This is a genomic window from Rhizobiales bacterium NRL2 (assembly GCA_001664005.1).
Lineage (GTDB): Bacteria > Pseudomonadota > Alphaproteobacteria > Minwuiales > Minwuiaceae > Minwuia.
Window position 1 is genome coordinate 2171070 of record CP016093.1, and the last position, 115343, is coordinate 2286412.

General features: G+C 67.0%; 107 protein-coding genes and 5 tRNA genes (2 of these 112 cut by a window edge). 77 read left to right on the forward strand and 35 right to left on the reverse strand.

Annotation, left to right across the window (positions count from 1 at the left end):
• Together TEF_10100 and TEF_10105 are read left to right on the forward strand one after the other, a co-directional pair.
• Window positions 1–852, forward strand: partial view of a hypothetical protein gene (locus TEF_10100; protein ANK81108.1) — the 3' portion only. Its footprint begins 150 nt before the window's first position; 852 of the gene's 1002 nt are visible here — the last part of the coding sequence; its start codon lies off the left edge, out of view; it ends in the stop codon at window positions 850–852.
• Between the two features lie 93 nt (window positions 853–945).
• Window positions 946–1021: transfer RNA gene (locus tag TEF_10105), tRNA-Thr, on the forward strand.
• Between the two features lie 99 nt (window positions 1022–1120).
• On the opposite strand, the gene TEF_10110 is transcribed toward TEF_10105, so the two are convergent.
• Window positions 1121–1846 carry a hypothetical protein gene (locus TEF_10110; GenBank protein ANK81109.1) on the reverse strand — a complete coding sequence of 242 codons (726 nt, stop codon included), beginning with the start codon at window positions 1844–1846 and terminating at the stop codon, window positions 1121–1123.
• Window positions 1847–2297: 451 nt separating this feature from the next.
• Here TEF_10110 and TEF_10115 point away from each other — a divergent pair, with 451 nt between their 5' ends.
• From TEF_10115 to TEF_10145, 7 genes are all read left to right on the forward strand, one after another.
• A complete protein-coding gene (locus TEF_10115; protein ID ANK81110.1) occupies window positions 2298–2954 on the forward strand; it encodes a hypothetical protein in 657 nt (218 codons plus the stop codon).
• 151 nt (window positions 2955–3105) lie between these two features.
• The gene (locus TEF_10120; GenBank protein ANK83407.1) at window positions 3106–4356 is read left to right on the forward strand and encodes a hypothetical protein; all 1251 of its coding nucleotides are present in this window, start codon (window positions 3106–3108) and stop codon (window positions 4354–4356) included.
• 258 nt (window positions 4357–4614) lie between these two features.
• Window positions 4615–8298, forward strand: coding sequence for a hypothetical protein (locus tag TEF_10125; protein ANK81111.1), 3684 nt, complete (start codon window positions 4615–4617; stop codon window positions 8296–8298).
• Window positions 8295–12266 carry a hypothetical protein gene (locus TEF_10130; protein ANK81112.1) on the forward strand — a complete coding sequence of 1324 codons (3972 nt, stop codon included), beginning with the start codon at window positions 8295–8297 and terminating at the stop codon, window positions 12264–12266. The genes TEF_10125 and TEF_10130 overlap by 4 nt, the downstream gene beginning before the upstream one ends.
• Before the next feature lie 81 nt (window positions 12267–12347).
• Window positions 12348–12716: a hypothetical protein gene (locus tag TEF_10135; protein ID ANK81113.1), complete on the forward strand. Its 369-nt coding sequence runs from the start codon at window positions 12348–12350 to the stop codon at window positions 12714–12716.
• Between the two features lie 248 nt (window positions 12717–12964).
• Complete coding sequence (locus tag TEF_10140) at window positions 12965–13372, forward strand: hypothetical protein (GenBank protein ANK81114.1); 408 nt, start codon at window positions 12965–12967, stop codon at window positions 13370–13372.
• 61 nt (window positions 13373–13433) lie between these two features.
• Window positions 13434–13877, forward strand: a complete 444-nt coding sequence (locus TEF_10145) for a hypothetical protein (GenBank protein ANK81115.1) — start codon at window positions 13434–13436, stop codon at window positions 13875–13877.
• An 85-nt stretch (window positions 13878–13962) separates the two neighbouring features.
• Here the strand turns inward: TEF_10145 and TEF_10150 are convergent, their stop codons facing one another.
• A complete protein-coding gene (locus tag TEF_10150) occupies window positions 13963–14268 on the reverse strand; it encodes a hypothetical protein (GenBank protein ANK81116.1) in 306 nt (101 codons plus the stop codon).
• A gap of 390 nt (window positions 14269–14658) precedes the next feature.
• Here TEF_10150 and TEF_10155 point away from each other — a divergent pair, with 390 nt between their 5' ends.
• Window positions 14659–16062, forward strand: a complete 1404-nt coding sequence (locus TEF_10155) for a hypothetical protein (protein ID ANK81117.1) — start codon at window positions 14659–14661, stop codon at window positions 16060–16062.
• Window positions 16063–16064: 2 nt separating this feature from the next.
• Here TEF_10155 and TEF_10160 read toward each other — a convergent pair whose 3' ends face one another.
• The 3 genes from TEF_10160 to TEF_10170 all read right to left on the reverse strand — a co-directional run bounded on the left by TEF_10160 (window position 16065) and on the right by TEF_10170 (window position 21342).
• A complete protein-coding gene (locus TEF_10160) occupies window positions 16065–18539 on the reverse strand; it encodes a hypothetical protein (GenBank protein ID ANK81118.1) in 2475 nt (824 codons plus the stop codon).
• 72 nt (window positions 18540–18611) lie between these two features.
• Window positions 18612–20711 (reverse strand): hypothetical protein, encoded by a 2100-nt coding sequence (locus tag TEF_10165; protein ID ANK81119.1) that lies wholly within the window; start codon window positions 20709–20711, stop codon window positions 18612–18614.
• Window positions 20712–20715: 4 nt separating this feature from the next.
• Window positions 20716–21342 carry a hypothetical protein gene (locus TEF_10170; protein ANK81120.1) on the reverse strand — a complete coding sequence of 209 codons (627 nt, stop codon included), beginning with the start codon at window positions 21340–21342 and terminating at the stop codon, window positions 20716–20718.
• 266 nt (window positions 21343–21608) lie between these two features.
• Between TEF_10170 and TEF_10175 the strand changes: the two genes are divergently transcribed.
• From TEF_10175 to TEF_10215, 9 genes are all read left to right on the forward strand, one after another.
• On the forward strand, window positions 21609–21821 hold the full coding sequence (locus TEF_10175) for a hypothetical protein (protein ANK81121.1): 213 nt from the start codon (window positions 21609–21611) through the stop codon (window positions 21819–21821).
• A gap of 128 nt (window positions 21822–21949) precedes the next feature.
• Entirely contained in the window at window positions 21950–22432 is a 483-nt protein-coding gene (locus TEF_10180; protein ID ANK81122.1) for a hypothetical protein, read from the forward strand.
• Window positions 22433–22454: 22 nt separating this feature from the next.
• Complete coding sequence (locus tag TEF_10185) at window positions 22455–23315, forward strand: Flp pilus assembly protein CpaB (GenBank protein ANK81123.1); 861 nt, start codon at window positions 22455–22457, stop codon at window positions 23313–23315.
• 83 nt (window positions 23316–23398) lie between these two features.
• Complete coding sequence (locus TEF_10190) at window positions 23399–24694, forward strand: hypothetical protein (GenBank protein ID ANK83408.1); 1296 nt, start codon at window positions 23399–23401, stop codon at window positions 24692–24694.
• A gap of 11 nt (window positions 24695–24705) precedes the next feature.
• Window positions 24706–25344 carry a hypothetical protein gene (locus tag TEF_10195; GenBank protein ANK81124.1) on the forward strand — a complete coding sequence of 213 codons (639 nt, stop codon included), beginning with the start codon at window positions 24706–24708 and terminating at the stop codon, window positions 25342–25344.
• A complete protein-coding gene (locus tag TEF_10200; protein ID ANK81125.1) occupies window positions 25341–26534 on the forward strand; it encodes a hypothetical protein in 1194 nt (397 codons plus the stop codon). The genes TEF_10195 and TEF_10200 overlap by 4 nt, the downstream gene beginning before the upstream one ends.
• Before the next feature lie 121 nt (window positions 26535–26655).
• Complete coding sequence (locus TEF_10205; protein ANK81126.1) at window positions 26656–28116, forward strand: flagellar protein FlaI; 1461 nt, start codon at window positions 26656–26658, stop codon at window positions 28114–28116.
• Complete coding sequence (locus TEF_10210) at window positions 28113–29060, forward strand: hypothetical protein (protein ANK81127.1); 948 nt, start codon at window positions 28113–28115, stop codon at window positions 29058–29060. Before TEF_10205 ends, TEF_10210 begins: the two co-directional genes overlap by 4 nt.
• Window positions 29057–30055 (forward strand): hypothetical protein, encoded by a 999-nt coding sequence (locus TEF_10215; GenBank protein ANK81128.1) that lies wholly within the window; start codon window positions 29057–29059, stop codon window positions 30053–30055. Before TEF_10210 ends, TEF_10215 begins: the two co-directional genes overlap by 4 nt.
• A 7-nt stretch (window positions 30056–30062) precedes the next feature.
• On the opposite strand, the gene TEF_10220 is transcribed toward TEF_10215, so the two are convergent.
• The gene (locus tag TEF_10220) at window positions 30063–30878 is read right to left on the reverse strand and encodes a hypothetical protein (protein ANK81129.1); all 816 of its coding nucleotides are present in this window, start codon (window positions 30876–30878) and stop codon (window positions 30063–30065) included.
• Between the two features lie 155 nt (window positions 30879–31033).
• On the opposite strand from TEF_10220, the gene TEF_10225 reads away from it, so the two are divergent.
• Entirely contained in the window at window positions 31034–31492 is a 459-nt protein-coding gene (locus TEF_10225; GenBank protein ID ANK83409.1) for a hypothetical protein, read from the forward strand.
• 15 nt (window positions 31493–31507) lie between these two features.
• Here TEF_10225 and TEF_10230 read toward each other — a convergent pair whose 3' ends face one another.
• From TEF_10230 to TEF_10240, 3 genes are read right to left on the reverse strand one after another with little or no spacing between them, the layout of a single operon-like run.
• A complete protein-coding gene (locus tag TEF_10230) occupies window positions 31508–32062 on the reverse strand; it encodes a hypothetical protein (protein ID ANK81130.1) in 555 nt (184 codons plus the stop codon).
• Window positions 32049–32591, reverse strand: a complete 543-nt coding sequence (locus tag TEF_10235) for a hypothetical protein (protein ID ANK81131.1) — start codon at window positions 32589–32591, stop codon at window positions 32049–32051. The genes TEF_10230 and TEF_10235 overlap by 14 nt, the downstream gene beginning before the upstream one ends.
• Window positions 32588–33949 (reverse strand): hypothetical protein, encoded by a 1362-nt coding sequence (locus TEF_10240; GenBank protein ANK81132.1) that lies wholly within the window; start codon window positions 33947–33949, stop codon window positions 32588–32590. The genes TEF_10235 and TEF_10240 overlap by 4 nt, the downstream gene beginning before the upstream one ends.
• 374 nt (window positions 33950–34323) lie before the next feature.
• Here TEF_10240 and TEF_10245 point away from each other — a divergent pair, with 374 nt between their 5' ends.
• The 3 genes from TEF_10245 (at window position 34324) to TEF_10255 (ending at window position 38457) form a co-directional block, all read left to right on the forward strand.
• The gene (locus TEF_10245; GenBank protein ID ANK81133.1) at window positions 34324–35871 is read left to right on the forward strand and encodes a hypothetical protein; all 1548 of its coding nucleotides are present in this window, start codon (window positions 34324–34326) and stop codon (window positions 35869–35871) included.
• 113 nt (window positions 35872–35984) lie between these two features.
• Window positions 35985–36581 (forward strand): hypothetical protein, encoded by a 597-nt coding sequence (locus TEF_10250; protein ID ANK81134.1) that lies wholly within the window; start codon window positions 35985–35987, stop codon window positions 36579–36581.
• Entirely contained in the window at window positions 36574–38457 is a 1884-nt protein-coding gene (locus TEF_10255) for a hypothetical protein (protein ID ANK81135.1), read from the forward strand. Before TEF_10250 ends, TEF_10255 begins: the two co-directional genes overlap by 8 nt.
• Here TEF_10255 and TEF_10260 read toward each other — a convergent pair whose 3' ends face one another.
• Window positions 38458–39687: a hypothetical protein gene (locus TEF_10260; GenBank protein ID ANK81136.1), complete on the reverse strand. Its 1230-nt coding sequence runs from the start codon at window positions 39685–39687 to the stop codon at window positions 38458–38460.
• A 121-nt stretch (window positions 39688–39808) separates the two neighbouring features.
• Between TEF_10260 and TEF_10265 the strand changes: the two genes are divergently transcribed.
• Window positions 39809–40966, forward strand: a complete 1158-nt coding sequence (locus TEF_10265; GenBank protein ANK81137.1) for an acyl-CoA dehydrogenase — start codon at window positions 39809–39811, stop codon at window positions 40964–40966.
• Between the two features lie 17 nt (window positions 40967–40983).
• Entirely contained in the window at window positions 40984–41274 is a 291-nt protein-coding gene (locus TEF_10270) for a hypothetical protein (protein ANK81138.1), read from the forward strand.
• Between the two features lie 48 nt (window positions 41275–41322).
• Here TEF_10270 and TEF_10275 read toward each other — a convergent pair whose 3' ends face one another.
• From TEF_10275 to TEF_10290, 4 genes are all read right to left on the reverse strand, one after another.
• On the reverse strand, window positions 41323–41976 hold the full coding sequence (locus tag TEF_10275) for a hypothetical protein (protein ANK81139.1): 654 nt from the start codon (window positions 41974–41976) through the stop codon (window positions 41323–41325).
• A 23-nt stretch (window positions 41977–41999) separates the two neighbouring features.
• Entirely contained in the window at window positions 42000–43385 is a 1386-nt protein-coding gene (locus tag TEF_10280) for an MFS transporter (protein ANK81140.1), read from the reverse strand.
• Entirely contained in the window at window positions 43386–44123 is a 738-nt protein-coding gene (locus tag TEF_10285; protein ANK81141.1) for a hypothetical protein, read from the reverse strand.
• Between the two features lie 148 nt (window positions 44124–44271).
• A tRNA-Gln gene (locus TEF_10290) sits at window positions 44272–44345 on the reverse strand.
• Between the two features lie 189 nt (window positions 44346–44534).
• Here TEF_10290 and TEF_10295 point away from each other — a divergent pair.
• From TEF_10295 to TEF_10335, 9 genes are all read left to right on the forward strand, one after another.
• Entirely contained in the window at window positions 44535–45518 is a 984-nt protein-coding gene (locus TEF_10295; GenBank protein ID ANK81142.1) for a hypothetical protein, read from the forward strand.
• A gap of 9 nt (window positions 45519–45527) precedes the next feature.
• Window positions 45528–46229 carry a 23S rRNA methyltransferase gene (locus tag TEF_10300; GenBank protein ID ANK81143.1) on the forward strand — a complete coding sequence of 234 codons (702 nt, stop codon included), beginning with the start codon at window positions 45528–45530 and terminating at the stop codon, window positions 46227–46229.
• Window positions 46230–46344: 115 nt separating this feature from the next.
• Window positions 46345–47013, forward strand: coding sequence for a transglutaminase (locus TEF_10305; GenBank protein ID ANK81144.1), 669 nt, complete (start codon window positions 46345–46347; stop codon window positions 47011–47013).
• Between the two features lie 70 nt (window positions 47014–47083).
• Window positions 47084–48577, forward strand: coding sequence for an IMP dehydrogenase (locus TEF_10310; GenBank protein ANK81145.1), 1494 nt, complete (start codon window positions 47084–47086; stop codon window positions 48575–48577).
• A gap of 22 nt (window positions 48578–48599) precedes the next feature.
• Window positions 48600–49889 (forward strand): hypothetical protein, encoded by a 1290-nt coding sequence (locus tag TEF_10315; protein ANK81146.1) that lies wholly within the window; start codon window positions 48600–48602, stop codon window positions 49887–49889.
• Window positions 49890–49940: 51 nt separating this feature from the next.
• Window positions 49941–50438, forward strand: a complete 498-nt coding sequence (locus TEF_10320) for a hypothetical protein (protein ANK83410.1) — start codon at window positions 49941–49943, stop codon at window positions 50436–50438.
• A 73-nt stretch (window positions 50439–50511) separates the two neighbouring features.
• Entirely contained in the window at window positions 50512–52059 is a 1548-nt protein-coding gene (locus tag TEF_10325) for a glutamine-hydrolyzing GMP synthase (GenBank protein ANK81147.1), read from the forward strand.
• A gap of 87 nt (window positions 52060–52146) precedes the next feature.
• A complete protein-coding gene (locus TEF_10330) occupies window positions 52147–52536 on the forward strand; it encodes a hypothetical protein (protein ID ANK81148.1) in 390 nt (129 codons plus the stop codon).
• A 243-nt stretch (window positions 52537–52779) separates the two neighbouring features.
• Complete coding sequence (locus TEF_10335) at window positions 52780–54168, forward strand: hypothetical protein (GenBank protein ID ANK81149.1); 1389 nt, start codon at window positions 52780–52782, stop codon at window positions 54166–54168.
• 155 nt (window positions 54169–54323) lie between these two features.
• Here TEF_10335 and TEF_10340 read toward each other — a convergent pair whose 3' ends face one another.
• Window positions 54324–55355 carry a hypothetical protein gene (locus tag TEF_10340; GenBank protein ID ANK81150.1) on the reverse strand — a complete coding sequence of 344 codons (1032 nt, stop codon included), beginning with the start codon at window positions 55353–55355 and terminating at the stop codon, window positions 54324–54326.
• 59 nt (window positions 55356–55414) lie between these two features.
• Here TEF_10340 and TEF_10345 point away from each other — a divergent pair, with 59 nt between their 5' ends.
• Window positions 55415–55831, forward strand: coding sequence for a hypothetical protein (locus tag TEF_10345; GenBank protein ID ANK81151.1), 417 nt, complete (start codon window positions 55415–55417; stop codon window positions 55829–55831).
• On the opposite strand, the gene TEF_10350 is transcribed toward TEF_10345, so the two are convergent.
• On the reverse strand, window positions 55797–56435 hold the full coding sequence (locus TEF_10350; protein ANK81152.1) for an NAD(P)H:quinone oxidoreductase, type IV: 639 nt from the start codon (window positions 56433–56435) through the stop codon (window positions 55797–55799). The genes TEF_10345 and TEF_10350 overlap by 35 nt on opposite strands.
• Window positions 56436–56676: 241 nt before the next feature.
• Here TEF_10350 and TEF_10355 point away from each other — a divergent pair, with 241 nt between their 5' ends.
• Genes TEF_10355 through TEF_10375 form a run of 5 tightly spaced genes read left to right on the forward strand, consistent with a single transcriptional unit; the run spans window position 56677 to window position 60702 of the window.
• On the forward strand, window positions 56677–57321 hold the full coding sequence (locus tag TEF_10355) for a hypothetical protein (GenBank protein ID ANK81153.1): 645 nt from the start codon (window positions 56677–56679) through the stop codon (window positions 57319–57321).
• Window positions 57309–58298 (forward strand): hypothetical protein, encoded by a 990-nt coding sequence (locus tag TEF_10360; GenBank protein ANK81154.1) that lies wholly within the window; start codon window positions 57309–57311, stop codon window positions 58296–58298. Before TEF_10355 ends, TEF_10360 begins: the two co-directional genes overlap by 13 nt.
• A gap of 56 nt (window positions 58299–58354) precedes the next feature.
• Entirely contained in the window at window positions 58355–59566 is a 1212-nt protein-coding gene (locus TEF_10365; GenBank protein ANK81155.1) for a hypothetical protein, read from the forward strand.
• Between the two features lie 35 nt (window positions 59567–59601).
• Window positions 59602–59916 carry a ferredoxin gene (locus TEF_10370; GenBank protein ANK81156.1) on the forward strand — a complete coding sequence of 105 codons (315 nt, stop codon included), beginning with the start codon at window positions 59602–59604 and terminating at the stop codon, window positions 59914–59916.
• Window positions 59917–59922: 6 nt separating this feature from the next.
• On the forward strand, window positions 59923–60702 hold the full coding sequence (locus tag TEF_10375) for a polyphosphate kinase (GenBank protein ANK81157.1): 780 nt from the start codon (window positions 59923–59925) through the stop codon (window positions 60700–60702).
• A gap of 79 nt (window positions 60703–60781) precedes the next feature.
• Here TEF_10375 and TEF_10380 read toward each other — a convergent pair whose 3' ends face one another.
• The 7 genes from TEF_10380 to TEF_10410 form a co-directional block, all read right to left on the reverse strand.
• Entirely contained in the window at window positions 60782–61429 is a 648-nt protein-coding gene (locus tag TEF_10380) for a hypothetical protein (protein ID ANK81158.1), read from the reverse strand.
• A 288-nt stretch (window positions 61430–61717) separates the two neighbouring features.
• Window positions 61718–62077: a hypothetical protein gene (locus TEF_10385; protein ID ANK81159.1), complete on the reverse strand. Its 360-nt coding sequence runs from the start codon at window positions 62075–62077 to the stop codon at window positions 61718–61720.
• A 103-nt stretch (window positions 62078–62180) separates the two neighbouring features.
• On the reverse strand, window positions 62181–62477 hold the full coding sequence (locus TEF_10390; GenBank protein ID ANK81160.1) for a hypothetical protein: 297 nt from the start codon (window positions 62475–62477) through the stop codon (window positions 62181–62183).
• 279 nt (window positions 62478–62756) lie between these two features.
• Window positions 62757–63446, reverse strand: a complete 690-nt coding sequence (locus TEF_10395; GenBank protein ID ANK81161.1) for a hypothetical protein — start codon at window positions 63444–63446, stop codon at window positions 62757–62759.
• A gap of 202 nt (window positions 63447–63648) precedes the next feature.
• The gene (locus tag TEF_10400; GenBank protein ANK81162.1) at window positions 63649–64173 is read right to left on the reverse strand and encodes a hypothetical protein; all 525 of its coding nucleotides are present in this window, start codon (window positions 64171–64173) and stop codon (window positions 63649–63651) included.
• A gap of 242 nt (window positions 64174–64415) precedes the next feature.
• Window positions 64416–65108: a hypothetical protein gene (locus TEF_10405; protein ID ANK81163.1), complete on the reverse strand. Its 693-nt coding sequence runs from the start codon at window positions 65106–65108 to the stop codon at window positions 64416–64418.
• Window positions 65109–65239: 131 nt separating this feature from the next.
• Window positions 65240–65482, reverse strand: coding sequence for a hypothetical protein (locus TEF_10410; GenBank protein ANK81164.1), 243 nt, complete (start codon window positions 65480–65482; stop codon window positions 65240–65242).
• Window positions 65483–65863: 381 nt separating this feature from the next.
• Here TEF_10410 and TEF_10415 point away from each other — a divergent pair, with 381 nt between their 5' ends.
• On the forward strand, window positions 65864–66826 hold the full coding sequence (locus TEF_10415; protein ID ANK81165.1) for a hypothetical protein: 963 nt from the start codon (window positions 65864–65866) through the stop codon (window positions 66824–66826).
• Window positions 66827–66909: 83 nt separating this feature from the next.
• Here TEF_10415 and TEF_10420 read toward each other — a convergent pair whose 3' ends face one another.
• From TEF_10420 to TEF_10460, 9 genes are all read right to left on the reverse strand, one after another.
• Window positions 66910–67302, reverse strand: a complete 393-nt coding sequence (locus TEF_10420) for a hypothetical protein (protein ID ANK81166.1) — start codon at window positions 67300–67302, stop codon at window positions 66910–66912.
• A gap of 225 nt (window positions 67303–67527) precedes the next feature.
• Window positions 67528–67896: a hypothetical protein gene (locus TEF_10425; protein ANK81167.1), complete on the reverse strand. Its 369-nt coding sequence runs from the start codon at window positions 67894–67896 to the stop codon at window positions 67528–67530.
• Between the two features lie 189 nt (window positions 67897–68085).
• Complete coding sequence (locus TEF_10430) at window positions 68086–69402, reverse strand: ribosomal protein S12 methylthiotransferase (GenBank protein ANK81168.1); 1317 nt, start codon at window positions 69400–69402, stop codon at window positions 68086–68088.
• A gap of 62 nt (window positions 69403–69464) precedes the next feature.
• The gene (locus tag TEF_10435; GenBank protein ID ANK81169.1) at window positions 69465–70520 is read right to left on the reverse strand and encodes a sn-glycerol-3-phosphate ABC transporter ATP-binding protein UgpC; all 1056 of its coding nucleotides are present in this window, start codon (window positions 70518–70520) and stop codon (window positions 69465–69467) included.
• A gap of 7 nt (window positions 70521–70527) precedes the next feature.
• Window positions 70528–71376 carry a glycerol-3-phosphate transporter gene (locus tag TEF_10440; protein ANK81170.1) on the reverse strand — a complete coding sequence of 283 codons (849 nt, stop codon included), beginning with the start codon at window positions 71374–71376 and terminating at the stop codon, window positions 70528–70530.
• Between the two features lies 1 nt (window position 71377).
• A complete protein-coding gene (locus TEF_10445; GenBank protein ANK81171.1) occupies window positions 71378–72262 on the reverse strand; it encodes a glycerol-3-phosphate transporter permease in 885 nt (294 codons plus the stop codon).
• A gap of 103 nt (window positions 72263–72365) precedes the next feature.
• On the reverse strand, window positions 72366–73664 hold the full coding sequence (locus TEF_10450) for a sn-glycerol-3-phosphate ABC transporter substrate-binding protein (protein ID ANK81172.1): 1299 nt from the start codon (window positions 73662–73664) through the stop codon (window positions 72366–72368).
• A gap of 113 nt (window positions 73665–73777) precedes the next feature.
• A complete protein-coding gene (locus TEF_10455) occupies window positions 73778–74812 on the reverse strand; it encodes a cyclase (GenBank protein ID ANK81173.1) in 1035 nt (344 codons plus the stop codon).
• Between the two features lie 34 nt (window positions 74813–74846).
• Entirely contained in the window at window positions 74847–75983 is a 1137-nt protein-coding gene (locus TEF_10460; GenBank protein ANK83411.1) for an FAD-dependent oxidoreductase, read from the reverse strand.
• A gap of 213 nt (window positions 75984–76196) precedes the next feature.
• On the opposite strand from TEF_10460, the gene TEF_10465 reads away from it, so the two are divergent.
• From TEF_10465 to TEF_10615, 31 genes are all read left to right on the forward strand, one after another.
• Entirely contained in the window at window positions 76197–77603 is a 1407-nt protein-coding gene (locus tag TEF_10465; protein ID ANK81174.1) for an amidase, read from the forward strand.
• Window positions 77604–77605: 2 nt separating this feature from the next.
• Window positions 77606–79075 carry a bifunctional ADP-dependent (S)-NAD(P)H-hydrate dehydratase/NAD(P)H-hydrate epimerase gene (locus tag TEF_10470; protein ID ANK81175.1) on the forward strand — a complete coding sequence of 490 codons (1470 nt, stop codon included), beginning with the start codon at window positions 77606–77608 and terminating at the stop codon, window positions 79073–79075.
• A gap of 148 nt (window positions 79076–79223) precedes the next feature.
• On the forward strand, window positions 79224–80504 hold the full coding sequence (locus tag TEF_10475) for a malonyl-CoA decarboxylase (protein ANK83412.1): 1281 nt from the start codon (window positions 79224–79226) through the stop codon (window positions 80502–80504).
• Window positions 80505–80991: 487 nt separating this feature from the next.
• A tRNA-Leu gene (locus tag TEF_10480) sits at window positions 80992–81076 on the forward strand.
• A 135-nt stretch (window positions 81077–81211) separates the two neighbouring features.
• Window positions 81212–82645 (forward strand): hypothetical protein, encoded by a 1434-nt coding sequence (locus TEF_10485; GenBank protein ANK81176.1) that lies wholly within the window; start codon window positions 81212–81214, stop codon window positions 82643–82645.
• 106 nt (window positions 82646–82751) lie between these two features.
• Window positions 82752–83411: an ATP-dependent Clp endopeptidase, proteolytic subunit ClpP gene (locus TEF_10490; protein ANK81177.1), complete on the forward strand. Its 660-nt coding sequence runs from the start codon at window positions 82752–82754 to the stop codon at window positions 83409–83411.
• 157 nt (window positions 83412–83568) lie between these two features.
• On the forward strand, window positions 83569–84834 hold the full coding sequence (locus tag TEF_10495) for an ATP-dependent protease ATP-binding subunit ClpX (protein ID ANK81178.1): 1266 nt from the start codon (window positions 83569–83571) through the stop codon (window positions 84832–84834).
• A 129-nt stretch (window positions 84835–84963) separates the two neighbouring features.
• Window positions 84964–87387, forward strand: a complete 2424-nt coding sequence (locus tag TEF_10500) for an endopeptidase La (GenBank protein ID ANK81179.1) — start codon at window positions 84964–84966, stop codon at window positions 87385–87387.
• A gap of 128 nt (window positions 87388–87515) precedes the next feature.
• Complete coding sequence (locus tag TEF_10505) at window positions 87516–87788, forward strand: DNA-binding protein HU (GenBank protein ANK81180.1); 273 nt, start codon at window positions 87516–87518, stop codon at window positions 87786–87788.
• Window positions 87789–87900: 112 nt separating this feature from the next.
• A tRNA-Val gene (locus tag TEF_10510) sits at window positions 87901–87976 on the forward strand.
• 228 nt (window positions 87977–88204) lie between these two features.
• Window positions 88205–89515 carry a hypothetical protein gene (locus TEF_10515; protein ID ANK81181.1) on the forward strand — a complete coding sequence of 437 codons (1311 nt, stop codon included), beginning with the start codon at window positions 88205–88207 and terminating at the stop codon, window positions 89513–89515.
• Between the two features lie 213 nt (window positions 89516–89728).
• Window positions 89729–89805: transfer RNA gene (locus tag TEF_10520), tRNA-Asp, on the forward strand.
• A gap of 160 nt (window positions 89806–89965) precedes the next feature.
• The gene (locus TEF_10525; protein ID ANK81182.1) at window positions 89966–90340 is read left to right on the forward strand and encodes an NADH-quinone oxidoreductase subunit A; all 375 of its coding nucleotides are present in this window, start codon (window positions 89966–89968) and stop codon (window positions 90338–90340) included.
• On the forward strand, window positions 90331–90885 hold the full coding sequence (locus TEF_10530) for an NADH dehydrogenase (GenBank protein ID ANK81183.1): 555 nt from the start codon (window positions 90331–90333) through the stop codon (window positions 90883–90885). The genes TEF_10525 and TEF_10530 overlap by 10 nt, the downstream gene beginning before the upstream one ends.
• Before the next feature lie 26 nt (window positions 90886–90911).
• Window positions 90912–91520, forward strand: a complete 609-nt coding sequence (locus TEF_10535; GenBank protein ANK81184.1) for an NADH-quinone oxidoreductase subunit C — start codon at window positions 90912–90914, stop codon at window positions 91518–91520.
• Window positions 91521–91522: 2 nt separating this feature from the next.
• Entirely contained in the window at window positions 91523–92698 is a 1176-nt protein-coding gene (locus tag TEF_10540; protein ANK81185.1) for an NADH dehydrogenase, read from the forward strand.
• The gene (locus TEF_10545) at window positions 92695–93312 is read left to right on the forward strand and encodes an NADH dehydrogenase (GenBank protein ANK81186.1); all 618 of its coding nucleotides are present in this window, start codon (window positions 92695–92697) and stop codon (window positions 93310–93312) included. Before TEF_10540 ends, TEF_10545 begins: the two co-directional genes overlap by 4 nt.
• Complete coding sequence (locus TEF_10550; GenBank protein ANK81187.1) at window positions 93312–94589, forward strand: NADH-quinone oxidoreductase subunit F; 1278 nt, start codon at window positions 93312–93314, stop codon at window positions 94587–94589. The genes TEF_10545 and TEF_10550 overlap by 1 nt, the downstream gene beginning before the upstream one ends.
• Before the next feature lie 43 nt (window positions 94590–94632).
• Window positions 94633–96702 carry an NADH-quinone oxidoreductase subunit G gene (locus TEF_10555; GenBank protein ANK81188.1) on the forward strand — a complete coding sequence of 690 codons (2070 nt, stop codon included), beginning with the start codon at window positions 94633–94635 and terminating at the stop codon, window positions 96700–96702.
• Window positions 96695–97753, forward strand: coding sequence for an NADH-quinone oxidoreductase subunit H (locus TEF_10560; protein ANK81189.1), 1059 nt, complete (start codon window positions 96695–96697; stop codon window positions 97751–97753). The genes TEF_10555 and TEF_10560 overlap by 8 nt, the downstream gene beginning before the upstream one ends.
• A 13-nt stretch (window positions 97754–97766) precedes the next feature.
• Window positions 97767–98255 (forward strand): NADH-quinone oxidoreductase subunit I, encoded by a 489-nt coding sequence (locus tag TEF_10565; GenBank protein ANK81190.1) that lies wholly within the window; start codon window positions 97767–97769, stop codon window positions 98253–98255.
• Between the two features lie 42 nt (window positions 98256–98297).
• A complete protein-coding gene (locus TEF_10570) occupies window positions 98298–98912 on the forward strand; it encodes an NADH:ubiquinone oxidoreductase subunit J (GenBank protein ID ANK81191.1) in 615 nt (204 codons plus the stop codon).
• Between the two features lie 19 nt (window positions 98913–98931).
• Window positions 98932–99240: an NADH-quinone oxidoreductase subunit K gene (locus TEF_10575; GenBank protein ID ANK81192.1), complete on the forward strand. Its 309-nt coding sequence runs from the start codon at window positions 98932–98934 to the stop codon at window positions 99238–99240.
• Window positions 99241–99253: 13 nt separating this feature from the next.
• Window positions 99254–101200 carry an NADH-quinone oxidoreductase subunit L gene (locus TEF_10580; protein ANK83413.1) on the forward strand — a complete coding sequence of 649 codons (1947 nt, stop codon included), beginning with the start codon at window positions 99254–99256 and terminating at the stop codon, window positions 101198–101200.
• Window positions 101201–101205: 5 nt separating this feature from the next.
• Complete coding sequence (locus tag TEF_10585) at window positions 101206–102762, forward strand: NADH-quinone oxidoreductase subunit M (protein ID ANK81193.1); 1557 nt, start codon at window positions 101206–101208, stop codon at window positions 102760–102762.
• Window positions 102762–104198, forward strand: a complete 1437-nt coding sequence (locus TEF_10590; protein ID ANK81194.1) for an NADH-quinone oxidoreductase subunit N — start codon at window positions 102762–102764, stop codon at window positions 104196–104198. The genes TEF_10585 and TEF_10590 overlap by 1 nt, the downstream gene beginning before the upstream one ends.
• A 76-nt stretch (window positions 104199–104274) precedes the next feature.
• On the forward strand, window positions 104275–105024 hold the full coding sequence (locus TEF_10595) for a biotin--[acetyl-CoA-carboxylase] ligase (GenBank protein ID ANK81195.1): 750 nt from the start codon (window positions 104275–104277) through the stop codon (window positions 105022–105024).
• Window positions 105025–105038: 14 nt separating this feature from the next.
• Window positions 105039–105818, forward strand: a complete 780-nt coding sequence (locus TEF_10600; protein ID ANK81196.1) for a pantothenate kinase — start codon at window positions 105039–105041, stop codon at window positions 105816–105818.
• 65 nt (window positions 105819–105883) lie between these two features.
• On the forward strand, window positions 105884–107530 hold the full coding sequence (locus tag TEF_10605) for a hypothetical protein (GenBank protein ANK83414.1): 1647 nt from the start codon (window positions 105884–105886) through the stop codon (window positions 107528–107530).
• Window positions 107530–107937 (forward strand): methylmalonyl-CoA epimerase, encoded by a 408-nt coding sequence (locus tag TEF_10610; protein ID ANK81197.1) that lies wholly within the window; start codon window positions 107530–107532, stop codon window positions 107935–107937. The genes TEF_10605 and TEF_10610 overlap by 1 nt, the downstream gene beginning before the upstream one ends.
• A gap of 2 nt (window positions 107938–107939) precedes the next feature.
• Window positions 107940–108212: a hypothetical protein gene (locus TEF_10615; GenBank protein ID ANK81198.1), complete on the forward strand. Its 273-nt coding sequence runs from the start codon at window positions 107940–107942 to the stop codon at window positions 108210–108212.
• A gap of 30 nt (window positions 108213–108242) precedes the next feature.
• Here TEF_10615 and TEF_10620 read toward each other — a convergent pair whose 3' ends face one another.
• The 3 genes from TEF_10620 to TEF_10630 all read right to left on the reverse strand — a co-directional run bounded on the left by TEF_10620 (window position 108243) and on the right by TEF_10630 (window position 110568).
• Entirely contained in the window at window positions 108243–109268 is a 1026-nt protein-coding gene (locus tag TEF_10620) for an NADP-dependent oxidoreductase (GenBank protein ID ANK81199.1), read from the reverse strand.
• Window positions 109269–109350: 82 nt separating this feature from the next.
• On the reverse strand, window positions 109351–109749 hold the full coding sequence (locus TEF_10625) for a hypothetical protein (protein ID ANK81200.1): 399 nt from the start codon (window positions 109747–109749) through the stop codon (window positions 109351–109353).
• Between the two features lie 66 nt (window positions 109750–109815).
• Window positions 109816–110568, reverse strand: coding sequence for an oxidoreductase (locus tag TEF_10630; protein ID ANK83415.1), 753 nt, complete (start codon window positions 110566–110568; stop codon window positions 109816–109818).
• A gap of 136 nt (window positions 110569–110704) precedes the next feature.
• Here TEF_10630 and TEF_10635 point away from each other — a divergent pair, with 136 nt between their 5' ends.
• The 5 genes in view from TEF_10635 to TEF_10655 are tightly spaced (at most 21 nt apart) and all read left to right on the forward strand, a layout consistent with a single transcriptional unit that may run on beyond the window.
• Window positions 110705–111811 carry an alanine racemase gene (locus TEF_10635; protein ID ANK83417.1) on the forward strand — a complete coding sequence of 369 codons (1107 nt, stop codon included), beginning with the start codon at window positions 110705–110707 and terminating at the stop codon, window positions 111809–111811.
• 14 nt (window positions 111812–111825) lie between these two features.
• Window positions 111826–112593 (forward strand): ABC transporter permease, encoded by a 768-nt coding sequence (locus TEF_10640; protein ANK83416.1) that lies wholly within the window; start codon window positions 111826–111828, stop codon window positions 112591–112593.
• Entirely contained in the window at window positions 112590–113366 is a 777-nt protein-coding gene (locus TEF_10645) for an ABC transporter ATP-binding protein (protein ID ANK81201.1), read from the forward strand. Before TEF_10640 ends, TEF_10645 begins: the two co-directional genes overlap by 4 nt.
• A gap of 21 nt (window positions 113367–113387) precedes the next feature.
• Window positions 113388–114767 (forward strand): DNA repair protein RadA, encoded by a 1380-nt coding sequence (locus tag TEF_10650; GenBank protein ID ANK81202.1) that lies wholly within the window; start codon window positions 113388–113390, stop codon window positions 114765–114767.
• Window positions 114764–115343: the 5' portion of a hypothetical protein gene (locus TEF_10655; GenBank protein ANK81203.1), read on the forward strand. 71 nt of this gene lie beyond the right edge of the window; the window shows 580 of its 651 coding nt (coding positions 1–580); its start codon is at window positions 114764–114766; its stop codon lies beyond the right edge, outside the window. The genes TEF_10650 and TEF_10655 overlap by 4 nt, the downstream gene beginning before the upstream one ends.

A 115343-nucleotide genomic window follows, 5' to 3' on the forward strand; every position in this document is an offset into this window, starting at 1 on the left:
CGCTATCAGCGCAAGCCGCCGCGGCCCTTCACGCCGGGTACGGAAGTGGCCGGGGAGATCGTCGCCGTCGGCGACGCAGTCGAGGGTCTTGCGCCGGGCGACCGGGTGATGTCCTTCGTCGACTGGGGCGGCATGGCCGAGCGCGTCGCCATCTGGGGCGGGCAGGTCTACCGCATGCCCGACGACATGGACTTTCCCGAAGCCATACCGCTGCTCTCGTCCTACGGCACCTCCTGGGGCGCGCTGCATCTGCGCGCCCGCCTGGAGCCCGGCGAGCGGGTGCTGGTGCACGGGGCGGGGGGCGGCGTCGGCCTGGCCGCGGTGGAACTGGCGAAGGCGCATGGCGCCACCGTCATCGCCCGGGCCGGGACGGCGGAGAAGCGGGACTGGCTGAAGGCCCGTGGCGCCGACCATGTGCTCGACAGCCGTACGGAGAACTTCAAGGACGAGGTGCTGGCGCTGACGGACGGGCAGGGCGTCGACGTGGTCTACGACCCGATCGGCGGACAGGTCTTCCACCAGTCGCTCAGGGCGCTGGACCGGGGCGGGCGGGTGCTCACCATCGGCTACGCTGGCGGCGAGATCCCGGAGATCGGCGTCAACCTGCTGCTGGTGAAGGACATCTCGGTGATGGGCTTCAACTGGGGCACCTACTGGGGCTGGAGCCCGAACGACGAGCGGGTGCGGTTCTCGCCCGTGCGGCAGCGGGCGATGGACAGCCTGAAGGCACTCTGGGCCGAGGGTGCGATCCGCCCGCACGTCCACGCCGCCTGGCCGCTGGAGAGCTTCCGGGAAGCCTGGGCCGAGGTGCGTGACCGCAAGGCGCTCGGGCGCGTGGTGCTGACGCCCTGAACAAGCCCGTACGGGCGGGGCAACCTGCCCCTTGCCCGGGAGGCCGCGCCGGGCTATAGACGCGGCCCTGTCGGCACGAAAGGCCGGCCCGGCGCCGTCGTAGCTCAGCTGGTAGAGCAACTGATTCGTAATCAGTAGGTCGGTGGTTCGAGTCCACTCGACGGCACCATTCAACTTCCTGAAAATAAATAATTTTCCAAACATATCCACGGCGAAATGGCCCGGTTTTCGCCGCTTTCATCGCCTGACCGCCGAAAATGCGGGGGGATCACGACCGGGACCTTCGAGCCGAAGGAAGCTCGCCGAAAGTCCTCGCCACCGCCTCGTCTGCGTCCAGGATCACGCGAACCTGCGTGCCGCGGCCGGGTGCAGAGCCGAGGACGACCTGATGTCCCAACAGATCCGCCAGCCGGCGGACGACGGTCAGTCCGAGTCCCAGCCCCTGCGGACGCTCACCTTCCTGCGGCGCCTGCATGAAGGGCTCGAATACAGCCTGACGCATTGCCGCTGGAATACCGCGACCGTCGTCCTCGACGTAGAGAGCCAGGCATCCGTTCTCGATCCCGGCGCGCACCACAGCGTTCCCGTTCGGCGCGTGGACGGCGACGTTCTGCAACAAATGGTGCAGCATCCGGCCCAGCAGTGCGCCATCCGTGAAGGCATGCACCTCGGGCAAATCGGTGTGCAGCGCCACGCCATGATCCGCCAGTGCCGGACCGATTTCGTCCATCACCTGTGCGACCACTGCGGCAAGCGGCGTCGAGACGATTTCCGGTTCGATGGCGCCCGTTTCCAGCTTCGACATGTCGAACAGAACGTCGAACATGTAGCCCAATTCGCGCGCCGAGCACTCGATGTTGCGGCCGATCTCCCTGCACATCTCCATGGGCGAGGCCGATAGCGAACTGGCGAAAAGCTGCATCGCCTGCAATGGCTGGCGCAGGTCATGGCCGGCCGCGGCCAGGAGACGTGACTCGTTGAACTGCTTGTACATGCCTTCTTTCACGCTGCTTTGCCGATCCTTGAACGCCGCCGCCTGACATGGACGGACCGGTGAACCGCGCCCCGGCCGGCAGCGTACGAAGCGCGCGTCAGCGCGACCGGAGCGCTGCGTATTCTGGCAAAGAGTCTTCGCCTCGTCGCCTCTGAAACTGGATATATGCCCTCATGCAAACTGTCGTCCGTTGCCCGCAAGCCAATTCACCGAAAACGACCGCCGGTCCGTTGACGAGTTGCAAGGATCCGCCTTCGAGACGGAAGACAATCGAAGAGCAAAACCTTTGGTGGACAGGGTTAACGACCTGTTCATCCAAGTATAAAATCATCATCATGGATATCTGGAAGCTCGGAATGAGCAGGACCAAGCCGAGGGCTGCAGGGGGCAATCTATGTCTGCGATGATGCCGCGCCCTGCCGGGGCCGGGGCCGGCCAAAGAACCCACAGGATGAGACTGGTCGTCGCCGACGACCATGAGATGGTGCGTCTGGGGCTGACATTGCGGCTCTCCCAGGCCTATCCGGACGCCGAGATCGTGGAGGCCGACTGCTATCGCTGCCTGGAGAGCGTGTATTCCGAAGGCGGGCCGCCCGACCTGGTGATCACTGACCTGAAGATGCCGGACGGCGAGTGGCGCAGGGAACTGCAGATGCTGCGCGCCCGCTGCCCCCAGACAAGAGTCCTTGTCTTTTCGGCGCTGGAGAACGCGCAGATCGTGCGGATCATCCTGCCCGATCTCGCGGACGGTTTCATTCCGAAGAGCGCCGACGGCCACACTCTGATGGCCGCCATCCGCCTCGTGCTCGACGGTGGTGTCTACGTGCCGCTGACTGCGCTGGAGTCCATGCACGAGGAGAGCGGGACGGGCGGCCCGGCGACGGCAGTGTCTCCGGCTCTGCCGCTCACGCCCAGGCAGGTCGACGTGCTGCGCATGATCGCGCTGGGCAAGGCCAACAAGCAGATTGCCTACGAACTCGGCCTGTCCGTCGGCACGGTCAAGATTCACGTCTCCAACATCCTTGACGCCCTCGGCGCCACCAACCGCACCGAGGCCATCGCCATCGCCCGCGACCGGTACGGTTTGGGAAGCGAACCCGGGACATAGACGTCATGCCCGACCGGCGCACTTCCCTAGGCCGATGGGCATAGGCGCAAGTCCGGTGTTCCGATAGGTCCTCTGGCAAATTTTCAGCGCAAGAGGGGCGGGACATCCTTCGACATGGAAAATCAGGTCGAAGGAACCCGTCATGCTGAACATGATCTACCGCCGCGGCGCGAAGGGCGGCGCCGGCCGTCCGCCGGCTGATCCGGAGGCAGCCGAGGACTACGAAACGATCAGGGTCGAACGCGACCGGTACCGACAGATGCTCGATGCCCTGCCGCTGAACGTGATGATGTGCGAGCCGGAGAACTTCACGGTCACCTACGCCAGCAGGACCAGTCTGGAAACTCTCCGTCGGCTGGAGCATCTGATCTCCATCAAGGCCGACGAGCTTGTGGGCGCGTCCATCGATGTCTTCCACAAGAACCCCGAGCATCAGCGGCGTATCCTGAAGGATCCTGCGAACCTGCCATGGCAGGCGCGCATTCGCCTGGGCGACGAGCATCTCGATCTGAAGGTGTCGGCGATCCGGGACGCGGACGGCGGCTATGCGGGCCCGATGCTCTCGTGGTCCGTCATCACCGACCAGGTGGAAATGGCGAACCGCGTGAAGGAGGTCGTGGACATCGTGGCCTCCGCCGCCACGGAGCTGGATTCGACTGCGACCGGACTGTCCGATGCGGCGAACAGCTCCTCGGAGCGCTGCTCCGTGGTCGCCGCGTCATCCCAGCAGGCGTCAATGAACGTTCACACTGTTGCCTCGGCCACGGAGGAACTGGCGGCTTCCATCGCCGAGATCACCGGCCAGGTGGCCGAGTCCGCGAAGATCGCCACGATGGCCGTCGAGGAAGCGGAACAGACCGGCTCGGTCATGGCGAAACTGGCGGAAACCGCCAGCAAGATCGGCGAGATCGTCGAACTGATCAACAACATCGCCGCGCAGACGAATCTCCTGGCGCTCAACGCCACGATCGAGGCCGCCCGCGCCGGCGAGGCCGGCAAGGGCTTTGCCGTCGTTGCCAACGAGGTCAAGCAGCTCGCCGGCCAGACCGCCAGCGCCACCGAACAGATCACCAGGCAGATCGAGGCCATCCAGTCCGGTTCAGAGGGGGCGGTGAAGTCGCTGGACGACGTTTCCGGCACCATCCGGAAGATGTCGGAGATTTCGAACTCGGTCTCGGTGGGCATGGAACAGCAGCGCACGGCGACCGACGACATTGCACGCAACGTCCAGGAAGCAGCGACGGGTACCGAGGATGTCACGAAGAACATCGAGACGGTCTCTCAGGCCACGCTCTCCACGGAAGAATCAGCCCGGCAGGTCCTCGACGCCGCCGGCGAACTCGCGCGCAATGCGGAACGGCTCCGCAGCGAGATCGACAGCTTCCTCGGCAGGAAGGATTGAGCATGGGAAATGCCGAGCATCACCGGACGGCGGCAGCCGCGCGTCCGGAAGCGCCAGTGCGACAAGTTTGCTGCCCGAATGCACACACCCGCTGCGTAGTATAAAGCGTGTCGTTGATTGCTTTTTTCCAGTGTGTCCCGTTCACCAGCCATATCCTCCTTCCCCACCGGCCGAAAGACGCCGGTCCTCGGCCGTCGCTGCCAGGTGCGGAAACGCATGAGTTGGGCGAAGCAGGGGAGAGGCGGCTTCTCGACGTCGTTGCTGACCGAACTGCCCGCGATCGTCGTGGTGCTGAAGGCGGACGGCCGTATCGACTACATCAACCCCTTTCTGGAGCGCTTGTCGGGGTTGGAGCTTGATGAAGTCCGCGGCCGCGACTGGTTCGACACATTCGTGCCGTCCCGAGAGCGCAACAGGGTCCGCGCGCTCTTCCGTCAGGGTTGGGAAGGCAGGGAACCCACCCGCGGCAACGTCAACCCCATACTGACTGCGGACGGCCATGAACGGATGATCGAGTGGTCCGACACCACTCTGCCCGAGGGAAATGAGGGTGAGCGGGTTCTGATGGCGATCGGCGTCGATGTCACGGCCCGGGAGGCGGACCGGGCGATGAGCGCGGCGGAGTTGAAGCGTTTCAAGGGGCTGCTGGACAGCCTGGCTTCCTATGTCGGGCTGTTCGATCTGAAGGGCACGGTGGTCGAGGCGAACCGCCTGCCGCTCGAAGTTTCAGGCCTCGAACGCGAGGACGTGATCGGGAAGCCGTTCTGGGAGACCTGGTGGTGGTCCTGGTCGCCGGGGGCGATGAAGCAGTTGCGGAACGCTCTGGCGCAGGCGGCAACCGGCATGACGGTACGCGACGAATTCCTGACGCGGCTGCGCGAGAACGAGTTCACGACCCTTGAGATCGTCTTCGCGCCCTATCGCGACGAGCACGATCGCATCGTCGGTGTCGTGGGCTCCGGTGTCGACGTGTCCGAGCGTATCCGCACCCGCCGGGAACTGGAAGAAAGCGAGATGCGCTTCCGCAGCCTCGTCGAAAATGCTCAGGACACCTTCTTCCGAATGTCGGTCCCCTCCGGACGGTTTACCTATGTAAGCCCCTCTGCGGCGCAAACCCTCGGCTACGATCCCGATGACTTCATCGAAGATCCGGAGTTGATTCCGCGGATCATCCATCCGGACTCGGTGGACTATTTCCAACGCGAATGGGCCAACATCCGCGCCGGGAAGGTTGCGCCGCGGCTCAGTTACCGCATTGTCGATCCTGTCGGCGGCGTGCGCTGGATCGAGCAGTCAAGCACGGCGGTTCCGGGAAAGGACGGCGAAATCGTCGCTCTGGAAGGCATCCTGCGCGACGTCTCGGAGCAACACCTGATCCAGGACGCACTTCGCTACAACGAGCGGCGCTTCCGTGATCTCGCCGAACAATCCTCTGACTGGCTGTGGGAGCTGGATTCGGATCTCCGGGTCAGCTTCGTCGCCACAGGTCGCACCGAGATTTCGAGCATCGATGCAAGCGATGCGCTGGGGATGCCCTACAGCAGGCTGCAACCGACCGGCATGTCGGAAACCCGGAAGGCCGAATGGGACGCCATTCATGACAGGATCAAGGCGCAGGAAGCCTATCGGGACATGCCGCTGACCATCTGCGATCCAGCCGGCGTAATCCGCCACCTTCTGTGCAACGGGCGTCCGATCTTCGACGCCGCCGGCAATTTCAACGGCTATCGCGGCGCGGCGAACGACATCACGGATCGCGTCGAAAGTGAACGCGCGGTCGCGGTCAGCGAGAAGCGCTTCCGCGGTCTCGTGGAGAGCGGCACGATGGGAATCCTCGTTTACGGTCTCGACCACCGTCCGCTCTATGCCAGCCCGCAGGCTGCCGCGATGCTCGGCTACAGGTCGGCTGACGATGTCCTGGAACTGGCGAGTCTCGACGCGATCCTTGACGATACTGAAGTCGAACGTGTGGCGGCGCTGCGTCGGCGGCGAATGAAAGGACAAAGGAACCCGCCGGTTCAGGAGTTTCTCGGCCGGCGTAAGGACGGCTCGCCCGTCTGGCTGCTGAGCCAGGCCGCCGACATCGATTGGGACGGTCAGCGGGCGATCATGTCGACCGTCGTCGACATCACGCCCCAGAAACTCGCTGAGCGCGCGCATGCGCGCAGCGAGGATCGCCTGACCCAGGCCCAGCGCATCGCACGTGTGGGCTCCTGGGAGTACGATCATGCGCGGTCGAGATGGCTCTGGTCCGATGAGCTCAAGCACATCTTCGGCTTCCCGCGGGACACGAAGCTCAACGAGGTTGAAGCGTTCGCACGCGCAGTCCATCCCGAGGACAAGAAGCAGGTCTTCGGCAGCTTCACCCGCGCGATCGAGACGGCGGCGCCGTTCGAGACCCGGCACCGGATCGTGCTGCCCTGCGGTGGCGTCCGCTGGATCAGCGCCCAGGGCGAAACCCTGTTCGACGACAGCGGCGCTCCGCTCCTGACGCGCGGCACCATGCAGGACATCACGGAATCGAAGGAGGCGGCGATCGCGGTCGAGGAACTGGCCGACAGGCTGCGCGAGGCCCAGCGGATCGGCCGGCTGGGCTCCTGGGAACTGGATATTCCCAGCGGCCAGCTGAGCTGGTCGGAAGAGAATTACCGCATCCGCGAGGTCGAGCCCGGGACGACCCCGCCGACCTACGAAGAGTTCCTGAAGACGGTCCATCCGGACGACCGGCAGCGCGTACGCGACCTCTACGAGACCTCTGTCCGGCAACGGCAGCCCTACGCGGCCGTGCACCGCCTGGTGATGCCGGACGGGCGCGTCAAATGGGTGCAGCAGCGGGCCGAAACCCTTTATGGCGAGAACGGCGAACCCCTGAAATCCCGCGGCACGGTGCAGGACATAACCGAACAGCATCAGGCCGAGGAAGCGGTGCGGGAACTGGTCGACAGGCTCAACGAAGCGCAGCGCATCGCCCGGCTGGGTTCGTGGGTTTTGGACATCCGCACCAATAGGCTCGCCTGGTCGGACGAGATTTTCCGGATATTCGAAGCCGACCCGGCCGAGACGGAGGTCAGTTACGAGAGCTTCCTCTCCTATCTCCACCCCGAAGACCGGGACATGGTCCACCAAGCCTACTGGGACGCAGTCGAGCAGGGTAAGCCCTACCACCTCGTGCACCGCATCCTGCTGTCCGACGGTCGCGTCAAGTGGGTCGAGGAGCGCGGTGAAACCGTCTACGGCAAGGACGGGGCACCGCAACTGACGCGTGGCACGGTGCAGGACGTCACCGAGCTGCGCAAGGCCCAGGCTGAACTCGAATCCTCCCTTCACGAGAAGGAAGTCCTGCTTCGGGAGATCCATCACCGGGTCAAGAACAACCTCCAGATCATTTCCAGCCTGCTCTATTTTCAGGGTCAGGGACTGACCGATGCGAAAAGCGTCGCCGGTCTGCAGGACATCCGCAATCGGTTGAACGCGATGGTTCTGGTCCATGAGCGCCTCTATCGCTCATCCGACCTGGCGGAGGTCGATTTCGCAGAGTACGCGACCTCGCTCACCGCCGAGCTGGCGCGTGTGTACCGCAGCCGCAACCCCGACATTTCATTGCATGTCGGCGGCGATGCCGTTCTGCTGCCGATCGAGATCGCCCTGCCGCTCGGCATGGTGGTGACGGAACTCGTCTCCAATGCGTTCAAGTACGCCTTCCCCGGCGGTCGGGCGGGCCGCATATCCGTCACCTTCGACAGTGGGGACGGAACCGGCGAGATGGTCGTCTCCGACGACGGCGTCGGCCTGCCCGAGGGCCTCGACCCGGCGCAGAGCGAGTCCTTCGGCTGGCGTGTTGTCCATGCTCTCGTCGAGCAGATCGACGGGGTGCTGACGACGAGCGCGGGCACCGGCGTCCACGTCACTGTCACCTTCCCGCTGAAGGAGTGCCGGCGTTGAGCAGGACCAGCGGCCGCATCTTCGTCGTCGAGGACGAGGCGCTGATCTCCATGGAGATCCAGGATCGCCTGCAGCGGCTGGGCTACGACGTGGTCGGCGCCGCCCGAAAGGGCGAGGAAGCGCTGGCGATGATCCCGGCGGCGGAACCGGACGTGGTGCTGATGGACATCTCGCTGGCCGGCGAGATGTCGGGCGTGGATGTGGCGCTGGAGTTGCGGCGCACCTCGGGCACGCCTGTCGTCTTTCTCAGCGCCTATTCCGACGACGCCCTGGTGCGCCGGGCGATGGAGACCGAGCCCTTCGGCTACCTGGTCAAGCCCTTCGAGGAACGCGAGGTTCACGCAACCATTGCGACAGCGCTGCGCAAGGCTCGCCTGCAACGGGAGCTGCACCAGTCGCGCGACCGACTGCTGGACCGCTCCTTCACGCCGATCATCCGCACCCTGCCCGATGGCAGGTTCCTTTCGGCAAATCCCGCCGCGTGCCGGTTCCACGGCTATGACAGTGAACAGGAATTGCTTGATGCCGTGGGCGATATCGGCGCCGAAATCTATGTCAACGCCGATGACCGCCTGCGCGTCGTGGAGCAGGTCATGTCAACGGGGCAGGTCGAGGGCTTCGAATGCGAGGTCTACCGCCATCGCGGACGTGAGCGCCGCTGGGCACGTCAGAACATCTGGTCGGTGCGTGATGAGGACGGGGAATTCCTGTTCATCGAGGGTTACTGGGAGGACATCACCGAGGAACGGCGCGCGGACGAGCTGCTGCGCGAGAGCGAGGCGCGCTTTCAGGCGCAGTTCCGCCACACGCCGCATCCGGTCTACGTCTTCCGGTTCGACGGCGGCGAAGGCGCCCTGATCGATTACAACGAAGCGGCGCTGGAGGCGACGGAGGGCGGCGTCTCCTCGCTGGTCGGTCTGTCGCCGGAGCGGGTCTTCGCCGACCGGCCGGACCTGACCCAGGAAGTGCTGGCCTGTCTGCGCACGGGCGAGGCGAAGCGTCGCGAGTGCGACTACCGCCCGCGCCGGAAAGCCGGGCTGCGCCGCATCGAGTTCACCTTCTCATATGCGCCGCCGAATCTTGTCCTGGTCCACACGATCGACATCACCGAGCGCCGGGAAGCCGAGCGGATGATGCGCGACATGAATGCGGAACTGGAGCGGCGCGTGGAGCGGCGTACGGCGCAGCTTGTCGAAAGCGAGCGGTTCAGCCGCGGCATTCTCGATTCCATCGGCGCGAATGTCGCGGTGCTGGACGAGAACGGCCGCATCGTCAGTTCCAACGCTGCCTGGCGTGATTTCGGCAGCAGCCGCGGACTGACGGCGCCGACACACGATCGGAACTACCTGGAAATATGCGATCAAGCCGCCAGCGCCGATGGCGACGATGCGGTCTATGCGCGGGCCGCCGCCCAGGGCATCAGGGAGGTTATCCGCGGCGCACGTGAAACGTTCTCCCTGGAGTATCCCTGCGCCGCGCCGGAAGGCACATTCTGGTTTCTCTGCCGGGTCAGCCGGTTCACCTCGGACGGCCCGTTGCGCGTCGTCATCACCCATGACGACGTCACGGAAGTGCGACGCGCTCGAGAGGAGGCCGCCGAGAAGGACCGCCTGTTCGCCTCGCTGGTAGAGGTGGCGCCTGTCGGCGTCTTCCGTACGGACGTGGAAGGCAACTGCCAGGTTACCAATGCGCTCTGGCAGGCGCTTACGGGTCTGACTGAAGAGGAGTCGAACGGGCGTGGCTGGCTGGCCGGCGTTCATCCGGACGACCGCACCCGAATCGATGCTGCCTGGCAGAGCGCCATCGAGACAGGCGGGGGTTTCCAGGAGGAATATCGCTACTGCCGGCTTGACGGCGGGACCACCTGGGTCATCGGGCAGGCTGTCCCGATCCGCAACGGGGGACCGGGGCCGGCGGGGTTCATTGGCGCGGTCACCGACATCTCCGCGCGCAAACGGACCGAAGAGGTGATGGAAACCCTGTCGGTCGATCTGGCCCGGCTGACTGGCGCCGAGTATCCGCGCGCCGCCGCGCAGCGCCTTGCCGAGCTGCTGGGTGCGGACGCCGCCACTGTCGCCAGGGTCACCGGCCGAGATCGGACGAAAATCCGTACCGTAGCCATGGTGCGCGACGGAATGGCCGAGCCGGACGCGGTTTTCGCCACCCGCGGTACGCCCTGCGCCGAACTGCTTTCGGGAGAGGCCGGGGACGTCCTGCTGATCGAGGACGGGCTCGCGGAGCGCTATCCGGACTTCGCGGTAGCTCGGGAACTCGGCATGCGTTCCTATGCAGCCGCGGCTCTGGTGAACGAAAGGGGAGAAACCTTCGGCAACATCTTCGTCATGTTCCGAACGCCGCTGACCGACACCGCATTCACGGTCTCGGCGCTGAAGCTGTTCGCCGTGGCCGTGGGCGCCCAGATGACCCAGGAAAGCAACGCCCGAAAGTACAGGGATCTGTTCGAGTTCGCGCCCGACGCGCTGGTCATGGTGGAGGGCAACGGCCACGTCGCCTATGCGAACCGCCACGCCGAAGTATTGTTCGGCTGGCGGCGCAGCGAGATGATCGGGCAACCCGTCGAGATGCTGGTGCCGCCGGAATACCGCGAAATCCACGACGGGTATCGCCGGAACTTCTCCCTGGAACCGGGCAACCGGCGCATGGCCGCGGAACGTCCGGGTCTGGCGGCGGTCCGGAAGGACGGCTCCATCTTTCCTGTCGAGATCAACCTGGCCCCGATCGGCACCGACGATGAAGCGCTGACTGCGGCTGCCGTGCGCGACGTCACCGAGCGGCGGCGGATGGAGAGCGAACTGGCCCAGTCCACCAAGATCGAGGCCATCGGCAATCTGAGTGGCGGGATCGCTCACGACTACAACAACTACCTTGCCGTCATCATCGGCAATCTCGACCTGATCGCGGAATCCGGCGAGCTTGGTCCGGAATCGGAGACTCTGGTGAGCACGGCGCTGGATGCGGCCGAGCGTGGCGCGGAACTCAGCCGGAGCCTGCTCGCCTTTTCACGCCGCCAGCCGCTGCAGCCGGTCCCGACCGACATCAACGCCCGGGTAGAGGCCGTGGTGAAGCTGATCCGGCGGATGCTGGGTGAGGCGATCACGGTTTCGGTGCATCTGGAAAGCGGCCTGCCGCAGGTGCGCATCGACCCGGCGCAACTGGACAGTTCCATTGTCAATCTGGCGACCAACGCGCGCGACGCCATGGGTGGCAGCGGCACGCTGGCCATCACGACCCGGCGTCTGCAAGTCCCCACTGGCGCTCCGGCCAGGGGTCCCAGGCCAGGCGAGTATGTAGAGATCGGGGTCACCGACACCGGCCCTGGCATCCCCGAGGATATCCGGGAAAAGGTCTTCGAACCCTTCTTCACTACCAAGCCTCCGGGGCAGGGCACGGGTCTGGGGCTCAGCATGGTCTATGGCTTCGTGCGCCAGTCGGGCGGCCAGGTGGACCTGCTGGACCGGCCCGGGGGCGGCGCCGATGTGCGCATCCTGTTGCCGGCGCTGTCGCAGCAGGTCGCCTTCCCTGAACAGGCCGGAGGGGCGCCCGCCGACGGGCCTGCCAGCAGCGGGGAGCGCATTCTGGTCGTGGAGGACAACGCCAATCTCCGCCGCGCGGTCACGGCGTCGATCTCTTCCCTCGGCTACCGCGTCAGCGAGAGTCCGAATGCCGACGCGGCTCTGGACATGCTGGAAGCCGACCCGTCGGGATTCGATCTGGTCTTCTCCGACGTGATCATGCCCGGGCGGATGGACGGATTCGCTCTCGCAAACCTGATCCACCACCGCTTTCCCGCGGTCCGCGTGCTGCTGACGTCCGGCTATCCGGGGCACGTGGTGGAGGTCAATGGCGATGGCCCCATCCGCTCCCGCATCCTTGCCAAGCCCTATCGCAAGGAGCAGCTGGCGCGCGCCCTCCGCGAGGCCGTCGAAGGAAGGTGCGGGAATGGCTGAACCATCCCCGGAGTTCCGCCGTAGGCCCCGCATGTGTCTGGCGTTCGTATCGTTTTCCGCGTTGGGAAGCAGGAGCATTTGATGACGAAGAAACTTCTTCTGATCGACGACGATCCCGGGATCGGGCATTTCGTCCGGAAGGTCGCGGAGGATCTCGGCTACGAGGTTCACACGCAAACCGAGGCGGCCGGGTTTCTGCGCTGCTTCGATCAGCACCGGCCCGACGTCATCATGCTCGATCTGACCATGCCGGAAACCGACGGGGTGGAGCTGCTGCAGGCGCTGGCGCAGCGACAGTGCAAGTCCGGCATCTTCATATTCAGCGGCTATGACGCCCGAATCTGCCAGATGGCCTTCCAGATCGGCCAGATCGCCAATCTCGACATGCGCGAGATCATTCCCAAGCCGGTGCGCGCCGCGAAGCTGAGGAATATCCTTTCGGCGGTCTGAAACAGCCGCTGACCTGCTCCGCTTCGAGTCCTCGATGTAGCGCTGGCGCTGCCCGGAGTCGGGGCGCGGTGGCGCCTCAGAAGATCGGCCGGGGCGCCAGGTAGGCGTCGTCCCAGTCCACCAGGCGAGCCAGGGCGTGGGTGTCCGGGATCGTCAGCCGACGTTCGCTGATCTGCGCCAGTTCCTTGTCGCGCAGTTCCTTCAATACGCGGTTCACGTGCTCGGTGCTGAGGCCGAGATGGTCGGCGATGTCCTGCTGGCGCAGGGGGAAGCGGCAACTGCCGTCCCTGACGGCGGAGCGCGCGGCCCTCTACAGCATGTCGGCGGAGGAATTCGCCGCCCTCGTGGCCAACGACTACGACAATGTCGACCGGATCGATTCGCCTCTTGAAAACATCGGGCTCTATCGTGACCTGATGAAGACGGGTGCGGTCCCGCCCGGCGTCACGCCGGTGACCACGCTCGATCTGGCCGCGATCCTGTTCGGCGGCGCATCCGACAAGACCATTCCGGTGACGGCGGACCGTGTGCTGGCGATCAACACCATTCTCGGCGTGCCGGCGTTGAGCGAGGCCGACACCCAGGCGCTCGCCGCCAAGGCGGAGTCGGTGCGTGCCGGCATCCTGACCGGCCACGGCGAGGAAGACGACCACTGACACGCCGCCCTTGCCAGTCCCGGCATGGCGGATCCATCCCACCAGTATTGGAGACTACGGGATGAAAACCACCACCCTTCAGATCATTCGCACGGCGTTTCTGACGGCCGCCCTGTCATTGGGCGCTGCCACCGCCATGGCCCAGTCAGGCACGAGCGACGAAGCGCCGATCTTCGGCAGCCAGCTCATGACGGAACAGGAGCGCATCGAGCACCGGGACCGCATGCGCGCCGCGACGACCGACGCGGAGCGCGAGCAGGTCCGCGCCGAGCATCACGAACGGATTCGCCAGCGCGCCGCCGAACGAGGCGTCGAACTGCCGGAGACGCCGCCCGCGGAACGCGGCATGGGCCAGGGTAAAGGCATGGGCCAGGGCCAGGGCCAAGGCCAGGGTCAGGGTAAAGGCATGGGCCAGGGCAAAGGCATGGGCCAGGGTCAGGGCGCTGGCAAGGGCGACATGAACCAGGAAGAGATGCGCAAGCGCAAGGGTCAGGGCCGGAACTGAGCCGGGGAGCCGTTTCGCTGTTCGCGCATTCGACCGTTCGTCCGGTCCGGCGCGCGAAAAGGATCACCAGTCGCCGGCGCCCCTGTCAGGCGCTGGGGCTGTGCATCCAGTCGTCGCTCGACGGGGACAGCCTGACACATTCGACGATCAGCTTCGAAACATAGGCGCTCGGATTTCGCGCCGGCAGCTGGTCGCCCGCCTTGACGACGGCCTGGAGCCGCGCCCTGACATTGGCCCGGTGGGAATCGACAGGGTACTGCGTGACCCCCGTCAGCTTCTGGACGTCGCTGGACACTTCGGGGCTGGGCGAGAAACCCAATCGGCTTTCGTCGACCTGGCTCAGCAAGTCCAGGGCCCTTTCCAGATCGGCTACGAGCGGGGAGACCGGCATTTTTCTGTCCCTCGGATCAATGGATCATCTGCGTACGCGAAGCAGGTCACGCTGCAAGTCCGCTACAACCGCCAATCGAGTTCGCCGAACACCGCTATTCGTGAGCGCGCCGATTGCCTTGCTTTCCGCAGCGTAATCCGCAAGCGGACGCTTGTCGAACGAAGGACGGCGTCCGGGGTCGCGAAATCATGCCGATCGGCCCCCGGCGGCGATGACGCCCCGCCGGACGGCGGTTGACCTGCCGCGGGGGCGGGGACATCCTTGGTTCAGGTGAACGGGCCGTGTCCGGCAGTCGCCGTGGGGTTGGGCGGCCTCGGGGCGATCAGGGTACGGCAAGGCCGCCGCGCACGGCGCGGCACAGCGGCGAAGTCTGGATACACCTTGGCCAACATGTTCGACATCCGCCCGGCGATCCGGACCGCGCTCCTGCTGGCGCTTGCGCTGGCCCTGGCCGCGTTCTCTCCGTCCCGCGCCGAGGAACGGATCGCCCTGGTCATCGGCAATGCCGATTACGGCGCCATGGGCAAACTGAAGAACCCGGTCAACGATTCCCGGCTGATGGCCGGCACGCTCAGGGACCTGGGCTTTCGCGTGATCGAACTGGTCGACGCCGACCAGCGCGAGATGAAACGCGGCGTGCGTGATTTCGGACGCTGGCTGCGCCGTGCCGGACCGGACGGGGTGGCGCTGTTCTACTACGCCGGTCACGGCGTCCAGGTATCGGGCCGCAACTACCTGCTGCCGGTGGAGGCGCAGATCCTGGCCGAGGGCGATGTCGACATCGAGGCGATCGAGGCCGAGAGCATCATGGCCCAGATGCAGCACGCCAATACCGGGGTGAACATCGTCATCCTCGATGCCTGCCGCAACAATCCCTTCCAGCAGGGTTTCCGCTCCGCCAGCCGCGGTCTCGCGCGCATGGAGGCGCCGACAGGCACCTACATCGCCTACGCCACCGCGCCGGGCCAGCTGGCCATGGACGGCGATGGTCCGAACAGTCCCTTCACCCGCCACCTCGCCGCCGCAATGGTGGAGCCGGGAATCAGCATCGAGGCGGTGTTCAAGCGCGTCCGCCAGCAGGTCGCCGCCTTCTCCGAGGAGCGCCAGATCCCGTGGTCGTCGTCCTCGCTGATCGGCGACTTCGTCTTCAACCGGTCCGCCGCGGCGGGGGAGGGCGCGCGCCCTACCGCCGCGCCGCCGCCGTCGGCGCCGGCCGCAAGCGACCGCCAGATGGATATCCTCTACTGGGAGAGCATCAAGGACAGCGGCGATCCGGAGCTGTTCCGTGACTACAAGAGACGCTTTCCCGACGGCGTCTTCGCGGCCATTGCAGACGCCCGCCTGCGCGCCCTCGCGGCGCCGGAGACGCCGCCGCGTCGGACAGAGAGCGCCACCGTCGATCCGGCGCCTGCGCCGGAGCGCCCGCCCGCGAAGGGCACGCTCCCGGCCGAGGCTGTGAGAATCCGTGATTGCGAGGGCCTGTTGGGTGGCGGGTCTGCGCCGTCCTACTGCCTGGAGATCCGTCAGGGGGGCGTCTTCGAGGTTTCCGAGAAGTGCGGCGCCATCTCGACGCGCGGCTTCAGCGACAACCGTGGACGGGAACGCGAGGTCCGCATCGCCGCCGGGACCGTCGCGGCGATCTCCGAGACACGCATCATCCACTTCTGGGGCGAGGAGACGCGTTGCTACTGGATCGCCGCGAACGATGCGGACGGCGTTTCCGGCTACGACGGCTGGGTCATCGTGATCCCGGGACCGGAACTCCGCTATGTCCGCCTGCACGAGGCGGACTAGCTTTACGTCCCTGCGCCGCTCCGGCTTTCGGCTCCGGTGAGCTGGAAGGCGGCCCAGTAGTAGGGATGGGCCTTGCCGCTCTGCCGAAGCTCCCGCTGGGCCTGGCGCAGCGCCGCCCGTGCGCCGATCTCCGGCCGGATGCGGTAGAACGCCTGCATCAGTTCCGAGGTGGCCGAATCGTCCACCAGCCATAGGCTGGCAACGATGGCGTCGGCGCCGGAGAACAGGAAACCGCGGGTCAGTCCCACCACGTCGTCGCCCGAACGCACTCGTCCGAGACCTGTCTGGCAGGCGGAGAGGGTGACGAGGCTGGCGTCCAGCTTCAGTTCGTAAATCTCCGACGCCGTCAGACGGCCGTCGTTCTTTCCGTCGGAGGCCAGCAGCAGCGCCGAGCTCAGCGGGTTCGAGGGGTCGAACACCCCGTGCGAGGCAAGATGGAGGATATCATGCGCTGACGCGCGTTGGCGCAGCGCTGTCTCGGTCGCATTGCCGCGTAGCAGGGTTTCCGCCTGCGGCGCGGTCCGGGCGATCGCCACTGCCTCAGCCTCGGCGCCGGGCAGGTCGAGCTCTGGATCGCCCAGGTCCGGATTGCCCAGCGCCAGCAACCGCCGCCCTGACCGGTTCCGGCCGATGAACTTCAGCACTGAAGCGCTCGGCAGCACCGCGATCTCCCATTCGTCCATCAGGAAGCCGCCATCCGCGGTGGGGATCGCCGCAAACGGGACGTAGTGCAGCGCCCCGTGCGGAACGATGGTCACCTCGCGGCCGCCCACGGCACCGGCCAGCGGTCGTACGAGACGCGCATGCAGCACCTCGCCCGGCGCCCGCCAGGCGTCATTGCCGGGCCGCGAGAGCGCGCGGCGGAAGCGGGAGATGGCCTCGTCCAGACCCTCCGTGGAGAGCTCGAAGGCCTGCACCCGGTTCCGGTCGGCGACGAAGGCGAACAGGCTGTCGCCCTGTCGGTAGTACTCTACGATGGTCTCGCCGGCCGGGATCAGCGCCTGCAGTTCGGCCGCCGAGAAGGCCGGCACGGTGACCAGCGAGGCCAGCTCCGGCGCCTGGGCGATCAGCTCGGCGCGGGCATCGGCGCTGCGGGTGGCGATGTCGAGGCCCTGCTCGCGCGCCTGCTTCTTCAGCCGTGCCTCCTGCGCCTGGTAGCGTTCCAGCAGCGCCGCCTCGCGCGGCCGCACTGCGGCGTCGCCGAAGCTCTCCTTGGAGGCCAGGATGTCCACCAGCGCGCGGGCCTTGCCGCGCTCGGCATAGGCGAAGGCGTCGGCCGCCCGGCCCTCGCGGATCAGTGCGCCGATCAGATCGCGGTAGACCGCCTGCTTGTCGCCGACGAAGCTCATGCGGCCAGCTTCCGTCTCGATGGAACGGCGCTGGCTCTCGATCACGCGCACGGCCCGCTCGAAATGTTCGATGGCCGCCGCCCGGTCGCCCTCCGCCAGCGCGATCCGGCCGCGGCCGTGCAGCGCCTGCCAGTAAACCGAGCCGAAGCCCTTGACCCGCGGCTCGGCCAGGATCGCGTCATAGCCCGCCTTCGCCTCGGCCAGACGGCCCGTCTCCAGCTCCGCACGGTGCAGCATGAAACGCGGCTCGAAGCGATAGGCAAATCGGACGTCCTCGACGTCAAGCGTGCCCGCGATATCAAGAATCACAAGCTGAAAGAGCGGATTAGCGTAGTTGATCGTCTGAACTAAGAGGTGGAAGGCCTCGTTGAAGCTCTTGTCGCGCTTGCGCGTGAGCGCCGCATAGGCGTTTTGATGCTCGTCGAGCGCCAGATAGAGACGCGCGAGCCACATGGATTGTGTTTCATGAAGGGCCGAGAAATTGCCGCGCAGTTCGTGAATGCCCTCATAGTCGCTGGTATCCATCGCCTCCAGCCGCACAATTCGCTGGCGGGCGGCGCGTTCATCGCCCCATTCAATCTCGATGGAGCCCAGCATGCCGAGGGCGCGGGCCTGATAGAGGTTTCGCCGACCCTTGTTGTCTTCGGGAATCTCCATCATGAACTTGGTGAAGCCACTCGAGTCCTGACGATCCTGCTCCCAGACCGTGAGAAACTTGTTCTCATCCGCCAGTGTCAGGACTTCGCTGGCCTCGTCATGCGCCTTTTCGAGGTCGCCTTGGTAATACCAGGCAAAAGCGCGCATCATGCCCAGCTTGGCCCCGGTCCAGGGCTCGTTCAGCAGGTTCATCGCATCCGGAGCAAGGGCGGCATCGATGCTGTAACGGGTGTAGTGGCCGCCATTGGCCGCCACCCGCCGTTCGAGATCGTCCATGCAATCGTCGAACTCGGCGAAGACGCGCACCTGGAGGAACGCCTGGCAGGTCGCGTGAACCTCGTGCATTGGCCGGTCCGGGTCGGCGGACTTTGCGGTTTCAGCCTGTGTCGCCACCTCCTTGAAATCGCCGCGATTGACGGCTCGCTGAGTTTCTGTGGTGCAGGCGGCGGCAATCACCGCAAAGGTCAACATGCAGGCGCGCAGAACTAGCGGCCTCGTCCGGCGTGTCATCGTAACTCCGTGATTTTGAATTCAGATTCTGAGTTACTTTGTATCGAGTATTGTGATGCGTGACCAGTCCCCGGGCGGATCGGCGGCCAGCGCGGCGGCGTGGTCAGCCATGCGGGCGGCGACCGGGTCGGTCTCCGTCAGCGCGGAGAAGCCTTCGGCGGCAAGCGCGAACCGGCCGTTCTCAAGCGCCTCCCTCGCCGCCTCGAAGGCGGTAAGGTGAGCCTCGGAGAGCCCGATCGCGGGGCCGAAGATATCGGTCGGTTCGCTGCGTCCGACCACCTGGACGCGGTCGATCAGCCGGAGATCCGTTGCGCCGCTTGCGCGCGCCGTCGCGCCGCTCATCAGCACGGTCGAGCCATAGCGCTTGTTCAGGCTCTCCAGCCGCGCAGCGAGATTCACCGCGTCGCCCATCACCGTGTAGTCGAAGCGCTGTGCGGAGCCGATATTGCCCACCAGCGCCGGCCCCGTGTTCAGGCCCAGCCGCGTGTGCGGCCAGGGCCGGCCCGAGCGGGAGCGCTCTTCGGCGAACGCGGCCAGGCGCGCCTGACATTCGCGGGCGGCATCCACGGCGTTTCCGGCGTGGTCCGGGTCGTCCAGCGGCGCGCCGAAGACGCCGACGACCGCGTCGCCGATATACTTGTCGATCATCCCCCTGTGGCCGACGATGGTCTCCGTGACGATGGAGAGATAGGCGTTCAGCGCCTCGACCAGTTCCTCCGGGCTCATGGCCTCCGACATCTTCGTGAAGCTGGCCAGGTCGGAGAACCAGACCGTCACCTCCCGCGTCTCGCCGCCCAGTTCCGGCGCGCGGCCCGAGGCGGCCAGTTCCTCGACGACTTCGGGGCTGAGATAGCGCGCGAAGGTTCGCCTGAGATGGCGCTTGTCGCGGTCGGTGACGGCAAAGCGGTAGCCATAGCCGCTGCCGCCCGCCAGCAGCAGCGCCGCCTCCGCCGAGAGCCAGGGCGTGACGACGCCTGCGGTGAAGGCCCAGAGCGCGCCGAGCGCCGCCAGCAGCAGCAGTGCGACGCCACCGGCGGCGGCCGGAACCGCCGGCGCCTTCAGCACCAGCAATGCGGTCAGGAAGCCGAATGCGAAGACCAGCGCGCCGGCACCCCAGGGCGGCAGGGCGCGGAGCGCCGATCCGGCGATCATGTCGTTGACCGCGCGGGCGTGAACCATGACGCCGGGAATGGTCTGGCGGGCGACGGCGTCGCCGTAGACCGAGGTCATCACCGGATGAACGCAGCGATCGGTAAAGCCGTCCCCGTCACGGCGGCCGAGATAGCGTGCGGCGGTGACCTTGCGGTCTTCCAGATCCAGCATCGATCCGATGAGGACGACGCGGCCGGCGAAGGCCTGCTCCAGATGGCCGGTGCGGCCTGCGCGCGCGCAAGCCAGCACGTCGGCCAGGCTGTGCACGGGCACGGCCCGGGGGTTGGCGCGGAAATCCAGCAGCAGACCGCCTTCGGGGTCCAGGGGCAGACGGTTCGGGCCGAGGATCAGGTGGTTGTCGGCAATTTCGGGACGAACGCCCAGGGCGCGGCCGACCAGTTCGGCGGCGAAGGCGGTCTCGGTCCTGTCCGGCGCGCCGAAGACCACCGGCGCGCGCCGGATCACGCCATCCGCGTCGGTCAGCAGGTTGAGCAGGCGGACGTTCTTCTCACCGCGCGCCAGCATCCTGTGGGCCGGGTGGGGGCCGATGCGCTCTCCCTGATGGCGGACGGCGCCGAGCACCATGCGGCCTTCGGCGGCGCCGCGCGCGAGGGCTGCGAGATAGGGGCGGTCATTGCCGGGCACCAGGCTCTCCAGGCTGGTCGGCAGGATGAGATCCTGACCCACGACGGCGGCGCCCCCGTCCAGCGCCGCCGCGATCGCCTCGCCCAGCAGGGGCGTCCAGGCGACCTTCGGCAGCCCTTCGAAAGGCGGCCGGCGATAGGTCTCCTCGTCGATGGCGATGACCACGGCCGGCGAGGGGGAGGCCGGCTCGGGCTCCAGACCCGTGGCATGACGCGCAAGGAACAGCAGATCCGCCGACAGGCCCCCCAGCCAGGGCGCCGCCGGTGTCGCCAGAACGATCAGCGTGGCCAGGCCGCCGATGGCGGCGGCGGCGAGGACATCCCGCAGCGGCTTCACCCGGTCAGAAGCGCACGAAGCGCGTCAGGGCCGGGCCGCCAACCGCCTCGGCGTCGAAGTCGATTTCGATCGTAAGCGTTCGGCCTGAAGCGCTGACCACATAGATGCCGCCGGCGTCGAGGACGATATTGCGCTCGACGAGGTCGAGGGCGCGGCCCGGCCGGCTCAACCGGATGGGACTGGCTGGCCTGTCGGTGCGCTGGATGGTGATCATGTCGGGCTGCTCTGCAAACAGCAGGACCGGCGCCAGATTATCGACCAGCACGGGCTGTGCCGCCAACGGATCCCGCCAGGCGCTCGCGCCGCTTTCCTGGCGTTCGGCGGCCGTGAGCCGGACATGGTCGCCGCAGGCAAGGGTCGAGCGTTCGACCGCACCGCCCTCCACTTCGCTCTGGCGGGCACCGATCGTGACCCGTCCGCCGGTGATGCTTTCGTGCACGCAGGAAGCCGGGTAACCCAGCACGATGCTGCGCCCGCCGGAGAGGTCGATGCGCCGGCCCTGCTCGAGGAACTGGTAGGGTTCGAATCCCAGGCCGGGATCCGATTGCTCCACCAGCGCATCCAGCGCCTGCGCGCCCGTCACGGCGGCGCAGAAGACCAGCGCCGCCCCGACAATCTTCCATGTCTTCATGCCTGTCCCTCCCGAGCCGGTGCCGGACCACTGCAAACCGTCACTCGGTGAAATTCTGGTCACGGACGGACGCTTCCATCAAGCCGCATCCGGTTTGCGCCGGCTGCATCCGCCGCCATCGCGCGGCTATTCTTCGAATTCGAAACGAATTCATTCTTAAATAAATACAAAGTAATAAAAAAAGACATTAAATAAAAATATGTTGAGCACGGCTCCTTGATTCTGAAAATGACGCCTGTCACACACTTGGTTCTGGGAGACCTGAAATGAAAGACCTCGCCAAACGCTTCCTGAAGGATGGATCCGGCGCCACTGCCATCGAATACGGCCTCATCGCCGGGCTGATCTCCATCGCGGCAGTCGCCGCCATGACGACCATCGGCGGTTCGCTCGAGACCCTGTTCGGCGATGTGCAGACCGAGCTGACCGGCACCGCCGGCGACACAACGTCGACCGAAACGACGCCGACCACCGAGTGATCTGAACGGCCAGGGCTTCCGGGACCGGCCGCCGCGCTCCTGCGTGGACGCGGCGGCCGGCGGCGGACCCGATCTGATCCCCGCGCAGCCGGAAGAGCCTCGCCATGACACCATTCCAATCCGATCCGATGATGTTCGCCGTGCTCGCCCTCCTGCTGGGGTGGGCGGCCTGGTCCGACCTTGCGCGCCTGACCATTCCGAACGTCATCCCGGCGGCGATCACGGCCCTCTGGCCGCTGCATCTCGCAGTGCTCGGCTGGACGTCGAACTGGCCCGGCTCGCTCGCCGCGGCCCTTGCGGTTCTTGCTCTCGGCCTCATCGCCTTCGCCCGTGGCTGGTGTGGCGGCGGGGACGTCAAGCTGCTGGCGGGGACGGCGCTCTGGTTCGAGCCGGTATTGCTGGCGGCGCTGCTGTTCAAGATCGCGATCATGGGGATGGTCATGGCCCTGTTGCGCCTGCGCGGCGCCCACCTGGGCGCGGCGGCGGTGCTGCAGCGGCTGGGCGCGGTCAGGCTCGGCGGCGTCGCCATGGAAGGCGCGTTGCCGTACGGCGTCGCCATCGCCGGCGGCGCGCTCTGGACCCTGGCGCTGGGACCGGACCTTTTCCCGTGACCTCCGACCAGGGACCGTGTTCATGAATTACCGTCTCATCCTCGCCGGTGCGGTCGCGCTTTCGGCCGCCGGCGGCGCTGCCTGGCTCGCCAATGCGGCGCTGAGCGCGCCGCCGCCGGCGGCGCCGGCGGCCGTGCTCCAGACCGTCCCGCAGCCAGCGTCGACCGTCGAGGTCCTGGTCTCCGCCCGGCCGATCCGTGCCGGCGATCTGCTGCAGGCGGACGACGTACGCTGGCAGGCCTGGCCGAAGGACGCCATGACGGAGACATATGTTGTCCGGGCGGGCGAAAGCGCCCCCGAGGTCGCGGGCCGGGTCAGCCCGACCGCCATCGCCGCCGGCCTGCCGATCGTGCCCGACGCCCTGATCCGGCCGGGCGAACGTGGTTTCCTTGCCGCGGTGCTGCCGCCTGGTCACCGGGCGACCACCATCCCGATCGACGCCACCACCGGCGTGGCGGGCTTCGTCTTTCCGGGAGACCGTGTGGACCTGATCCTGACCTTCTCCGTCGATGGGGAGCGGGGCGACAGCCTGGCCAGCCAGACGGTGCTGCACGACCTGCGGGTGCTCGCCATTGATCAGAAGATGGTCCAGCAGGACGGCCATGCGGCCATTTCCAAGACCGCGACTGTCGAGGTGACTCCCGAACAGGCGGAGAAGATCGCGCTGGCGCTGCAACTCGGCCGCCTGTCGCTGTCGCTGCGTGCGGTCACGGCCGGGTCGGAGACGGATGCAACCTCCTTGTCGCCCCGGGCCGGCTACACCGTCGCGGGCGACGTGAGTCCCCTGTTCAACAAGCGCGTGGCAACGAACGGGGCGGGAAAACCGCCTGTCCGCCGGGTTACCGTCATGCGTGGCGGCGAAGCGAGTGAGGTAGAGTTCTGATGCGTATCGTGTTTTCCATCCTTGTGGCGTCGCTGATGGTTGCCGTTGCAGGACCCGTCTTCGCCCAGGGCGCCGGCTCGGCGGTGCTTCGCGCGGACGGGCCGGCCCTGACCATTCCGCAGAGCGGCGGCACGCTGCTCCGCCTCTCCCGTCCGGCAGCCACCGTGTTCGTGGCCGATCCGGCAGTGGCCGACGTGCAGGTCAAGTCGCCGCGCCTCATCTATCTGTTCGGAAGGAAGCCGGGCAGCACCACCTTCTTCGCCGTGGACGCCCGCGATGAGGTGATCGACAGCCGTCCGGTTCACGTCGCCCACGATGTCGAGCGGATCAACCAGGCCGTTCGTACGATCTCCGGCGACGCGCCTGTCCGCGTGCAGTCGGCCGGGACCGGCGTGGTCATCGAGGGCGAGGTGGGATCCAGCGCCCAGGCGCGCGATATCAACGCCCTGGCGCGCAGTCTGGTGGCGGAGAACGAGCCGGTGATCGACCGCGTCGGCGTTACCCGTCCGATGCAGGTCAATCTCAGGGTCCGGGTCGCGGAGATGTCGCGGGAAGTGACCAAGCGCTTCGGTCTCAATGGCGATCTGATCGCCGAGGCGGGCGGCAGTCTCGCCGGCCTCGCCACGGGTCAGGCGCCGGGTGCGGGCACCGCGCTCAACCTGCGCACCGGCGGCGCCGCCAACATCTTCGCCAGCCTGGCGCTGGGGCCGATCGACCTGAACGCGGTCTTCGACGCCCTCGAGTCGAATCAGCTTCTCACCACGCTGGCCGAGCCGAACCTGACCGCGCGGTCGGGCGAGACCGCCAGCTTCCTCGCCGGCGGGGAGTTTCCGATCCTGGTGCCCCAGGGGGACGGGACGCTGTCGATCTCGTTCAAGAAGTTCGGCGTCTCGCTTTCCTTCACGCCGACGGTGCTGGAGGACGGACGCATCAACCTGCATGTCCGCCCGGAAGTGTCGCAACTCTCCGCCACCGGCGCGATCGAACTGGACGGCTTCACCATTCCGGCGCTCACGACCCGGCGGACCGAAACCACCGTGGATCTGGCCAGCGGCCAGAGCCTCGCTATCGCCGGACTGTTGCAGTCGGATGTCAGTGAGGACGTCAACAAGTTCCCGGGCCTGGGCAACCTGCCGGTTCTGGGCGCCCTGTTCCGCTCCGACAGCTTCCGCCGGCTGGAAAGCGAACTGGTCATCGTGGTCACGCCCTACCTGGTCCGTCCCGTCGGCCCGGCGCGTGTCGCCGTCCCGACCGAAGGCTACGAGGCCCCGTCCGACCGCGAACGGCTGATCGGCCGCGACAGCGGACGGGATCTCGCTGGCGGGCCAGCCCGGAATGCGCGGGCGCTGATCGGCCCGGCCGGCTTCACGATCGAATAGAGGGGAACCGAATGACCTTCGACAAGACGCCCGCCCGCGCGATCCTGCTTCCCCTGCTGGCTGTGGCGCTGTTCGGCGCGCTTGCCGGCTGCGCCGAAAATGGCGACATCTATGCTGGCCTGGAGACGCCGAAGCGAATCGCCATCGACCGGGATATGCATCGCTTCGAGTTCGGCGGTCTTGACGGGACGGAGGCCGACTGGCGGCGGGACCGCGCACGTCTGGATGCCTTCATCGCCGCGGCGCGCGATCTGCCGAACCGAAGCCTTACGCTGTACCTTCCCAGCGTCATGAACCGGCGGGAGGAGGCGCGGGCGGTCAAGCTCGTCGCCGCGCTGGAGAATGAAGGGCTGGCGCCGCTGATCGGCGAACTGCGGGCCGGAAATGCGCATCTGGACGTGCGCACGGTAACGACCAGCGTGCCGGCCTGTCCCGATTACAGCCGGACCCGGATCGGCCACGCCAACGGGCCGGGCAGCAATTTCGGCTGCGCTACGCTCGCCAATCTCGCAGCGATGGTGGCCGAGCCTTCCGATCTCGATGCGCCGAAAGAGGCCGGCCCGCCCCGCGGCGAGGCCGCCTGGCGCGACGCCGAGCGCCACCGCAAGGGCGAGCGCGCCGAACTCGACCGCGAACAGGTGCTGAATTGAACGCGCTGACCGCCATCCGGCGTCCGGAGGCCGCGCTCGAGGCGGCCGCCTTCGTCGCCGACCCGGAAGCAGCGGCTGCCGTCCGCGCGGCGCTTTCCGACCGGTACGGTGCGGATGTGCAGGTTATTGCCGGGGCGAGCGAGCATGCGCTCGACTGGCTGGCGGAGACGCTGACCCCGGGACTTCTGGTCGTTGATCTTTCCGATTGCGAGGTCCCACTCGAGCGGCTGGAGCGGCTGGCCGAGCATTGTGCGCCGGGCACGAGGGTCATCGCGCTGGGCCTCTGGAACGATATCGCCCTCTACCGCCGGATGATCGCTCTCGGTGTCGATGACTATCTGACACTGCCGCTCGGTGCGGCGGAATTCCGCGCCGCTCTCGACCGGCTTTCCACTTCCACGGAGGAGGCCGGTACGGCCGCCGGCGATGGCTCGCATGGCCGCCGGGCGGTGGTCATCGGCGTGCGTGGCGGTGTCGGCGCGACCACCGTGGCGCTCGGCCTCGCCTGGGCCCAGGCCCGGGGGAATGACCGGGAATCGTCGGCGCTGCTCGACCTCGACCTGTCCTATGGCGACGCCGCCCTACTGCTGGACCGGGAGCCGGCCTTCGGACTGGCCGCCGCACTGGCTGCGCCGGACCGGATCGACTCGCTGCTGGTCAGCCGGGCAGGTCTGAAGATCGACGAGCGCCTGACGATCTACGGCGGCCCCGAAGGCGCGCCGGGCCAGCCCGCGGTTGCGCCGGAGGCGCTCTCCGCCCTGCTGGGGCAGATCGGCGAAGGTCACGGGACAACGGTCATCGACCTGCCGCGCTGGATGACCGGCCTGTTCGCGCCAGTTGTCGCCGATGCCGTGCGGGTCTTCCTGGTCGCTCAGCCGACGCTGGGGTGCATGCGCGATGCCATCCGTCTCAGGGAGATGATCTCCGGCCTCTCGTCCGCCTCGGTCGACCTGGTGCTCAACCGGGTGCGCCGCGGCGGTGAAAAGGAGCTGGAGCCTGCCATGATGGCCAAGGCCTTCGGCGCCAGGCCCCTGGCGGTGTTTCCGGAGGACGCCAGGCTCGCTGTCCGCGCTTCGGCGAAGGCGCGGCCTATGGTGGCGCTGTCGGGGCGGCGGAGCCCCCACGCACGCGGTTTCGGAGCGCTCTGTGCGGCCCTGACCGGGGCCGGGGCCGCCAGGCGGAGCGACTGAAGCGATGCTCGGCAAACGCAGGACATCGCCGGCGCAGGCCGGGGCCGCTACGTTGGCCGGCCCGGCGCTATCCCTGGTGGATACGGGTGCTGGAGATGCCCCTGAGGCGGTCGCCGACCGGGTGTCGGCCCGGCTGCAACTGGAACTGCCGGCGGGCACGCCGCGCCGGGAGGTCGCCGCCCGGGCTGAGGCCGCCCTGATCGACGGCCTGGGGAGCGGGGCAGGGATGCCCGATGCGCTGGCGCTGCGCGATCTGGTGACCCGCATCGTCAACACCGTCGCAAGCGACCCCGCGGCGTGCAAGGCCGACCGTGACGAAAGCGGGCCGGTCGGCGCCGCTTTCTCGGCGGTCTATGGCGCGCTGCTGGACCGGATCGACGCGGCGCGGATCGCGACCATGGAACGGGGCGATCTGGCGCGGGAAATCGACCCCGCGATCGGGGAGCTGCTGGTCGAGCAGCAGATCCAGCTGAACTCCGGCGAACAGCGTGATCTCGTGACCCGAGTACTCGACGAGATGTTGGGTCTCGGCCCGCTGGAGCCGCTGCTGGCCGACGACGACATCGCCGATATCCTGGTCAACGGTGCCGACCAGGTCTATGTCGAGCGGCGCGGCAAGCTGGAGCGGACCGACGTCCGCTTCCGCGACAACGATCATGTCATGCAGATCGCCGTCCGCATCGCCAGCGGGGTCGGACGCCGCATCGACGAAGCGCAGCCGCTGGTCGACGCGCGCCTGCCCGACGGCAGCCGGGTCAACATCATCGCGCCGCCCCTGGCGCTGGACGGGCCTTCCATCTCCATCCGCAAGTTCTCCGCCAAGCGCATCACCCTCGACACCATGGCCGAGAGCGGCAGCGTCTCCCGGAACCTCGCCATGGTGCTGAAGATCGCGGCGCGGGCGCGGCTCAACATCTTGGTCGCCGGCGGCACGGGCTCCGGCAAGACGACCCTGCTCAACGCGCTCTCGCAGCTCATCGACGGCGGCGAGCGTATCGTCACCATCGAGGACGCCGCGGAACTGCAGCTTCAGCAGCCGCACGTGGTCCGCCTGGAAACACGGCCGGCCAATATCGAAGGCAATGGCGAGATCACGCAGCGGCATCTGGTGAAGAATGCGCTGCGCATGCGTCCCGACCGCATAATCCTGGGCGAGATCCGGGGCGAGGAAGCGCTGGACGTGCTGCAGGCCATGAACACCGGCCATGACGGGTCCATGTCCACCATCCACGCCAACAACCCGCGCGAGGCGCTGACCCGGCTGGAGAACATGGTCGCCATGGCAGGCGTCAAGCTGCCGACCGAGGCGGTGCGGCGCCAGATCGTGGCCGCGGTCGACCTGATCGTCCATGTCAGCCGCATGCGCGACGGCCGCCGCCGGGTGACCAAGCTCAGCGAAGTGGTCGGCATGGAAGGCGAGATCATCACCACGCAGGATCTGTTCGCCTTCACGGTGGACGCCGAGGACGAGGGGGGCAATCTGGTGGGCCGCTACGAAAGTACCGGGCTGCGCCCGGCCTTCCTTCCGCGTGCCGCCTATTTCGGCCTCGACGGGACGTTGCTCGAGGCGATGACGCCATGACCGCGGAGCAGGCGCCGCTGTTGCTCGGCGCGGCCGCGCTGGGGCTCGCGGGCCTGCTGGCGCTGGCGGCGATCATCGCCGCCGATCCGCGGCGGCCGATCCGTGCGCGGGCGCGCAAGCTCATGGCCCGTGACGGGGGCGGGGAGAAGGCCGTGGCGGCGGTCCGGGCGATCCATCTGGCAAGGCGTGGTCCCCGGCACGGCGCCATCGACCTGATGCTGGCGCGCGCCGGCCTGCGTCAACCGCCGCTCAGGCTGGCATTGCAACTCGGCGGTGCGGTCCTTGCCGCGGCGGCGCTGCTCATACTCGTTACTCCCATGCCGCCTTTGCTGGCAGGCGCATTCGCCGCGTCAGGCGGCGTTCTGCTCGCCTTTGCGGCACTCAAGGTCCTGGCGGCGCGGCGGCGGACCGCGTTCCTCGACAAGTTTCCCGACGCCATCGGTCTGATGGTCCGGGGGCTGCGCGCCGGCCTGCCGCTCGGTCAGTGCCTGAAATCGGCCGCGGCCGAGAACCGGGGCGTTCTGGGCGAAGCCTTCGGCGCCATCGTCGACCAGATGCTGCTCGGCCGGCCGCTGGAGACGGCGCTGGCGCGAGCCGATGCCCGGATCGGAATCCAGGAATTCAGCTTCTTCGCCATGAGTCTGACCATCCAGGCCCGCACCGGCGGCAATCTGGCCGATACTCTGGAGAACCTCGCCGAGACGCTGCGCAAGCGCCGCCAGCTCAAGCTGAAGATCAAGGCGCTGTCGGGAGAGGCGCGGGCCTCGGCCCTGATCATCGGCGGGCTGCCTTTCGTGGTCGGCGGCATGCTGATGCTGGTCAGTCCGGGTTATGTCGATGCGCTCTTCGGCGATCCGCGCGGCCAGAAACTGGTCACGCTCGCGCTGGTATCCATGTTGTTCGGCTTCATCGTCATGGCCCGCATGATCCGGTTCCGGACATGAGCGACTATCTCGCCAACCTGGCGCCGGGCCTCGACCTGCGCCTGCTGGCGGTGCTGCTGGCCGCTCTGGCTGCTGCCGTGGTTGCGGGCGTGCTGTCATGGGAGGTGGCGGCGCGCCGTGCACTTGCCCAACGCGTGCGCCGCGTCGGCAACTTCGAAGCCCGCCTGCGCGAACGCAGCCGGAATGCGGCGGGGCGGCCGTCCGGCGTGCGTGCGATGATGCGCGGGCAGTTGCGCCGCGGCCTGCTGGGGGTCGCGCAACGGCTCGCCGATCGCCTGCGGCTGCTGACGTCCAGGGACGCCGAGGCGGTGCGGCTTCGCCTGCTGCGCGCCGGCTGGCACGGGCGCGAGGCGATGGCAGTGTATTATGTCGCCAAGCTGGTGCTGCCGCTGGCCAGCGCCGCGGTGCTCATCCTGTTTCTGTACCTGCTGGAGACGCCGCGGGTGCCGGATCCCTGGCGGCTCCTGCTGGCGCTCTTCGCGACCGGTTCTGCCGTGGTTCTGCCCTCGCTGGTGCTGGACCGGCTGGTCGACCGCCGGCAGCGGAATCTCGGCGAGGCATTGCCCGACGCGCTCGACCTCATGGTGATCTGCTGCGAGGCCGGGCTGGGTCTTAACGCCGCGATCGACCGGGTTGCCCGGGAGATGATCGCGTCCTCGCCCGCCATGGCGGAGGAGCTGGCCATGACCGCGGCCGAAATCCGGCTGCTGCCGGAGCGCGATCAGGCGCTGGACAATCTTGCCCGGCGGGCGGATTTCCCTGCGATGCAGAGCGTTGTGCAGACCCTGCGCCAGGCCGCTCGCTTCGGCACCCCGTTCGCCAGGGCCCTGCGGGAACTGGCCGCGGACCTCAGGAACGAGCGGATGCTGCGCGCCGAGGAGAAGGCGGCGCGCCTGCCGGCAATCCTGACCGTGCCGATGATCTGCTTCATCCTGCCGGCCCTGTTCATCGTCATCCTGACGCCGGCGATCTTCCGCCTGATGGACAACCTCTGAACCGGGTTCAGGCGCCGCTTTGCCGCGTCAGCAACGCCCGCCGCGCCTCCGCCTGCCGGGCGGGGTCGGCGCCGTAGAGATCGAGCGCCAGTTCGGAGATGACGGTCAGATTGCGGGCGGCGTCATCCGGCGACAGGTCCATCCGGCCATAGCGCAGCGCCTCGGCCCGTGCGCCCGAAAGCGCCAGCACCAGAGCCAGATTCTGGCGTTCCGCGGCGGTCGCGCCCGGCGCATCGGCCCTGGAGCGGAGCAGCGTCCCGGCCTCGCCAAAATGGCCCTGCAGCGCCAGTGACAGCGCCAGGTTCGCGATCAGGCTGCGGCGCTGCGGCGTTTCGGTCAGGCCGCGGCGGTAGTATAGCTGGGCCGTATCGTGGTCACCGATCAGATCGTGCGCGACGCCGGTCGCCGACAACAGACCGGGCGAGGGCTCCGGCGAAGCTTCGACGGCTTGCGCGAGCAGGCGGGCGGCGAGTTCGGGGCGGTCGAGGGCGATGGCGCAGCGGCCATAGCCGGCCAGGGCCTGCGGATCGGCCGGCGACAGCGCCAGAGCCCTGTCGTAGTAGCCGCTGGCGCCGGTGCAGTCGCCGGCGAGGCGCAGGCTTTCCGCCAGTCCGACCAGCGCAGTCAGGTCATCCGGATTCCGCCGCACTTCGCCGAGATAGAGCGCCGCGGCCGCCTGGTTGTCGCCGCCGGCGCGGAGTTCGTCCGCGATGGCGATCACCTCGCCCGATGGCGAAGCGGCCGTTGCGTTCGTGGCCGGCGGCGTTTCGTCGAACGTGCTGCAGCCCGTCAGCAGAAAGCCGCCAATAAGCGCACTACACAAAATATTCGCGTCAAATTTTAGCCACATCTTGGGTATTCGGGGCCTCGGTGTCTCGAAGTACGTAAGTACCTTGGCATATTTACATTAATTTTACGTTAGCCGCCAAGGATAGGGCGATGGATACATCACCAGCAGGACGGATGGAGCGCGGATCGATGCCAGTCCAGAACTACATGTCCCTCACGCGGCTGATAGAGCGCATGCACCGCCGCTTTCTCGACGTGCTGCGCAAGGAGCTGATCGCCGAAGGTGTCCGCGACATCAATGGCGTGCAGTATCTGATGCTCGCGAATATCGGCGATGACGAGATCATGGTCCGCGAGCTGGTGGAGCGCGGCTACTATCTGGGTTCGAACGTCACCTACAACGTCAAGAAGCTGCTGGATTTCGGCTATGTCGACCAGCGGGGCTCGGAACTCGACAAGCGCGTGATCATGGTCAGCGTTTCGGACAAGGGCCGGCGGCTGCTGGAAAGGATGCAGCGCCGCGAGCACCTGCACGCCGGCGCATTCGCCGACATGCACTCGATCGAGCAGATGCGCGGCGCGGTCGAGACGTTGCGCCGGCTGGAACGCGTCTGGGACGATGTCGTCGCCGAAGTCCATGCTGCGTAGGGTCGTGCCGAAGTTCTAGTCCAGCTCCGTCAATTCGCCGACCCGCGGGCGGGCCAGGGCGATGTCACGGAATGCGGGGAACAGATCTTCCTGCAGGGGCAGGGTGACGCCAGGGCTGTAGACGCCCTCCACGATCACGACGCTTTCCCCCGGCGCGAGGGTCACCCCGTCGGGCAGTTCGGCGGTCCCGCCGGTGGCGCCGATCCGGCTGCCTTCGGCCAGGCCGCCGCCGGCCACCTGCCAGCGCACGGTCGGCGGTCCGTCGGCGCTGCCGGTCACGCCGCTGGCGATGAAGCGGCTGCGTTCGGCGGCGCCGAAGGGTGCCATGAGCCGCTCACCCGACTGGACGATGTTCAACGCCTCGCCCGAACCGAGCGTCAGCGCGCGCGTTGCCGCGTCTGCCATGGTCCACGTGGCGTCCTGCAGCCTGGACTTGAGCAGGATATAGCGGCCCGCGTCGAAAGCGGTCACTGTCAATCCGATCAGGATGGGCAGCGCCAGGGCGAACTCCAGCGCGGCACTGCCGCCGCGGTCGCTCAGCAGACGGCGTATCGGCTCAGAAGGGTTCATTCTGCACCGTCAGCGTGGTGGTGAGCACGCGCCCTTCGAACAGCCGGCCGATCCCCGGCGTGATGGCCCGCCAGACATGTTCCAGACGGTAGACGACGACATCGGACGCGCCGCCGGCGCCCGGGACGCCTGCGCCGTCGTCGCGGATTCCGTTGCCATTGTTGTCCGTGAACGGCTCCGAAGGGTCGTGGACGCCGTCACCGTCGCTGTCGGTGAACGGCTCGGCCGGCCCGGCCTCGCCGAAGCCGGCGTGAGCCGCAGCGGTCACCCGGATCTCGTCCGCCGGCACGATGCCCGCGGTGGCCCGCTCGACGGCCGCCGCGATCCAGGCGCCGTCGTCGGGCGCGCGTCCCGTCATGCCCAGCCGCACCGCGCGGTGCGCCGCCGTATCCATCGCCTGCCGCGCGAAGCCGATCATGGAGATCTCGAAGACCGTCGTCATCAGGCTCAGCGCAACCCCCGCGATCAGGGCGAATTCGACCGTACTGGCGCCGCCGCGGTCCCGCAGTAGTCGGGCCAGCGTGCTCATTCGACGATCCTCGGCCGGGTCAGTTCACGCCCGATCGCCCCGAAGGCGCTGGCCAGGGTCTCGTTGTCGGGCGAATGGAAGTAGTTCTCCGGCCGGCTGGCGCAGGCGCGGTAGAGCGCTTGTGTGCCGCTGTCGGGTGTGCTGCCGAAGGTGATGGTGAAGATGCGGATGTCCTCGGCCTTCATCGCGTCGCATATGCGCTGCAGCCGACGGTCGACCTCCCGGCGGGCGTCGTTCAGGGAGCCATAGCCGAAGTCGTGCAGCCGGCCATAGGCGGTGAAGTCGGAGCCGCCCGGCCCGCGGCCGTCATTCTCATCGTGGTCGCGCCAGTCGTAGAACTGGTTCTGGCCGTCGGTGAGCAGGATCGCCACCTTCTCCATGAGCGGAGTACCCCGGGCCAGGGGCATGGTCTCGGGCGTCGGGCCACCCCACTGGCCCCGCCAGCGGGGCGAGATGGTGCGCCAGCCCCATGCGAGGCCCAGATTGCCGGTCGTGCCGCCACGGTGCCAGGGCAGCATCTCGTCGATGGCGGCCAGAACCGTGTCGCGGTGGTTGGTCAGGGAAGTGATCGCCGGCCCGCAGCCCAGATTGGGACCGCGGCCGTTGTTCTGCGCATCGTTGCGCTCGTCGATCTCCGGCCAGTCGTTGTCGTCGGCCCTGGGGTAGAGGAAGCTCTCGAACGGCGCGGCAGACGGCGGCGTGTCGGTCTGATCGTCACCGGCGCCGCGCGCCATGACGCAGCCCTTCCAGGCGCCCGGATGGAACGGGCTTTCTCCCGACAGGGCCGGGTCGCTGAGCCGCAACCAATCCTGTCGGTGGGCGCCCACATTGACGGTCGCCGTATAGGGGACGACGGACACCCACAGGTCGTCCAGGCGCTCGTTCTCTCCGTAAAGATCCTGCACCAGCCCCCGGGCCGCCGCCTTCATGGCGTCGATCTTGCCGCCCGAGCGCATGGAGCCGGTGTTGTCCATGATCAGCGCCACCTCGGCGCCGCCATTGATCCGCTCCACCACCGTGCGCCGGTTCAGGTCGATGCTGTCGATGTCAAGCACGCCAAGGAAGACGGTTGGCAGCGCCAGGCTGGCCTGCGCCGTGACGAAGTCACCGCGGGCATCGGTCGTCACGCCGAAGCCGGTGAGGGTCGCGCCCATGAATCCGGGCGGGAAATTGGCGTCGAACCAGCGCCGGGCCTCGGGCTCGACGGCGGCCCCCCGCGGCAGACGCCCTGCCGCCAGCGCGGCCGCGTCGAGGGCGCGCGCCAAGCGGGACTGGGTGATCATGGCCAGGCTGGAATCGACGGCAACCCCGACAGCGGCGGTCATGGGCAGCAACGCGACCGCCACCAGGGCGGCCATGCCGCCATCACGGGCCCGCAGCAGGCGCCGGGCGATGCCCGACAGCGCGGGGCGTGCACCGCTGCCAGCGCTTCGTCGCTTTCCCCGCCATGTCCCGTGTCCCGTCATGCCCCGGATTGCCTGTCCTTCGGAAGCCCACTCGGATCCGCCGAGCCACTGATACGGCCCGGCGCCCGACAGCGTTCTTTTTCGCCCAGACCCCGGAAAACTCAATTTTTTCTATTTGATCCGAATTCGAACCATCGTCGTGGTTCCCGGCCGGACGGGCGCGCGGGGGAGTGGCTTGACCGGCCGGATAAAGCAACTGTTAAGCTTGATCGCATAGCTATGGGGCCGGCCAGCGTATCCGGGAGTGAAGCGTGCGTTTCGAGACAATGGACGAGGGGGGACTCGCAACCACTCCGGTCGGCTTCCTCTCCAGCCTCCTCAATACGATCGGCATTCCGGTGTTCGTCATCGGCGTGCGCGACGACGGCTACGAGATCGAGTTCGTCAACGCCTTCTACGAGAACGCCTTCGGCATCGATGCGGCCGAACTGAACGGTCGGCGGCTGGAAGACGTACTCTCGCCGCAGCAGGCGGAGGCGGTCGCCCGCAACTACCGACGCTGCATCGAGGGTGGGGATGTCGAGCAGTACGACGAGGAGATCGTGCTGCCGAGCGGATTCTTCTTTGCCCGCACGGTACTCACGCCCCTCCGTGACGGCGGGCGCGTCGTGCGGCTGATCGGCACGACGCTGGATCTGACGGACCGCCGGCGGCTGGAACTGGAACTCGCCACGGCCCGCGACAGGGCCGAAGTCGCGAACACCGCCAAGTCGAGCTTCATGGCCAACATGAGTCACGAACTGCGCACGCCGCTCAACGCCGTGATCGGCTTCTCGGAGATGCTCGGCTCGGAACTGTTCGGGCCGCTCGGCAACGAAAAGTACAGGAGCTATGTCGACGATATCCGGTTCGCCGGCCGGCACCTGCTCGACGTCGTCAACGATATCCTGGACCTCGCCCGCATCGAGAGCGGGTCGACGGAAATGGTCGAGGAGGACTGCCCGGTCGACGACCTGATCGATGAGGCGATCCGCCTGACTTCGGAACGGTCTGAGGCGGGTGGAAAATTCGTCGATCGCGGGCGCTGTCCGTCCGACATCACCGTTTTCGCGGACCGCCGGATGTTGCGGCAGGCCCTGGTCAACCTGATCGCGAACGCGCGCAAGTACATGAAGCCGGGCGGTCGGATCCTGGCGGGCGCGGAACTGCTGGACGATGGCCGGATCGCCTTTTTCGTCACCGATACCGGCAGGGGTATCGCCGCCCACGATCTGCCCACGGCGCTGGCGCCGTTCGGCCGGATCGACCATGCCTATGACGGTCAGACCCAGGGTGCGGGGCTCGGCCTGCCTATCACGCGCGCCCTGATCGAGGTCCATGGCGGCAATATCTACGTCAACAGTCAGCCCGACATCGGCACGACGGTGTTTCTGGTGCTGCCGGCGAGGCGGGTCCAGGCGCCCGAAGGCCAGCGTCCCGCGCCTTCGGTGGAGGGTCTGAAGGCGTTCTTCACCATCGACGGCGTCGATGTGCCTGCCGAAGCGGTCCGGATGGATGACGGGCAGTTGAACCGGCTGCCGGTAGGCGCTGTCCTGCTGGACGACAGCGGGCGGGTGCTGAAATACAACGACACCGAATCCGGCTTCTCCGAAATGCGGCCCGAAAGGGTGATCGGGCGCAGCTTCTTCCGCGAGGTCGCGCCCTGCACGTTCACCGACGCGTTTCACGGGCGCTTTCGCGACGTCAGCCAGGGGCGCTCCGTCAGCGAACTGTTCAGCTACGTCTTCACCCTGCGCCGGACCTGGAAGGTTCTGATCGAGATGCGGCCGGGCGCCGACGCGGGCACGGTCTGGTTGTTCATCCGCTGGGTCTGAGTTCCTTCCCTCCTAGCCTTTCGAGAGGCTGACGCGGCGGCGCGTGCTTGTTAGCGTTGCCTGTCATGCGAAAAGGATTGCGAACGCGAATGCCTCACGGTCGCGCGCATGTGTTGGCCGCGGCCGCGGCCCTGTTGCTGGCGGCGACGCTGACGGGATCGGGGCTGGCGGAACCCTCGCCGGTCGGCCATGTCGACGCCCAGGAGGGCGAGGTGCTGGCGCAGCGGCCCGGCGAGGCCCGGGAACTTCGCCACGGCATGGCGGTTTTCCGCGACGATGCGCTGATCACCGGGAACCGCGCGAAAGTGCGTATCGCTTTCGATGACGGCTCGGCAATGACGGTCGGCCCGGAAACCCGCGTCGAAGTGGAACGCTTCGCGCCGGGCTCAGCGGGCTTGTTCGACCTCATCTATGGCGCGGTTCGGATTCTGCTGACCGACAGCGACGGCGGCCGGGATGTCTCCGTGCGTGCGCGTACCGCGACGGCTTCGGTCCGCTCGACGGGGCTGATCGTTTCCACCGATCCGCAGACGACCGGCGTCTTCGTTCTGGAAGGGCGTGTGTCGGTCAGCGCGCCCGGCCATGACGAGACGGTCGGCTTGCAGGCGGGGCAGGGCAGCGACATCCCGCTTGGCGAGCCGCCGGGACGCGCCAAGCGCTGGCCGCCGGCCCGTGTCGAGGCATTGCGCGCCCGGACCCGGATTGAGTGACGCGGTTCGCAACGGCGGCGCCGGGCGTTCGCGTTGGCTGCCGCCCTTCGCGACCATCGCGGCCGGCGCGCTGATCTACCTGCTGGCCTACGAGGCGCCAATGCTCCGGGCGCTGGAGGGCCGCACCGTCGACTGGCGGTTCCAGGTGCGGGGCACCGCGACAGCGGAGCCGGAAGTGCTGCTTGTCCTGATCGACGACAGCAGCATCGCCAGCGCCGGCGGATGGCCGTTGCCGCGCCGCGTCCTGGCGGATGCCGTGACAGCGTTGCGTGATGCCGGCGCGCGCGTGATCGCCCTCGACCTGCTGCTGGCCGATCCCCAGGGCGAAGGCGACATGGAGCTTGTCCGCCGCGTCGGCGCCGCCGACGACGTGGTGGTCCCCTTCGCGTTCGTCTTCGACGGCGGCGGGGCGCGTGCGCCGCCCGCGATACGGGAGGCTGCGGTCGACATCCGGCAGGGTATCGGCACCGGCGGCGGACGGGGCGGCGTGGTCCCGCCCTTTCCCGCGCTCGCTCGGGCCGCCGCGATGGGACATGCCGAGGTGATCGTGGACGCCGACAACAGGCTGCGCTTTCTGCACGCGGCGATCCCGCACCAGGGTCAGCTGTATCCCGCCCTGCCGGTGGTCGTGGCCCAGCGCCATCGCACGCCAGGCTCCGGCATCGCGGTCAGTGCACGGGATGGCCTGAGTCTCGGCGACGCATCCTTTCCACTGGATGGCGCCCTGCGCCTGCCGATCGATTTTCCCGGTCCCGCCGGCAGTCTGCCGTCCTGGTCGCTTGACGATCTGCTGGCGGGCGGGGTTCCGGACAGGGCAGTGGAGCGGCGGGCCGCGTTCGTCGGCGTGGCGGCGACCGGCCTGGGCGACCGGTTCGCGACGCCTTTTGGCCCCGGCGTTCCGGGTGTCGAAGTGCTGGCGTCGGCGGCCGACAACCTGATTTCGGGCCGCACGCTCCGTCATGATGCGCTGACGCGGATGGTGAGCTTCGCGGCCCTGCTGACCGGTGGCGTCGCCTTTGCGCTGTTCGCCGGCCGGGCGCGCCCCGGCATGGCTGCTGCCGGGTGCGGCGTGCTCCTGGTCACGTGGCTGGCCGGACTGCAACTGGCCTTCGTGCGGGGCGGGTGGTGGATCGATGCGGCCCTGCCGACCGCCACGATGCTGGCCGCCGCAGCGGCAGCCGCCTTGCCGCGGATCATCAGCACCGATCACGCCAGGCGCCGGTTGTCGCGATATGTGCCCACCGGATTTGCCGAGGCGCTGGGTCGGGATGAGCCGGGATTCGGCCGGGGCCGCCGTCCGGCGACGATCCTTTTTGTCGACATCCGCGGCTTCACCACACTCAGCGAAGCGCTCGGGCCGGAACGGTCGGCGGCCCTGCTGGAAGGATTCTACGCTGTTGTGGAAGCCTCGGTGGAGGCCCATGACGGCGCCATCGACAGCTATCTGGGCGACGGCGCCATGGCCGTCTTCGGTATGGCCGCGCCGGCGCCGGACGATCCGGTCCGCGCGCTCGCCTGCGCCCGGCACATGGCAGGCCGTCTCGAGGCCTGGTCGGGCGGGACGGACACGCCGGCCGACTGGCGCTGGGGCTTCGGCATCGGCGTGCATCACGGGCCGGTGGTCGTCGGCCCGATCGGCGGGCGGCGCCGGTTGGAGCTCACCGCAACCGGCGACACCGTGAACGTGGCCAGCCGCCTTCAGGCGCTTGGCGCGGACCTGGCGGCGACCGTCGTGATCAGCGAAACCGTGGCCGCCGCGGGGCGCGCGACAGGTCGAACGGACCTGCTCGACGGCTTCGAGGCTCTGCCCGGGCAGACCGTGCGCGGCCGCCGGGAACCGCTGGACCTCCACGTGCTGGCCCGGACGGCATCCTGATCAGATAACGCCGAGTAGCGAGAGAATCTCCCGAATGGCGAGGCCGGCGGTCAGAGCGAGACCCAGCGCGCCAATCCAGCGCCGGCGGCGCAGGGGGCCTTCCTTTTCCCGCGAGCCGAGAACGAGGAGCGCCAGATTGACGGCGGCGAAAACCAGCAGCGTCACCGTGGTCGTTGCACGGGCGAGGGTCTCGATGGGCAGGGTCAGCGCCAGAATGGCGATCAGGACAACGACCAGCCAGATCGCGACATAAGGCGTCCGCCGCCGCCCGACGCGGGCCAGTGGGGCGGGCATCATCTCCTCCCGCGCCATGCCGTAGAGCAGACGGCTGGCCATGATGGTCTGCACGATCACGCCGTTGACCACGGCGATCAGCGCGAGCGTCGAGAGCCAGGCGCTCGACTGGCCGGTCAGTTGTTGCCACATCGTCGCCAGCGGCGCGCCGCTGGCCGCCAGCGCCGCCGGATCGGGCGCGCCCGCGGCGATCAGCGCCAGCAGCAGATAGAGCGCGGTGGAGATTGCCAGGGTGCCGATTATGGCGCGGCCCATCACGCGGGCGGGATCGACCGTTTCCTCGGCCATGTTGACGATGTCCTCGAAGCCGATGAAGGCGAAGAAGGCGAGTACCGCGGCGCTGACGACGGCTGTGACCGGGAGGGCGCTTCCCGTCCCGAAGGCGGCCGTCCAGACCTCGGCCGTGGCCAGGACCGGCGCGCCGGCGACGATCACGACCAGCAGGATGCCGATCTCGACCACGGTCAGGACCGCGGCGGCGCCGACGCTCTCGCTGACGCCGCGCTGCACCAGCAGGCCGGTGAGTACGAGTCCGCCGACGATCGCCAGCGGCTGCGGCACCGCAAGCAGTTCCGCCAGATAGCCCGTGAAGCCCAGCATGATCGTGGCGCTGGAGACGATGCCGACCAGGGCGACGCCGATGCCGACCGGAAATCCTGCCGCCCGCCCCAGGGCGGCCTTGACGTAGAGCGACGCGCCGGCCGCTGCCGGAAAGCCGCGCGAAAGGGTTGCGTAGCTGACCGCCGTCACGCCGGCGATGGCCGCCGCGAGGAGGAAGGCAAGCGGCGCGCGCGGGCCCGCGACCCCGACCACCGAGCCGATGAGGACGAAGATGCCCGCGCCGACGGTGACGCCGACGCCGTAGAGGATCAGCAGCGTGAGCCCCAGCACGCGCTTCAGGCCGTGTTCGCCACCATTGTCGACTTTGAGATTCATAGCAGCACCAGAACCCGGTGCGCCGCCGCTGTCCATGCTTTGCCGGCGCGCGCCTATGCGCCGTTGCGTCGCGGCGCGCCTTGGAAGAGATTGGGGGCGGACGACCAAGGGGAGGAAAGAGATGTCGGTTCAGCGCACGCTGTTTTCGCCGGAGCACGACCAGTTCAGGGACAGTGTCCGCCGCTTCATCGACGCGGAGATGGTCCCCCACAACGAGAAGTGGGAGGACGACGGGATCGTGCCGAAGGATGTCTGGCGGCGCGCCGGCGAGATGGGAATGCTCTGCTGCAGCATGCCCGAGGAATACGGCGGCAGTGGCGCCGACTGGCTCTACGACGTCGTGGTCATCGAGGAACTGGCCCGCGCCGGGCTCTCGGGCCCCGGTTTCGTCGTCCATTCGGAAATGTGCGCGCCCTACATCCTCGCCTGGGGTTCGGAAGACCTGAAGCGGGAATGGCTGCCGAAGATGGTGACCGGGGAGGCGGTCGGCGCCATCGCCATGACCGAGCCGAACGCCGGCAGCGACGTGAAGCGCCTGCAGCTCCGCGCCCGCCGCGACGGCGGCGACTACGTGCTCGACGGCCAGAAGGTCTACATCTCCAACGGCCAGAACGCCGACGTCGTGGTCACCGCGGCCAAGACGGACCCCGAGGCCGGCGCCCGCGGCGTCAGTCTGATCGCCGTGCCCACCGACACGCCGGGCTTCGAGCGCGGCCGCAATCTCAAGAAGATCGGCATGAAGGGCCAGGACACCTCGGAGCTGTTCTACTCCGGCGTGCGCGTCCCCGTCGGCAACCGCCTGGGCGACGAGGGCAAGGGCTTCGCCATGCTGATGACCAAGCTGGCGCAGGAACGTCTGACCCAGGCCGTGCGCTCGGTCGTCTGCGCCGAGACGGCGATCCGCCAGACCGTCGAGTACACGAAGACCCGCGAGGCCTTCGACGGCACCATCGCCGACTTCCAGAACACGCAGTTCGTCATGGCCCAGCTCGACGCCGAGACCACGGCGATGCGGGTCTTCGTCGACTGGTGCATCCAGCGCTTCATGGCTGGCGAGCTGACCTCGGTCGATGCGGCCAAGGCGAAGATGCTGTCGACGGATCTGCACTGCAAGGTGGTCGACCAGTGCCTGCAGTTCTTCGGCGGCTATGGCTACATGTACGAATATCCGATCGCCCGGGCCTATGTGGACGCGCGGGTGACGCGGATCGCCGGCGGCGCCATCGAGGTGATGAAACAGATCATCGGCCGCGACCTCTATTCGCGGAACGAGGTATAGGCGGCCCTGCGTACGGCATGGACGGCGCGAAGACCTGCCGACACTGCGGACTGGTCGTCGGGCTGCGTGAACGCGACTGCCCGCGATGTCTCGCGGATCCCGGGCGGCTGAAACACTATCCGTTCGACGATCAGTTCCGCTCGCCGACACCGGCCGAGACAGCGGTGTACGAGCGCGAGCAGCAGGAGAGCCGCAAGCCTGCCTTCCAGTGGCTGCCCGCGAGTTCGGAGGCGCGATTGGGGCTGTACTACATCATCTTCTGCGTGGTTGCCGTGATAGTCGGCATGTCCCTGGGATATGGTGCGTGACCCCTCCGCGGAGCCGGGATCCTCTGGGAGCCCGCCTCGCCGCCGGGTTCAGTAGCCGGGGTTGTCGTGCCGGCTTCGCCGGCCACTCAGCATCGCGATGACCAGAAACATGCCGGCGGCGGCGAGCCCGAAGTCCTGGGGCACTTCAAGGAGCACTGCCGCGGACCCGCCTATGAGGCTCCAGACCAGAGGAATTGTCGCCAGCATCCAGCGCTGCGGATGATCGGCCAGAATGAGCAGTCCCAGGGTGAAGATCACCGTCGGACAGGGCGCAACCCCGAACAGGGGCGTTTCCGGATAGGGCTGGGCGCCAAGCAGGCCGATCATGGGGTAGATGATCAGCGCATATGCGATCAGAGCGCCCGCGAGCCAGGCCCGGAAACCGCCTTCGAGACGCATGCTGATACGGCCTCGCCAGGCGCCTTCGATGGCGAACAGGACCGCCTGGAGGATGAACAGCGCGCCGAACACATTCGCCGCGGGATTGATCTGCGCAAAGAACGTCAGGTGGTAGCCGACGCCCATGAGCAGCCACATCGCCCCGAGCAACGCGAACGCCGCCCGTTGCGCCCCTCCATTTCCGATGAACAGGCATCCTGTCATCGCCAGGCCAAGCGCTTCCGTGACGATCTGAAGGGGCCAGATGGCCTGGTTGTATGCGGTGAAGACCTCGAGGAACTGGTCGGTCGTGAAGGGCAGCATGGGCGGACTTTTCCTTCCTGAACCTACGGCCAGCGATCATGATGCATGTCGATGACGAAAGCGTGGGTGTGCTGACCGCCGGCGTGCCTGTGCGGATGGCGGTGCGGCTCCCGACCTTCCCAACCTTCGTGCGGATGCTGGTGATGCTCGTCGTGCACGTGGAAATGTTCGTGCCGCATCGCTTCATGTTCGTGGCGGAGTACGACCGGATCCGGTGTTGGCCACAGGCGCCAGGCGAGCAGCGCCGACAGGGCGGCCACGAGAGCGAGCACCGGGAATGCTGTCAGGATCCCGGCGGCGCTGCCCAGCCATCCCGCCAATGGGTAGGCGATCAGCCAGCAGGCGTGCGACAGGGCGAACTGTGCGGCAAACAGCGCCGGACGGTCGCTGTCATGGCAGGAGCGGCGGATGAGGCGTCCCGCCGGCGTCTGCACGAGGGAGGACCCGGCGCCGAGGAGCAACCAGAGGAATAGCAGGGTCGCGTAACCCGGCGCGAACCAGCCCAACCCGAGCGCGGCTGTCATCAGCGCGCCGCCGGCCAGCATGAAGGGGCGGTCTTCGTGGCGGTCAAGCAGGCGCGGGAGGAGGAGGGCGACGACCATCGAGCCGGTGCCGGCGGCAGCGAAGGCAACGGCCGTTTGCGTCTCGCCGAGCATCAGATGGTCGCGGACGTAGACGACGGTGTTGACGATGACCATGGCGCCGGCGGCCGCCACGGCCATGTGGAGCGCGAGCAGTGCGCGCAGACGTGGCGTCGACAGATAGGCCCGGACGCCGAACGTCATGTTCGCCATCACGCTCTTGCCGCGTTCGGTGGGCAGGGGGCGCGGCAGGGTGACCGACAGAACCAGCGCGGCGGAGAGCAGGAATGCGCCGGCGTTCGCGGCGAAAAGGCCATCATAGCTGATGACCAGCAGGGCCGCCGCGGCGAGGGCCGGACTGAGCAGGTTTTCCAGGTCGTAGGCAAGGCGGGAAAGCGAAAGCGCGCGAGTGTAGCGCCGCTCGTCGGGCAACACGTCCGGGATTGTCGCCTGGAACGTCGGCGTGAATCCGGCCGAACACGCGTTGAGCAGGAAGATCAGGACGTAGATCTGCCAGATCGCGTCGACGAGGGGCAGGCACAGCACGAAGGCGGCCCGGGCGAGGTCGAGGCCGACCAGCATCTTTCGCCGCGGAAGCCGGTGGGCCAGGCCGCCGACGAGCGGCGCGACGAACACATAGGCCACCATCTTCAGCGCCAGCGCGCCGCCGAGCACCGCGCCGGCGTCGCCGCCCGCCAGGTCATAGGCCAGCAGCGCCAGCGCCACCGTGGAAAGTCCGGTGCCGATCAGCGCGGTCACCTGAGCGGCGAAGAGCTGCCGGTAGACGGGGTGCGCGAAGGGGGAAAGCGTGGTCTCCGTCGGGCTCAATCAGGTCACCTCCGCCAGCAGCAGGAACGAGCCCAGCGCCATCACGCATCCGGCGCCGAGGACCTGAAGCACTCTGCCCACCCTCATGATGGTGGACATGTGGCGGCTCGAGGCGGCGATCAACCAACGTCGCCCCAGGATCGCCAGGAGCGCGAATGCGCCAACGGTCGCCACCATGCCCAGCGCCATGGCGATCGAGACGAGAACGCCGAACGCGACCGCGCCGGTGCCGCTCGCCGCCACCATGATGATGGTCGTCAGCGGACAGGGCGAAAGGCCGGCCAGATAGGGCAGGAATCGTCCCCCGTGCACATGCGCCCGGGCGGGATGCGGGCGGAGGGCCTGAATGAGCAGGAACAATCCTACCAGGGCGACGCCCCCATAGCTGATCTGGCGGACGAGCGGAAAATCGGCAGGCCGGAAGCCAAAGGAAATGTCGACGATGGTCAGGGCCGCCAGTACCAGTACGACGGCGGAACCGACATGAGTTGCGATCAGCTTGAGGCTGCTGGTGAATGCCTGCCGGACGCGGGCGTCGCCGGCCATGAAATAGGCCATCAGGATCGATTTGCCGTGGCCAGGGCCGACGGCGTGGACCAGGCCGAAGACGATGGAAAGGAGGAGCACGAGCGCGCCCTGCGTCCAGTCGTCAGCTGAGGTCGCCTCGCGAAACGACGATGCGAGCGCGCCCTGAATCTCGCGCTGCAGTCGGGACAGTTCCAGGAGGACCGTGTCCATTCATGTGCCTGACGTCGTGGAACGGGCTGGCTGCGAGCGGTATACGCTCGGACAAAATCGAGTGGAACGCCAGTCCGGTCTTGCAGCATCGCGCGCAGACCAACCGTTGAATGACCGGGTCGTCGCACGTGGGGGAAGCGCAGGAAACTGGCTGGGGGACTAGGATTCGAACCTAGATTGGCGGAGTCAGAGTCCGCTGTCCTACCATTAGACGATCCCCCAGCGGATACGCCCGGCGGGCGCGGGACTATCTATTGGGCCGGCCCGTGGATGTCAACCGGACGTTGGAAGTTCCGGTTGCACCTTAACAAGCCACGGCCCGGCTTGCTAATCTGCCCGTTGAACCAGCCCGCCCGGTTCGCGCGGCGCGGGCGCGAACGGACGCCGTAACACAGGAGTGGAGGCAGCGTGGTGCACGATCGTCTGCGGCGGCGCAGCTACGCCGCCATCGACCTGGGCACCAACAACTGCCGTCTGCTGATCGCGCGGCCGGATGGCGATGGTTTCCGGGTGACCGACGCCTATTCGCGGATCGTCCGTCTCGGCGAAGGCGTCGGCGAGAGCCGCCGTCTGGGCGAACCGGCGATGGCGCGCACCATCGAGGCGCTGAAGGTCTGCGCTGACAAGATCGCCCGCCACCATTGCTGGGATGTGCGCTGCGTCGCCACCGCCGCCTGCCGGAGCGCGGACAACGCCGGCGAGTTCATCGAGCGGGTCAAGCGGGAGACCGGGCTCAGGCTGGAGATCATCGATGCCGCCGAGGAGGCGGCGCTGGCACTGGCGGGCTGCAAGTCGCTGCTGCTCGGTCAGTCCGAACCGACGCTGGTCTTCGATATCGGCGGCGGCAGCACCGAACTGGCGCTTGCCGAGCCTTTCGGAGGCGGGGAGCATCATCTGGTACGCTACGCCTCCTTCCCCATCGGCGTGGTCAATTTCGCCGAGCGCTTCGGCGGCGTGGATGTCGATGACGAAACCTACAGACGCATGGTCGCGGCCTCGGAGGAGGCCATCATGGACTTCCAGGTCGAGACCCGGGCGGCCATGGACCGGCCGTTCCGGCTGCTCGGGACCTCCGGCACCGTCACCACGCTGGCCGGCGTGTTCCTCGATCTCGTACGCTATGACCGTACGGCGGTGGACGGGCTGACCATGCCGGCGGCGCGGATGACCGAAATCTCCGAACATCTCCGCCGGCTGACCTTGAAGGAGCGTGCGGCCCATCCCTGTGTGGGCTCGGGTCGCGCCGACCTGGTGGTCGGCGGCTGCGCCATCCTGCAGGCGATCCTCAACCTCTGGCCGGTGCAGGAGATCACCGTCGCCGACCGGGGGCTCAGGGAAGGCATCCTCCTGGAACTGATGACCGCCGACGCGCCCCTGCTCGCGGCCGGCGACTAGGAGGGACGAATGGCCAGGAAACCCGGACCGGGCGGCGGCTCCCGTCGGCTGACCGAAAAGGTGAAGACGGCGCGCGGCCGCAAGCTGTCGTCGACCCGTTGGCTGGAGCGGCAGCTCAACGACCCCTATGTCGCGGAGGCGAAGGCCCAGGGCTGGCGCTCCCGCGCGGCCTTCAAGCTGCTGCAGATCGACGAGAAGTTCGGCCTGTTGCGGAAGGGCGGACGGATCGTCGATCTGGGCGCCGCGCCGGGCGGCTGGTCGCAGGTCGCTGCCGCGGCAACGGGCGAGGGCGGATATGTTCTGGCCGTCGACATCCTGGAGATGGAGCCCATCCCCGGCGTCGAGGTCATGCAGCTCGACTTCACCGAGGCCGATGCCGATGCGAAGGTCCGCGAACGCCTTGGCGGTCCGGCGGACGTGGTCCTGTCCGACATGGCGCAGCCGGCCACGGGGCACCGCCAGACCGACCATCTGCGCATCATGGCGATGGCGGAGCTGGCGCTCGATTTCGCCGCGCAGGTGCTGAAGCCCGGAGGGGCGTTTGCGGTCAAGCTGCTTCAGGGCGGTGGCGAGAACGACTTCCTGAACCGGGTCAAGCGCGACTTCCGCCAGGTTCGTTTCGCCAAGCCCGACGCCAGCCGCAAGGGGTCCGCGGAGAGCTACATGGTGGCCACGGGGTTTCGGGGCGGCGATGACACGGAGCAGCAATAGCGCCCGCCGAGCGGTCCTGCGCAGGGCGGGAAGCGGACCCGCCGCGGCGGCTCTTGATCCGCCGGCGGCGGGAGAGGAACATCCGCCCCGCTGGAAAGACCGAGGAGAACCGACCATGAGCGAAAGCGAGACCTGCCTGGCGCCGACGGACCTGATCGATGCCGACAACCCGGCGATCGCCGCCTTCGCCCGGCGCGTCGTGGGTGATGAGACCGACCCGAAGGCCAAGGCGATCCGCCTCTACTACGCCGTGCGCGACGAATTCCGCTACGACCCCTATGGCGTGGTCATGGACCGGGATCATTTCCGCGCCAGCGCCTGCCTGGAGCGGGGCGCGGGTTTCTGCATCACCAAGGCCGGGCTGCTGGCGGCCGCGGCGCGGGCCGAGGGGATCCCCGCGCGGCTCGGCTTCGCGGACGTGCGCAATCACCTGTCGACGGAGCGCATGCGCCAGACCATGGGCACGGACCTGTTCTACTATCACGGCTATACGGAGCTGAAGATCGGTGGCCGGTGGGTGAAGGCGACGCCGGCCTTCAACCTGGAACTCTGCGAGAAGTTCGGCGTCCTGCCGCTGGAATTCGACGGCGAGACGGATTCGATCTTTCATCCGCTGACCGCGGACGGCAAGAAGCACATGGAATACGTCAAGGAGCGCGGCCACCGCGACGACATGCCCTTCGAGGAGATCAGCGCGAAATTCCGCGAGATCTATCCCTACATGTTCGACAAGGCGATCGAAGGCGATTTCACCGCCGAGGCGGCGGCCGAGAGCGCCGCCTGAAGGCGCCGCACCGGGACAGCCCGCGGCTGCGCCCGACTGTCCGCTTGCCGTTCATCTCCCGATGCCATACATGGCGGTCTCGCAGCCGGAGGTGTTCCCAGTGATCAAGATTCGCGAAGCCCTCACGTTCGACGACGTGTTGCTGGCGCCCAGAGCCTCTTCCGTCCTGCCTGCCGAGGTGAACACCAAAACCCGCGTCACGCGGGAGATTTCCCTCGGCATTCCGTTGCTTTCCTCGGCGATGGACACGGTGACCGAATCCGACATGGCCATCGCCATGGCGCAGGCGGGCGGCATGGGCGTGATCCACAAGAATTTCGACATCGCCGGGCAGGCGGACGAAGTGCGCAAGGTCAAGCGTTACGAATCGGGGATGGTCGTCAATCCGGTGACCATCTACCCCGACGAGCCGCTGGCCAATGCCCTGGCCCTGATGGCGACCCGGCGCATCTCCGGCATCCCGGTGGTCGAGCGCGGCAGCCGCAAGCTGGTCGGCATCATCACCAACCGCGACGTCCGCTTCGCCACCGATACCCGCCAGCCGGTCTCGGAACTGATGACGAAGGAGAATCTCGTCGTCATCCAGGAAGGCAACATCGAGGAACGCGAGGTCAAGGGCCTGCTGCACCAGCGCCGCATCGAGAAGCTGCTGGTCGTCGATGAGGACTACCGCTGCGTCGGCCTGATCACCGTCAAGGACATCGAGAAGGCGGAGATGTATCCCAACGCCTCCAAGGACGTGCAGGGCCGGCTCCGCGTCGCCGCCGCCACGGGCGTGGGCGACGAAGGTTTCCGCCGCACCGAGGCGCTGATGGATGCCGGCGTCGACCTGGTGGTGGTCGACACCGCCCACGGCCATTCCTCGCGCGTCATGGAAGCGGTGACACGCATCAAGAAGCTGTCGAACTTCACCCAGGTGGTGGCCGGCAACGTCGCCACTGCCGAGGGCGCGATGGCACTGGTGGACGCCGGCGCGGACGCGGTGAAGGTCGGTATCGGCCCGGGCTCGATCTGCACGACGCGCGTGGTCGCCGGCGTCGGCGTGCCGCAGCTCACGGCGGTCATGGATGTCGTCGAACAGTGCGACAAGCTGGGCGTGCCGGCCATCGCCGATGGCGGCATCAAGTTCTCCGGCGATCTGGCCAAGGCGATCGCCGCCGGCGCCTCCTGCGCCATGATCGGCTCCCTGCTGGCCGGCACCGACGAGTCGCCGGGCGAGGTGTTCCTCTACCAGGGCCGTTCCTACAAGTCCTACCGCGGCATGGGCTCGGTGGGGGCCATGGCGCGCGGCTCGGCCGACCGCTACTTCCAGGAGGAAGTCAAATCGGAGCTGAAGCTGGTGCCCGAAGGTATCGAGGGCCGCATCGGCTACAAGGGCCCGGTGGGCGCCGTTCTGCATCAGCTCGTCGGCGGCCTGCGCGCGGCCATGGGCTACACCGGCTGCCGCGACATCGACGAGATGCGCTCGAACTGCGAATTCCTGCGCATCACCAATGCCGGCCTGCGCGAGAGCCACGTCCACGACGTGGAAATCAGCCGGGAAGCCCCGAACTACAGCGGTTGAGCCCGTTGTCCGGAATCACTGCATGAGGCCCGAGGCCCGTCTCGGGGCGGCGATCGAGATCCTCGACCGGCTGGAAACCGTGCAGAGTTCTCTCGAAGACCTGATGCGCGGATACTTCCGGGAACGGCGTTACGCCGGGTCGGGGGACCGCCGCGCCATCGGCGCGACCGTCTATGGCGTTCTGCGCCGCCGCGGCGAACTCGACTGGCGTCTGTCGCAGGCGGAATCACGCTGTGACAACAGATTACGGGTCTTTCTTCTGACGACACTCGAGCGCGACCCGGGTCTCGCCGAGGGCCCGTACGGCCCGGAGGTTCCCGACGAGGCGGAGCGCGGAGCGCTTTCGGCGGCCGTCCTCTGCGACATGGAGACGGCGCCGGCCTGGGCGCGCCTCAACTATCCGGTCTGGCTGGAAGGGGAGATCGCGGAGAGTCTCGGACCCTCGCATGAAGACGAACTGCGTGCGCTCTGCGAAGGCCGGGCGGCGACCGATCTCAGGGCCAACACGCTGAAGACCGACCGCGACCGATTGGCCGGGATGCTGGCCGAGGAGGGCTTCGCCACGGAACCTGTTGCGCTGGCCTCCCATGCGCTGCGCCTGACATCGGACGGCCGGGCGGACCAGAGCAGGGCGTTCGGGCAGGGACTGTTCGAGATTCAGGACGCCGGCAGTCAGTTCGTCGCCCAACTGGTCGGCGCGCGGCAGGGCCAGTGGATCGCGGACATCTGCGCCGGCGCCGGCGGCAAGGCCCTGGCCATGGCCGCCGACATGGACAACCGCGGACAGATCTTCGCCGTCGATGTCGATGCGGGGCGGCTGAGGCGTCTGGGCGCGCGGGCCGAACGCGCCGGCGTACGCAACATACAGACGCGTCGTCAGCCGGCGGAGGCGGGCTGGCCCGACGACTGGCGGGGCCGCATGGACGCCGTGCTGGTGGACGCGCCCTGTTCCGGCAGCGGCACCTGGCGGCGTCAGCCGGAACTGCGCTGGCGCATGACGGCGGAGGGGTTGGCGCGCAACGCCGTTCGTCAGGGCGCGATGCTCGACGCGGCGGCCGAGCTGGTGAAGCCGAGCGGCCGGCTGGTCTACATCACGTGTTCGTTCCTGGCCGCCGAGAATGAGAAGCCTGTCACAGATTTCCTTGCCCGCCGGACCGAGTTTTCCCTCACGCCTTGGCGGGAAGCCGCCACGGCGGCTGGATTGACGGACCTGCCGGACGCGGGCGGAACGGAAGACTTTCTCCGCCTGACGCCGCTGAAGCAAGGGGTCGACGGCTTTTTTGCCGCTGTAATGACCCGGGTATTCAGCTAAGGTTCAGCAGGCTCGGCGACGCTAGAGAGACAGATCAGGAGTTTCGGAATGTTGCATCAGATTCGTGGCCTGGCCGCGGCCCTCGCGGTGGCTTCGGTGGCCTTCGCGCCGCTGGCGGCGGGCGCCATGGGCTCGAGTTCGGACGATTCGTCCAGTTCGTCGAAGCCGGAGAAGAGCGTGATCAAGGAGCCGGGCTTCTATGAGCGCGGCGTCGCCGCCGTGGAGGCGCAGGACTGGAGCAACGCCATCGTCTACATGGGCAAGGCGATCAACGCCGATCCCGACAACGCCGACGCCTACAACTACCTGGGTTATGCCCGCCGGAAGTCGGGCGACTACCAGGGGGCGCTGGACGCCTACAAGGTGGCGCTGGACCTGAACCCCGAGCACAAGGGCGCCCACGAGTATATCGGCCAGGCGCATCTGGAGATGGGCAATGTCGCCGAGGCGGAGAAGCACCTGGCGGCGCTCGATTCGATCTGCACCTTCGGCTGCGCCGAATACACCTCGCTCAAGGACGCGGTTTCCCGCGCCAAGGGCTCGAGCTGAGGCGGTAGTCCGCCTGCTGGACAAGTCATGGCCGCCCCGCTAGACGGGGGCTTTCCTCCACGGGCGGGCGGCCATGACCGACAGCATTCTGATCGTCGACTTCGGATCGCAGGTGACGCAGCTCATCGCGCGCCGCATCCGGGAAGCTGGCGTCTACAGCGAAATCGTTCCCTTCGACCGCTCGCCCGAGGCGCTGGAGCGCATGGGGCCGAAGGGGGTGATCCTTTCCGGCGGGCCGGCCAGCGTCACCTTCGAGGAAACGCCGCGCGTGCCGCCGGCGATCCTGGAATCGGGGCTGCCGCTGCTCGGCATCTGCTACGGTCAGCAGACCATGACCGCGCAGCTCGGCGGCAAGGTCGACCCCAGCGATCACAAGGAATTCGGCCGCGCCCGGCTTGAGGTCGTCGACGGCTGCGACCTGTTCGATGGCGTCTGGTCGGCGGGCAACAGCTATCAGGTCTGGATGAGCCACGGCGATTCGGTCAGCGCCCTGCCGCAGGGATTCCGCGTGGTCGGCCGCTCCGCCAATGCGCCCTTTGCCGCCATCGCCGACGATGAGAGCCGCCGCTATGGCGTCCAGTTCCACCCCGAAGTCATGCACACGCCTGACGGGGCGGCGCTGCTGCGCAATTTCTGCGCCCGCGTCTGCGGCTGCGTCGGCGACTGGACCATGGCCGCCTTCCGCGAGACCGAGATCCGGCGCATCCGCGAACAGGTCGGCCAGGGGCGGGTGATCTGCGGCCTGTCGGGGGGCGTCGATTCGGCGGTCACCGCGGTTCTGGTGCATGAGGCAGTGGGCGAACAGCTCACCTGCGTCTTCGTCGACACCGGCCTGATGCGCCAGGGCGAGGCCGAGGAGGTCGTCGGCCTGTTCCGCGACCACTACAACATCCCGCTGGTCCACGTGGAGGCGGAAGAGCAGTTCATGACCGCGCTGGCCGGCGTCACCGACCCGGAACAGAAGCGCAAAGCCATCGGCAAGCTGTTCATCGACGTCTTCGAGGCCGAGGCGAAAAAGGTCGGCGGCGCCGACTTCCTGGCCCAGGGCACGCTCTATCCGGACGTGATCGAGAGCGTCTCCTTCTCCGGCGGCCCCAGCGTCACCATCAAGTCCCACCACAATGTCGGCGGCCTGCCCGAGCGCATGAACATGAAGCTGGTGGAGCCGCTGCGCGAGCTGTTCAAGGACGAGGTCCGCCGCCTGGGCCGCGAACTCGGCCTGCCGGAAGGCTTCGTGGGCCGTCATCCCTTTCCGGGGCCGGGGCTCGCCATCCGCATTCCCGGCGAAGTCAGCAAGGACCGCGCGGACACGCTGCGCAAGGCGGACGCGATCTATCTCGACGAGATCCGCAAGGCCGGCTTCTACGACGAGATCTGGCAGGCCTTCGCCGTGCTGCTCCCGGTGCAGACGGTGGGCGTGATGGGCGACGAGCGCACTTACGATCACGTGCTGGCGCTCCGCGCGGTGACGTCCACCGACGGCATGACCGCAGACTTCTTCCAGTTTCCCCACGATTTCCTGGCGCAGACGGCGACGCGGATCATCAACGAGGTGCGCGGCGTCAACCGCGTCGTCTACGACGTGACCTCGAAACCGCCCGGCACCATCGAGTGGGAATAGCGCCCCGTCCAGTGTCCTCTGGCCCGTTTACTGCATCTTCACGAATGGCTGGTGCGATTGGCATCGCCCCGATCAGGAGATGAGACGATGACGGCACTGAAGGCCGCGATTGGCGAACTGGACGAATTCACCGACGAGGAACGCTGGCAGGCCGAGGATCTGGTCCGCCGCTTCGGGCCGGAGGCGGAGAACATCACCACGGCGCAGATGATCGAGGCGCTGGAGAGCGGCGAGATCGAGCGCATCGTCTCGCGCGTGCGGATGCGCCGCTGCGTGCGCAAGCTCTCCCAGAAGGAGCCCTACATGCGGCGCCTGACCGACAAGATTGCGGCCGCGGTGGAGCAGGCGCTGGAGCAGGGGCGAGTGTCTCTGGCGCAGCGCCTTCGTCCGGCCTTTTCCGCGGCGCGCGAAGCCGAGATCCGTCATCAGGAAGATCGCCGGGCGGCGCAGGAAAACGCGGAACTGGTTCAGTTGTAGAGCAGCCGGTAGGCGATCGCCGCGGCTGCCGTCAGGCCCATCCACAGCGCCACGTGCCGCAGCGCCGTCCGCATGTCGGGCCGCATGCGCACGAAGGCCGGCACCACCAGGATCAGCACCGCCAGCAGGAACACCACGCGGGCTATGATGTAGCCTTCCTCGCTCATTTTTCCTCCATAGCACGTTCGCAGTCCGTTCGCGACTCGGCTAGATTGGTCCCCTTGCAGCCGAAGGAGACCGGGAATGGACATGGCCGGAATCGGACCCGTGGCGGCGGTCGCCCTGGCCGCCGCGGTTCTCGTGGCGGTCGCGGCCTATCTCGCCGTGCGCCGGGCCGCCTCGGGAAACGGTGACGCCGCGGCCGAACGCGACGCCCGCGTTGCCGCCGAGGGGCAGGCCGCGCGCCTGGAGGAGGCGGTGCGCCGTCTCGAAGCCGACGAGCGGGAGGCCCGCGAGGCGACGGCGAAGCTGGAGGCGCGGCTGGAGGCGGAGCGGAACCGGGCGGGCACGCTGGAGCGCGACCTCGCCACGCTCCGGGTCGAACGGCAGAAGGACGCCGAACGCGCCGAGCAGCAGATCACGGAACTCAAGGACGCCCGGGAGGCGATGACGAAGGAGTTCCGCCTGCTGGCCGAGGAGGTGATGGCGAAACACGGCCAGACCTTCCGCCAGCAGAACCGCGAGCAGATCGAGGGCCTGCTGAACCCGCTGCGCCAGAAGATCGTCGAGTTCCAGCAGGGCATGACCCACGCCCAGCAGGAGGCGGCGACGGGCCGCGCGACGCTGGCCGAGCAGATCCGCATGCTGAGCGAGCGCAGCGGGGAGATGACCCGGGAAACTCTGAACCTCACCCGGGCGCTCAAGGGCCGTACTCAGACCCAGGGCGCCTGGGGCGAGATGATCCTCTCCACCATCCTGGAGAAATCCGGTCTGCGCGAGGGCGAGGAGTACGCGACCCAGCAGAGCGAGACGATGGAAGACGGACGCCGGCTCCGTCCCGACGTCGTGGTCAACCTGCCCAACGATCACAAGATCATCGTGGATTCAAAGGTTTCCCTCGTCGCCTTCGAGGAATTCGTCAACGCGGAGGACGAAGCCGGCCGCGCCGCCGGGCTGAAGCGGCACGTCGATTCGCTGCGTGGCCATATCCGGGATCTGTCGTCGAAGGACTACAGCCGCATCGCCGGCGTGACCCCCGACTACGTCATCATGTTCGTGCCGATCGAGGGCGCCTTCGCCGCGGCGCTGGAAACGGCGCCGGACCTGACCGGCTTCGCCATCGGCCAGAACATCACAATCGCCACGCCGACCACGCTGATCACCCTGCTGCGTACGGTGGCGAACCTCTGGCAGGTGGAGCGCCAGCAGAAGAACGCCGAGGAGATCGCCAGCCGCGCGGGCCTGCTCTACGACAAGTTCGAGGGCTTCGTCTCCGACATGTCGCGGATCCGCAAGGGTCTGGATTCCGCGACCCAGGCTCACGATCAGGCGATGGGCAAGCTCTCGACCGGCCGGGGCAATCTGGTCAACCAGGCCGAATCGCTGCGCCAGCTCGGCGCGAAGACCAAGAAGCGCCTGCCGGACGAACTGATCGAGGACGCCATCGCCCCGGAACTGCTGGAGCAGGACTGAGAAAAATTTGTGGTGTCATGCCCGCTCCCGCAGGGACGCGGGCATCGGTTGGCGATTGCCACGAGGCATTGCCGGCGTCCCGATCCCCGCGCGCCGCTTCGCGCCGACGGGGATGACATCTCTGGCTGCCCACCTTGCAATGCGTCCATGCGGGCTCAGCCGCCCAGTATCTCCCGGAACCGGGCGCGGTAGCGGGGCAGGACCTCCGGATTGATGGGCCGTGCAGGGTCGCCGCCGGCCATCAGGTCGATCAGTTGCGTTGCGGCATACTCGGCCATGCGTTCCCGGCTGTCCTTCGTCACGCCCGCCGTGTGCGGCGTGGCGATGACGTTGTCGAAGCCGAGAAGGGGATGATCCGCCGGCGGCGGCTCGGTGTCCCAGACATCGAGGCCGGCGCCGCCCAGACGACCGCTTTCCAGCGCATCGGCCAGCGCCGCCTCGTCATGGATCGAACCGCGCGCCGTGGTGATGAACAGCGCCCCCGGCTTCATGCGCCCGAAGGCGGCGGCGTCCATCATGCTGCGGGTCTCGGGCGTCAGCGGGGTGTGGACGGTGACGATGTCGGCCCGCGCCAGCAGGTCCGCGAAATCCGCCTGAATCGCATGGCGTTCCGCGAAATCGGCGCGGGCGATATAGGGGTCATGGGCCAGCACCTCGCAGCGGAACGCGGTGCGGCAGATTTCGGCCACGCGCGCGCCGACATGGCCCAGGCCGACGATGCCGACCGTCTTGCCCAGCAGATCGGCGCCGCGGAACTCGATGCGCGCGCCGTTCCAGCCGCGCCGCAACGCCCGGTCGGACTGTGGCGCCTTCTTCAGCAGCATCAGCATCATGCCCAGCGCGTGTTCGGCCACGGCCTCGGCATTGCCGCCGGCCTGGTTGACCACCAGGACGCCGGCCTCGGTGCAGGCGTCGATGTCGAAGGTATCGACCCCCGAACCGCCCGAGGAGACGACAAGCAGTTCCGGCGCGCGTGCCAGGAACTCCCGATGAATGCGCAATGGTTCCGGCACTTCGTCGCGCGCCGGCACGCACTGATAGGCATGCGTATCAGCGAGCGCGGCGAAGCTGTCCTCGAGCGGCTGGTCGCGGCCGATCCGGACGACCTCGAGTCCCGGCGCATGCGGCTTGAGGATGTCGAGCGCGTTGTCGGCGGGAAAGGCGTCGAGGTAGACGATCTTCGGCAAGGCGGTTCCTCAGGGGGCGTTTTAAGGTTTTGCTGAGGATAGTCGGGCAGGCTGCCGGGATGCGATGGATTTCCGCCCTGCTGTGTCTTCTGCCCTTCGCCGCCTCCGCCCAGACCGTGGTGATCGAGGAAGGCCGCTGCCGCTTGGCGGAGCTGCACCGGCCGGCGCCGGACGTCGCCTACCAACCAGGTGTCGACGTCCATGGCCGGCCAGTTGTACCTGCCGACATCGGCGGCGGTTCCAATGTCACGCCGCCGTCCGAGGTCTCGATCCAGCTGCTGATCCCGATTACCGAGTTTCTCGCGGTCGCCCCGCCCTTTCTCGATGAAGTGGATGTCAACGCCGGCGAGGTCACGGTGGACACGCGCACGGGCGCCATCCGCTATCGCGGACAGCGCCTCGACGCGCCCTACGCCGTGATCTGCGACGAGGAGGCGGGAGCTACGCCGCCTCCGCCGCCGGCACGCCCGAACTGAGCTGACCCTTCAGCCGGCTCGCGATCTCGGTGATGTGGCGGCCCTGGAAGCGGGCGCCCTCCAGCTCGACCTCGGACGGCTGCCGCGAACCGTCGCCACCGGCGATGGTGGAGGCGCCGTAGGGCGAACCGCCCTTGATCTCGTCCAGACCCATCTGGCCCTGGAAGGCGTAGGGCAGCCCGGCGACGACCATGCCCTGGTGCAGCAACGTGGTGTGGAAGGAGAGGATCGTGCTCTCCTGACCGCCGTGCTGGGTGGCCGATGAAGTGAAGACGCCGCCGACCTTGCCGACCAGCTTGCCCGTGGCCCAGAGCGCCCCGGTCTGGTCGAGGAAATTGCGCATCTGCCCGCACATCATGCCGAAACGGGTAGGCGTGCCGAAGATGATGGCGTCGTAGTTTTCCAGCTCTTCCGGGCTGGCGATCTCGACGTCCTGGTCGCGCTTGAAGCCCTTCTCCTGCACGATGTCATCGGGGACCGTCTCCGGGACGCGCTTCAGGTCAACCTTGGCGCCCGCGACGGACTGCGCGCCTTCGGCCACGGCCTTGGCCATGGTTTCGACGTGGCCGAACGCGCTGTAGTAGAGAACCAGTACCTTGGTCATGAGGAATACCTTTCTTGTTGTACCCGGCCGTTGTGACCGATGTGGGGGAGGGGCGGGTTTCCGACGACAGCGACATGTCCGCCCGCTCGGTAGACGCTGCTGCACCGGAGATATGCCCCCTGCGTCCCGAGTCAGGCCCCGGCGATGGAAACGCTTCGTTTCCGCGGACGCACGGCGATTCCCCGATGCGCACCGGGCGCCGCGTGTGATAGGAAGGCTCACCGGTTCGGAGGTCAGTGGAATGGGACGCGTGTTTGTTTCGGCCATTCTGGCGGCGGCGCTGTCGCTGCTGGCGGCGACTGCGGTCAGCGCGCATCCGCATGTCTGGGTCGACACCAGAACCGCCTTCATCTTCGACGATCAGGGCCGCGTCTCCGCTGTGCGCACCACATGGCGTTTCGACGATCTGTATTCCGCCTTCGCCATCCAGGGCTCCGACGCCGACAGCGACGGCAAGACGTCGGAGGCGGAACTCGCCGAACTCGCCGCCACCAATGTCGGCCATCTGGCGGAATGGAACTACTTCACTGAGCTCCTGGTCGGCACGGCCGACGCCGGCTTCGGCCAAGTGACGGAGTTCGGGGCGGAAGAGGACGACGGCGTGCTGGTGATGTGGTTCGTCCTGCCGCTGGAATATCCGGTCAGCCCGGCCTCGGTCGCCATTCGCCTGCGCACGGTGGACCCGAGCTACTACGTCGCCTTCGATACCGACCCGGCCGCGGAGGTCGCGCTTGTCGGCGACGCCCCTGCCGGGTGCACCGCCGTCGGAATGGCGGCAGGCGAGCAGCCCGAGAACGTATCCGACACCGATGTCGCGTCCCTCACGCAGGACAGCGCCTGGGCCGCCGCCTTCGCACCGGTCGTCAGCCTGAGATGCGGCGGCTGATTCTTCTTGCCGGCGTTCTGCTGGCCTTCCTGATCGTGTCGGATCCCGCCGCGGCCCAGCAGACTTCGCCCTTTCAGCGCGGACCGGCGCCGCAGGCGGAAGCAGCGAAACCTTCCTGGTACGGTGAGGCGATGTCGGAGGTCCGCCGCATCCAGGGCGAACTCTACCGCCAGCTGGCCGGGGCCGTCCGGGTGCTGAAGCAGGATTACAGCCTCTCGACCGCCTGGGGACTCATCGCCATCAGCCTGCTCTACGGGGTCTTCCACGCCGTCGGCCCGGGGCACGGCAAGGCGGTGATCACGTCCTACCTTCTGGCCAACGAACGTGCGGTCCGGCAGGGCGTCCTGCTGGCCTTGCTGTCTTCGGTGGCGCAAGGCGTGAGCGCGATCGCGCTGGTCTTCGGCGGCGCCTGGGCCTTCGACCTCGTGGGACAACGGCTGCTCGACGCGGCCTGGTCGCTGGAGCAGGCGAGTTTCGGCCTGATCGCGGCGATCGGCGCCTGGCTGCTCTGGCAGGCGGCGACGGGGCGCGGGCATCGACATCACCGGCACAGCCATGATGAGCAGGATCACGGGCACGATCACCACCACCATCATCACCATGGGCCCGACGTGGCGGTGCTGACGCGGGAGCCGCTCACCATCCGGCGCGCCCTGCCCATCGTGCTGGCGGTCGGGATCCGGCCCTGCGGCGGGGCGCTGATCGTCCTCGTCTTCGCCATCGCCAACGGCCTGTACTGGGCCGGCGTCGGCGCGACCTTCGCCATGTCGATGGGAACGGCGGTCACCGTCTCGGCGCTGGCCGTTCTCACCCTGGCGTCCAAGCGCCTCGCTCTCGGTCTCGCCACCCGCGACATGGTCTGGATCGGGCGGATCGAGGTGGGGCTGAAGGTTCTCGGCGCGCTCGCCCTGCTGGCTTTCGGACTGATCTTCCTCGCCGCTTCGCTCGACGGTCCGCGCGCGCCCTTCGGGGTCTGATCGCGAGGGCCCGTCGCGTCTTCCTTCGTCCCCCGTCTTTGCGTAAGAAGGTCGGCATGAGCCAGAAAGCAGTGATCATCGGCGCCGGCCATGCCGGCGGTATCCTGGCGGCGCAGCTTGCCCGCGCAGGCGAGGCCTTCGACATCACCCTGGTGGGGGAGGAGACCTGGCCGCCCTACGAACGTCCGCCGCTGTCGAAACAGCTCCTGGCCGGCGAGATCCCGGTGGAGAAGACATTTCTCCGGCCCGCCGACTTCTACGAGAAGAAGGGCATCGACCTGAAGCTGGGCGTGCGCTGCGACGTGATCGACCGGAAGTGCCGGAAGGTCATGCTCTCGGACGGCTCGGCGCTCGACTATGACCTGCTGGCGCTCTGCACCGGCGCCCGGCTGCGCCGTATCGACATTCCCGGCTCGGCCCTGTCGGGCGTCCACTACATCCGCGCGATCGCCGACACGGAAGCCATCCGCGCCGAGGCGCGTGAGGGCAGCCGCGTCGTGGTCATCGGCGGCGGCTATATCGGGCTGGAGGCGGCGGCGGCGCTGTCGACAACCGGCTGCCGTGTGAAGGTGATCGAGATGATGGACCGTGTCATGGCGCGTGCCGTGGCCGAGCCCGTCTCCCGTTTCTACGAGGACCAGCACCGCAGGCATGGCGTCGAGATCCTGCTGAACACCGGCGTCGCCGAATTCGTCGGAACCGACCGGGTCGAAGCGGTGGTCGATACCGCAGGCCAGCGCCATGACTGCGACCTGGTCGTGGTGGGCATCGGCGTCATCCCGAATGTCGAACTGGCCGAGACGGCGGGCCTTGCGATTGGCGACGGCATCGTCGTCGATGAACGGGCCCGGACCTCGGATCCGGCGATCTACGCCGCCGGCGACTGCACCGACCATCCCAACGCCCTGCTGGGGCGGCGGCTCCGTCTGGAATCGGTGCAGAACGCCGTCGACCAGGCCCGCTGCATCGCCAATGAATGGCAGGGCAAGGGCGCCGACTATGCCGAGGTGCCCTGGTTCTGGTCCGATCAGTTCGACCTGAAGCTGCAGATGGCGGGCCTGCCCGGGCCGGGTGACCGGGTCGTCGTTCGCGGCGACCCGGCGAGCGGCGCCTTCTCGGTCTTCTATCTCCGCGAGGGCAAGGTCACCGGCGTCAACGCGATCAATGTCGGCGGCGACTATGTCCGCGGCCGCAAGTGGATCGGCGAAGGACGCGATGTCGATCCCGCGCGTCTTGCCGACACGGCCATTCCGGTCAAGGAAGTCTGAAACGAGCACGAGTCACGGCTGAACAAGGGGAAGTCATGCCGACAATCCACGTCACCAACCGCGCCGGGGAGACCTCCGACTTCGAAGCGGAAGCCGGCATCTCCGTGATGGAGAACCTGCGCGACAACGACTACGAGGTCGAAGCGATCTGCGGCGGTTCCTGTTCCTGCGCCACCTGTCACGTCTATGTCGACCCGACCTGGCTGGATAAGCTGCCGGCGCAGGAAACCGACGAGCACGAACTGGTGAGCGATGAGCCGACCTACCAGCCGAACTCGCGCCTTTCCTGCCAGATCGAGATGACCGAAGACCTCGACGGCCTGACGTTGACCATCGCCCCCGAGGCCTGAGCCGCGATGGAGTCGCGTCTCGCCGCCGTCGATCTGGATGCCATGATCGGCAGGAAGGACTATGCGGCGCGGCTCGACGACCTCCAGCACGCGATGCGGACGATCGAACTGGCCTATCGGCGCTTCGACCTGAGGGCCTGCATTGTGCTCGAAGGCTGGGACGCGGCCGGCAAGGGCGGCCTGATCCGACGCATGACGGCCAGGATGGATCCGCGCGGCTTCCAGGTCTGGCCCATCGCGGCGCCGAAAGCGCACTTCCATGGCCGCCATTACCTCGAGCGGTTCTGGGCGCGGTTGCCCGAGCCCGGGATGGTCGCGATCTTCGACCGCTCCTGGTACGGGCGGGTGCTGGTCGAACGCGTCGAGGGCTTCGCCGAAGAGGCGGAGTGGCGGCGCGCCTATGACGAGATCAACAATTTCGAGCGGATGCTGACGAATGACGGCGTGCGGGTCGTGAAGCTGTTCCTGCATGTCTCCGCCGAGGAGCAGGAACGGCGGTTCCGCGCCCGGCTGGACGACCCCTGGAAGCGCTGGAAGCTGACGGTCGAGGACTTCCGCAACGTAGAGCGGCGGGACGCCTACGAGGCTGCGATCGATGAAATGCTGGCGCGGACCGACAGGCCGGACGCGCCCTGGCGGGTGATCTCCGGCGAGCAGAAGCGCCATGGCCGCATCGCCGCGTTGAGTCAGGTGGCCGAGCATCTGGGCGCCGGCGTCGATCTCGGGCCGCCGCCGCTCGATCCGGATGTCGAGGCGCTGGCGGCCGAGCGGCTGAAGGGCGACTGAACGCGCCGGCCGCGCAAACGGGAACGCCCCCGGAGCGTAAACTCCGGGGGCGTCCGGTCTTCGCACGTGTCGCCGAAGGTCAGCCCTGGTATTCGGGCAGGGACTCGATCTCGGCCTCGCTCATGGCGACCACGGCCGCCTCGGTGTCGACGTTGACCTGGTTGGCCGGGACCTCGACGGTCCGCGAACCCAGGCCCAGCAGGATGCCGCCGGTCTCGACCAGCACCGACTTCACGCCGCCCGAACTGTCGTGCAGCACGCCGACAACCTTGCCGACCTTCTCGCCGGCGCTGTCGCGCACGTCCTTGCCGACCGCTTCGGCCACGGTGATGGCCTGGCCGGTGGTGTCGCCCACGCCGACGGCGGTGTCGTCGGCCATGTCGCCGGCTTCATCCACCACGCCGCCCACGGCGTCGCCCGCGCCGTCGATGGCGGAGCTGTCGCCCTCGGTCGAGATCCCGGCATCGGTGTCCGCGCCGGCATCGACGTCAGCGCCGGCGCCCGCCTCGGCGTCCGCTTCGGCGCCGGTCTCTTCCTCGGCCTTCATGCCCGCCTTGGCGTCCGTATCGGCCTTGGCGTCAGCATCGGCCTTGGCGCCGCTCTCGGTTCCGGCCTCGACGCCGGCCTTCAGCTTGGTGTCGGCGTCGGCTTCCGCCTTCATGTCCGCAGCCATCGCCGAACCGGCGAACAGGGCTGCGATCGAAGTCATGATCAGAGTCTTGCGCATTGCGAAGACCTCCACTTGTTTCTGGTTGTTGTACAGTCGGCTCGGCGACGTCGGGCCCGGCTTCTTCTCGTCCGGTTCATCCGCGCCGCCGATACCTGTCAGATAGGCCGATGCGGGAGCGTTTGAACCGCCGCTCCGAGGCGTCACAGACCGGTCACCGCCCGGCCCCAGGCGGCAGTGCCCCGCGGTCGATGGCTTCGCGCCACGGGCGGGGAGAGGGGGCCGGACAGACGAAAAGCCCCGTCCCGGGGGACGAGGCCTTTCGCCGTTCGGACCATCGTGGCGGGCCTATTCGGCGCCCTGGGTCCGCACCTTCTCTTCGCCGACGCCGTCGAAGTGGGCGTCCATCTCCCTCATCTCCTCGGCCGAGCCGGCGAGCTCATCCGGCGTGATCACGCTGCCCTCCTCGGTGGGGGCGTTCGGGCGCTCGCCGGGATCGACAGCGTCGCCCAGCGGTCCCGTGGTCTCCTCGACCGCGCCCGGCGTCGAGACCGCGCGGCCCAGTTCGGCCGCCGCGCCGTCGCCGGCGATGTCGTAGTCCTGCTTCACGTCGGAGGTGGTGACATTGTCGAGGCGGTGGTCCCGGTCCGTCGTCTCCGCGGCGCCTGCGGCGCCGGCGATGAGGACGGCGGCGGGAATGGCCAGCAATGCATGTCGCATCTGCCTGTCCTCCTTTCTGGCTGTGAATGGTCGGATCGGATTCGCTCGCGGGGGGCCGGCCGGCGAGACGCCGGCCGGTCGCTCCCGAGCGTTATTCGGCGCCGGTCGCTGCGTCCGCCTCGGCTTCGGTCTCCGCTTCGGGAACCGTCACGACCTCGGCTTCATCGGCCGGCACCAGGTGCTCGGGCGACATCTCCACGACGCCCGGCTCCGGCGCGAAGACGGTGTTGGTCTCGCCCTTGGGGCGGGGGTAGACATCCTCCGGCGCATCCTCGTCGATGATGACCTTGTTCTCGGCTTCTGCGGCAGCCTTGAGGTCCGCCTCGGCGGCCATGGCGCTGCCGGCCATGAGTATCGCGATCGGGGTGATGAAAAGCGCATTTCGCATGACTGAACTCCTACGCATTCTTGTTCTTGTACTCGGACAGCGCAAATCTGGCTGCCCGTGACTCTCATGTATGCTGTCGAAGAGCCATTTGAACCGCCCGAAAAGATTGTGACCGTCTTTGTCACGGCGGATCATTTTACTACGAAAATGGGTTGTGAATTGCCCGGAAAGAGAAATCCCGGTCCGGGACGGGCCCGGCCGGGATTTCATTATGACGATCTTCAATCAGTGCAGATCAGGATCTGCGGCTGACTGGACTTCTGCCAAAGGCCGTGTCGATCAGTTGTCACCGTCGCCGGTGCTGCCGCCGGCAGCGCCGGGGGCGTCGCCAGCATCGCCTGTGGCGTTGGGGCTCGGGCTTCGCTGCGCGCCGACCAGGGTGATCGTTTCGTCGTTCTCTTCATAGGCGAGATCGCCATCCTCCCAGAAGTCGAACTCGGGGTCGAAGAAGAAACGGTCCTCGTCTCCGGCTTCCACATTGTCGCGCATGGCGAACTCGGCGTCCTCGCGCATCGTGTACTCGGCGTCCGCTTCAGCGGCGAGTCCGCTGCGGCGGATGATCCACGTCTCGGGATCGCGATCGCCGTCGATATCGACGTAGTAGAGCGCAGGGGCCGACGATCCGTCCGCGCGATTGCGGTAGGAGACGACCTGGCCCTCGGTGTCCAGCTGGCCGTCGGCGTCGGTGTCGAAACGCACTGTGCGCGGCTCGCGGTACACGGTTCCGTCATCCATCTCGACGTCCTCGTATGCCTCGACCTGTACTTCGTTGAAGGTGGAGACGCCTGCGGTCACGTTTTCGCCGCGGTCCATCACGTCAGCCGGGGTGCCCGGATCGGAACGGGTGGCTTCCATTGTGGAACTGGAGTTGCCCGGCGTGGTGTCCGGGTCGAACTTGGTCTCGACATCGACGTCGGTGTCTGCCGCCAGGGCGGTGGTCGCCATCAGCATGGCGATCGGGGTGATCATGAGCGTTCTACGCATTACTCTCTCGCTCCTGTTCGTTCTTGTTGTTGTCAAATCGGGAGCGCGGCGTTGCGCGCCGCCGATGCAGGGCAGGTGGCGCTCCGCCGCCCGATTTGAACCGTGGGTGCGACATGGGGCCCGGGACCCGGACGAGAAACCGGCCGCAGCCGTGCTTCTCGCCTGGTCCGGGTTTCAGGCCGCGGCCTCAGGAGCTGCCTTCCACCTGCAGCCCTTCATTGTGGTAGACCCAGCGGTCGGCGTAGCCGTCGCCGTCCACGTCGACGGCGTAATGCATGGGCACGTCGCCTTCCATGCCGTAGTCGGCCACGACATCCGCGCGGGTCTCGGCCACGCCATCCTGGTCCATATCCAGCCAGGCGCTGCGGTTCGATGTGCGGGGATCCATCTCGTAGTCGGCGTAGGTGGTGTAGTAGTCCGCGCCTCCGGCACGGCTGACCCAGCGGTCGCCGACGCCGTCGCCATCCAGGTCAACGGCGTAGAGATAGGGGCTGGCGGGATCGCGGTCATGGTCGATGCCAGCGACGATATTGCCCTCGGCATCGACGGTCCCGTCGTTGTTGTCGTCGATCCGGGCGCGCGGATAGTTCAGGTCCGATCGGGTCTTGTCCATCACGCCGGTCTTGATCTTCGCCTTCGCGCTGGTATCCGCATCGGCGGCGCCGGCGGAAAGCGGCATTGCCGCCATCAGCACGGCAATCGGGGTCATCATGAGCGCCTTACGCATAATCTCGCTCCTTACGCATTCTTCTTCTTTCCCAACTGCGGGACAGGCGCATCGAACGCCTCCCGTCCCTTCCACGTGGGAGCGAGTGTGCGGATTTGTACCGTACGGGTCAGAATCGCGCACCGGCGGACGAGAAGCCCCGGCGCGCGGCCGGCGCGCCGGGGCTTTCCATGAGGCATGGAGTGAGGTGTCGGGCTGACGCCCGACACGACACCTGTCCACCGATCCTACTGATCGTCGACGCCGGTGTTATCGCCATAGGAGGCGTCAGCGCCGGTGTCCAGATCCGAGGGCTCCCCCGGATTGGAGCGGGTGCTGTCGAGCGGGTTGGGGCCCGTCTCGTCATCCAGCTGGTTCGCGCCGCTCACCGCGGAGATATCCGCTGCAACCTGCTCGGCCTCTGTAATCTCCAGATAGTCGCTGGCGACCTGGTGACCGCGGGTCGAGCCCTCGGTCTGAAGGTCGGCGTTGTAGTAGACCCAGCGGTCGGCGTAGCCGTCGCCGTCGACATCGACGGCATAGTGCGTCGGCTGCTCGCCTTCGCCATCGAGATCGAAGTCCGCCAGGACGCGGGCGTCGGCTTCGGCAATGCCGTCATTGTCCATGTCCACCATGGCGCGGCGCTCGCCGTCATAGGCCGGCATCTGGTAGCCCCTGTAGGCATGATAGTATGCGCCGGCCTCGGCGGAGGCATCGCGCATGACCCAGCTCTCGGCGTCGCCGTCATTGTCGGTGTCGACGGCATATAGCTGAGGGGTTCCCGCGTCGCGGTCATGGTCGATACCGGCCATGATCACGCCCTCCATCTCCGCCGTGCCGTCGCGGTCACGGTCGATCTTGATGGTGTCCGCTGCCAGGACCTGCGCGGAAACGCCGGCGAGCAGCAGCGCGGTCGAAGTTCCGATGATTGTCCTACGCATGGTTGTACTCTCTCTTTCTTCTTCTTGATGTCGGATTGGCGGTTCCGCCGGCGCATCGGCCGGTGCGCGGCGTCGGCTCCATCGGGCCTGTCGGCCGCCGCCGGAAACCGCGTTCGTGAAGGTCCGGCGCCTCAGTCCGTGTCGCTGGACGCGGACGCATCGCCGGACGCATCGAGGCCCGATGTGGTTTCGGCTTCACCGTCCTTCTCGGCGTCCGTATCGGCGCCGGCCACGACTTCGTTGCTGATGCCATAGCTCTGCACGCTGACGCCGGTATCGGCGCTGGCCTCGGCGTCCTCGCCATCGTCGGCGGCCGACGCGGCGCCGGCGGTCATCAGCAGCGCGGTGGCAGTGGTCACGATCGTCTTCCGCATGTCGATGCTCCTTGTGGGAGTGGACGGACTGCTCTTGTTTCTCTTCCTGGCGTGGCGCTGTCCGGAGTACCCGACGCCGTTGAGCCGACAGGTGGACATCCACATCCGGAGTTGAACCGGGGCGCCGATCAAATTCCGGCTCAGGGTCTCCTGAACCGTCAGAAATGCTTTTCAACTAACTGATAAGAAAGGATATCGTTCCTGAATTGTGCGCTCGTTTGACGCGCCGCGAGGCCGGAGCGATCAGAGAGCCTCCTCGGTTCGTGGTAGCGTGAGCTGACGCTCCGGCGGCCGCGTGACGATTGAAACGACACGGGCGATCGCCAACTGCCGTCCAGGGACGAGCGATCTGCGTCCTGCGAGGAAGGGAGGCCGCCGACCATGGCACTTGACGCCAGACGCGGACCCGGCCGGGAGGACAATATCGCCAGCCCGGCCGGCTTCGGCCGGGACGACTGGTCGTCAATTCTCTCGCGGGTGAAGGACCGGATCGGTCAGGACAACCTTTCCCTGATCGCCGCCGGGGTCGCCTTCTTCGCCATGCTGGCGCTGTTTCCGGCGATCGCGGCCCTGGTCGGCTTCTACGGTTTCTTTGCCGATCCGGCCGACGTGGAACCCCTTCTGGCGATGGCCGGAAACTTTCTGCCCGAGACGGTGCTCTCTGTCCTCGAGGAACAGGTCCGGAGCCTGACCCGGGGCGAGGGCGCTGCAGTCGGTCTGGCGGCGATCCTGTCGCTCGGCGTCGCCATCTGGAGCGCACGCGCGGGTGTGCTGGCCCTGGTCACGGGCCTGGGCGTGATCTACCGCGAGAACGGCCGGCGTGGGCTGCTGCGCGAGATCCTGGTTTCCCTGACCCTGACGGCGCTGCTGATCGTCGTCGGCGTTGTCGCCCTGGCCGCGGTGGTGCTGACCCCGGTGGTGTTGAATCTCTTCAATTTCGGCGCGGTCGGGGAATGGCTCGCCGCGATCCTGCGCTGGCCCATCGCGCTCGGCGCGCTGTTCGCCGCGTTGGCCATTCTCTATCGCCACGGCCCCTGCCGGCGGAAGGCGCGCCTGATCTGGGTCGCCTGGGGGGTGGTGGCCGCGGTGGTTCTCTGGGCGGTGGGTTCGGCGCTGTTCTCGGTCTATGTCGCCAACTTCGCCAGCTACAATGAGACCTATGGCTCGATCGGCGCGGTCATCGCGCTCCTGATGTGGCTTTATGTCAGCGCGTTCGTCGTCCTGCTCGGCGCGCTGCTCAGCGCGGAGATGGAGCATCAGACGCAAGCTGACACGACGATCGGCCATCCGCGGCCGGTCGGCGAGCGTGGCGCGTACATGGCCGACAATGTGCCGCAAGGCTGATCCGGCCACAGGGTTTGTTCTCAGGCAGTAAAAAGCCGGGCGCCATGCGGCGCCCGGCATCTCGTGGCAACTGTCGCGAAGGGTCAGTCGAGCGCCACGTCACCTTCACCGGTGTCCGGTTGCGGTGCTGGTGTGGGGTCGACCGTGTCAGCGGGGTTCGGCAACGCCTGCCAGTCCCTGGTCGCCTGCTTGGCCGGCGCCGGGATATCGTCGCGATCGGTCACCGTATACTTCTTCGAAAGAGGCGGGTCATTGCGGGTCATGCCCGGCATGACCGGCGTGCCGCCCTCATAACCAGCCCGCTGACGGGCGCGCCAGTTCTCGATTACCGTCGGAGCGGAGCTCTCGAGACCCTGGGCCGCCATCTGACTGTGAACGATGTCGGTATCGTCGCTGACGCTTGACTGCGCCAGCGCCGCCGCCGACGCGGTCGCGAGAAGAATTGCTGTGGTTGTTCCGAGGAGTACGTTACGCATACTGTGCCTCCTTTCGACTGACGCGAACCCATTGCGATTGTTGGATTTTATGGGCGGGTCCGCGCCTCTCTCGACCACATGGCCCCAGAGCGTGGAATTTGAACCGGCACATGCGCGGGATTGCCGCCCCCTGAGGCGAATTCGCCCGCATGGCGACAGGATGGTGTGCGATCGGCGAGAGGTCTCGGGGGAGAAGGCCGGCGTCCTCCCCCGGACCACAGAATGCTACTCGGTCGGGATGATCGGGTCGCCGGCGCCGACGTCGGTGTCGGCAGGCGGGCCGCCCGGAGTCGCGTTCAGCGCCATTTCGCGGGCGGCGCCGATGGTCTTGGCACGGACCACCCAGCGATCGGCGACGCCGTCATCGTCGAGGTCGACCGCGTAGCGGGCGTAATGAACGTCGCCGCGGATCTCGGAGACCTGACCCAGGACGGTGGCGCGCTCATCCCCGCGGCCGTCGCCGTCGCGGTCGATCAGGATGCCGCGGGCATCGCCCCCGGACAGGTTCAGAACCTCGTCCTTCGGGTCGGCGAGGGCGGCGCCGCTGGCGGTCGCCAGCAGGGCAAGGGCTGCGGTCAGCAGGGTCGGTTTCATCACGGTACTCCCTGATTGTTGTTGCTTCTCACGAGCCGTTCGGTTCGGGCGCCCTTTGCCGGCGCGCGAACCCGGCCCTTCAGGGAATCTGGGAAAGGGGTCGGGACCATGACGGGGCCGGCCTGCGACCGATCTGTGACGGCGCAGCGAACACGGCCTCGCGTTCGTCCCTTGCCGGACGGCGGCGGCTCAGGCGAGACGCGCCCACAGATCGTAGTGATCGGCCTCGACCACCTCGGCCCGGACCATGTCGCCCGGCTGCAGACCGGTCTCGCCGTTGAGGAAGACGCATCCGTCGATCTCCGGCGCGTCGGATTTCGAGCGCCCGATCGCGCCGTCCTCGTCGGCCTCGTCAATCAGGACGTCGATTTTCCAGCCGATCTTCCGCTTCATGCGCCGTTCGCTGATCGCCGCCTGGGCGGTCATGAAGCGATGCCAGCGTTCTTCCTTGATCTCTTCCGGTACCGCGCCGGGCAGCTCGTTGGCGGCGGCGCCGGCAACCGGCTCGAATTTGAAGCAGCCGACGCGATCCAGCTGCGCCTCCTCCAGCCAGTCGAGCAGGTAGCGGAAATCCTCTTCCGTCTCGCCGGGAAAGCCGACGATGAAGGTGGAACGGATCGTCAGGTCCGGCGCCTGACGCCGCCAGTCGGCGATGCGGTCCAGGGTCCGTTCCTGATGGGCCGGCCGGCGCATCGCCTTCAGCACGGTCGGGCTGGCGTGCTGGAAAGGAATATCGATGTAGGGGAGGATCTTCTCCTCCGCCATCAGCGGGATCAGCCGGTCCACGTGCGGGTAGGGGTAGACGTAGTGCAGCCGGACCCAGACGCCGAGCCGGCCCAGCGCCTCGGCCAGGTCGTAAATGTGCGCCTTCACCGGCTCGCCGTGCCAGGGCGTGGCCTGATGCCTGATGTCGACGCCATAGGCCGAGGTGTCCTGGGAGATGACCAGAAGCTCCTGCACCCCCGCCTGGACCAGCCGCTCGGCCTCGTAGAGCACCTTGGCCGCGGGCCGGCTGGCCAGTTTGCCGCGCATGGACGGGATGATGCAGAAGCTGCAGGAATGATTGCAGCCTTCCGAGATCTTCAGATAGGCGTAGTGCCGAGGCGTCAGTTTCAGCCCGGCTTCCGGCACCAGCTGCGTGAAGGGCTCCGGCGGCGGCGGGGCATGGGCGTGCACCGCCTCGACGACCTGCTCGTACTGGTGGGGCCCGGTGACGGCCAGGACGCCCGGATGATTCGCCCGGATTGCCGCCTCGTCGACGCCCATGCAGCCGGTGACGATGACGCGGCCGTTCTCCCGCATGGCCTCGCCGATGGCGTCCAGGCTCTCCGCCTTGGCCGAATCGAGGAAACCGCAGGTGTTCACGATCACCGCGTCGGCGCCGGCATATTCCGGTGAGAGTTCATAGCCCTCGGCGCGGAGCGAGGTGATGATCCGTTCGGAATCCACCAGCGCCTTGGGACAGCCCAGGCTGACGATGCCGATCTTCGGGACATGCGTATTCATGGGCGCGGCTTCTACGCGAGCGCGCGCGCCATGGGAAGCCGGGACGTGGCGGCCAACGGCGTTCAGATTGCATGGCCGGTTTCAGGATCGAACAGGCGGACATCGCCGGGCTGGATCGAAATCCTGACCATTTCGCCGGCGCGCACCGGCTGGTGGCGGGGCAGCCGGGCAGGGAGGTCGACGCCATCGGCGCGGAGATGCGCGATCTGGTCCGCGCCCAGCACCTCCACCAGATCCGTCTTCAGCTCGATCGGACCCTCGGGGTCCAGTTCCACGTTCTCGGGCCGGATGCCGGCGATCACTGGCCGGCCCGCCGCGAGCCGGAGCGGCGTCGGCACCCGGATGCCGCCCGACAACTCGACGGTGCAACCGTCCTCGCTGGCGCGGCCTTCCAGCAGACTCATGGGCGGTGTGCCGATGAAGCCCGCGACGAAGGTCGTGGCCGGGCGCTCGTAGACGTCGGCCGGGGTGCCGATCTGCTCCGCGCGGCCGGCGTTCATCACCACGATGCGGTGGCCCAGCGTCATCGCCTCGACCTGGTCGTGTGTGACGTAGAGCGTTGTCTTGCCGAGTTCCGCCTGCAGCTTGTGGATCTCCAGCCGCATCTGCGCGCGCAGCTTGGCGTCCAGATTCGACAGCGGCTCGTCGAACAGAAAGACGCTCGGTTCGCGCACGATGGCGCGGCCCATGGCGACGCGCTGGCGCTGTCCGCCGGAAAGCTCCCGGGGCTTGCGCGCCAGGAAGGGCATCAGTTCCAGGATCTCCGCCGCCTTGTGGACCCGCGTCTCGACCTCCGCCTTCGGCATGCCCTTGATGGTCAGGCCATAGGCCATGTTCCGGTAGACCGACATGTGCGGGTAGAGGGCGTAGTTCTGGAACACCATGGCGATGTCGCGCTGGGCTGGCTCCAGGCCGTTGACCACCCGCCCGTCGATGTCGATCTCGCCGCCCGAGATTTCCTCAAGTCCGGCCACCATGCGCAGCAGCGTGGACTTGCCGCAGCCCGACGGCCCCAGAATGACGATGAACTCCCCCTCGGCGACCTCCAGATCGATGCCGTGGACGACCTGGAGATCGCCGTAGGATTTGCGTACGTCGCGGAAGCTGATGGAACCCATGGGCGTGCTATTTCTCCGTTTCCACCAGTCCCTTGACGAACTGGCGCTGCATGAAGATGACGACGGCCACCGGGGGGATCATGGCCAGCATCGCCGTGGCCATGACGTAGTGCCAGACGGGAAGCTGCTCGGCCGCGTTCACCATCCGCTGAATGCCCATGACGATGGTGTAGAAGTCCTCGTCGGTGGTGATGAGCAGGGGCCAGAGATACTGGTTCCAGCCGTAGATGAAGAGGATGACGAACAGCGCCGCGATGTTGGTTCGCGACAGCGGCAGCAGGATGTCCCGGAAGAACCGCATCGGGATGGCCCCGTCGATGCGCGCGGCCTCGGCCAGTTCGTCCGGCACCGTCATGAAGAACTGCCGGAACAGGAAGGTCGCGGTCGCCGACGCGATCAGTGGCACCGACAGGCCGGCATAGGAATTCAGCATCCCCAGATCGGCGACGACCTTGAATGTCGGCAGGATACGCACCTCGACCGGCAGCATCAGCGTCACGAAGATGCTCCAGAAACACGCCATCCTGAAGGGAAAGCGGAAATAGACGATGGCGAAGGCGGCGGTCAGCGAGATGGCGATCTTGCCCACCGTGATCAGCAGCGCCATCGCCAGGCTGTTCAGCATCATCAGCCAGACCGGGACGCCGCCGGCGTCGGCAATGCCGCTGCCGAGAACCGCGGCGTAGTTCTCGAAGAAGCGGTCGCCCGGCCACATGGGAATGGGCGAGGTCTGCAGCTCCGAAGGCGGATGGGTGGAGGCGACGAAGGTGATCCAGATCGGCAGCAGGGTCACCACTGCGCCCGCGATCAGGATCAGGTGCGTGACGAAGCGCAGGACGGGGCGGTTTTCGACCATGTCAGTACTGAACCCGCCGTTCGATGTAGCGGAACTGGACCACCGTCAGCGCGATGACGACGACCATCAGCACCACGGACTGCGCCGCCGAACCGCCCAGATCGAGGCCGACGAAGCCGTCATTGTAGACCTTGTAGACCAGGATGGAGGTCGCGCCCGCTGGGCCGCCGTCTGTGGTCGCGTGGACGATGCCGAAGGTATCGAAGAAGGCGTAGACGATGTTGACCACCAGCAGGAAGAAGGTGGTGGGCGAGAGCAGCGGGAAGATGATCGTCCAGAAGCGACGGACCGGACCCGCGCCATCGATGGCCGCCGCCTCTATCAGGCTTTTCGGAATCGCCTGCAGCCCCGCCAGAAAGAACAGGAAATTGTAGCTTATCTGCTTCCAGACGGCGGCAATGACGATCAGCGCCATGGCGTCGGTCCCGTCCTGGTAGTGGTTCCAGTCGACGCCGACGCCCTTCAGCAGCCAGGCTAGGATGCCGATGGTGGGGTTGAACATGAAGAACCAGAGCACCCCGGCGACCGCCGGCGCCACGGCATAGGGCCAGATCAGCAAGGTCTTGTAGGCCGACGCGCCGCGGATCACCCGGTCGGCGTTGACCGCCAGCAGGAGCGAGATCGACATCGACAGCAGGGTGACGAGCGCCGAGAAGATCACCGTGATCTGGAAGGAATGAAGATAGAGCGGGTTGGCGAAAAGCTCGGCGAAGTTCTCGAGTCCGATGAACTCCGAGCGCAGGCCCCAGGCGTCTTCGCGCAGCACGCTCTGCCACAGCGCCTGGCTGGCCGGCCAGATGAAGAACACGAAGGTGATGGCGAGCTGCGGCGCGAGCAGGGCGTAGGGCAGCCAGCGGTGCTTGAAGATCGCGCGTTTCAAATGCAGTTCGTCCGTCGGGGATCAATCGTCTTGAGGTCGATCGGGAGTGGTGCAGCAAGCAGCCGGCAGGCCGGCGGCGCCAGGGGCGCCGCCGGAACCCGTACGTGCTTCAGTTGGTGCGTTCGAACTTCCGCAGCAGTTCGTCGCCGCGGCGCTTGGCGTCGTCGAGGGCGGTCTTCGCATCCTTCTGACCGGCCCAGATCGCTTCCATCTCCTCGTTGATGACGTCGCGGATCTGGACGAAGTTGCCGAAACGCAGGCCCTTCGAGTTCTCGGTCGGCTCGTTCAGGCTGAGCTGCTTGATCGCCGTGTCCGTGCCCGGGTTCTCCGTGTAGTAGCCCTGTTCCTTGGAGAGTTCGTACGCCGCCGTGGTGATCGGCACGTAGCCTGTGGACTGATGCCAGTCGGCCTGGATCTCGGCCGAGGACATGAACTTGAAGAACTTCGCGATGCCCTTGTATTCCTTCGATTCATGGCCGCGTAGCACCCACAGGGTCGCGCCGCCGATGACCGAATTCTGCGGCTTGTCCACGACCGTGGCCGAGTAGGGCAGCATGGCCTGGCCGAAGGCGAACTCGGCCTGGTCCTTGATCGAAGCGTAGTAGGCCGAGGAATTCATCCACATGGCGCACTCACCGGTGGTGAACAGCGGCAGGCTCTCGCCGCGGCGGCCGCCGTACTTGAAGGTGCCGTCGGCCATGGAATCGCGCAGCCGCTGCAGCAGGCCGGTGATGGTGCCGTTGTTGAAGGTGAATTCGGTGTCCGTGCCTTCGAAGCCGTTGGCCTTTGTGCCGATCGGCAAGTCGTGCCAGGCGGACATGTTCTCGATCATCACCCAGCTCTGCCAGCCGAAGGAGATCGCGCACTTGTGGCCCGCGTCCTGCAGCTTCCCGGCCGCGTGGTAGATCCCGCCCCAGGTCGACGGAACCTCGGCGACGCCGGCCTTGTCGAGCAGATCCTTGTTGTACCAGAGCACCGGAGTGGAGCTGTTGAACGGCAGCGACAGCAGCTTGCCGTCCGGCGTGGTGTAGTAGGAGATCACGGCGGGCAGATAGGCGGACTGGTCGAACGCCTCGCCGGCGTCCGCCATCAGTTCGTGAACCGGATAGACAGCGCCCTTGGCGGCCATCATGGAGGCGGTGCCGACCTCGAAGACCTGCACGACGTGCGGCTGCTCGCCGGCGCGGAACGCGGCGATGGCGGCGGTCATGGTCTCGGTGTAGTTGCCCTTGTAGACGGGCTTGACCGAGAACTGGTCCTGCGAGGCGTTGAACTTCTGCGCGATCTCCTCGACCTTCTCGCCGAGCTTGCCGCCCATGGCGTGCCACCATTCTATCTCGGACGCCGCCTGTGCGGTGCCGGCGAAGACCATCGCCGCTGCGGCGATGGCGCCAATGCGTTTCATCATCGGAAGAGCCCCCTTGCTGGGTTTGAAGACAAGGGGAGGGGTTAACGGCCGCCTGTTGCCGAGCGATGACTCTTGGATGACGGTCGTGTTTCAGTCGGGCGTCATCCGGGATCTCAGACGGTCGCGACCGGCGTGGCGGGACTGCCGACCGCGCCGGGCAGACGCAGCGGCGGCGCCGTCAGCAGGAAGCGGCTGCGGCCGTTGGCGCGCAGCCAGTCCGCCAGTTCCGACAGGAACCACAGTTCCGCCAAGGGCAGGCCGAGCTTGAACAGGCAGTGATGGTGCAGCGGCAGCATCGGCCGGCGCCCGTCCTTGGGCTGGGCCGGGATGCCCTCGACGGCGTAGTTGTCGGCGATCAGGGCCGCCGCGCCGCTCTCGCTGACCCATTGCAGCAGCTTCTCGTCGCGGCCGTCGAGCACGGCGCAGGAATTCTCCAGCCGCTCCTTCGACGGCGTGCGATTCATCGACAGGATCTCCTCGGCGAAGCCGGTGCGGAAGACGACCATGTCGCCGCGCTCCACGGTCACGCCGTCCGCCTCCATGATCTCCATCAGCCGGTCATAGCCGACATAGACGCGTTCGCGGCCGACATGGGCCTCAAGGTCGATCATCACCGCGCGGCCCTGCATGCCGTGGCGGGCGAAGTTCTGTATGCCGAGGCGGTTGGCGCCGAAGCCTTCGGCGTCGCTCGCCTCGCCGTCATAGGATTCGGGGCCGACCACGTCCTCGCCGGCGCGGAAGCCGTTGAAGTAGACCTTCTCCTCGGTTCCGTCGCCGTCGGCATCGAAGAACGCCCCGACATGGGAGAGCGCATCCCACTGCGTCGAATACTGCAGGCAGATGGTGACCTCGTCGTCGCTGACGACGTCGGTGTTCTGCGCGTCGAGGCGATACAGCGGGAAGTTGATGTAGGGCTTGTCCTCAAGGAAGGTCGGCCGGCGGCGCGGCGGATGGCGGCGCACGTTCAGGATGTTGCCGCCGGGAAAGTCGAGCGGCAGGCTGAGGCAGAAGGTCAGTCCCTCCTTCACCTCGGCGATCCCCTGTTTCACCTTCTCCGGCGTGATCAGGTTGACGCGGCCCAGTTCGTCGTCGGCGCCGTGCTGGCCCCATTCGGAGCCTTCCGGCCGGTTCTTCCAGCGTCCGCTCATCCCCTCGATCCTCCCCTTCGTTCGGTTGGTTGTTCTATCGCAGCCTGTCCACGCCCAGATTGGCATAGTCCAGCCCGCAGTCGACGATGTCCGCCGGCACGTCGCCGCCGCCGATCAGCGCTGCCGCGATGCGGCCCATGGCCGGCGAGGTCTTGATGCCGTAGCCGCCCTGTCCGACCAGCCAGTAGAAGCCGTCGACGCGGTCGTCGAAGCCGTTGACCGGGCTGTGGTCGTGCACGAAGGAGCGCAGCCCCGCCCAGCGGCTGGCTGGGCGCCCGACCTCCATCGTCGTCGCCCGTTCGATGCGGTCGATGCAGATGGCGATGTCCAGTTCCTCCGGCTGGGCGTCGTTGGGTGCGGCGGGCGTCTCGTCCGCCGGGGAGGCCAGCACCCGGCCGGCGTCGGGCTTGAAATACCATTCCTCGTCGATATCGAAGGTCAGCGGCCAGTCGCCATTGGTCGTGCCCGGCGGCAGGTCGAAGGTGATGGCCGTGCGGCGCTTCGGCACCAGGCCGACAGGGACCGCGCCGGCCATGGTGGCGATCATGTCGCCCCAGGCGCCCGCGGCGTTGATAACGATCTCGGCCCGCACGGGCTCGCCGCCCCGGGTTTCGATCTCGAAGCCCGGTCCCGTCCGCGCGATGCCGGTGACGCCGGCGTCAGTGACGATGCGGCCGCCCAGGCCGCGGAAGACGCGGATATAACCCTGATGCAGGCCATGGACATCGATGTCCATGGCGGCGCGTTCGTGCACGCCGCCGGCGACATAGTCCGGATCGAGGGCCGGCGACAGTTCCAGGCAGATTTCCCGGCCGACCGTCTTCAGAATGTCGGGGCGGTTCATCTCGGCCAGGAAGTCGTCGATGCGGGCGGTCTGATCCGCCCGGGCGACCATCAGCGCGCCGCGCGGGCTGAGCAGCGAGTTCTCCGCATAACGCGCCTCGGGCGCCTCCATGAAGCGCCGGCTGGCCTTCACCATCGCGCGGATGGTGGCGTTGCCGTAGACCTCGGTGTACATCGCCGCCGAGCGCCCGGTGGTGTGATAGCCGGGCTGCGTCTCCTGTTCCAGTACGGCGATCCGCGCCCCGTCGCCCCTGGCCTCGGCAAGGAAACAGGCCGCTGACATGCCCGCGATCCCGGCGCCGATCACGGCGATCTCGCACTCGATCATGATGCCCCCGCTGCTTGTCCGCTCGGGCAGCATCATCGTGCGGCTTGCGCCGCGCCGCAATCGGGGAGGGGCAGGCGCCCGATCGCCATCGGCGCCAGGAGCGCTTGGGGCAGGGGCGCAGTCGCACCGTCGTACTGCGGCGGTATCTCCTTTGAAGCATTGCAGGGGCCATGCGGGGTATGAACAATGCCGCCGGCATCAGCGGAGGGACGGATGGGCGATCAGGATCTGATCTACTTGAGCGCGGGCGATCTCGTGCGCGGCTACGAGCGCGGTGATTTTTCGCCGGTCGAGGTGACGGAAGCCGTGTTCCGGCGCATCGACGCGGTCGACGGGACGCTGAACGCCTTCCGCGTGCTTGACCGCGACGGCGCCATGGCGGGCGCACGCGCATCGGAGCGGCGCTGGCGCGAAGGCGCGCCGCTGTCGCCGGTCGATGGCGTGCCGGCGACGATCAAGGACCTGTTCGACATGCGCGGCCTGTCGACCCTGCGTGGCTCGAAGACGTCCGATACAACGCCCGCGGCGGAGGACGCGCCGACCCCGGCCCGGCTGAGGGCGGCCGGCGCGGTGCTGCTGGGCAAGACCAACACGCCGGAATATGGCTGGAAGGGCGTCACCGACAGCCCGCTCACGGGCACCACCCGCAATCCCTGGAACACGGCGACCACGCCCGGCGGCTCCTCGGGCGGCGCCTCGGCGGCCTGCGCTGCGGGCATGGGGGCGCTGCACCTCGGCACCGACGGCGGCGGCTCCGTCCGCATACCGGCGGCCTTCACCGGCGTCTTCGGCCACAAGCCGAGTTTCGGGCGCGTGCCCTACTATCCGGCGAGCCCCATGGGGACGCTGGCCCATTCGGGGCCGCTGACGCGCACGGTGGCGGACTCGCTGCTGATGCTCAACATGATGATGGGGGAGGACACGAAGGACTGGTATTCCGTGCCCACGGAGCCGATCCCCGCCCGTGTGCTCTCCGGCGGCGTCGAAGGACTGCGCATCGCCTACAGCCCTGACCTGGGACATGCGCGGGTCGATGCGGAAGTTGCGGCCGCGGTGCGCGCCGCCGCGGAGACCCTGGCCGACCTCGGCGCCGAGATCGTCGAGACTGATCCGGGCATCGGCGACACGGTGGAGATCTTCAACACGCTCTGGCAGTCCGGCGCCTATGGCGTGCTCCGCAACCTGCCGGAGGAGAAGAAGGCGGAACTCGACCCGGGACTGGCCGGCATCATCGGTATCGCATCGGGCATCTCCCTCGGCGAGTACATGGACGCAATGCGGCTCCGCGCCCTGGTTGGCTCCAACATGAAGCTGTTCATGGCCGGGTACGACGCGCTGATCACGCCATCCCTTTCCGTGCCGGCTTTCGGCGTCGACCGGCTGGTGCCGGAAGGCTGGGACGAGGGCGGCAATGGCTGGGTCGCGTGGACGCCGTTCAGCTATCCCTTCAACCTGACGCAGCAGCCGGCCTGCTCGGTGCCGTGCGGCTTCACCGATGGCGGGCTGCCCGTGGGGCTGCAGATCGTCGGCCGCATGTTCGACGACCCGACGGTGCTCCGCATCGCCGCCGCCTACGAGGCCGCGAATCCGGTTGCCGCGTCGCGCCGTCCGGAACTCTGACCATGGCCTGGCCGCCGCCTGCCGATATCGCTCTCACGGTCCGGCAGATGTATGCCGCCGACGAGTACGCCGTAAGCCACGGCGTGGATGGCGAGACGCTGATGGAGAACGCCGGCGGCGGCGCGGCGGACGCCATCCTGGCGCGCTACGCCCCACAGCCGGTGATGGTGCTCTGCGGGCCGGGCAACAATGGCGGCGACGGTTTCGTCATCGCCCGGCATCTGCGCGCTGCCGGCTGGCCCGTGCGGCTGGCGCTGATGGGCGATCCCGCTCGGCTGCGGGGTGATGCCGCAACCATGGCCGGACGCTGGGAAGGCGAAATCGAGGCGCTCACCGGCGGCTGCCTGGGCGAGGCGACGCTGGTCGTCGACGCGCTGTTCGGCGCCGGTCTGTCGCGGCCCCTGGAAGGTGTCCCCGCCGAACTGGCCGAGGCCAGCCGGGGGCGGGCCGTGGTGGCGGTAGACGTGCCGAGCGGGGTGCGCGGCGACGATGGCGGCCATGACGGTCCGGTCTTCCGCGCCGACCTGACGACGACGTTCTTCACCCTGAAGCCGGGTCACCTGCTGGCGCCGGGGCGGTTCCTGTGCGGCCATGTCGAGGTCATCGACATCGGTACGCCACTTTCCGCCCTGGACGAGATCGCCCCCGAATGCTTTCGCAACGCGCCGCCGCTCTGGCGGCAGGCGCTGCCCCGGCTGACGCCCGAGGGCCACAAGTACGCGCGCGGCCACGCCCTCGTTTCCGGGGGCGGCGTGACCGCTTCGGGCGCCGCGCGCATGGCGGCGGAAGGCGCGCTGAGGGCCGGGGCGGGTCTGGTCACCTGCGCCGTGCCGCCATCGGCGGCGATCGTCTACGCCGCGCACCTTACGGCAGTGATGCTGACCTCGGTCGCGGACGCCGACGCCTGGCGGGAGCTGCTTGCCGACGATCGCAAGAACGCCGTTCTGGTCGGGCCGGGCCATGGCGTCGACCAGCGCACCCGCGACTTCGTGCTGGCGGCGCTCGACGCGGGCAAGCGCACCGTGCTCGACGCCGACGCCATCACGGTCTTCAAGGACGATCCTGCCGCGTTGTTCGCGGCCATCGCCGGTCCCTGTGTGCTGACGCCCCATTCGGGCGAGTTCGGCCGTCTGTTCGAGAGCGGCGCCGACAAGCTGACCGTCACCCGCGATGCCGCACGCCGCAGCGGCGCGGTCGTGGTGCACAAGGGACCGGATACCGTGATCGCGGCCCCCGACGGGCGCGCCGCGATCAACGACAATGCGCCGCCCACGCTCGCCACCGCGGGCGCCGGCGATGTGCTTGCCGGTATCGTCCTGGGTCTTCTCGCCCAGGGCATGCCCGCCTTCGAGGCGGCCTGCGCGGCGGTGTGGATGCACGGCGAGGTGGGACGAATTGTCGGGCCGGGGCTGATTGCCGAAGACCTTGCGCCCGCTCTGCCCGTCGTGCTGAAAGCCCTTCTCGAAACCTGAACTCGAGGGAGCCCGGACCGTGGCGAGACAGCAGCGTAACTTCTGGGTGCGGGCGCTGGACCGCGTGCGCAACTGGCGCGGCGACGATGACATCAACGTCCGTCCGGTTTCCGTCGACCGGGAATTGCGCGACAGCGATCTGCCGCTGATCCGCCGTCAGATCGACGCCTGTCTGGCCGATCGGGGCGGCGCCGTCTCGGCCCGGCTCAGGGCCGCGGAGCTCGGCCGGGCCTATCTCGGCCTCAATGCGAAGGGACGCGCGCGCTTCTTCGCGCTGCTGGCGCGCGAGTACGACATCGACCCCGACGAGGTGGACAAGGCCTCGGCCGCGCTCCGCGCGGCGGAAGGGGAGGCGGAGCGCCGGACGGCCCGCCGCCGCCTGCGCAGAAGCCTGGTGCCGCCGCGCGTGCATCTGCTGACACAGTTCAACAGCCTCGACCGGGGCGTGAAGTTCCTGGTCGACATGCGCGCCGACCTGCTCCGTGCGGCGCGCGAGCAGCCAGACCTCAGGGACCTGGACGGCGATCTGCAGGAACTCCTGCGCGGCTGGTTCGACGTGGGCTTCCTGGAAATGGCGCAGATCACCTTCAATTCGCCGGCTTCGCTGCTGGAGAAGCTGATCGACTACGAGGCGGTCCACGAGATCCGGTCCTGGAAGGATCTGAAGAACCGCCTCGACTCCGATCGGCGCTGCTTCTCCTTCATGCATCCGAACATGCCCGGCGAGCCGCTGATCTTCGTGGAGGTCGCGCTGGTCAACGGCATGACCGACAATGTCCACGCGTTGCTCGACGAGGCCGCGCCGGAGGTCGATCCCCACGCCGCCGACACGGCGATCTTCTATTCCATCTCCAACTGCCAGGCGGGCCTGGCGGGCGTCGGCTTCGGCGATTTCCTGATCAAGCGCGTGGTCGACCGGCTGAGCCAGCGCTTTCCGAACCTGAAATCGTTCGCGACCCTGTCGCCGATTCCCGGTTTCCGACGCTGGCTCGAGGGGGCGCTGGAAGGCGAGGAGCCGCTGCTGGCGGAGGCCGAGGACCGTCTGATCCGCGCCACCGCCCGCAAGGAAAGCGGCCACCAGGGCCTGAAGGCCATCCTCGACGATCCGGGCTGGGTCGATGACGGCGATCTGGTCGAAGCCGTCCGCGAGCCGCTGATCCGGCTCGGCGCGCGCTACCTGGCGCGGGAGAAGGATTCCCGGGGGCGGCCACTGGACCCCGTGGCCCGCTTTCACCTCAACAACGGCGCAAGGGTGGAGCGGATCAACTGGATGGGCGACCGATCCGAATCCGGCCTGCGCCAGTCGGCCGGCATGATGGTCAATTATCTCTACAAGCTGGACGAGATCGAAAAGAACCACGAGGCCTTCCGCGGTGAGGGCAAGGTGGTCGCCTCGCCGCAGATTTCGCGTCTTTGCAAGGGCCTTTAACCCTTTGTTCAACTATTTCGTTCAGGAAGTCTTTACAACCACAGGAATCTTTGAACACTGTGGCTCGGGCATCACAATCAAGAGCCAACTTTCGGATTGCGATCTTTTGACCATGTTCTTTGCTCGGAAACGTGCTGCGCCACGCCCTGAAACAGGTTCGCTTCATGAACGGCGGCTTGCCGGCCGCGCCATGGAACGCGCGGAGGTCGTCGAGGTGATGACCGACGGTCAGGGTATTCCCCATGTCCGCTACCGTGTGACCCACGTGCAGGGTCAGCGCAAGGCGATTGGCGGTCTTCGCGTCCTCGCGCTCTCCTGTTTTCTCGACCAGTTTCGCCAGGTCGACCAGTTCCTCTGAGACAGCGCCGGTTTCCGCGCCGCCGGGACCTGCCCGCGCTTGACGCCGTGGGGCCGGGCGCGTATGGCTCCGCCGCGGCGTAGGGGCGGCCCGGCGCGCATCTGCGCGACCCGGCCATGGCCGCTTCCGGCGGGCGTGGCGGAATTGGTAGACGCGCCAGGTTTAGGTCCTGGTGACGCAAGTCGTGGGGGTTCGAGTCCCTCCGCCCGCACCAGGTTCAGCCGTGGCTGGGGCGGAACGGTACACGACCGGGCCGCGCGGACGGAACAGCGGGCCGCGGGCGCGGCCGCAATGACAGTATGAAGGTCCCCTGTCCGGCGGGGCCCGGTGGAAAAGGAAAGAGGCGTCGATGCAGATCGAACAGCTTTCGGCGGAAGGTCTGAAACGCGAATACAAGATTGTGGTGCCCGCCGAGGACGTCGAGGCGAAGATGTCGGCGAAGCTGAAGGAGCTCAGCGGCCAGGTCCAGATGAAGGGCTTCCGGCCCGGCAAGGTGCCGCCGAAGCTGCTGCGCCAGATGTACGGCAAGTCCATCCTCGGCGAGGTCCTCGAGGAGACGCTGAACGAATCCAGCCAGAAGGCGCTGGAAGACAATGACGTGCGTCCGGCCGTGCAGCCATCGATCGAGATCGAGAGCTTCGACGAGGGCCAGGATCTGGCCTACAAGATGTCGCTCGAGATCCTTCCCGATTTCGAGATTGCCGACCTGTCCTCGCTGGAGGTGGAACGCCTGACCGCCGAGGTGCCCGACGAGACCGTCGACAGCGCGCTGGAGCGCCTGGCGCAGGATCAGACGACCTACGAGAAGATCGAGGAGGATCGCCCCGCTGCCGAAGGCGACGCGATCGTGATCGACTTCGTCGGCAAGGTCGATGGCGAACCCTTCGAGGGCGGCGCCGGCGAGGAGGTCCAGATCGTGCTGGGGCAGGGTCAGTTCGTGCCGGGCTTCGAGGAGCAGCTTGTCGGCAAGAAGGCGGGCGACGAGACGGTCGTCACCATCACCTTCCCCGAGGAATACGGCGCCAAGGACCTGGCCGGCAAGGAAGCGAACTTCGACGTCACCGTGCGCGAGATCCGTGCGGCCCGGGCTGCCACGATCGACGACGATTTCGCCAAGCAGCTGGGCCTGGACGATCTCGCCGCCCTGCGCGAGACCATGCGCGGCCGCATCGCCGAGGAGTACGGCGAGATCGGCCGCATGCGCCTGAAGCGCGAGGTTCTCGACAAGCTGGCCGAACGCCATGACTTCGAGGTTCCGCCGGGTATGGTCGAGACCGAGTATGATCAGATCGTCCGTCAGGCGAAGGCCGAGGATGGCCAGCAGGACGACCATGATCACGACCACGACCACGATCACGAACATGATCACGAACATGATCACGACCATGACCACGAACATGATCATGAACACGACCATCCGCCGGTCGACGAGGGGCTGGACGACGAGAAGAAGGACGAATACCGCAAGATCGCGGAGCGGCGCGTCCGCCTGGGTCTCGTGCTGGCCGAGATCGGCCGCGAGAACAAGCTGGAGGTCACCCCCGACGAGGTGAACCGGGAGATCATGAAGCAGGCGCGCAACTTCCCCGGTCAGGAACGGATGGTGGTCGAGTTCTACCAGAAGAACCCGGACGCCATGCAGCGGCTGCGCGCGCCGGTCTTCGAGGACAAGGTGATCGACTTCATCGTCGAGATGGCGAAGGTCAGCGAGCGCAAGGTGAGCCCCGAGGAGCTGTCGGCGGATCCGGACGCGGATGAGGAAAACGCCGCAGCGAGCGCCTGACGGTTTTCGAACCGCCGCGGGCGCGCCATATTTGTGGTGTGATTCCATTCGCGGCGGCCGGAGCGCCATCCGGTACCGCCGCTTCCCGACAGTCTAAGGAGCCGTCATGCAGGACCCGCGCGACGTTTACATGAACACTCTCGTCCCGATGGTCGTGGAGCAGACCAACCGGGGCGAGCGCGCCTACGACATCTACTCGCGCCTGCTGAAGGAGCGGATCATCTTCGTGGTCGGGCCGGTGCACGACGGCATGTCGTCGCTGGTCACGGCGCAGCTGCTTTTCCTGGAAGCGGAGAACCCCTCCAAGGAAATTTCGATCTACATCAACTCGCCCGGCGGCATCGTCACCTCGGGACTGGCGATGTACGACACCATGCAGTACATCCGCCCCAAGGTCGCGACACTGTGTATCGGCCAGGCGGCGTCGATGGGATCGCTGTTGCTGGCGGCCGGCGAGAAGGGTATGCGGTTCAGCCTGCCCAACTCCCGCATCATGATTCATCAGCCCTCCGGCGGTTTCCAGGGTCAGGCGGCGGATATCGAGATTCACGCCCGCGAGATCCTTGCCCTGCGCAAGCGGCTGAACGAAATCTACGTTCATCACACCGGTCAGGACATCGACACGGTTGAACGGGCGATGGATCGCGACAATTTCATGACTCCGGACAAGGCGAAGGAGTTCGGCCTGATCGACGAAGTCGTCGAGAAGCGCGCAGCGCCTGGGTCCGGAACGGGTTCCGGGGGTGGCAAGACCGATTCCGAGTGATCGCGTTAACCGAACCTTGAATGGCGGCGGGATAGCATTGTCCCGTTACCCGGGGACCGACAGGTTTGCGTCGACCCGTATCACGGGCGCAATGGGCTGTACGGCGCGGACGGCACTTGTTTACAATGCGTAGCGTGATCAGGAGATCGGAGCGGATATGACGAAACTTAGCGGCGGCGACTCGAAGAACACCCTGTATTGCTCGTTCTGCGGGAAGAGCCAGCATGAGGTTCGCAAGCTCATCGCCGGGCCCACCGTGTTCATCTGCGATGAATGCGTCGAACTCTGCATGGACATCATCCGCGAGGAGAACAAGGGTTCCCTCGTCAAGACCCGCGACGGCATCCCGGCGCCGGCTGAAATCTGCGCGGTCCTCGACGACTACGTGATCGGTCAGAGCACGGCCAAGCGCATTCTCTCCGTGGCCGTCCACAACCACTACAAACGGCTCAATCACAGCGCCAAGAATTCCGACGTCGAGCTGGCCAAGTCGAACATCCTGCTGATCGGCCCGACCGGCTGCGGCAAGACGCTGCTGGCGCAGACGCTGGCGCGCATCCTCGACGTGCCCTTCACCATGGCCGACGCCACCACGCTGACGGAGGCCGGCTATGTCGGCGAGGATGTCGAGAACATCATCCTGAAGCTGTTGCAGTCGGCCGACTACAATGTCGAACGCGCCCAGCGCGGCATCGTCTACATCGACGAGGTCGACAAGATCAGCCGCAAGTCCGACAACCCCTCTATCACGCGCGACGTGTCCGGGGAGGGCGTGCAGCAGGCGCTGCTGAAGATCATGGAAGGCACGGTGGCCTCCGTACCGCCCCAGGGCGGGCGCAAGCATCCGCAGCAGGAGTTCCTGCAGGTGGACACCACCAACATCCTGTTCATCTGCGGCGGCGCCTTCGCGGGCCTCGACAAGATCATCTCCGCCCGCGGCCAGGGCAGTTCGATCGGCTTCGGCGCCGACGTCCGTTCGTCCGACGACCGCAAGACGGGCGAGATCCTGGCCGGCGTGGAGCCGGAGGATCTGCTCAAGTTCGGTCTGATCCCGGAGTTCGTGGGCCGTCTGCCCGTGCTGGCGACGCTGCGCGATCTGGACGAGGAAGCCCTGGTCCAGATCCTGACCGAGCCGAAGAACGCCCTGGTCAAGCAGTACCAGCGGCTGTTCGAGATGGAGGACGTGGGGCTGACCTTCGCCGACGACGCTCTCAAGGCGATCGCGCGCAAGGCGATCGAACGCAAGACCGGCGCGCGGGGTCTGCGCTCGATTCTGGAGAACATCCTGCTGGATTCGATGTTCGATCTGCCGAACATGGACGGCGTGGAGCAGGTCGTCGTCAACGCCGAGGTCGTGGACGGCAATGCGAGCCCGCTGAAGCTCTATGCCGACCGCGCCGGCGAAATGGACAGCTCCGCCTGAAGAACCAACCGGCGAACAACCGGGCCGGGCCGGAACAAAAAGCGTATTCCGGCTTGAAGGCTGTTCCAGACCGCATAGATCAATTGCTGGCGGCCGGATGCTCAATGGGAGGTCCTGAGGCCGCGCTTGATGGAGGCTGCTTTGTCTGATCCGAAGACCACGAAGACCCTGCCGGTCCTGCCGCTTCGCGACATCGTCGTATTTCCGAACATGATCGTGCCCCTGTTCGTCGGGCGCGAGAAGTCGGTGCGCGCGCTGGAAGCGGTGATGCAGGGCGACAAGGAGATCCTGCTTGTCGCGCAGAAGGACGCGTCCGTCGATGAGCCGGGCGCCGACGATATCTACCGCTACGGCGCGGTCTCGACGGTGCTGCAGCTCCTGAAGCTGCCCGACGACACCGTGAAAGTGCTGGTCGAGGGCCGCCGCCGCGCGCGCATTTCCGACTTCACCGGCAACAGCGAATTCTTCGAGGCCGAGGCCGAAGTGCTGGACGAGGCCGCACCCGACGGCCAGTCCGTCCAGGCGCTGATGCGTTCGGTCCAGGAGCAGTTCGAGCAGTACGTGAAGGTCTCGCGGAAGGTCCCGAACGAGGTGCTGGCCACGGTCGAGAAGATCGACGACGCCAGCAAGCTGGCCGACACCGTCGCCCAGCACCTGCAGCTCAAGCTCTCCGACAAGCAGGAGCTGCTGGAGATCCTGAGCGTCGAGGAGCGCCTGGAACAGGTGCTGGCCCGGATGAACGGCGAGCTGGACGTGATCCAGGTCGAGAAGAAGATCCGCGGCCGCGTCAAGCGCCAGATGGAGAAGACGCAGCGGGAGTACTACCTCAACGAGCAGATGAAGGCGATCCAGCGCGAACTCGGCGACGGCGACGAGGAACGCAACGAGATGGCCGAGCTGGAGGACCGCATCGAGAAGGCCAAGCTCTCCAAGGAGGCGCGGGAGAAGGCCGAGGCCGAGCTCAAGAAGCTTAAGAACATGAGCCCGATGTCGGCCGAGGCGACGGTCGTGCGCAATTACCTCGACTGGCTGCTGTCCATTCCGTGGAGCGAGAAGAGCCGCGTCAAGAAGGACATCAACGCCGCCGAAGTCGTGCTCAACGACGACCATTACGGTCTGGAGAAGGTCAAGGAGCGGATCCTCGAATATCTTGCCGTGCAGCAGCGCGCGAAGAAGCTGAAGGGTCCGATCCTGTGCCTCGTCGGCCCGCCCGGCGTCGGCAAGACCTCGCTGGGCAAGTCCATCGCCTCGGCCACGGGGCGCGAGTTCGTCCGCCTTTCCCTCGGCGGCGTCCGCGACGAAGCCGAGATCCGTGGCCATCGCCGGACCTATATCGGCTCCATGCCGGGCAAGATCATCCAGTCGATGAAGAAGGCGAAGAAGTCCAATCCGCTCTTCCTGCTCGACGAGGTCGACAAGATGGGCGCCGATTTCCGCGGCGATCCGTCATCGGCGCTGCTCGAGGTGCTGGACCCGGAGCAGAATCACACCTTCCAGGACCACTATCTGGAGGTCGACTACGATCTCTCCGACGTGATGTTCGTCTGCACGGCGAACACGCTGCGCATGCCGCAGCCCCTGCTGGACCGCATGGAGATCATCCGGCTGTCGGGCTACACCGAGCATGAGAAGGTCGAGATCGCGAAGCGCCATCTGGTGCCGAAGCAGGTCAAGGACCACGGCCTCAAGAAGGGGGAGTGGGAGATTTCGGACAACGCGATCCGCGATCTCATCCGCTACTACACCCGGGAGGCCGGCGTCCGGAACCTGGAGCGCGAGATCGCCAACCTGGCCCGCAAGGCGGTCAAGGAGATCGTCACCGACAAGATCAAGCAGGTGAAGGTCACCGTCCGCAACCTCGACAAGTACGCCGGCGTGAAACGCTTCCGTTATGGCATGATGGAAGACGAGGACATGATCGGCGTGACCACGGGCCTGGCCTGGACCGAGGTGGGCGGCGAACTGCTGTCGATCGAAGCGGTGATGCTGCCCGGCAAGGGCCGCATGACCATCACCGGCAAGCTGGGCGACGTCATGCAGGAATCGGTGCAGGCGGCGAAGTCCTATGTCCGCTCGCGCTCGCTGAGCATCGGCGTCATTCCGCCGACCTTCGACAAGCGCGACATCCATATCCACGTGCCCGAGGGCGCGACGCCCAAGGACGGCCCGTCGGCCGGTATCGCGATGGTCACCTCCATCGTCTCCGTGCTGACGCAGATCCCCGTGCGGCGCGACATCGCCATGACCGGCGAGGTCACGCTCCGCGGCCGGGTGCTGCCGATCGGCGGTCTGAAGGAGAAGCTGCTCGCCGCGCACCGGGCCGGCATCAAGATGGTGCTGATCCCGCGCGACAACGAGAAGGACCTCCAGGACATTCCGGACAACGTCAAGCGCGACATCGAGATCGTGCCCGTGGCGACGGTCGACGATGTTCTGCCGCGCGCCCTGACCCAGCCGCTCACCGCCGTCGAATGGGACGAGGAAGCCTACGAGGCCGAACGCCTCGCCGCGTCGCGACGTGACAGCGATCATGGCGACGTGGTTACGCACTAGGAAACAGCCCCCGAATCTGTGGAAAACCGCGATTTTCGGGGGCTTTTCTTTTGACGGAGGCGAGGGCCGACCCTAAGGTTGCTGCGTTTTGAAGGGTTGCGAACCGGCAATCAGAAAGGGGAATTCACGTGAACAAGAACGAGCTGGTGGCTGCGGTCTCGGACAAGGCCGACATTTCCAAGAGCGATGCGAGCAACGCCGTGGACGCGGTGTTCGACACCATTACCTCCGCACTGGCGGGTGGCGGCGAGGTCCGTCTGGTCGGATTCGGCACCTTTTCGGTGACGAAGCGCGCGGCCTCCAAGGGCCGCAATCCGCAGACTGGCGAGGAGATTTCCATTCCTGCGTCCAAGCAGCCCAAGTTCAAGGCCGGCAAGGGTCTCAAGGACTCCGTCAACTAGGGACGGGCTACGTCGGTCGAAGATCAGGGCGCCGGCCGTTCGAAGGAACGGCCGGCGGCTTCGTTTTCGGCCCCTGGCGGATCGGCCGGCGCACATGGCCGGTCCGGTTCATGGGCGGTTAGCTCAGCTGGTAGAGCATCTCGTTTACACCGAGAGGGTCGGCAGTTCGAACCTGTCACCGCCCACCAATCAAACAGGTCAGACAAGGGGACGGGTCCGCGATCGCCCCGGCCCCCCGGCGCCTTTCAGGGCTGTCATGCAACAAGTCCTGTAGCAAACGCGAAGCCGCCGGTTCAAATGTCTACCGTCTGCGTTGATGCGCGTACGTGGTCCGGCGGTCCAGGGCCGGGATTCGGCGCAATGCAGGCACGTCGGACACGCCTTCCCGGTCCAGTTTCTCGGAGCGATCGAACCTCATGACTGCGCCCTCCGCCTTCCGCGGCCGCCTCATCGACGGTCTCAACAAGCGATTCTTCTACGGCTGGATCATCGTTTTCGTCGGCGTCGTGGGCATGCTGGTGAGCGGGGCCGGACAGTCGCACACCTTCAGCGTCTTCTTTCCGCTGATCGCCGCCGATCTCGATCTCAGTGTGACCGAGGTGGCGGCGGCCTTCAGTGCGGCCACCCTGGCGGGCGGCTTCCTGCTGCCGCTGGTCGGCCGCCAGATCGACCGCTTCGGCGGCCGGCCCGTGCTGCTCCTCGTGATCCTGCTGCTGGGCCTCGCCGCCACTCTGTTCAGCATGGTCGGGGGCGTCGCCACCCTGATGATGGGCTTCGCAGCGCTGCGCCTGCTCGGCCAAGGCTCGACCATGCTTGGCTGCACGAACATCGTCTCTCAGTGGTTCGAGCGCCAGCGCGGCTTTGCCATCAGCCTGATCATGCTGGGCTTCGCCGCCTCCATGGCGATCCATCCGCCGCTGTCGGAATGGCTGGTCTCCCGGGTGGGCTGGCGCGAAGCCTGGATCTGGATCGGGGTCGCCACCTGGATCGCGATGGTCCCGCTCGTCTTTTTCCTGGTCGAGAGCAAGCCCGAGGATGTCGGCCTGAAACCCGACGGCGGCGAGGCGGAGGCGCGCAGCGGCTTCGGCCCATCACCGGTCGGCCGCGCCGATGAAGGGCTCAGGGCCCGCGAGGCGCTCCGCACCCGCGCGTTCTGGCTGATCGCGCCGGGGCTGTTCTCGATCTCGATGCTGGTCACCGCGCTGCATGTCTTCCAGGTCTCGATCTTCCTCAACCACGGGCTCGATCCGGCCCTGGCGGCGCGCTCCTTCCCGATCTCGGCGCTCACCATGGCGCTCGCCATGCCGCTGGTGGGGCGCATGCTGGACGCCATGCGTACCGAGCGGGTCTTCGCCATGACCCTTGTGGTGATGTGCCTGTCGCTGATCGCGGCGAGCTTCGTTCGGGACCTGCCGACCGCGATCGTCTACGCCATGATCTTCGGGCTGAACAATGCGATGATGCTATCGCTGTTCGGTTATCTCTGGCCGCGCTATTTCGGCCGCAAGCATCTCGGCAGTATCCAGGGCATGGGCCAGACCCTGGGGCTGGTCGCCGCCTCGACCGGAGCGCTGCCCTTCGGCCTCGCCTACGACATGTTCGGCACCTATGACGGCATCCTGCGCGTCAGCGCGATCATGCCGTTGTGCTTCGCGGTTCTCATCCTGCTCTTTCTGCGCACGCCGCCGCAGCTCCGTGAAAGCGGGGCCGGGGCGGCCGAGAGCTGAGGTTTCGGCAGGCTCTCCATCCGGGCGGTATCCGGGACGGCGAAGCTGCAGGACAACGGCTGATGCCGGAGCAGCATCGGCGGCCACGCGCGCGCCGCCGCGCCGACCCTGCGGAAGGCTGAAAAAAATCCTCCACAGGGCCCGGCGGCGCGCGGTTCCGGCCTTGACAGGAAACGGTCCGCGGCGTATCCCCGCGACGCTTCATCCGCCAGCGGGGGTGTAGCTCAGTTGGTTAGAGCGCTGGCCTGTCACGCCAGAGGCCGCGGGTTCGAGTCCCGTCACTCCCGCCATTTTTCCGCGCCAGATGCCGGCCACAGCCGGCGCCGGGAAATCGTTGAGAAACCTCAGGTTCTTCCCGCGCCCCTGCGGTCCTTTGGCGCTTTCGGAACAGGTGGCCGGACCCTATACTCCGGCGCGGGTGTCAGGGTGCTGTGACGAAAGGGGATCGCAATGGCCGGCCTTGAGACATTGCTCGCGGAATATCTGCCGATCCTGATCTTTCTGGGCGTCGCCGTCGGTCTGGCCAGCATCATGGTGATCGCCTCCTTCATCGTCGCCCGGCAGCGTCCCGACCCGGAGAAGCTTTCGCCCTATGAGTGCGGATTCGAGCCGTTCGGCGATGCGCGGCGGCAGTTCGACGTGCGCTTCTATCTCGTCGCCATCCTCTTCATCATCTTCGATCTGGAAGTGGCCTTCCTGTTCCCCTGGGCGGTGTCGCTGGCCGAGATCGGCACTTTCGGGTTCTGGTCGATGATGATCTTCCTCGGCATCCTCACCATCGGTTTCGTCTACGAATGGAAGAAGGGAGCGCTGGAATGGGAATGAGCGACAAGGTTCCCGCCACCGAACGCTCCGCGCAGCTCGCCGCCGGCGACCAGGACGCGTTCTACCGCGACGTCGGCGAGGAGATCAGCGAAAAGGGCTTTGTCGTCAGCCAGGTCGACAAGCTGGTGAACTGGGCCCGGACGGGCTCGCTCTGGCCGATGACCTTCGGACTCGCCTGCTGCGGCGTCGAGATGATCCACGCCTACATGCCGCGCTACGACCTCGACCGGTTCGGTGTCGTGCCGCGCGCCAGTCCGCGTCAGTCCGACGTCATGATCGTGGCGGGCACGCTGACCAACAAGATGGCGCCGGCGCTGCGCAAGGTCTACGACCAGATGGCCGAGCCGCGCTACGTGATCTCCATGGGCTCCTGCGCCAATGGCGGCGGCTATTACCACTATTCCTACTCCGTCGTGCGCGGCTGCGACCGCATCGTGCCCGTCGACATCTACGTGCCGGGCTGTCCGCCGACGGCCGAGGCGCTGGTCTACGGCATCCTGCAACTGCAGCGTAAGATCCGCCGGACCGGCACCATCGCGCGCTGAACGAACCGAAAGGCGGCTGCTCTTACATGGATGAAGCGCTCAACGAACTGCGGGAGACGATCGAGGCCGGCCTGGGCGATTCGCTGGTCGAGAGCGTCATCCGCCTGGAGGAACTCCGCATCCGGGTGCGGGCCGATCACATCGAGCGGGTGATAACGTTCCTGCGCGACGACCCCTCCTGCCTTTTCAAGATGCTGGTGGACATCACCGCCGTGGACTGGCCGGGGCGAAGCCCGCGTTTCGACGTCGTCTATCATCTGCTGTCCATGCGCCACAATTTCAGGGTCCGGGTGGTGATCCAGGCCGGCGAGGAGACGCCGGTGCCCAGCATCTGCGGCGTCTTCAGTTCGGCCAACTGGTTCGAACGCGAAACCTGGGACATGTACGGGGTGATGTTTTCGGGCCATCCCGACCTGCGCCGGATCCTTTCCGACTACGGCTTCGAGGGTCATCCGCTGCGCAAGGATTTTCCGCTGACCGGCTATGTCGAGGTCCGCTATGACGACGAGCAGAAGCGTGTGGTCTACGAGCCGGTGAAGCTGGTCCAGGAGTTCCGCCGGTTCGACTTCATGAGCCCCTGGGAGGGCGCTGAATACATTCTGCCCGGCGACGAGAAGGCCGAAGGAGCGTCCTGACGATGGCCGAAGTCGAGATCAAGAGCTACATGATGAACTTCGGGCCCCAGCATCCCGCGGCCCATGGTGTGCTGCGCCTTGTGCTGGAACTCGACGGCGAGATCGTCGAGCGCGCGGACCCGCATATCGGCCTGCTGCACCGCGGCACCGAGAAACTGATCGAGTACAAGACCTATCTGCAGGCGATGCCCTATTTCGACCGGCTGGACTATGTCGCGCCGATGAATCAGGAGCACGCCTTCGTCCTGGCGACGGAGAAGCTGCTGGGTCTGGAGGTGCCGCCGCGCGCCCAGGCGCTCAGGGTCCTGTTCTGCGAGATCGGGCGGCTGCTGAATCATCTGCTGAACTGCACGACCCAGGCCATGGACGTGGGCGCGACGACGCCGACGCTCTGGGGCTTCGAGGAGCGCGAGAAGCTGATGGAATTCTACGAGGCGGCCTCGGGCGCACGCCTGCACGCGGCCTATTTCCGCCCCGGCGGCGTCCATCAGGACATTCCCGCCGACATGCCGGAAAAGATCCTGGACTGGTGCGACAAGACCCATTTCGTCGAGGACATGGAAGAACTGCTGACGGAGAATCGCATCTTCCGCCAGCGCAATGCCGACATCGGCATCATCTCCGCCGAGGACGCCATGGACTGGGGCTTCACCGGCGTGATGCTGCGCGGCTCCGGCGTGCCCTGGGACCTGCGCAAGGCGCAACCCTATGACGGCTACGAGACCTACGATTTCGACATTCCGGTGGGCAAGACGGGCGATTGCTTTGACCGCTATCTCTGCCGGGTCGAGGAGATGCGCCAGTCGCTGCGTATCGTCCGTCAGGTGCTGGAGAACCTGCCCGACGGGCCACACGCCTCGGTCGACAAGAAGGTGACGCCGCCGAAGCGCGCCGACATGAAGACGTCGATGGAAGCGCTCATCCATCACTTCAAGCTCTACACGGAGGGCTTCCACGTACCGGAGGGCGAGGCCTATGCGGCCGTCGAGGCGCCGAAGGGCGAGTTCGGCGTCTATCTGGTCTCGGACGGCACCAACAAGCCCTACAAGTGCAAGATTTCCGCGCCGGGCTTCCGGCATCTGCAGGCGACCGACTTCCTCTCGAAGGGCTATCTGCTGGCCGACACCGTGGCCATCATCGGCTCGCTGGACATCGTTTTCGGGGAGATCGACCGATGAGCGCGCGTCCCGTCGCACCCAAGGACGAACAGCCCGGAAGCTTCGAGTTCGAGCCGGAGGTCTGGGCCGAGGCGGAGAAGATCATCGCCCGCTATCCGGAGGGCCGCCAGCAGAGCGCGGTGATGCCCTTGCTGGACCTGGCGCAGCGCCAGCACGGCTGGCTGCCCGAAGCGGCGATCCGCACCGTCGCGGAGAAGCTGGGCATGCCCTATATCCGCGCCTACGAGGTCGCGACCTTCTACACCATGTACAACCTGGCGCCGGTGGGGAAATTCCACCTGCAGCTCTGCCGTACGACGCCGTGTTGGCTGCGCGGCGCCGACGACCTGCGCCGGGCGATCAGGGACCGGACGGGTCTCGATCATGCCGGCGTCTCGGCCGACGGCACGTTCTCGCTGGTCGAGGTCGAGTGCCTGGGCGCGTGCTGCAACGCGCCGATGATGCAGATCAACGATGACTATTTCGAGGACCTGGATTACGACAGCACCTGCGCGCTGCTGGACAAGCTGGCCGCGGGGGAGGACGTGACGCCGGGACCGGTCTCGGGCCGGAAGTACTCGGAGCCGGCGGAGGGCCGGAAGACGTTGCTGGAGCGGGCAGGGGGCGCTTCCTGATGCTGGACGACAAGGACCGCATCTTCACCAATCTCTACGGTGACGAATCCTGGGACCTGGACGCTTCGCGCAGGCGCGGGGTCTGGGAGGGCACGAAGGATCTGCTGGCGATGGATCAGGACGCCATCGTCGACCAGATCAAGGAATCGGGTCTGCGCGGCCGCGGCGGCGCCGGCTTCCCGACCGGCCTGAAATGGTCCTTCATGCCCAAGGAATCCGACGGTCGGCCGTCCTATCTGGTGGTCAACGCCGACGAATCGGAGCCCGGCACCTGCAAGGACCGGGAAATCATGCGCAACGACCCGCACCGGCTGCTGGAAGGCTGCCTAGTGGCCGGCTATTCGATGCGCGCCTCGGCCGCCTTCATCTACATCCGCGGCGAGTTCGTCGCCGAAGCCCGCGTGCTGCAGGCCGCGATCGAGGAAGCCTATGACGCCGGCCTGATCGGCAGGAACGCCTGTGGTTCGGGCTATGACTTCGACATCATCCTGCACCGCGGCGCCGGCGCCTATATCTGCGGCGAGGAAACGGCCCTGATCGAGAGCCTGGAGGGCAAGAAGGGCCAGCCCCGGCTGAAGCCGCCCTTCCCGGCGGCGGTCGGCGTCTATGGCTGTCCGTCGACGGTGAACAATGTCGAATCGATCGCCGTCGCGCCGGAAATCCTGAAGCGCGGCGCCACCTGGTTCGCGGGGCTGGGCCGGCCGAACAACACGGGCACCAAGCTGTTCTGCGTTTCCGGCCATGTGAACACGCCCTGCAATGTCGAGGAGGAGATGGGCATCCCGCTGAAGGAGCTCATCGAGAAGCATTGCGGCGGCGTCCGCGGCGGCTGGGACAACCTGCTGGCGGTCATCCCCGGCGGTTCGTCGGTACCGCTGATCCCGAAGGCGATCTGCGACGAGGTCCTGATGGACTTCGACAGCCTGAAGGAGGTGCAGTCGGGCCTGGGCACGGCGGCCGTCATCGTGATGGACAAGTCCACCGACGTGGTCGAGGCGATCGCCAATCTCTCGCATTTCTACATGCACGAGAGCTGCGGGCAGTGTACGCCATGCCGCGAGGGGACGGGGTGGATGTATCGGGTGATGACGCGGATGGTGAAGGGGCAGGCCTCGATCGCGGAAATCGACAAGCTGCACGACGTCACCAAGCAGGTGGAAGGCCATACGATCTGCGCCCTCGGCGATGCCGCGGCGTGGCCGATCCAGGGCCTGATCCGGCATTTCCGGCCCGTGCTGGAGCAGCGGATCCTGGATTATCGCAAACAGGCGGCCTGAGGCCGGCTGGACTGGAAGTACGGACGAGGGACGGCGCGAAGTCATGCCGAAGCTGACGGTCGACGGAATGGAAGTGGAGGTGCCCCAGGGCGCCACGGTGCTGCAGGCCTGCGAGGCCGCCGGCGCCGAGATCCCCCGCTTCTGCTATCATGAGCGGCTCTCGATCGCCGGCAATTGCCGCATGTGTCTGGTCGAGATGGAGCGTTCGCCGAAGCCGATTGCGAGCTGCGCCATGCCGGCGGGCGACAACATGGTCATCCACACCAATACGGAGACCGTGAAGAAGGCCCGCGAGGGCGTGATGGAGTTCCTGCTGATCAACCATCCGCTCGACTGTCCGATCTGCGATCAGGGCGGCGAGTGCGATCTGCAGGATCAAGCCATGGCCTATGGCCGGGGCGGCAGCCGCTTCGAAGAGAACAAGCGCGCGGTTTCCGAGAAGTACATGGGCCCGCTGATCAAGACCATCATGACCCGTTGCATCCACTGCACGCGCTGCATCCGCTTCGTCGAGGAAGTCGCCGGCGCGCCCGACATCGGCGCCATCTTCCGCGGCGAGGACATGGAGATCACCGCGCTGGAGCAGGTGGTCGATTCGGAGCTGTCGGGCAATGTCATCGACCTCTGCCCGGTCGGCGCGCTGACCAGCCGGCCCTACGCCTTCGAGGCGCGGCCCTGGGAGCTGCGCAAGACCGAAACCATCGACGTCATGGATGCGGTGGGCTCCAACATCCGGGTCGATGCGCGCGGCCGCGAGGTCATGCGCGTGCTGCCGCGCCTCAATGACGACGTCAACGAGGAGTGGATCTCCGACAAGACGCGTTACGCATGCGACGGCCTGCGCCGCCAGCGTCTGGACCGGCCCTATGTGCGCCGCGACGGACGGCTGAAGCCGGCGAGCTGGGAAGAGGCTTTCCAGGCGATCGCGGCGCGTCTCGACGGCGTCTCGGGCGACCGCATCGGTGCGATCGCGGGCGACCTGGCGGGCGCCGAGGAGATGATGGCGCTGAAGGATCTGATGAACGCGCTGGGCTCCGGCAATGTCGACTGCCGTCAGGATGGCGGCAGGGTCGGCGGCGGCGCGCGCGGCGACTACCTGTTCAACTCGACCATCGCCGGCATCGAGGACGCGGATGCGATCCTGCTGGTGGGCACGAACCCCCGCAAGGAAGCCTCGGTGCTGAACGCCCGTATCCGCAAGGCCTGGATGCAGTCGGCCGGCGCGCTGAAGATCGGCGTCATCGGCGAGCAGGCCGATCTGACCTACCCGTACGAGTATCTCGGCGCGGGTCCGCAGACCCTGACGGAGCTGGCCGGCGGCGGGCTCGGTTTCGCGGAGGCGCTGAAGGGCGCCGAGCGGCCGATGATCATCCTGGGCGCAGGCGCCGTGGCGCGCGAAGACGGGTTGGCCATCCACGCCGCCGCCCGGCGCGTCGCCGACATGGCCGGCGCTGTCACCGATGACTGGAACGGCTTCAACATGCTGCACAATGCGGCATCCCGTGTCGCCGGCCTGGAGCTCGGACTGGTGCCGGGCGAGGGCGGCCGCGACACCACCGCGATCCTAGACGGCGCGGCGGCGGGCGAGGTGGAAGTCGTCTATCTGCTCGGCGCCGACGAGGTCGACTTCCCGAAGCTGGAGAAGGCCTTCGTCATCTACCAGGGCAGTCATGGCGACGCCGGCGCGCACGCCGCGGACGTGATCCTTCCCGGTGCGGCCTATACGGAGAAGTCGGCGATCTACATCAACACCGAGGGCCGCGTTCAGCGGACCGATTTCGCCGTGCATCCGCCGGGCGATGCGCGCGAGGACTGGAAGATTCTCCGGGCGCTGTCGGGGGCGCTGGGCCGGACGCTGCCCTATGACGACCTCGAGGGTGTCAGATCCCGCATGAAGGAAATCATCGAAGACATCGACATGGCGGACGTGCCGCGACCCGGAGCCCTCGGCGAAGCCGGCGGCGGCGAGCCCGGCGACGCGCCGTTCAGGCCGGTCGTCGGCGATTACTATCTGACCAATCCCATCGCCCGGGCGAGCGAGACCATGGCCAAGTGCTCGGCGCTCTACTCGGTCGGCGGCGGCGGCGCGGAGGCGACGGGCACCGATGGCTGACTTCTGGAGCGGATATCTCCTGCCCTTCATCATCATCCTGGGCAAGATCCTGCTGATCGTCGTGCCGATGCTGCTGGCGATGGCCTATCTGACGCTGGCCGAGCGCAAGGTGATGGGCTGGATGCAGATCCGCCGCGGCCCCAACGTGGTTGGCCCCTTCGGCCTGCTGCAGCCACTGGCCGACGGCGCCAAGCTGTTCTTCAAGGAAACCATCCTGCCGACCGGCTCGGACAAGGCGATCTTCGTCATCGCGCCGATGCTGACCTTCATCCTGGCGCTGATCGGCTGGGCGGTGATCCCCTTCGACGAGGGCTGGGTGCTGGCCGACATCAATGTCGGCGTGCTCTACCTTTTCGCGGTCTCGTCGCTTGGCGTCTATGGCATCGTCATGGCCGGCTGGGCGTCCAATTCGCGCTACGCCTTCCTCGGCGCCATGCGCTCGGCGGCGCAGATGGTTTCCTACGAGGTCTCGATCGGGTTCGTCATCATCACCGTGCTGCTCTGCGCCGGCACGCTGAATCTTTCCGAGATCGTGGCGGCGCAGTCGAACGCCGGCGTGGCCTCGCTGCTCGGTCTGGAGAACGGCGGCATTCTGGGCTGGTACTTCATCCCGCTGTTCCCGATGTTCATCATCTTCTTCATCTCGGCGCTGGCGGAGACGAACCGTCATCCCTTCGATCTGCCGGAGGCCGAAGCCGAGCTGGTCGCGGGCTACCAGACCGAATACTCCTCCATGACATTCGCCCTGTTCTTCCTGGGCGAGTACATGAACATGATCCTGATGAGCGGCCTGACGGTGATCCTGTTCCTGGGCGGCTGGCACTCGCCGATCCCCGGCGAGACCTTCGTTCCGGGCATCATCTGGTTCGCGCTGAAGATCAGCATGCTGCTGTTCGTCTTCATCTGGGTCCGCGCGACCCTGCCCCGATACCGCTACGATCAGCTGATGCGGCTGGGCTGGAAGGTGTTCCTGCCCATCTCGCTCGCGGCCGTGGTGATCTATTCGGGCATTCTGGTCTATGCCGGGTGGCTGCCCGGCATGGCGAGCTGAAGGAGGTCCCTCGATGGGCGCTCTCGACCGCACCGCACGTTCGATCCTGCTGCAGGATTTCCGCAACGGCTTCTGGCTGACGCTGAAATACATGTTCACGAAGAAGGTGACGCTGAACTACCCCTACGAGAAGGGGCCGCTCAGCCCGCGCTTCCGCGGCGAGCACGCGCTCAGGCGCTATCCCAACGGCGAGGAGCGCTGCATCGCCTGCAAGCTCTGCGAGGCGATCTGCCCGGCGCTGGCCATCACGATCGAGGCCGAGCCGCGCGATGACGGCAGCCGGCGCACGACCCGTTACGACATCGACATGACGAAGTGCATCTATTGCGGCTTCTGTCAGGAGGCCTGCCCGGTGGACGCCATCGTGGAGGGGCCGAACTACGAATTCGCCACCGAAACGCGCGAGGAGCTCTTCTACGACAAGGAGAAGCTGCTGGCGAACGGTGACCGCTGGGAACGCGAGATCGCGGCCAATCTGGCGGCGGACGCGCCCTATCGGTAAGGGCCTGCGGGCGAGGCTGAGGCAAGGAGAGGGGACCGGCTGGTGATACTGCCGACTATCGCATTCTACCTGTTCGCGATCGTGACCGTGGCCTGCGGCTTCATGGTCATCGCCGCGCGCAATCCGGTCCATTCGGTGCTGTTCCTGATTCTGGCCTTCTTCAACTCGGCCGGGCTGTTCGTGCTGATGGGCGCCGAATTCCTGGCGATGATCCTGGTCATCGTCTATGTCGGCGCGGTGGCCGTGCTGTTCATGTTCGTGGTCATGATGCTCGACATCAATTTCGTCGAGATGCGCCAGGGCTTCCTGCAGTACCTGCCGGTCGGGCTGCTGGTCGGCGTCGTTCTGCTGATCGAGATCCTGATGGTCGTCGGCGCCTGGGTCATCGCGCCGGAAACGGCGGGAACCGTCGCCGCGCCCGCGCCGCCACCCGGCGTGCGCGAGAACACGGCCGCGCTCGGCGACCTCGTCTACACCCGCTATGTCTATCTCTTCCAGGCGGCCGGCATGATCCTGCTGGTGGCGATGATCGGCGCCATCGTGCTGACGCTGCGCAGCCGGCCCGGCGTCAAGCGCCAGAAGATCTCCGCGCAGGTTTCGCGCAGCCGCGCCGATTCGGTCGAGGTCAGGAAGATCCGCCCCGGGCAGGGCATCTGAGGGGACGGGAGAAGCAGTCATGGAAATCGGTCTCGGCCACTATCTCACCGTCGCGGCGATCCTGTTCACGCTGGGCATCTTCGGCATCTTCCTGAACCGGAAGAACGTCATCATCATCCTGATGTCGATCGAGCTGATGCTGCTGGCGGTCAACATCAACCTGGTGGCCTTTTCGGCGCATCTGGGGGACATGGTCGGCCAGATCTTCGCCATGTTCGTGCTGACCGTCGCCGCCGCGGAGGCGGCCATCGGCCTCGCCATCCTGGTGGTCTATTTCCGCAACCGCGGTTCCATCGCGGTCGAAGACATCAACATGATGAAGGGCTGAGGGGCGCTCCATGATCTATTCGCTGATCGTCTTCGCCCCGCTGCTGGGCGCCATCCTTGCCGGCTTCTTCGGCCGCATGATCGGCGACCGGGGTTCGATGCTGGTCACCTCCGGCCTGATGACCCTGGCGGCGGTGCTGTCGTGGATCGTCTTCTTCGACGTGACCTTCGGCCACGCGCCGACCCACGTCGAGCTTCTGACCTGGATCACCGCCGGGGAGTTCCGGGTGAACTGGGCCCTGCAGGTCGATCAGCTCACGGCCGTGATGCTGATCGTGGTCAACACGGTCGCGTGCCTGGTGCACTGGTACTCGATCGGCTACATGGCCCACGATCCGCACAAGGCGCGCTTCTTCAGCTATCTGTCGCTGTTCACCTTCGCGATGCTGATGCTGGTGACCAGCGACAACTTCGTGCAGCTCTATTTCGGCTGGGAGGGTGTCGGTCTCGCATCCTACCTGCTGATCGGGTTCTGGTACCACAAGCCCTCGGCCAACGCCGCGGCGATGAAGGCCTTCATCGTCAACCGCGTCGGCGATTTCGGCTTCGCCCTGGGCATTGCCGGCATCTTCCTGGTGTTCGAGGACGTGACCTTCGCCGGGGTCTTCGCGGCCACACCGGAAGTCGCGGGCCAGACCTTCCAGTTCCTAGGCTACGAAGTCGACATCCTGACGACCATCTGCCTGCTGCTGTTCATGGGCGCGATGGGCAAGTCGGCGCAGCTGCCGCTGCACACCTGGCTGCCGGACGCAATGGAGGGCCCGACTCCGGTTTCCGCGCTGATCCACGCGGCGACCATGGTCACCGCCGGCGTCTTCCTGGTGGTCCGCTGCAGCCACATGTTCGAGTACTCGCCGGACGCCCTGGCCGTGGTCACGGTGGTCGGCGCATCGACGGCGTTCTTCGCCGCCACCATCGGTCTGGTGCAGAACGACATCAAGCGGGTGATTGCCTATTCGACCTGCTCCCAGCTGGGCTACATGTTCTTCGCCGCCGGCCTCTCGGCCTATCCCGTGGCGATCTTCCACCTGTTCACCCACGCCTTCTTCAAGGCGCTGCTGTTCCTGGGCGCCGGCTCGGTCATTCACGCCGTCGCGGACGAACAGGACATGCGCAAGATGGGCGGCCTCGCCCGGCACATCAAGAAGACCTACGTCCTGATGTGGATCGGCAGCCTGGCGCTCGCCGGCATCGGCATACCCTATGTCTTCGGCTTCGCCGGTTTCTATTCCAAGGACCTGATCGTGGAGAGCGCCTTCGGCGCCGGCAGCGGGGTCGGGCAGTTCGCCTATATCATGGGTGTGGGGGCCGCGATCATGACCGCCTTCTACTCCTGGCGGCTGCTGTTCATGACCTTCCATGGCAAGCCGCGCGCGCCGCGGGAAACCATGGCCCACATACACGACTCGCCGCCGGTGATGATGATTCCGCTCTACATCCTGGCGGTCGGCGCGGTGTTCTCCGGCCTGCTGTTCATCGGTCCGCTCACCGGGCATCACTGGCACGACTTCTGGGGCGACTCGATCCTGATCCTGCCCCAGCACGGCGCCATGGAGGCGGCCCACGAGGTGCCGCTGTGGGTCAAGCTCTCGCCGCTGGTGGCCTCGCTGGTCGGCATCCTGATCGCGTGGTTCATGTACGTGCGCAAGACCGATCTGCCGGGCAACTTCGCCAACACCCATCGGCCGCTCTACCTGTTCCTGCTGAACAAGTGGTACTTCGACGAGCTCTATGACTGGATCTTCGTGAAGCCCGCCAAGGCGCTCGGCCGGATCCTCTGGAAGGGTGGCGACGGCCGGATCATCGACGGGCTGGGACCCGACGGCATTTCCGCCAGCGTCCTCAGGGCCACCCGGCGGATCACGATGCTGCAGACGGGCTACGTCTACCACTACGCCTTCGCCATGCTGATCGGCATCGCCGTATTGGTGACCTTCTACTTCTATGCCATCGGGGTCTGAGACTGATGACGGATTTCCCCCTTCTCAGCATTCTGACCTTCGCCCCGCTGGCGGGCGCGGTGATCATCCTGCTGCTGATCCGCGGCGACGACGAGGCGGTGAAACGCAACTACCGCTGGGCCGCGCTCTGGACCACGGGCGTCACCTTCGCGCTGTCGCTGGTGGTGTGGTTCCTGTTCGACAGCTCCACGCACGAATACCAGTTCGTCGAGGAGAGCGACTGGATCGGCTTCGGCATCACCTACCGCATGGGCCTGGACGGCATATCCATGCCGTTCGTGATGCTGACCACCTTCCTGATGCCGCTCTGCATCCTGGCCAGCTGGGACGCGATCCAGGTGCGCGTGAAGGAATACATGGTGGCCTTCCTGCTGATGGAGACGCTGATGATCGGCGTCTTCTGCGCGCTGGATCTGGTGCTGTTCTACCTGTTCTTCGAGGGCGGCCTGATCCCGATGTTCCTGATCATCGGCATCTGGGGCGGGGGACGGCGCATCTACGCGTCCTTCAAGTTCTTCCTCTACACCCTGCTCGGCTCGGTTCTGATGCTGCTGGCGATCCTCTGGATCTACTTCCAGGCGGACACCACCAGCATTCCGGAGCTGATCGCGCGGGCGACCTCGCCGGATACGGCGATTCCGGCAAGTGTCCAGACCTGGCTCTGGCTCGCCTTCTTCGCCTCCTTCGCGGTGAAGATGCCCATGTGGCCGGTCCATACCTGGCTGCCCGACGCCCATGTCGAAGCGCCGACGGCGGGTTCCGTGATTCTGGCCGGCGTGCTGCTGAAGCTCGGCGGCTACGGCTTCCTGCGCTTCAGCCTGCCCATGTTCCCGGTCGCTTCGATGGAGTTCGCGCCGTTCATCTTCGCGCTCTCGGTCGTCGCGGTGATCTACACCTCGCTGGTCGCCCTGATGCAGCAGGACATGAAGAAACTGATCGCCTATTCGTCGGTGGCGCACATGGGCTTCGTCACCATCGGCCTGTTCACCTTCAATCCGCAGGGCATCGAAGGCGCGATCTTCGTCATGCTGGCGCACGGGCTGATCTCGGGCGCGCTGTTCCTCTGCGTCGGCGTGATCTACGACCGGCTGCACACGCGCGAGATCGCCCGCTATGGCGGCCTGGCCGACAACATGCCGCGCTACGCCTTCGTCTTCATGCTGATGACCATGGCCTCGATCGGCCTGCCCGGCACCGCGGGGTTCGTCGGCGAGTTTCTCGCCATTGTCGGCGCCTTCGAGGCCAATACCTGGGTCGCCGTGCTGATGACCACGGGCGTCATCCTCGGTGCGGCCTACGCGCTCTGGCTCTATCGCCGGGTGATCTTCGGCAAGCTGGAGAAGGAGGATCTGAAGGCGCTGCGCGATCTCAGCCCGCGCGAGATCGCGATCTTCGCGCCGATCTGCGCCGCCGTGATCTGGATGGGTATCTATCCCTCGGTCTTCCTCGACATCATGGAGCCGTCGGTGATGCATCTGCTCGACAACCATGACAAGGCGATCGCCGCGGCCGAAGCCATGTCTGCCGCCGATCTGGCCGCCAACGAACCGGGGCTGAAGTGATGATCCACGACTACGGTCTCGCCGGCCCGGAGATCTTCCTGGCCATCGCCTCCATGGTCCTGCTCATGGTCGGCGTGTTCAACAAGAGCGCCACGGCCGTGCGGGTCACCTGCTGGCTGGCGGTGCTGTCGATGATCGTCGCGCTGGTGCTTGTCGTCGCCAGCCCGCAGGACGGCGTGACCTTCGCCGGCATGTTCGTCTCCGACGCCTTCGCCCGCTTCGTGAAGGTGCTGATCCTCGCCGGTTCCGCGGTCTCCATCATCATGTCCATGTCGTTCATCGAGCGCGAGCAGATGAACCGTTTCGAGTATCCGGTGCTGGTCACCATCGCCACGCTCGGCATGATGATGATGGTTTCGGCCAGCGACCTGATCTCGCTCTATCTCGCGCTCGAACTGCAGAGCCTGCCGCTCTACGTGCTGGCCGCGTTCCGTCGCGATTCGGTGCGCGCGACCGAGGCGGGGCTGAAATACTTCGTCCTCGGCGCCCTGTCGTCGGGCATGCTGCTCTACGGCTGCTCGATGATCTACGGCTTCACCGGCTCGACCGGCTTCGAGGGCATCGCGGCTGCGCTGCAGGGTTCGGAGCGCGCCGGGCTCGGGCTGGTCATCGGCATCGTCTTCCTGTCCGCCGGGCTGGCCTTCAAGGTCTCGGCCGTGCCGTTCCACATGTGGACGCCGGATGTCTACGAGGGCGCGCCGACGCCGGTCACGGCCTTTTTCGCCGCCGCGCCGAAGGTCGCGGCGCTGGCGCTGTTCATGCGCGCCTTCCTGGAGCCGTTCGGCGGCCTGGAGGCCGACTGGCGGCAGATCATCTGGTTCATCTCGGTGCTCTCCATGGTGCTCGGCGCCTTCGCCGCCATCGGCCAGACGAACATCAAGCGCCTGATGGCCTATTCCTCGATCGGCCATGTCGGCTACGCCCTGATCGGTCTGGCGGCGGCGACGCCGGAAGGCGTGCGCGGCGTGCTGATCTACGTCGCCATCTACCTGGTGATGAACCTCGGCACCTTCGCCTGCATCCTGGCGATGCGCCGCGGCGAGCACATGGTCGAGGGGCTGGACGATCTCAAGGGCCTGGCGAAGACCCACCCGGGCATGGCGCTGGCGCTGGCGGTGTTCATGTTCTCGCTGGCCGGCATCCCGCCGCTGGCCGGATTCTTCGGCAAGTTCTACGTCTTCATGTCCGCCGTGAACGCGGGGCTCTACGTCCTCGCCGTGATCGGCGTGGTCTCCAGCGTGGTCGGCGCCTTCTACTATCTGCGCATCATCAAGCTGATGTACTTCGATGAGGCTCAGGAGCCGCTCTCCCGTGGCTATGGACGGGATCTGGGCCTGATCATGGGCGTCAGCGCCGTGCTGATCGTCGCCTTCGTCATCGTGCCGTCCTGGCTGGTCGACAGCGCCGGCGCGGCCGCGCGCTCGCTCTTCGGCTGACGGGCCGGACGGCCAGGGCGGCGTTCGGCGGCGGCGCGGACCTCCGTGGCGTCCCGATGAAATTGGAATCGCACGCATGACCGCGCCCGCCTTTCGCTTCCGCCGCGTTTCGCTTGGCGATGTCGGCTCCACCAATGACGAGGCGCGGGCGAGGCTGGACATGCTGGCAGGCGGACCCTATGTCGTGACAGGCGTTCGCCAGCTTTCGGGCCGGGGGCGCCGCGGTCGGAACTGGGTCAGCCCGGCGGGCAATGTCTACGCATCCTTCACGCTGACGCCCGAAGCGCCGCTCAGCCGCTATCCGGAACTGTCCTTCGTCGCCGCACTGGCGGTGTCGGATGCAGCGCGGAGTTTCGTGCATGAAGCCGGTCGCGTTCGATGCAAGTGGCCCAATGACGTGCTGATCGACGGCGCCAAGGTCTCGGGCATCCTGCTCGAGACCGCGCAGGCCGAGGGGCGCACTGCGGTGATCGTCGGCATCGGAGTCAACGTCGCCTCCAGACCGACGGACACGCCCTATGCGGCAACGGCGTTGACCGAGCACGCCCCGGACGCCACGTCGGAGCAGGTCTTCGCGGCGCTGGTGGAGGCGCTCACGGCACGCATCGGCAGGTGGGAGCGCAAGGGCTTCGCCGCCATCCGGCACGCGTGGCTGGAGCGCGCCGACGGTCTGGGGGAGCCGGTCGTGGCACGGCTTTCGGACAGGGAAGTGCATGGCCGCTTCGTCGACCTCGCCCCGGACGGCGCGCTGATGCTGGAAAACGACTTGGGGGACATGGTACGCATCGCCGCCGGCGACGTCTTCCGCCCGAGAACGGAAAGCTAGGAAAGAACCGAAACATGCTACTCGCGATTGATGCGGGCAACACGAACACCACCTTCGCCGTCTTCGACGGCGATGAGATCGTCGGCGAATGGCGCTCGGGCACGAATACGGCGCGCACGGCCGACGAATACGCCGTCTGGCTATCGAGTCTGATGCAACTGGTGGACCTGAAGTTCGCCGATGTCGACACGGCCATCATCGCCACCGTCGTGCCGCAGGGCCTGTTCAATCTGCGCACGCTCTGCCGGCGCTATTTCAACTGCGAACCCCTGGTCGTGGGCGATCCGGACGTCGACATCGGCATCCGCATCCTGATCGAGAAGGAGCGGGACGTCGGCGCCGATCGCCTGGTCAACGCCGTCGCGGCCCATCATGCCTATGGCGGCCCGGCGATCATCCTGGATTTCGGCACCGCGACGACGTTCGACGTGATCGACGAGAACGGCAACTATCATGGCGGCGTCATCGCCCCGGGCATTCATCTCAGCCTGGAGGCCCTGCACATGGCCGCCGCCAAGCTGCCGCGCATCGCCGTCGAGCGCCCGACCCGCGTGATCGGCAACGACACCCAGTCGGCCATGCTGTCGGGTGTCTATTACGGCTATGTCGGCCTCATCGAGGGGCTGGTCGCCCGTATCAAGCAGGATTTCGGCAAGCCGATGAAAGTGGTGGCGACCGGCGGACTGGCCGCCATGTTCGACGACGGAACCGACGAGATCGACATGATCGATCGCGACCTGACCATGAAGGGACTGCTTATGATCGCGCGGCGCAACCCGAGGACGATGAATTGAGCGCCGCCCATCCCCATCGCGACGGGCTGGTCATCGCGCCGCTGGGCGGCTGCGGCGAGATCGGCATGAACCTGACCCTCTACGGTGCGGAGGGAAAATGGCTGATGGTCGACTGCGGCATGACCTTCGCCGACGAATCCCTTCCCGGCATCGACCTCGTGGTGCCGGACCCGAGCTTCATCGCATCGGAGGCCGACGATCTGGTCGGCCTGGTCGTGACCCATGCCCACGAGGACCATCTGGGCGCGATCCATCATCTGTGGGATCGCTTCCGCTGCCCGGTCTACGTCACGCCCTTCGCCGCCGAATCGCTGCGGCTGAAGCTGGAGGAAGCAGGGCTGCGCGACGAAGTGCCGGTGCACATCGTCCGCGACGAGGGGCCGCTGGATCTCGGCCCGTTCCGGGTCACCATGATCGGGCTCACCCATTCGACCCTCGAAATGCAGGCGCTGGCGATCGAGACCCGTCATGGCACGGTGCTCCATTCCGGCGACTGGAAGCTGGATCCCGATCCGCTGCTGGGCGAGATGTCCGACGAAGCGGCGCTGAAGGCCTGGGGCGACCGCGGCGTGCTGGCGCTGGTCTGCGATTCCACCAACGTCTTCACCCCCGGCACATCGGGATCTGAGGCCGACGTCCGCCGGTCTCTGATTGATCTGGTGAAGGCCCGCCCGACGGGCCGTATCGTGATCACCTCCTTCGCTTCCAACGTCGCGCGTCTGGAAAGCGCGGCGGCGGCGGCCGAGGCGGCGAACCGCAGTTTCGCTCTGGTCGGCCGGTCGCTGTGGAAGTTCTACGAGGCCGCGCGGGAGTGCGGTTACCTGAAGAAGATGCGCCCGCCGCTCTCCGACCGCGAAGCCGCGGATCTGCCCTCGGACAAGGTGCTGTTTCTCTGCACCGGCTGTCAGGGCGAGCAGCGCGGCGCCATGGCCCGCATCGCCTTCGACGACCATCCGACGATCGCGCTGGGCCGGGGCGACACGGCGATCTTCTCCTCCAAGATCATTCCCGGCAACGAGCGCACGCTGATGCGCGTGCACAACGCCCTGGCGCTGGCCGGCGTCGAAGTGATCACGGAGAAGGAGCACATGGTCCATGTCTCCGGTCATCCGGCCAGGGAAGAACTCAAGCGCATGTACGAGCTGGTCCGGCCAGAGCTGCTGGTGCCCGTCCATGGCGAGGCCCGCCACCTGATCGAACAGGCCCGCTTCGGCGTCGAGGAGGGCGGCGTGCCGGCGGCTCAGGTGATCCTGAACGGCGACGTGCTCCGCCTGGCGCCCGGCAAGCCGCAGCTGGTGGGCGAGGTGCCGACCGGCCGCCTGGCTGTCGATCCGTCCGGCCTCGTCGTGATGGCCTCGGCGATGCTGCAGCACCGCCGCAAGCTGTCCTTCAACGGCGCGGCCATGATCGTCCTGGTCGTCGACGAGGACAGCGAGCTGGTGGAGGATCCCCGGGTCATGCTGCTGGGCGTGGCCGATGGCAAGGGCCTGCGCCAGCTCACCGAGGATATCGAGATCGCCATCGACAAGGAGATCGCCAGGGTCAACGGCCGCCGTCCGGCCGACGACGACGCGCTGGCGGAAGCGGCGGTGCGGGCGTTGCGCCGCGTGGTGCGGCAGATCAATGGCCGCCGCCCGATCACCGAATGCGAGGTCGTTCGCCTGGAAGACGGCGAACAGGTGTCTGTGAAGAAGCTGAAGGAGGCCGTCTGATGATCGGACGCTTGAACCATGTCGCCATCGCCGTGCCCGATCTGGAGGCCGCGGCGGCGACATATCGTGACACGCTCGGCGCGAAGGTTTCCGCGCCGCAGCCGGAGCCCGATCACGGCGTCACCGTCATCTTCGTCGATCTGGGCAACACCAAGATCGAGCTGCTGCATCCGCTGGGCGAGAACTCGCCGATCGCGAACTACCTGAAGAACAATCCTTCAGGCGGCATGCACCATGTCTGCTACGAGGTCGACGACATCATCGCCGCCCGCGACCAGCTGAAGGGCGAGGGCGCACGGGTGCTGGGCGACGGCGAGCCCAAGATCGGGGCGCATGGCAACCCGGTGCTGTTCCTGCATCCGAAAGACTTCTGCGGCACGCTCGTGGAGCTGGAACAGGTCGCCTGAACATGTCGGTTGTCGGCGGCATCGTCATCTTCGTGATCATCTGGTGGGTGGTGCTGTTCGCGGTGCTGCCCATCGGCGTGCGCAACGCCTACGAGGAGGGGATCGAACTGGTGCCGGGACAGGCCGATGGGGCGCCCGTGCGTCCGCGCATCCTGTTCAAGTTCGCGCTCACCACGGCGATCACCGCCGCCATCTTCGCCCTGATCTGGGCCAGTGTGTTCTTCGACTGGGTCGACTGGCGTCAGCTCATGCACGACATCGCGGCGGTGACCTGAGCGGCCGCCGTTACCCGCGCGCCGGGCGGACTAGGCCTGATGCGGGTCGTCGCCGAGTTTCACGACCTGCTTGCCGAAGTTCTCGCCCTTCAGCATGCCGATGAAGGCCTTCGGCGCACTGTCGACCCCTTCGGCGACGTCGACGCGGTAGGTCAGCTTGCCTTCCTTCAGCCATCCGCCCACGTCGCGCATGAATTCAGGCTGCAGGTCGAAATGGTCGGAGATGATGAAGCCCTGCAGCTTCACCTTGTTGACCAGCAGGCTGCGGACGTTGTGGATGCCTTCGGGCTGCTTCAGATTGTACTGGCTGATCATCCCGCACAGCGCGATGCGGGAGAACGGGTTGAGTCGCGTCAGCACGGCGTCGAGCATCCGCCCGCCGACATTCTCGAAATAGATGTCGATCCCCTCGGGGCAGTGCTGTTTCAGTGCATCTTCCAGGCTGTCGACGGTCTTGTAGTTGAAGCAGGCGTCGAAGCCGCAGCCTTCCACGCACCACTTGCACTTGGCGTCGTCGCCCGCCGAGCCGACGACGCGGCAGCCCTTGAGCTTCGCGATCTGTCCCACGACCTGTCCGACGGCCCCGGAAGCGGCGGAGACATAGACGGTCTCGCCGGCCTTCGGCTCGCCGATCTTCAGCAGGCCGTACCAGGCGGTGAAGCCCGGCATGCCGAGGATGCCGAGGAAATAGGGCAGGGGCGCCAGGGTCGGGTCGATCCGCACGATCCCCGCGCCGCCCGGCACGGCGGTGTGGGTTTCCCAGTTCAGCATGCCGGTCACGATCTGGCCGGCCTCGAACTTCGGATTGCGGCTTTCGACGACCTCGCCCACCGCGCCGCACTGCATGACCCTGCCCAGCGCGAAACCGGCCGTGTAGGACTTCTCGTCGTTCATCCGCCCGCGCATGTAGGGATCGACGGACATGTAGATGTTGCGTACCAGCACGTCGCCATCGCCGAGTTCGGGCACCGGCGCGTCTTCGACGCGGAAGCAATCCTCGCTCACCCAGCCCTCGGGCCGCTTCTCGAAGATCACGCGGCGATTCGTGATGGTCATGTTGTCTGTTCCCCCGGTCGGACCGTTGTTCAGGGCCGAAGGGTAGTGGAGCGGCGAGCCAAGTAAAGCGGTCCGGGCGGGCTCAGTCCCGTTTGACGAAATGCGACGCCACCATGAGACCGGTTCCGACGAAGGCAGTGAGCAGCCCGGCGCCGAGAAGGGCGGGCAACGTCCACGGCGTGGTGTCCGCAAGCAGCCAGCCGAGCAGCGCAATACCGGGTGCCGCGAAGAGGATCACCACACCGGCGGCGCGGAGTGCGCGGGTGAGCCCGGCGCCGTCGTCGTCCTCTCCGAGGGAAAGCAGCCGGTCCCGCACGGCCTGGTCAAGGGGCTGGCCCGTGTCGATCATCCGGCGCAGGGTCTCGAGACGGGCTTCCCGGACGCGGGCACTGTACCAGATGCCGGCGAGAACGATTGCGCCGACGAAACCCCAGAAGGCGATCGCCGCCAGGCCGTCGCCGATGGTCATGCCGCCCATCATGTCCTCTCGTGCAATTGCCAGCGTATTCTACATATCAGATATGGAAAAGGAAGGGGTCGGGATTTCTCAGTTGGCCGGGCCGGCCGCCTGCGCCGTCTCGTCGGCGGCGATCCAGAGGCCGTTGCCCTGGAAGTCGGGCATGGCGGCGGCGACGAAGGCCTCCATGATCTCGTCGGGATGGGGCAGCGTGTCGGGGTTCTCGCCGGGGAAGGCTGTCGCCCGCATGGCCGTCCGCGTCGGGCCGGGGTTGATCACATTGACCCGGACGGCGGTCTTCTCGACCTCGGCGGCGTAGGTCTGCGCCAGCTTCTCCAGCGCCGCCTTGGTTGTGGCATAGACGCCCCAGTAGGGCGCGGCGCGGCGGGTGATGCCCGAGGTGACGAAAAGCGCGCGCCCGGCGTCGGAACGGCGCAGCAGCGGGTCCGTCGCGCGGATCAGCCGCCAGTTGGCGTGCACGTTGACGCGGAACACGCTCTCCCATTCGTCGGGCTGGATTTCGGCCATGGGCGTCAGTGTGCCGAGTATGCCCGCATTGCCGACCAGTATGTCGAGGCGGCCGAAGCGTTCGGCCAGCGGCGCGGCGAGCCCGTCGATCGACTGCCATTCCTTCAGGTCCATGGGCACCAGCGTGGCGCTGCCGCCGAGCCGGGCGATCTCGTCGTCCAGTTCCTCCAGTTTCCCGGCGTCCCGGGCGACCGCGACGACATGTGCGCCTTCGGCGGCGTAGCGCCGCGCGATGGCCGCGCCGATGCCGCGGGAGGCGCCGGTGACCAGGGCGATTCGGCCCTCGAGTCGCTTCAGCCGGTTCTGATCGTTCATGACGAAGGCCTCCTGGGGTTCGCAACGGGCGGACAATCGCCTGCCGGGGCCGGAATCGCAAAGGTCCTGTCGCCGCACCGCGCGTCCGCGATGCGCGTCTTGAATTCGCCGCGATCCGGTGCGAATGGACATGGTCATGATCCCGAAACGTCTCGCGGCAGCGACCCTGACCATCGACCTCGGCGCGCTGGCTGACAACTGGCGGCTACTGGACCGGCTCACCGGCCGCGCCGAGACGGCGGCGGTGGTCAAGGCCGACGCCTATGGGATCGGCATTGCCCATGCCGTCCCGGCCCTCACTGCAGCCGGCTGCCGAACGTTCTTCACCGCCCTGCCCGACGAGGGCGAACAGGTTCGCCGCCATGCGCCGGATTCGGTCGTCTACGTTCTGGACGGCCTCCTGCCCGGGGCAGAGGACGACTATACCGCGCTGGGCCTGATCCCGGTGCTGAGCGACCTGGGCCAGATCGAGCGCTGGGGGCGTCATGCCGCGGCGCTTGGCCGGCGGCTCGCCTGCGCCATTCATCTCGACACCGGCATGACGCGTCTCGGCCTGCTGGGACAGGCGGTGGAGCGGCTGATCGCCGAACCCGCGCTGCTGGACGGGCTGGACGTCCGGGCCTGGTTGACCCATCCGGCCTGCGCCGACCTGCCGGGGCACGAGATGAACGCCCACCAGCTCGCGCTGTTTCGCGAGCGCACCGGAAGGCTGCCCCGCGCGGCGCTCAGCGCCGCCAATTCGCCCGCCGTCTTCCTCGATCCGGAATGGCACATGGACCTGGTCCGTCCCGGGGTTGCGCTGTACGGCTCGAATCCCTCGTCCCTCTGTCGTGGCGCAATGAAGGAAGTCGTGCACCTGAAGGCGCGCGTCCTGCAGGTGCACGAGGTCACGGGAGAAAGGACCATCGGCTATGGCGCGACCCATCGCCTCGGCGCGCCCGGCCGCATCGCCACCTGCGGCGTCGGCTATGGCGACGGCTACCTCAGATCCTTCGGAAACCGCGGGTTCGGCGTGATCGCCGGCCATCGCGTGCCGCTGGTCGGACGCGTCTCCATGGACCTGATCAGCTTCGACATCACCGGGGTGCCGGAGGGCCGGGTGGACCCGACGGCGGAGATTTCGCTCATCGGCGGCGGGGTCGATATCGACGAACTTGCTGCAAAGGGCGACACGATCGCTTATGAACTGCTCACGGGTCTGGGCGCACGCTACGCCCGCGACTATGTGGGAGCATCTGTTTGAATTCGCGCTGGAATATCTTCGCGCTGGTCGGACGTGTCATTCTCGAGTTCCTGGCGGCCATCGGTCGCCTGTGCGTCTTCACCGGCCATGGGCTGCGCCATTGCGTGACCCCGCCCTGGTATCCTCGGCTGCTGCTGCGGCAGATGCTGCAGATCGGCTACTACTCGCTGCCGGTGATCGGTCTAACCGCGTTCTTCACCGGCGCGGTGCTCGCGCTGCAGATCTACATTGGCGGGTCGCGGTTCAATGCCGAAAGCCTCGTCTCCTCGATCGTGGTGCTGGGCATCACGCGCGAACTGGGGCCGGTCATCGGCGGTCTGATGGTCGCGGGCCGGGTCAGCGCCGCCATGGCGGCCGAAATCGGCACCATGCGGGTGACCGAGCAGATCGATGCCCTGACCACGCTGTCGACCAATCCGTTCAAGTATCTTGTCGCGCCGCGCCTGATCGCCGGGGCCACCATGCTGCCGCTGCTGGTGCTCGTCGCCGACATCATCGGCGTCTTCGGCGGCTTCGTGATCGGCACCCAGAAGCTGGGCTTCAACATCGGCAACTACATCTCCAGCACCATCAACTTCCTGCACGTGGACGACGTCGTTTCCGGCCTGGTGAAGGCGGCGATCTTCGGCTTCCTGATTTCGCTGATGGGCTGCTATCACGGCTTCATGAGCCGCGGCGGCGCCCAGGGCGTCGGCCGCGCCACCACCAACGCGGTGGTCAGTGCCTCGATCCTGATCCTCATTTCCAATTACGTGGTCACGGAGCTCTTCTTCGCGCAATGAACGCCCAGCCGAAAATCGCCATGAAGGGCGTCACCAAGTCCTTCGGTTCGAAGCAGGTGCTGCGCGGCATCGACCTGGAGGTGGGCGAAGCGGAATCGCTGGTCGTGATCGGCGGTTCCGGCACCGGCAAGTCGGTCATGATCAAGACCGTTCTGGGCATCGTCCGTCCCGACGGCGGCTCGATCCGGATCGATGGCGAGGAAATCGCCGACGCCGGGCCCGCCGAGCGCGAGAAGCACATGAAGAAGATGGGCATGCTGTTCCAGGGCTCGGCCCTGTTCGACAGCCTGCCGGTCTGGGAGAACGTCGCCTTCGGCCTGATCCAGGGTCAGCGGATGAAACGCTCGGAAGCGCGGGAGGCCGCGGAGGCCAAGCTGGCGCAGGTCGGCCTGAACGCCGAAGTCGGCGAACTGATGCCGGCGGAACTGTCGGGCGGCATGCAGAAGCGCGTGGCGCTGGCCCGCGCCATCGCCACGGACCCGGAGATCATCTTCTTCGACGAGCCGACGACGGGACTCGATCCCATCATGGCCGACGTGATCAACGACCTGATCGTCAAATGCGTGCGGGAGCTGGGCGCGACTGCGGTTTCGATCACCCATGACATGGCCTCGGCGCGGAAGATCGCCGATCGGGTGGCGATGATCTACGAAGGGCGTATCCTCTGGGCCGGCGCCGCCGAAGACATCGACGATTCGGGCAACGAGTATGTCGACCAGTTCGTCCACGGCCGGGCCGAGGGACCGATACAGATGCAGGTCCGCAAGCTGTGATGGAGGAAGTTCAGGGCTGAGATGGCCAGGGCGAGCCGCCGATATGTCTGCCGCGAATGCGGCGCGGTCTATCCGAAATGGCGCGGCTTCTGCGACTCCTGTGGCGCGGCGGACAGCGTCGAGGAGGAAACGGCCAGCGCGCGGCCCCGGGCCTTTGGCGTGATACAGGGCGGCGGCCGCAAGCGGGCCGCCGAGTTGACCGATCTTTCCGTCGAGACACTGGACGAGCCGCGCCGCACCAGCGGTGTCGTCGAACTGGACCGCGTGCTGGGCGGGGGTCTGGTGCGCGGCTCGGCCATCCTGATCGGCGGCGACCCCGGTATCGGCAAGTCCACGCTGCTGCTCCAGTCCGCGGCCCGGATGGCCGCGACCGGCCAGAAGGTCGTCTACATCTCCGGGGAGGAAGCGACGGCGCAGATCGCCATGCGCGCGCGCCGGCTGGGCGTCGACGGCGCCTCGATGAAGGTCGCCAACGCCAATGCGCTGGGCGAGATCATGGCGGCTCTGGAACAGGGGCCCGCGCCGGATCTGCTGGTGATCGATTCCATCCAGACCGTCTTCTCCGAGAATCTCGACAGCGCGCCGGGCACCGTTGCCCAGGTGAGGGCCTGCGGCCACGAACTGGTGCAGTACGCCAAGCAGTCGGGCGCGGCGGTGGTGCTGGTCGGTCACGTCACCAAGGATGGGCAGATCGCGGGACCCCGCGTGCTGGAGCACATGGTCGACACGGTGCTGTACTTCGAAGGCGACCGCAGCCACCAGTTCCGGATCCTGCGCGCGGTCAAGAACCGCTTCGGCGCCGCCGACGAGATCGGCGTCTTCGAGATGGCCGAGAAGGGCCTGATGGAGACGCCCAACCCTTCGGCGCTGTTCCTGGGCGACCGAGACGAGCCGGTGGCCGGCGCGTCGATATTCGCCGGCATGGAGGGCAGCCGGCCGATCCTGGTGGAGATTCAGGCGCTGGTGGCGCCATCGCCGCTGGCCACGCCCCGGCGTGCCGTCGTCGGCTGGGACAGCGGTCGGCTGGCCATGATCCTGGCTGTGCTCGATACCCGTCTCGGCCTCTCGCTGGGGCAGAACGAGGTCTATCTCAACGTCGCGGGCGGGCTGCGCATCGGCGAGCCCGCCGCCGACCTGGCCGTCGCCGCGGCCCTGCTGTCTTCGCTGGCGGACCGGCCGCTGCCGGCGGCCACCGTGGTTTTCGGGGAGGTCGGGCTGGCCGGCGAGGTGCGCCGCGTCGCCCGGGCCGAGGCGCGGCTGAAGGAAGCGGCCAAGCTGGGTTTCCGCCGCGCCATCGCGCCGTCGGGCTCCGAGGGGCGGGATCTGCTGGAAACGACGGAGATCGACGGGCTGCACAGGCTGTTCAGCCTTTTCCCTCTGGACGAGGAACAGGGCGCATGACCTTCGCCGACCTCGTCGTCATCGGCATCATCGCCATTTCGGTGCTGTTCAGCTTCTTCTTCGGTTTCGTATGGGAAGTGCTGTTCTTCGCCAGCTGGGTCGGGGCGGCCCTGGCGGCGTATTTCGGCTTTCCCCATGTCAGCCCGTGGGTCGAGGCGCAGATCGGTTATGGCCTCGGCGCCGACATCGTTTCGGCCGTCGCGATCTTCATCGCCGCCCTTGTCATCCTGATGATCGTTACCCAGTTCATTGCCGGCCGGGTGCGCCGCAGCGGCGCGGTCAGCATCGCCGACAGGCTGCTGGGCATCCTGTTCGGCGCAGCCCGGGGCGCGCTCGTGGTGATTGCGCTCTGGCTGGTGATCGACTACATCGCCCCCGACGATCCGCCCGAAACGGTAAGGGACGCGCGCAGCCTGCCGCTGGTCAAGCAGGCCGCCGAGACAGTACTTTCCACGGTGCCGCAGGCACTGAAGGAGCGCGCCCGCGCCGCGAGCGACGATGCCCGCGAGAAGGCCGGGGCGGCCGAAGACATGATGGACGCGGGCCGCCGTCTGCAAGGCCAGAACGAGACGCCCG

Bases quoted from the DNA above. Each gene is read 5' to 3' on its own strand.
- TEF_10110 (ANK81109.1), bottom strand. From the start codon at position 1,846: ATGTACAAGCAGTTCAACGAGTCACGTCTCCTGGCCGCGGCCGGCCAT.
- TEF_10115 (ANK81110.1), top strand. From the start codon at position 2,298: ATGAGACTGGTCGTCGCCGACGACCATGAGATGGTGCGTCTGGGGCTG.
- TEF_10120 (ANK83407.1), top strand. From the start codon at position 3,106: ATGATCTACCGCCGCGGCGCGAAGGGCGGCGCCGGCCGTCCGCCGGCT.
- TEF_10135 (ANK81113.1), top strand. From the start codon at position 12,348: ATGACGAAGAAACTTCTTCTGATCGACGACGATCCCGGGATCGGGCAT.
- TEF_10140 (ANK81114.1), top strand. From the start codon at position 12,965: ATGTCCTGCTGGCGCAGGGGGAAGCGGCAACTGCCGTCCCTGACGGCG.
- TEF_10145 (ANK81115.1), top strand. From the start codon at position 13,434: ATGAAAACCACCACCCTTCAGATCATTCGCACGGCGTTTCTGACGGCC.
- TEF_10150 (ANK81116.1), bottom strand. From the start codon at position 14,268: ATGCCGGTCTCCCCGCTCGTAGCCGATCTGGAAAGGGCCCTGGACTTG.
- TEF_10155 (ANK81117.1), top strand. From the start codon at position 14,659: ATGTTCGACATCCGCCCGGCGATCCGGACCGCGCTCCTGCTGGCGCTT.
- TEF_10160 (ANK81118.1), bottom strand. From the start codon at position 18,539: ATGTTGACCTTTGCGGTGATTGCCGCCGCCTGCACCACAGAAACTCAG.
- TEF_10170 (ANK81120.1), bottom strand. From the start codon at position 21,342: ATGAAGACATGGAAGATTGTCGGGGCGGCGCTGGTCTTCTGCGCCGCC.
- TEF_10175 (ANK81121.1), top strand. From the start codon at position 21,609: ATGAAAGACCTCGCCAAACGCTTCCTGAAGGATGGATCCGGCGCCACT.
- TEF_10180 (ANK81122.1), top strand. From the start codon at position 21,950: ATGATGTTCGCCGTGCTCGCCCTCCTGCTGGGGTGGGCGGCCTGGTCC.
- TEF_10185 (ANK81123.1), top strand. From the start codon at position 22,455: ATGAATTACCGTCTCATCCTCGCCGGTGCGGTCGCGCTTTCGGCCGCC.
- TEF_10195 (ANK81124.1), top strand. From the start codon at position 24,706: ATGACCTTCGACAAGACGCCCGCCCGCGCGATCCTGCTTCCCCTGCTG.
- TEF_10210 (ANK81127.1), top strand. From the start codon at position 28,113: ATGACCGCGGAGCAGGCGCCGCTGTTGCTCGGCGCGGCCGCGCTGGGG.
- TEF_10215 (ANK81128.1), top strand. From the start codon at position 29,057: ATGAGCGACTATCTCGCCAACCTGGCGCCGGGCCTCGACCTGCGCCTG.
- TEF_10225 (ANK83409.1), top strand. From the start codon at position 31,034: ATGCCAGTCCAGAACTACATGTCCCTCACGCGGCTGATAGAGCGCATG.
- TEF_10230 (ANK81130.1), bottom strand. From the start codon at position 32,062: ATGAACCCTTCTGAGCCGATACGCCGTCTGCTGAGCGACCGCGGCGGC.
- TEF_10235 (ANK81131.1), bottom strand. From the start codon at position 32,591: ATGAGCACGCTGGCCCGACTACTGCGGGACCGCGGCGGCGCCAGTACG.
- TEF_10240 (ANK81132.1), bottom strand. From the start codon at position 33,949: ATGGCCGCCCTGGTGGCGGTCGCGTTGCTGCCCATGACCGCCGCTGTC.
- TEF_10245 (ANK81133.1), top strand. From the start codon at position 34,324: ATGGACGAGGGGGGACTCGCAACCACTCCGGTCGGCTTCCTCTCCAGC.
- TEF_10260 (ANK81136.1), bottom strand. From the start codon at position 39,687: ATGAATCTCAAAGTCGACAATGGTGGCGAACACGGCCTGAAGCGCGTG.
- TEF_10265 (ANK81137.1), top strand. From the start codon at position 39,809: ATGTCGGTTCAGCGCACGCTGTTTTCGCCGGAGCACGACCAGTTCAGG.
- TEF_10270 (ANK81138.1), top strand. From the start codon at position 40,984: ATGGACGGCGCGAAGACCTGCCGACACTGCGGACTGGTCGTCGGGCTG.
- TEF_10275 (ANK81139.1), bottom strand. From the start codon at position 41,976: ATGCTGCCCTTCACGACCGACCAGTTCCTCGAGGTCTTCACCGCATAC.
- TEF_10285 (ANK81141.1), bottom strand. From the start codon at position 44,123: ATGGACACGGTCCTCCTGGAACTGTCCCGACTGCAGCGCGAGATTCAG.
- TEF_10300 (ANK81143.1), top strand. From the start codon at position 45,528: ATGGCCAGGAAACCCGGACCGGGCGGCGGCTCCCGTCGGCTGACCGAA.
- TEF_10305 (ANK81144.1), top strand. From the start codon at position 46,345: ATGAGCGAAAGCGAGACCTGCCTGGCGCCGACGGACCTGATCGATGCC.
- TEF_10310 (ANK81145.1), top strand. From the start codon at position 47,084: ATGGCGGTCTCGCAGCCGGAGGTGTTCCCAGTGATCAAGATTCGCGAA.
- TEF_10315 (ANK81146.1), top strand. From the start codon at position 48,600: ATGAGGCCCGAGGCCCGTCTCGGGGCGGCGATCGAGATCCTCGACCGG.
- TEF_10325 (ANK81147.1), top strand. From the start codon at position 50,512: ATGACCGACAGCATTCTGATCGTCGACTTCGGATCGCAGGTGACGCAG.
- TEF_10330 (ANK81148.1), top strand. From the start codon at position 52,147: ATGACGGCACTGAAGGCCGCGATTGGCGAACTGGACGAATTCACCGAC.
- TEF_10335 (ANK81149.1), top strand. From the start codon at position 52,780: ATGGACATGGCCGGAATCGGACCCGTGGCGGCGGTCGCCCTGGCCGCC.
- TEF_10345 (ANK81151.1), top strand. From the start codon at position 55,415: ATGCGATGGATTTCCGCCCTGCTGTGTCTTCTGCCCTTCGCCGCCTCC.
- TEF_10350 (ANK81152.1), bottom strand. From the start codon at position 56,435: ATGACCAAGGTACTGGTTCTCTACTACAGCGCGTTCGGCCACGTCGAA.
- TEF_10355 (ANK81153.1), top strand. From the start codon at position 56,677: ATGGGACGCGTGTTTGTTTCGGCCATTCTGGCGGCGGCGCTGTCGCTG.
- TEF_10360 (ANK81154.1), top strand. From the start codon at position 57,309: ATGCGGCGGCTGATTCTTCTTGCCGGCGTTCTGCTGGCCTTCCTGATC.
- TEF_10365 (ANK81155.1), top strand. From the start codon at position 58,355: ATGAGCCAGAAAGCAGTGATCATCGGCGCCGGCCATGCCGGCGGTATC.
- TEF_10370 (ANK81156.1), top strand. From the start codon at position 59,602: ATGCCGACAATCCACGTCACCAACCGCGCCGGGGAGACCTCCGACTTC.
- TEF_10375 (ANK81157.1), top strand. From the start codon at position 59,923: ATGGAGTCGCGTCTCGCCGCCGTCGATCTGGATGCCATGATCGGCAGG.
- TEF_10380 (ANK81158.1), bottom strand. From the start codon at position 61,429: ATGCGCAAGACTCTGATCATGACTTCGATCGCAGCCCTGTTCGCCGGT.
- TEF_10390 (ANK81160.1), bottom strand. From the start codon at position 62,477: ATGCGAAATGCGCTTTTCATCACCCCGATCGCGATACTCATGGCCGGC.
- TEF_10395 (ANK81161.1), bottom strand. From the start codon at position 63,446: ATGATCACCCCGATCGCCATGCTGATGGCGACCACCGCCCTGGCGGCA.
- TEF_10400 (ANK81162.1), bottom strand. From the start codon at position 64,173: ATGATGACCCCGATTGCCGTGCTGATGGCGGCAATGCCGCTTTCCGCC.
- TEF_10405 (ANK81163.1), bottom strand. From the start codon at position 65,108: ATGCGTAGGACAATCATCGGAACTTCGACCGCGCTGCTGCTCGCCGGC.
- TEF_10410 (ANK81164.1), bottom strand. From the start codon at position 65,482: ATGCGGAAGACGATCGTGACCACTGCCACCGCGCTGCTGATGACCGCC.
- TEF_10415 (ANK81165.1), top strand. From the start codon at position 65,864: ATGGCACTTGACGCCAGACGCGGACCCGGCCGGGAGGACAATATCGCC.
- TEF_10420 (ANK81166.1), bottom strand. From the start codon at position 67,302: ATGCGTAACGTACTCCTCGGAACAACCACAGCAATTCTTCTCGCGACC.
- TEF_10425 (ANK81167.1), bottom strand. From the start codon at position 67,896: ATGAAACCGACCCTGCTGACCGCAGCCCTTGCCCTGCTGGCGACCGCC.
- TEF_10430 (ANK81168.1), bottom strand. From the start codon at position 69,402: ATGAATACGCATGTCCCGAAGATCGGCATCGTCAGCCTGGGCTGTCCC.
- TEF_10435 (ANK81169.1), bottom strand. From the start codon at position 70,520: ATGGGTTCCATCAGCTTCCGCGACGTACGCAAATCCTACGGCGATCTC.
- TEF_10440 (ANK81170.1), bottom strand. From the start codon at position 71,376: ATGGTCGAAAACCGCCCCGTCCTGCGCTTCGTCACGCACCTGATCCTG.
- TEF_10450 (ANK81172.1), bottom strand. From the start codon at position 73,664: ATGATGAAACGCATTGGCGCCATCGCCGCAGCGGCGATGGTCTTCGCC.
- TEF_10455 (ANK81173.1), bottom strand. From the start codon at position 74,812: ATGAGCGGACGCTGGAAGAACCGGCCGGAAGGCTCCGAATGGGGCCAG.
- TEF_10460 (ANK83411.1), bottom strand. From the start codon at position 75,983: ATGATCGAGTGCGAGATCGCCGTGATCGGCGCCGGGATCGCGGGCATG.
- TEF_10465 (ANK81174.1), top strand. From the start codon at position 76,197: ATGGGCGATCAGGATCTGATCTACTTGAGCGCGGGCGATCTCGTGCGC.
- TEF_10470 (ANK81175.1), top strand. From the start codon at position 77,606: ATGGCCTGGCCGCCGCCTGCCGATATCGCTCTCACGGTCCGGCAGATG.
- TEF_10485 (ANK81176.1), top strand. From the start codon at position 81,212: ATGCAGATCGAACAGCTTTCGGCGGAAGGTCTGAAACGCGAATACAAG.
- TEF_10490 (ANK81177.1), top strand. From the start codon at position 82,752: ATGCAGGACCCGCGCGACGTTTACATGAACACTCTCGTCCCGATGGTC.
- TEF_10495 (ANK81178.1), top strand. From the start codon at position 83,569: ATGACGAAACTTAGCGGCGGCGACTCGAAGAACACCCTGTATTGCTCG.
- TEF_10500 (ANK81179.1), top strand. From the start codon at position 84,964: ATGGAGGCTGCTTTGTCTGATCCGAAGACCACGAAGACCCTGCCGGTC.
- TEF_10515 (ANK81181.1), top strand. From the start codon at position 88,205: ATGACTGCGCCCTCCGCCTTCCGCGGCCGCCTCATCGACGGTCTCAAC.
- TEF_10525 (ANK81182.1), top strand. From the start codon at position 89,966: ATGGCCGGCCTTGAGACATTGCTCGCGGAATATCTGCCGATCCTGATC.
- TEF_10530 (ANK81183.1), top strand. From the start codon at position 90,331: ATGGGAATGAGCGACAAGGTTCCCGCCACCGAACGCTCCGCGCAGCTC.
- TEF_10535 (ANK81184.1), top strand. From the start codon at position 90,912: ATGGATGAAGCGCTCAACGAACTGCGGGAGACGATCGAGGCCGGCCTG.
- TEF_10540 (ANK81185.1), top strand. From the start codon at position 91,523: ATGGCCGAAGTCGAGATCAAGAGCTACATGATGAACTTCGGGCCCCAG.
- TEF_10545 (ANK81186.1), top strand. From the start codon at position 92,695: ATGAGCGCGCGTCCCGTCGCACCCAAGGACGAACAGCCCGGAAGCTTC.
- TEF_10550 (ANK81187.1), top strand. From the start codon at position 93,312: ATGCTGGACGACAAGGACCGCATCTTCACCAATCTCTACGGTGACGAA.
- TEF_10555 (ANK81188.1), top strand. From the start codon at position 94,633: ATGCCGAAGCTGACGGTCGACGGAATGGAAGTGGAGGTGCCCCAGGGC.
- TEF_10560 (ANK81189.1), top strand. From the start codon at position 96,695: ATGGCTGACTTCTGGAGCGGATATCTCCTGCCCTTCATCATCATCCTG.
- TEF_10565 (ANK81190.1), top strand. From the start codon at position 97,767: ATGGGCGCTCTCGACCGCACCGCACGTTCGATCCTGCTGCAGGATTTC.
- TEF_10575 (ANK81192.1), top strand. From the start codon at position 98,932: ATGGAAATCGGTCTCGGCCACTATCTCACCGTCGCGGCGATCCTGTTC.
- TEF_10585 (ANK81193.1), top strand. From the start codon at position 101,206: ATGACGGATTTCCCCCTTCTCAGCATTCTGACCTTCGCCCCGCTGGCG.
- TEF_10590 (ANK81194.1), top strand. From the start codon at position 102,762: ATGATCCACGACTACGGTCTCGCCGGCCCGGAGATCTTCCTGGCCATC.
- TEF_10595 (ANK81195.1), top strand. From the start codon at position 104,275: ATGACCGCGCCCGCCTTTCGCTTCCGCCGCGTTTCGCTTGGCGATGTC.
- TEF_10600 (ANK81196.1), top strand. From the start codon at position 105,039: ATGCTACTCGCGATTGATGCGGGCAACACGAACACCACCTTCGCCGTC.
- TEF_10605 (ANK83414.1), top strand. From the start codon at position 105,884: ATGAACCTGACCCTCTACGGTGCGGAGGGAAAATGGCTGATGGTCGAC.
- TEF_10610 (ANK81197.1), top strand. From the start codon at position 107,530: ATGATCGGACGCTTGAACCATGTCGCCATCGCCGTGCCCGATCTGGAG.
- TEF_10615 (ANK81198.1), top strand. From the start codon at position 107,940: ATGTCGGTTGTCGGCGGCATCGTCATCTTCGTGATCATCTGGTGGGTG.
- TEF_10620 (ANK81199.1), bottom strand. From the start codon at position 109,268: ATGACCATCACGAATCGCCGCGTGATCTTCGAGAAGCGGCCCGAGGGC.
- TEF_10625 (ANK81200.1), bottom strand. From the start codon at position 109,749: ATGATGGGCGGCATGACCATCGGCGACGGCCTGGCGGCGATCGCCTTC.
- TEF_10630 (ANK83415.1), bottom strand. From the start codon at position 110,568: ATGAACGATCAGAACCGGCTGAAGCGACTCGAGGGCCGAATCGCCCTG.
- TEF_10635 (ANK83417.1), top strand. From the start codon at position 110,705: ATGATCCCGAAACGTCTCGCGGCAGCGACCCTGACCATCGACCTCGGC.
- TEF_10645 (ANK81201.1), top strand. From the start codon at position 112,590: ATGAACGCCCAGCCGAAAATCGCCATGAAGGGCGTCACCAAGTCCTTC.
- TEF_10650 (ANK81202.1), top strand. From the start codon at position 113,388: ATGGCCAGGGCGAGCCGCCGATATGTCTGCCGCGAATGCGGCGCGGTC.